Annotated in this window: 91 protein-coding genes and 1 tRNA gene; 61 read left to right on the top strand and 31 right to left on the bottom strand. The window is 70.5% G+C overall.

The window, feature by feature from the left end; all coding sequences use genetic code 11:
• Positions 1 to 624: 624 nt before the first annotated feature.
• The 5 genes from ACIWQI_RS11540 (at position 625) to glmM (ending at position 4,359) form a co-directional block, all read left to right on the top strand.
• Entirely contained in the window at positions 625 to 969 is a 345-nt protein-coding gene (locus tag ACIWQI_RS11540; protein ID WP_396657566.1) for a DUF222 domain-containing protein, read from the top strand.
• A gap of 35 nt (positions 970 to 1,004) precedes the next feature.
• Complete coding sequence (locus ACIWQI_RS11545; RefSeq protein ID WP_396657567.1) at positions 1,005 to 1,793, top strand: DUF222 domain-containing protein; 789 nt, start codon at positions 1,005 to 1,007, stop codon at positions 1,791 to 1,793.
• Between the two features lie 229 nt (positions 1,794 to 2,022).
• The gene (gene rplM / locus ACIWQI_RS11550) at positions 2,023 to 2,469 is read left to right on the top strand and encodes a 50S ribosomal protein L13 (RefSeq protein WP_396657568.1); all 447 of its coding nucleotides are present in this window, start codon (positions 2,023 to 2,025) and stop codon (positions 2,467 to 2,469) included.
• 28 nt (positions 2,470 to 2,497) lie between these two features.
• On the top strand, positions 2,498 to 2,986 hold the full coding sequence (rpsI, locus tag ACIWQI_RS11555) for a 30S ribosomal protein S9 (RefSeq protein ID WP_396657570.1): 489 nt from the start codon (positions 2,498 to 2,500) through the stop codon (positions 2,984 to 2,986).
• A 14-nt stretch (positions 2,987 to 3,000) separates the two neighbouring features.
• Positions 3,001 to 4,359: a phosphoglucosamine mutase gene (glmM, locus tag ACIWQI_RS11560; RefSeq protein WP_396657572.1), complete on the top strand. Its 1,359-nt coding sequence runs from the start codon at positions 3,001 to 3,003 to the stop codon at positions 4,357 to 4,359.
• Positions 4,360 to 4,372: 13 nt separating this feature from the next.
• Here glmM and lepB read toward each other — a convergent pair whose 3' ends face one another.
• The 3 genes from lepB to ACIWQI_RS11575 all read right to left on the bottom strand — a co-directional run bounded on the left by lepB (position 4,373) and on the right by ACIWQI_RS11575 (position 6,831).
• Positions 4,373 to 5,092, bottom strand: coding sequence for a signal peptidase I (gene lepB, locus ACIWQI_RS11565; protein WP_396657574.1), 720 nt, complete (start codon positions 5,090 to 5,092; stop codon positions 4,373 to 4,375).
• A 31-nt stretch (positions 5,093 to 5,123) separates the two neighbouring features.
• Positions 5,124 to 5,750: a hypothetical protein gene (locus tag ACIWQI_RS11570; RefSeq protein ID WP_396657576.1), complete on the bottom strand. Its 627-nt coding sequence runs from the start codon at positions 5,748 to 5,750 to the stop codon at positions 5,124 to 5,126.
• A gap of 148 nt (positions 5,751 to 5,898) precedes the next feature.
• On the bottom strand, positions 5,899 to 6,831 hold the full coding sequence (locus ACIWQI_RS11575; protein ID WP_396657577.1) for a Ppx/GppA phosphatase family protein: 933 nt from the start codon (positions 6,829 to 6,831) through the stop codon (positions 5,899 to 5,901).
• Positions 6,832 to 6,912: 81 nt separating this feature from the next.
• On the opposite strand from ACIWQI_RS11575, the gene coaA reads away from it, so the two are divergent.
• From coaA to ACIWQI_RS11620, 9 genes are all read left to right on the top strand, one after another.
• Complete coding sequence (coaA, locus tag ACIWQI_RS11580; RefSeq protein WP_396657578.1) at positions 6,913 to 7,857, top strand: type I pantothenate kinase; 945 nt, start codon at positions 6,913 to 6,915, stop codon at positions 7,855 to 7,857.
• A gap of 75 nt (positions 7,858 to 7,932) precedes the next feature.
• Positions 7,933 to 9,786, top strand: coding sequence for a glutamine--fructose-6-phosphate transaminase (isomerizing) (gene glmS / locus ACIWQI_RS11585; RefSeq protein ID WP_396657580.1), 1,854 nt, complete (start codon positions 7,933 to 7,935; stop codon positions 9,784 to 9,786).
• A gap of 30 nt (positions 9,787 to 9,816) precedes the next feature.
• Positions 9,817 to 10,173, top strand: coding sequence for a holo-ACP synthase (locus ACIWQI_RS11590; RefSeq protein WP_396657582.1), 357 nt, complete (start codon positions 9,817 to 9,819; stop codon positions 10,171 to 10,173).
• A complete protein-coding gene (alr, locus tag ACIWQI_RS11595) occupies positions 10,170 to 11,270 on the top strand; it encodes an alanine racemase (protein ID WP_396657584.1) in 1,101 nt (366 codons plus the stop codon). The genes ACIWQI_RS11590 and alr overlap by 4 nt, the downstream gene beginning before the upstream one ends.
• A 50-nt stretch (positions 11,271 to 11,320) precedes the next feature.
• Positions 11,321 to 11,788: a tRNA (adenosine(37)-N6)-threonylcarbamoyltransferase complex ATPase subunit type 1 TsaE gene (gene tsaE / locus ACIWQI_RS11600; RefSeq protein ID WP_396657698.1), complete on the top strand. Its 468-nt coding sequence runs from the start codon at positions 11,321 to 11,323 to the stop codon at positions 11,786 to 11,788.
• A gap of 13 nt (positions 11,789 to 11,801) precedes the next feature.
• Positions 11,802 to 12,443 carry a tRNA (adenosine(37)-N6)-threonylcarbamoyltransferase complex dimerization subunit type 1 TsaB gene (gene tsaB / locus ACIWQI_RS11605; RefSeq protein ID WP_396657585.1) on the top strand — a complete coding sequence of 214 codons (642 nt, stop codon included), beginning with the start codon at positions 11,802 to 11,804 and terminating at the stop codon, positions 12,441 to 12,443.
• Positions 12,440 to 12,916 carry a ribosomal protein S18-alanine N-acetyltransferase gene (rimI, locus tag ACIWQI_RS11610; RefSeq protein WP_396657587.1) on the top strand — a complete coding sequence of 159 codons (477 nt, stop codon included), beginning with the start codon at positions 12,440 to 12,442 and terminating at the stop codon, positions 12,914 to 12,916. The genes tsaB and rimI overlap by 4 nt, the downstream gene beginning before the upstream one ends.
• The gene (tsaD, locus tag ACIWQI_RS11615) at positions 12,913 to 13,959 is read left to right on the top strand and encodes a tRNA (adenosine(37)-N6)-threonylcarbamoyltransferase complex transferase subunit TsaD (RefSeq protein ID WP_396657588.1); all 1,047 of its coding nucleotides are present in this window, start codon (positions 12,913 to 12,915) and stop codon (positions 13,957 to 13,959) included. Before rimI ends, tsaD begins: the two co-directional genes overlap by 4 nt.
• Positions 13,956 to 14,423: a hypothetical protein gene (locus tag ACIWQI_RS11620; RefSeq protein ID WP_396657590.1), complete on the top strand. Its 468-nt coding sequence runs from the start codon at positions 13,956 to 13,958 to the stop codon at positions 14,421 to 14,423. The genes tsaD and ACIWQI_RS11620 overlap by 4 nt, the downstream gene beginning before the upstream one ends.
• Here ACIWQI_RS11620 and ACIWQI_RS11625 read toward each other — a convergent pair.
• Positions 14,391 to 15,614: an SAM-dependent methyltransferase gene (locus ACIWQI_RS11625; RefSeq protein WP_396657591.1), complete on the bottom strand. Its 1,224-nt coding sequence runs from the start codon at positions 15,612 to 15,614 to the stop codon at positions 14,391 to 14,393. The genes ACIWQI_RS11620 and ACIWQI_RS11625 overlap by 33 nt on opposite strands.
• A gap of 205 nt (positions 15,615 to 15,819) precedes the next feature.
• Between ACIWQI_RS11625 and ACIWQI_RS11630 the strand changes: the two genes are divergently transcribed.
• The 4 genes from ACIWQI_RS11630 to ACIWQI_RS11645 all read left to right on the top strand — a co-directional run bounded on the left by ACIWQI_RS11630 (position 15,820) and on the right by ACIWQI_RS11645 (position 20,695).
• Positions 15,820 to 16,983: a hypothetical protein gene (locus ACIWQI_RS11630; RefSeq protein ID WP_396657592.1), complete on the top strand. Its 1,164-nt coding sequence runs from the start codon at positions 15,820 to 15,822 to the stop codon at positions 16,981 to 16,983.
• A 112-nt stretch (positions 16,984 to 17,095) separates the two neighbouring features.
• Entirely contained in the window at positions 17,096 to 17,302 is a 207-nt protein-coding gene (locus ACIWQI_RS11635; RefSeq protein ID WP_396657594.1) for a hypothetical protein, read from the top strand.
• A 73-nt stretch (positions 17,303 to 17,375) separates the two neighbouring features.
• Positions 17,376 to 19,193, top strand: a complete 1,818-nt coding sequence (locus ACIWQI_RS11640) for a dynamin family protein (protein ID WP_396657596.1) — start codon at positions 17,376 to 17,378, stop codon at positions 19,191 to 19,193.
• On the top strand, positions 19,190 to 20,695 hold the full coding sequence (locus ACIWQI_RS11645; RefSeq protein WP_396657598.1) for a dynamin family protein: 1,506 nt from the start codon (positions 19,190 to 19,192) through the stop codon (positions 20,693 to 20,695). Before ACIWQI_RS11640 ends, ACIWQI_RS11645 begins: the two co-directional genes overlap by 4 nt.
• On the opposite strand, the gene ACIWQI_RS11650 is transcribed toward ACIWQI_RS11645, so the two are convergent.
• From ACIWQI_RS11650 to ACIWQI_RS11665, 4 genes are all read right to left on the bottom strand, one after another.
• Positions 20,636 to 21,205: a hypothetical protein gene (locus ACIWQI_RS11650; RefSeq protein ID WP_396657600.1), complete on the bottom strand. Its 570-nt coding sequence runs from the start codon at positions 21,203 to 21,205 to the stop codon at positions 20,636 to 20,638. The two genes, ACIWQI_RS11645 and ACIWQI_RS11650, sit on opposite strands and share 60 nt — an antisense overlap.
• Before the next feature lie 179 nt (positions 21,206 to 21,384).
• Positions 21,385 to 22,143 (bottom strand): IniB N-terminal domain-containing protein, encoded by a 759-nt coding sequence (locus tag ACIWQI_RS11655; RefSeq protein ID WP_396657602.1) that lies wholly within the window; start codon positions 22,141 to 22,143, stop codon positions 21,385 to 21,387.
• Positions 22,144 to 22,256: 113 nt separating this feature from the next.
• Complete coding sequence (locus ACIWQI_RS11660; RefSeq protein ID WP_396657604.1) at positions 22,257 to 24,770, bottom strand: LuxR C-terminal-related transcriptional regulator; 2,514 nt, start codon at positions 24,768 to 24,770, stop codon at positions 22,257 to 22,259.
• Between the two features lie 7 nt (positions 24,771 to 24,777).
• On the bottom strand, positions 24,778 to 26,631 hold the full coding sequence (locus tag ACIWQI_RS11665) for an Hsp70 family protein (RefSeq protein ID WP_396657606.1): 1,854 nt from the start codon (positions 26,629 to 26,631) through the stop codon (positions 24,778 to 24,780).
• Positions 26,632 to 26,880: 249 nt separating this feature from the next.
• On the opposite strand from ACIWQI_RS11665, the gene groES reads away from it, so the two are divergent.
• The 4 genes from groES to ACIWQI_RS11685 all read left to right on the top strand — a co-directional run bounded on the left by groES (position 26,881) and on the right by ACIWQI_RS11685 (position 31,246).
• Positions 26,881 to 27,177: a co-chaperone GroES gene (groES, locus tag ACIWQI_RS11670; RefSeq protein WP_396657608.1), complete on the top strand. Its 297-nt coding sequence runs from the start codon at positions 26,881 to 26,883 to the stop codon at positions 27,175 to 27,177.
• Between the two features lie 118 nt (positions 27,178 to 27,295).
• Positions 27,296 to 28,186, top strand: a complete 891-nt coding sequence (gene rarD / locus ACIWQI_RS11675) for an EamA family transporter RarD (protein ID WP_396657699.1) — start codon at positions 27,296 to 27,298, stop codon at positions 28,184 to 28,186.
• A 122-nt stretch (positions 28,187 to 28,308) separates the two neighbouring features.
• Positions 28,309 to 29,580: an ABC transporter substrate-binding protein gene (locus ACIWQI_RS11680; RefSeq protein ID WP_396657609.1), complete on the top strand. Its 1,272-nt coding sequence runs from the start codon at positions 28,309 to 28,311 to the stop codon at positions 29,578 to 29,580.
• Positions 29,581 to 29,743: 163 nt separating this feature from the next.
• Positions 29,744 to 31,246, top strand: a complete 1,503-nt coding sequence (locus ACIWQI_RS11685) for an FAD-dependent oxidoreductase (protein ID WP_396657611.1) — start codon at positions 29,744 to 29,746, stop codon at positions 31,244 to 31,246.
• A 27-nt stretch (positions 31,247 to 31,273) separates the two neighbouring features.
• Here the strand turns inward: ACIWQI_RS11685 and ACIWQI_RS11690 are convergent, their stop codons facing one another.
• Both ACIWQI_RS11690 and ACIWQI_RS11695 read right to left on the bottom strand, forming a co-directional pair.
• The gene (locus tag ACIWQI_RS11690) at positions 31,274 to 31,636 is read right to left on the bottom strand and encodes a hypothetical protein (RefSeq protein WP_396657612.1); all 363 of its coding nucleotides are present in this window, start codon (positions 31,634 to 31,636) and stop codon (positions 31,274 to 31,276) included.
• A gap of 150 nt (positions 31,637 to 31,786) precedes the next feature.
• Positions 31,787 to 31,951, bottom strand: coding sequence for a hypothetical protein (locus tag ACIWQI_RS11695; RefSeq protein WP_396657614.1), 165 nt, complete (start codon positions 31,949 to 31,951; stop codon positions 31,787 to 31,789).
• Positions 31,952 to 32,052: 101 nt separating this feature from the next.
• Here ACIWQI_RS11695 and ACIWQI_RS11700 point away from each other — a divergent pair, with 101 nt between their 5' ends.
• Together ACIWQI_RS11700 and ACIWQI_RS11705 are read left to right on the top strand one after the other, a co-directional pair.
• Positions 32,053 to 32,406 (top strand): hypothetical protein, encoded by a 354-nt coding sequence (locus ACIWQI_RS11700; protein WP_396657615.1) that lies wholly within the window; start codon positions 32,053 to 32,055, stop codon positions 32,404 to 32,406.
• A 12-nt stretch (positions 32,407 to 32,418) separates the two neighbouring features.
• The gene (locus ACIWQI_RS11705; RefSeq protein WP_396657616.1) at positions 32,419 to 33,711 is read left to right on the top strand and encodes an LCP family protein; all 1,293 of its coding nucleotides are present in this window, start codon (positions 32,419 to 32,421) and stop codon (positions 33,709 to 33,711) included.
• Between the two features lies 1 nt (position 33,712).
• Here ACIWQI_RS11705 and ACIWQI_RS11710 read toward each other — a convergent pair whose 3' ends face one another.
• Both ACIWQI_RS11710 and ACIWQI_RS11715 read right to left on the bottom strand, forming a co-directional pair.
• Positions 33,713 to 35,161: a phytoene desaturase family protein gene (locus ACIWQI_RS11710; protein ID WP_396657617.1), complete on the bottom strand. Its 1,449-nt coding sequence runs from the start codon at positions 35,159 to 35,161 to the stop codon at positions 33,713 to 33,715.
• The gene (locus ACIWQI_RS11715) at positions 35,158 to 35,574 is read right to left on the bottom strand and encodes an SHOCT domain-containing protein (RefSeq protein WP_396657619.1); all 417 of its coding nucleotides are present in this window, start codon (positions 35,572 to 35,574) and stop codon (positions 35,158 to 35,160) included. Before ACIWQI_RS11715 ends, ACIWQI_RS11710 begins: the two co-directional genes overlap by 4 nt.
• Before the next feature lie 92 nt (positions 35,575 to 35,666).
• Here ACIWQI_RS11715 and ACIWQI_RS11720 point away from each other — a divergent pair, with 92 nt between their 5' ends.
• The gene (locus ACIWQI_RS11720; RefSeq protein ID WP_396657621.1) at positions 35,667 to 36,698 is read left to right on the top strand and encodes a DUF998 domain-containing protein; all 1,032 of its coding nucleotides are present in this window, start codon (positions 35,667 to 35,669) and stop codon (positions 36,696 to 36,698) included.
• Between the two features lie 45 nt (positions 36,699 to 36,743).
• Positions 36,744 to 39,443, top strand: coding sequence for a cation-translocating P-type ATPase (locus ACIWQI_RS11725; RefSeq protein ID WP_396657622.1), 2,700 nt, complete (start codon positions 36,744 to 36,746; stop codon positions 39,441 to 39,443).
• 6 nt (positions 39,444 to 39,449) lie between these two features.
• Here the strand turns inward: ACIWQI_RS11725 and ACIWQI_RS11730 are convergent, their stop codons facing one another.
• From ACIWQI_RS11730 to ACIWQI_RS11750, 5 genes are all read right to left on the bottom strand, one after another.
• On the bottom strand, positions 39,450 to 39,794 hold the full coding sequence (locus ACIWQI_RS11730; RefSeq protein ID WP_396657624.1) for an SHOCT domain-containing protein: 345 nt from the start codon (positions 39,792 to 39,794) through the stop codon (positions 39,450 to 39,452).
• 11 nt (positions 39,795 to 39,805) lie between these two features.
• Entirely contained in the window at positions 39,806 to 40,276 is a 471-nt protein-coding gene (locus tag ACIWQI_RS11735; RefSeq protein WP_396657625.1) for a DUF6325 family protein, read from the bottom strand.
• A gap of 128 nt (positions 40,277 to 40,404) precedes the next feature.
• A complete protein-coding gene (locus ACIWQI_RS11740) occupies positions 40,405 to 41,301 on the bottom strand; it encodes a formylglycine-generating enzyme family protein (protein ID WP_396657701.1) in 897 nt (298 codons plus the stop codon).
• A gap of 38 nt (positions 41,302 to 41,339) precedes the next feature.
• The gene (locus ACIWQI_RS11745; protein ID WP_396657626.1) at positions 41,340 to 41,990 is read right to left on the bottom strand and encodes a hypothetical protein; all 651 of its coding nucleotides are present in this window, start codon (positions 41,988 to 41,990) and stop codon (positions 41,340 to 41,342) included.
• A 57-nt stretch (positions 41,991 to 42,047) separates the two neighbouring features.
• On the bottom strand, positions 42,048 to 42,878 hold the full coding sequence (locus ACIWQI_RS11750; RefSeq protein ID WP_396657628.1) for a mechanosensitive ion channel family protein: 831 nt from the start codon (positions 42,876 to 42,878) through the stop codon (positions 42,048 to 42,050).
• Positions 42,879 to 42,921: 43 nt separating this feature from the next.
• Between ACIWQI_RS11750 and ACIWQI_RS11755 the strand changes: the two genes are divergently transcribed.
• From ACIWQI_RS11755 to ACIWQI_RS11770, 4 genes are read left to right on the top strand one after another with little or no spacing between them, the layout of a single operon-like run.
• Positions 42,922 to 43,719: a sulfite exporter TauE/SafE family protein gene (locus ACIWQI_RS11755; protein ID WP_396657629.1), complete on the top strand. Its 798-nt coding sequence runs from the start codon at positions 42,922 to 42,924 to the stop codon at positions 43,717 to 43,719.
• A gap of 24 nt (positions 43,720 to 43,743) precedes the next feature.
• On the top strand, positions 43,744 to 44,190 hold the full coding sequence (locus ACIWQI_RS11760) for a MaoC family dehydratase N-terminal domain-containing protein (protein ID WP_396657630.1): 447 nt from the start codon (positions 43,744 to 43,746) through the stop codon (positions 44,188 to 44,190).
• Positions 44,190 to 44,582 carry a MaoC/PaaZ C-terminal domain-containing protein gene (locus ACIWQI_RS11765; RefSeq protein ID WP_396657632.1) on the top strand — a complete coding sequence of 131 codons (393 nt, stop codon included), beginning with the start codon at positions 44,190 to 44,192 and terminating at the stop codon, positions 44,580 to 44,582. Before ACIWQI_RS11760 ends, ACIWQI_RS11765 begins: the two co-directional genes overlap by 1 nt.
• A 7-nt stretch (positions 44,583 to 44,589) precedes the next feature.
• Positions 44,590 to 45,735 carry a UDP-N-acetylmuramate dehydrogenase gene (locus ACIWQI_RS11770; protein ID WP_396657702.1) on the top strand — a complete coding sequence of 382 codons (1,146 nt, stop codon included), beginning with the start codon at positions 44,590 to 44,592 and terminating at the stop codon, positions 45,733 to 45,735.
• 15 nt (positions 45,736 to 45,750) lie between these two features.
• On the opposite strand, the gene ACIWQI_RS11775 is transcribed toward ACIWQI_RS11770, so the two are convergent.
• Positions 45,751 to 46,377, bottom strand: a complete 627-nt coding sequence (locus ACIWQI_RS11775; RefSeq protein ID WP_396657633.1) for a hypothetical protein — start codon at positions 46,375 to 46,377, stop codon at positions 45,751 to 45,753.
• A 190-nt stretch (positions 46,378 to 46,567) separates the two neighbouring features.
• On the opposite strand from ACIWQI_RS11775, the gene ACIWQI_RS11780 reads away from it, so the two are divergent.
• Together ACIWQI_RS11780 and ACIWQI_RS11785 are read left to right on the top strand one after the other, a co-directional pair.
• Complete coding sequence (locus tag ACIWQI_RS11780) at positions 46,568 to 47,737, top strand: sensor histidine kinase (RefSeq protein ID WP_396657635.1); 1,170 nt, start codon at positions 46,568 to 46,570, stop codon at positions 47,735 to 47,737.
• Complete coding sequence (locus ACIWQI_RS11785; RefSeq protein WP_396657636.1) at positions 47,730 to 48,413, top strand: response regulator; 684 nt, start codon at positions 47,730 to 47,732, stop codon at positions 48,411 to 48,413. The genes ACIWQI_RS11780 and ACIWQI_RS11785 overlap by 8 nt, the downstream gene beginning before the upstream one ends.
• Before the next feature lie 28 nt (positions 48,414 to 48,441).
• Here ACIWQI_RS11785 and ACIWQI_RS11790 read toward each other — a convergent pair whose 3' ends face one another.
• The gene (locus tag ACIWQI_RS11790; RefSeq protein WP_396657637.1) at positions 48,442 to 49,641 is read right to left on the bottom strand and encodes a pyridoxal phosphate-dependent aminotransferase; all 1,200 of its coding nucleotides are present in this window, start codon (positions 49,639 to 49,641) and stop codon (positions 48,442 to 48,444) included.
• A 36-nt stretch (positions 49,642 to 49,677) separates the two neighbouring features.
• Here ACIWQI_RS11790 and ACIWQI_RS11795 point away from each other — a divergent pair, with 36 nt between their 5' ends.
• The gene (locus tag ACIWQI_RS11795; protein ID WP_396657638.1) at positions 49,678 to 49,983 is read left to right on the top strand and encodes a hypothetical protein; all 306 of its coding nucleotides are present in this window, start codon (positions 49,678 to 49,680) and stop codon (positions 49,981 to 49,983) included.
• A gap of 91 nt (positions 49,984 to 50,074) precedes the next feature.
• Positions 50,075 to 51,790 (top strand): acyl-CoA dehydrogenase, encoded by a 1,716-nt coding sequence (locus ACIWQI_RS11800; protein ID WP_396657640.1) that lies wholly within the window; start codon positions 50,075 to 50,077, stop codon positions 51,788 to 51,790.
• Positions 51,791 to 51,846: 56 nt separating this feature from the next.
• Here the strand turns inward: ACIWQI_RS11800 and ACIWQI_RS11805 are convergent, their stop codons facing one another.
• On the bottom strand, positions 51,847 to 53,442 hold the full coding sequence (locus tag ACIWQI_RS11805; protein ID WP_396657642.1) for an isocitrate lyase: 1,596 nt from the start codon (positions 53,440 to 53,442) through the stop codon (positions 51,847 to 51,849).
• 34 nt (positions 53,443 to 53,476) lie between these two features.
• Positions 53,477 to 55,147 (bottom strand): malate synthase A, encoded by a 1,671-nt coding sequence (gene aceB, locus ACIWQI_RS11810; protein WP_396657643.1) that lies wholly within the window; start codon positions 55,145 to 55,147, stop codon positions 53,477 to 53,479.
• Positions 55,148 to 55,260: 113 nt separating this feature from the next.
• Here aceB and ACIWQI_RS11815 point away from each other — a divergent pair, with 113 nt between their 5' ends.
• On the top strand, positions 55,261 to 56,703 hold the full coding sequence (locus ACIWQI_RS11815) for a helix-turn-helix domain-containing protein (protein WP_396657645.1): 1,443 nt from the start codon (positions 55,261 to 55,263) through the stop codon (positions 56,701 to 56,703).
• Positions 56,704 to 56,730: 27 nt separating this feature from the next.
• On the opposite strand, the gene ACIWQI_RS11820 is transcribed toward ACIWQI_RS11815, so the two are convergent.
• Together ACIWQI_RS11820 and ACIWQI_RS11825 are read right to left on the bottom strand one after the other, a co-directional pair.
• On the bottom strand, positions 56,731 to 57,141 hold the full coding sequence (locus tag ACIWQI_RS11820; RefSeq protein WP_396657647.1) for a RidA family protein: 411 nt from the start codon (positions 57,139 to 57,141) through the stop codon (positions 56,731 to 56,733).
• On the bottom strand, positions 57,138 to 57,866 hold the full coding sequence (locus tag ACIWQI_RS11825; RefSeq protein WP_396657648.1) for an SDR family NAD(P)-dependent oxidoreductase: 729 nt from the start codon (positions 57,864 to 57,866) through the stop codon (positions 57,138 to 57,140). The genes ACIWQI_RS11820 and ACIWQI_RS11825 overlap by 4 nt, the downstream gene beginning before the upstream one ends.
• A gap of 207 nt (positions 57,867 to 58,073) precedes the next feature.
• On the opposite strand from ACIWQI_RS11825, the gene ACIWQI_RS11830 reads away from it, so the two are divergent.
• The 14 genes from ACIWQI_RS11830 (at position 58,074) to ACIWQI_RS11895 (ending at position 71,068) form a co-directional block, all read left to right on the top strand.
• On the top strand, positions 58,074 to 59,000 hold the full coding sequence (locus ACIWQI_RS11830) for an alpha/beta fold hydrolase (RefSeq protein ID WP_396657650.1): 927 nt from the start codon (positions 58,074 to 58,076) through the stop codon (positions 58,998 to 59,000).
• A 10-nt stretch (positions 59,001 to 59,010) separates the two neighbouring features.
• Entirely contained in the window at positions 59,011 to 59,442 is a 432-nt protein-coding gene (locus ACIWQI_RS11835) for a nitroreductase family deazaflavin-dependent oxidoreductase (RefSeq protein ID WP_396657652.1), read from the top strand.
• Between the two features lie 312 nt (positions 59,443 to 59,754).
• Positions 59,755 to 60,675, top strand: a complete 921-nt coding sequence (locus tag ACIWQI_RS11840) for an ABC transporter substrate-binding protein (RefSeq protein ID WP_396657654.1) — start codon at positions 59,755 to 59,757, stop codon at positions 60,673 to 60,675.
• Between the two features lie 122 nt (positions 60,676 to 60,797).
• On the top strand, positions 60,798 to 61,304 hold the full coding sequence (locus ACIWQI_RS11845; RefSeq protein ID WP_396657655.1) for a MarR family winged helix-turn-helix transcriptional regulator: 507 nt from the start codon (positions 60,798 to 60,800) through the stop codon (positions 61,302 to 61,304).
• 25 nt (positions 61,305 to 61,329) lie between these two features.
• Complete coding sequence (locus tag ACIWQI_RS11850) at positions 61,330 to 62,166, top strand: ABC transporter permease (RefSeq protein WP_396657657.1); 837 nt, start codon at positions 61,330 to 61,332, stop codon at positions 62,164 to 62,166.
• Between the two features lie 3 nt (positions 62,167 to 62,169).
• Positions 62,170 to 62,946, top strand: coding sequence for an ABC transporter ATP-binding protein (locus ACIWQI_RS11855; RefSeq protein ID WP_396657658.1), 777 nt, complete (start codon positions 62,170 to 62,172; stop codon positions 62,944 to 62,946).
• A 31-nt stretch (positions 62,947 to 62,977) separates the two neighbouring features.
• Positions 62,978 to 64,045, top strand: coding sequence for a carbon-nitrogen hydrolase family protein (locus ACIWQI_RS11860; RefSeq protein ID WP_396657659.1), 1,068 nt, complete (start codon positions 62,978 to 62,980; stop codon positions 64,043 to 64,045).
• A 163-nt stretch (positions 64,046 to 64,208) separates the two neighbouring features.
• Positions 64,209 to 65,360 carry a M24 family metallopeptidase gene (locus tag ACIWQI_RS11865; protein ID WP_396657661.1) on the top strand — a complete coding sequence of 384 codons (1,152 nt, stop codon included), beginning with the start codon at positions 64,209 to 64,211 and terminating at the stop codon, positions 65,358 to 65,360.
• Entirely contained in the window at positions 65,357 to 66,385 is a 1,029-nt protein-coding gene (locus tag ACIWQI_RS11870; RefSeq protein ID WP_396657662.1) for an aminopeptidase P family N-terminal domain-containing protein, read from the top strand. The genes ACIWQI_RS11865 and ACIWQI_RS11870 overlap by 4 nt, the downstream gene beginning before the upstream one ends.
• 17 nt (positions 66,386 to 66,402) lie before the next feature.
• Entirely contained in the window at positions 66,403 to 67,482 is a 1,080-nt protein-coding gene (locus ACIWQI_RS11875; protein WP_396657664.1) for an ornithine cyclodeaminase family protein, read from the top strand.
• Positions 67,479 to 67,994, top strand: coding sequence for a 3-isopropylmalate dehydratase (locus tag ACIWQI_RS11880; protein WP_396657666.1), 516 nt, complete (start codon positions 67,479 to 67,481; stop codon positions 67,992 to 67,994). The genes ACIWQI_RS11875 and ACIWQI_RS11880 overlap by 4 nt, the downstream gene beginning before the upstream one ends.
• Positions 67,994 to 69,262 carry an aconitase/3-isopropylmalate dehydratase large subunit family protein gene (locus tag ACIWQI_RS11885; protein ID WP_396657668.1) on the top strand — a complete coding sequence of 423 codons (1,269 nt, stop codon included), beginning with the start codon at positions 67,994 to 67,996 and terminating at the stop codon, positions 69,260 to 69,262. Before ACIWQI_RS11880 ends, ACIWQI_RS11885 begins: the two co-directional genes overlap by 1 nt.
• Positions 69,263 to 69,290: 28 nt before the next feature.
• The gene (locus ACIWQI_RS11890; RefSeq protein WP_396657703.1) at positions 69,291 to 70,550 is read left to right on the top strand and encodes an aconitase family protein; all 1,260 of its coding nucleotides are present in this window, start codon (positions 69,291 to 69,293) and stop codon (positions 70,548 to 70,550) included.
• The gene (locus tag ACIWQI_RS11895) at positions 70,550 to 71,068 is read left to right on the top strand and encodes a 3-isopropylmalate dehydratase (RefSeq protein WP_396657670.1); all 519 of its coding nucleotides are present in this window, start codon (positions 70,550 to 70,552) and stop codon (positions 71,066 to 71,068) included. Before ACIWQI_RS11890 ends, ACIWQI_RS11895 begins: the two co-directional genes overlap by 1 nt.
• A gap of 29 nt (positions 71,069 to 71,097) precedes the next feature.
• Here the strand turns inward: ACIWQI_RS11895 and ACIWQI_RS11900 are convergent, their stop codons facing one another.
• Both ACIWQI_RS11900 and ACIWQI_RS11905 read right to left on the bottom strand, forming a co-directional pair.
• Entirely contained in the window at positions 71,098 to 72,414 is a 1,317-nt protein-coding gene (locus tag ACIWQI_RS11900) for an NAD(P)/FAD-dependent oxidoreductase (protein ID WP_396657704.1), read from the bottom strand.
• 144 nt (positions 72,415 to 72,558) lie between these two features.
• Positions 72,559 to 74,106 (bottom strand): PucR family transcriptional regulator, encoded by a 1,548-nt coding sequence (locus ACIWQI_RS11905; protein ID WP_396657672.1) that lies wholly within the window; start codon positions 74,104 to 74,106, stop codon positions 72,559 to 72,561.
• 88 nt (positions 74,107 to 74,194) lie between these two features.
• On the opposite strand from ACIWQI_RS11905, the gene gabT reads away from it, so the two are divergent.
• From gabT to ACIWQI_RS11920, 3 genes are read left to right on the top strand one after another with little or no spacing between them, the layout of a single operon-like run.
• The gene (gene gabT / locus ACIWQI_RS11910; RefSeq protein WP_396657673.1) at positions 74,195 to 75,550 is read left to right on the top strand and encodes a 4-aminobutyrate--2-oxoglutarate transaminase; all 1,356 of its coding nucleotides are present in this window, start codon (positions 74,195 to 74,197) and stop codon (positions 75,548 to 75,550) included.
• A 12-nt stretch (positions 75,551 to 75,562) separates the two neighbouring features.
• Complete coding sequence (locus ACIWQI_RS11915; protein WP_396657675.1) at positions 75,563 to 76,474, top strand: universal stress protein; 912 nt, start codon at positions 75,563 to 75,565, stop codon at positions 76,472 to 76,474.
• Positions 76,471 to 77,835, top strand: a complete 1,365-nt coding sequence (locus ACIWQI_RS11920) for an NAD-dependent succinate-semialdehyde dehydrogenase (RefSeq protein WP_396657677.1) — start codon at positions 76,471 to 76,473, stop codon at positions 77,833 to 77,835. The genes ACIWQI_RS11915 and ACIWQI_RS11920 overlap by 4 nt, the downstream gene beginning before the upstream one ends.
• A 32-nt stretch (positions 77,836 to 77,867) precedes the next feature.
• On the opposite strand, the gene ACIWQI_RS11925 is transcribed toward ACIWQI_RS11920, so the two are convergent.
• Positions 77,868 to 78,497 carry a hypothetical protein gene (locus ACIWQI_RS11925; RefSeq protein WP_396657678.1) on the bottom strand — a complete coding sequence of 210 codons (630 nt, stop codon included), beginning with the start codon at positions 78,495 to 78,497 and terminating at the stop codon, positions 77,868 to 77,870.
• A 73-nt stretch (positions 78,498 to 78,570) separates the two neighbouring features.
• Here ACIWQI_RS11925 and ACIWQI_RS11930 point away from each other — a divergent pair, with 73 nt between their 5' ends.
• From ACIWQI_RS11930 to rplA, 7 genes are all read left to right on the top strand, one after another.
• Complete coding sequence (locus ACIWQI_RS11930) at positions 78,571 to 79,005, top strand: pyridoxamine 5'-phosphate oxidase family protein (protein WP_396657679.1); 435 nt, start codon at positions 78,571 to 78,573, stop codon at positions 79,003 to 79,005.
• Positions 79,006 to 79,139: 134 nt separating this feature from the next.
• Positions 79,140 to 79,212 (top strand) — tRNA-Trp (locus ACIWQI_RS11935).
• Positions 79,213 to 79,260: 48 nt separating this feature from the next.
• Complete coding sequence (gene secE, locus ACIWQI_RS11940; RefSeq protein ID WP_396657681.1) at positions 79,261 to 79,530, top strand: preprotein translocase subunit SecE; 270 nt, start codon at positions 79,261 to 79,263, stop codon at positions 79,528 to 79,530.
• 50 nt (positions 79,531 to 79,580) lie between these two features.
• On the top strand, positions 79,581 to 80,618 hold the full coding sequence (gene nusG, locus ACIWQI_RS11945) for a transcription termination/antitermination protein NusG (RefSeq protein ID WP_396657683.1): 1,038 nt from the start codon (positions 79,581 to 79,583) through the stop codon (positions 80,616 to 80,618).
• Between the two features lie 263 nt (positions 80,619 to 80,881).
• Complete coding sequence (locus ACIWQI_RS11950) at positions 80,882 to 81,748, top strand: endonuclease domain-containing protein (protein WP_396657685.1); 867 nt, start codon at positions 80,882 to 80,884, stop codon at positions 81,746 to 81,748.
• Between the two features lie 227 nt (positions 81,749 to 81,975).
• Complete coding sequence (rplK, locus tag ACIWQI_RS11955) at positions 81,976 to 82,407, top strand: 50S ribosomal protein L11 (RefSeq protein ID WP_396657687.1); 432 nt, start codon at positions 81,976 to 81,978, stop codon at positions 82,405 to 82,407.
• A gap of 14 nt (positions 82,408 to 82,421) precedes the next feature.
• Positions 82,422 to 83,111 (top strand): 50S ribosomal protein L1, encoded by a 690-nt coding sequence (rplA, locus tag ACIWQI_RS11960; RefSeq protein WP_396657688.1) that lies wholly within the window; start codon positions 82,422 to 82,424, stop codon positions 83,109 to 83,111.
• 60 nt (positions 83,112 to 83,171) lie between these two features.
• Here the strand turns inward: rplA and ACIWQI_RS11965 are convergent, their stop codons facing one another.
• Complete coding sequence (locus ACIWQI_RS11965) at positions 83,172 to 83,819, bottom strand: LysE/ArgO family amino acid transporter (protein WP_396657689.1); 648 nt, start codon at positions 83,817 to 83,819, stop codon at positions 83,172 to 83,174.
• A gap of 64 nt (positions 83,820 to 83,883) precedes the next feature.
• On the opposite strand from ACIWQI_RS11965, the gene ACIWQI_RS11970 reads away from it, so the two are divergent.
• The gene (locus ACIWQI_RS11970; RefSeq protein ID WP_396657690.1) at positions 83,884 to 84,786 is read left to right on the top strand and encodes a LysR family transcriptional regulator ArgP; all 903 of its coding nucleotides are present in this window, start codon (positions 83,884 to 83,886) and stop codon (positions 84,784 to 84,786) included.
• 15 nt (positions 84,787 to 84,801) lie between these two features.
• Here ACIWQI_RS11970 and ACIWQI_RS11975 read toward each other — a convergent pair whose 3' ends face one another.
• A complete protein-coding gene (locus ACIWQI_RS11975) occupies positions 84,802 to 85,077 on the bottom strand; it encodes an acylphosphatase (RefSeq protein ID WP_396657691.1) in 276 nt (91 codons plus the stop codon).
• 43 nt (positions 85,078 to 85,120) lie between these two features.
• On the opposite strand from ACIWQI_RS11975, the gene ACIWQI_RS11980 reads away from it, so the two are divergent.
• Positions 85,121 to 85,486 carry an iron chaperone gene (locus ACIWQI_RS11980; protein ID WP_396657692.1) on the top strand — a complete coding sequence of 122 codons (366 nt, stop codon included), beginning with the start codon at positions 85,121 to 85,123 and terminating at the stop codon, positions 85,484 to 85,486.
• Between the two features lie 4 nt (positions 85,487 to 85,490).
• Here ACIWQI_RS11980 and ACIWQI_RS11985 read toward each other — a convergent pair whose 3' ends face one another.
• The 3 genes from ACIWQI_RS11985 to ACIWQI_RS11995 all read right to left on the bottom strand — a co-directional run bounded on the left by ACIWQI_RS11985 (position 85,491) and on the right by ACIWQI_RS11995 (position 88,412).
• Positions 85,491 to 85,949: a MarR family winged helix-turn-helix transcriptional regulator gene (locus ACIWQI_RS11985; RefSeq protein WP_396657694.1), complete on the bottom strand. Its 459-nt coding sequence runs from the start codon at positions 85,947 to 85,949 to the stop codon at positions 85,491 to 85,493.
• Between the two features lie 11 nt (positions 85,950 to 85,960).
• Positions 85,961 to 87,619, bottom strand: a complete 1,659-nt coding sequence (locus ACIWQI_RS11990) for an MDR family MFS transporter (RefSeq protein WP_396657695.1) — start codon at positions 87,617 to 87,619, stop codon at positions 85,961 to 85,963.
• Positions 87,620 to 87,755: 136 nt separating this feature from the next.
• Positions 87,756 to 88,412 carry a YqaJ viral recombinase family protein gene (locus ACIWQI_RS11995; protein ID WP_396657696.1) on the bottom strand — a complete coding sequence of 219 codons (657 nt, stop codon included), beginning with the start codon at positions 88,410 to 88,412 and terminating at the stop codon, positions 87,756 to 87,758.
• Between the last annotated feature and the right edge of the window lie 172 nt (positions 88,413 to 88,584).

The following is an 88,584-nucleotide window of genomic DNA, read 5'->3' on the forward strand; positions in this document are numbered from 1 at the left end:
TCGCGACGATGGTGCTTGCGTTCCTGCGCTTCTGGTGGCTCGCGAAGAACCGTCCCGAGGTGCTCACACAGATCGGGCGGACCCACACGGAGATGCTGGACGGCGTCGGGTAGGGGTCCTTTCGGGTCCGGGATCTGGCCCGGGACTCCTGGGCGGGGCGAGGGTCGGGGGACCCTCGCCCCGCCGTCTTGTTGGCGGTCGAAGCCGGCAAGGGCGGGCTGATCTTGTCCATGGATCGTAGAAAGATCCGAGTCAGTGTCGTAGCTGCGCCGTAGGATCATGGTATGGATGATCCCCTCGCCTGTATCGACGCAGCGCTCGTGCGCCTGCGCGCGGCCTGGGGCGCGGCTCGCGAGGCGAGCGAGCAGCATGCCGCCCGCGATGCCCGCGGACAGATCGATCAGATGACGGATGCCGGTCTCATGGCCGTGCACGAGGCGCTCGCCGCAGCGCGACGTCGGCTGGATGCGCTGCACGCCCCGGTGGCGGCAGAGATCGCCGGCCGGTCGGCAGCGGCGCGCGGCTCGGAGGGGTTCTCTCTCAAGAACGGGCATCGCACCCCCGTGAAGCTCATCGCCACGACCACCGGCGGGCACGCGGGGGATGCAGCGAAGCTGATTTCAGGTGGGCGAGGCCACGTCGGGGCGGATGACGTTCACCGGGGAGCGCACGACGCCGAAACGGCCGCACGTGGCGGCGGCGCTCGCTGCGGGCACGGTGAGTGTGACCGCGGCGGCGGCCATCGCGGTGATGCTCGACAAGCTCGAGGTGCGCGCCGCGGCCGCGGCGCTTGCCGAGGCCGAGGCCGCGCTCGTGACGCAGGCCGCGGTGCTGTCGCTCGATGAACTGCACGCCGTGCTGCGGCGCGCCGAGGCCGAGCTCGATCCGGAAGGACTGGCCGAGCATGTGGAGAAGCTGCGCGCCGAGCGGTCGCTGCGATTCCGTGAAGACCCTACGGCCGCATCGTGATGAACGGGGTGTTCGGGCCCGAAGACGGAGCCCCGGTGAAGACGGCCATCGAGGCGATGGTGACCAACGAGCTGCGCACCAGCCGCGGGGACAACCAGCCGGATGGTGACGGTCAGCTGTGGGACGGATCAGCGGCAGGCGTGCAGTGCCTGTGCGAGGAGTACCACGTCGAGAGCTGCGAAGCGCTGACCGGCCCGGATGCCGAGCCTGCGCTGGCCGAGACGCGGTCGATTCCGCAGATGAACGCCGATGCGCTGACGGCGATCTGCCGGCACGCGCTCGCCTGCGACGAGACCGAGCTGCCGCTGGCCACCACGACCGTGGTCGTGCGGATCCCGATCGAGGCGCTCCTCAGCGGCGACGGAGTGGCGACCATCGACGGTGTCGCCCAGCCGATCGGCGCGGGCACCGCGCGGCGGATGGCGGCGAACGGCAACGTGATCCCGTGCGTGCTCGGGGCCGACAGCGAGATCCTCGACTGGGGCCGTGCCAAGAGGTTCTTCACGCCCGCGCAGCGCCTGGCGCTGGTCGAGCGCGACGGAGGATGCGCATCGTGCGGGCTGCCACCCGGGATGACCGAAGCCCATCACCTGCGGTGGTGGGACCGGCACGAAGGCCCGACCGACCTGCGCAACGGCATCCTCCTGTGCACGAGATGCCACCATCTGGTGCACAACGAGGGGTGGGAGATCCGCATCGACCCGCCGCCAAGAGGGGATGCCACCGCCGGGGACGGTCTGGTTCATCCCGCCCGCGCACATCGACCGGGCACGCACGCCCCGGCTCGGCGGACGGAAGAGATTCGACTTCCTGCGCAGGCGTGATGTCGCCGTCGCGGCGTAGGGGTGTGGGTGCGGGTCCAGCGAAACGCCGCGCGTTTGGCCCAGGCATCCCCGTGCCGTAGGATGGTCCTTTGGCGCGCGGCTCTGCTGACCCGCCTGCCACGAACGTGAGCCCTCCACTGGCGCCCTTCGAACGCCGAACTGACGACGAGCGAAGCGCCCCGGAGCGGGATTCACGAACCTCTCCGTTCGAACAGAAAGCAGCATCACTGTGACGCGCACCTACACCCCCAAGGCCGGTGAAGTGACCCGCGAGTGGGTCGTCATCGACGCCACCGACGTCGTGCTCGGCCGCCTCGCCTCGCACGCGGCCGCGCTCCTGCGCGGAAAGCACAAGCCGACGTTCGCCCCGCACGTCGACACCGGCGACTTCGTCATCGTCGTCAACGCCGCCAAGGTGGCGCTCACCGGCCAGAAGCTCCAGAAGAAGCTGGCCTACCGTCACTCCGGCTACCCGGGCGGCCTGAAGGCCGTCCCGTACGAGGAGCTCCTCGAGCGCAACCCCGTCCGCGCGGTGGAGAAGGCGGTGCGGGGCATGCTTCCGAAGAACTCGCTCGGTCGCCAGCAGCTGACCAAGCTCAAGGTCTACGCGGGTGGCGAGCACCCGCACGCGGCGCAGAAGCCGACCCCCTACACGTTCGACCAGGTCGCCCAGTAAGCGCCGCCCGATCCCTAAGGACACACTGATGGCGAAGATCGCAGACTCCATCGAAGAGACGCCCCAGAACTTCTCGACCGAGACCCCGGTTGACCAGGCGGCCGTGGCCGCCGAGCGCCCCGTGCTCAACGTGCCCGGCTCCGCCGTCGGCCGCCGCAAGGAGGCCATCGCCCGCGTGCGCCTCGTGCCCGGCACCGGCGTCATCACGGTCAACGGCCGCGCGTTCGAGGACTACTTCCCGAACAAGCTGCACCAGCAGCTGGTCACCGACCCGTTCACCGTCCTCGGCCTCAACGACGCGTACGACGTCATCGCCCGCATCTCGGGCGGCGGCGACTCGGGCCAGGCCGGCGCGCTGCGCCTGGGCATCGCCCGCGCGCTCAACGAGATCGACCCCGAGAACAACCGCCCGACCCTCAAGAAGGCCGGCTTCCTCTCGCGCGACGCCCGTATCAAGGAGCGCAAGAAGGCAGGCCTGAAGAAGGCCCGCAAGGCGCCTCAGTACTCGAAGCGCTGATCGGCCGCGCTCCGATGCCGCTGTTCGGCACGGACGGTGTGCGCGGCCTTGCCAACGGCCACCTCACCGCCGATCTCGCGCTCACCCTGGCCCAGGCGACCGCCGTCGTCCTGGGTCAGGGGCGCACCGCCGAGGCGCGCCGCGCCGCCGGCCGCCGCCTCACGGCGGTGGTGGCACGCGATCCGCGCGTCTCCGGCGAGTTCCTCGCCGCAGCCGTGGCTGCCGGTCTCGCCTCGTCCGGTGTCGACGTCCTCGAAGCGGGGGTGCTGCCCACCCCCGCCGCGGCGTTCCTGGTCGCCGACCGAGACGCCGACTTCGGCGTCATGGTGTCGGCCTCGCACAACCCCGCCCCCGACAACGGCATCAAGATCTTCGCGCGCGGCGGGGTGAAGCTGCCCGACATCGTCGAGCGGCGCATCGAAGCCGCGATGGCCGGGCCCAAGCTGCAGCCCACCGGAGGCGACGTGGGGCGCATCCAGCGCTTCGCCGACGCCGAGGACCGCTACGTCCTCCACCTGCTCGGCTCGCTGCCGCACCCGCTCGACGGCATCCACGCGGTGATCGACTGCGCCCACGGCGCGGCGGCGGGCGTCTCGCCGGAGACGTTCCGGGATGCCGGGGCCCGCGTCACGGTGATCGGGGCTGATCCCGACGGGCTCAACATCAACGACGGCGTCGGGTCGACGCACCTGGACGCGCTGGCCGCGAAGGTGCGCGCGATGGGCGCGGACGTCGGGATCGCGCACGACGGCGACGCCGACCGCTGCCTGGCCGTCGACGCCACCGGGCGCGTCGTCGACGGCGACCAGATCATGGCGATCCTCGCCGTCGCGATGAAGGAGCGCGGCGAGCTCGTCGACGACACCCTCGTGGCCACCGTCATGAGCAACCTCGGTCTCAGCCTCGCCATGCGCGAGCACGGCATCGACCTCGTGCAGACCGCGGTGGGCGACCGGTACGTGCTCGAGGCCATGAACAAGGGCGGGTACTCGCTGGGCGGCGAGCAGTCCGGCCACGTCATCATGAGCCGCTACGCCACCACCGGCGACGGGCTGCTGACGGGTCTGCACCTGCTGTCCGAGATGGCGCGCCAGGGCAAGACGCTCGCGGAGCTGTCGTCGATCATGACGGTCTTCCCCCAGGTGCTGCTGAACGTCAAGGGCGTCGACCGCGACCGCGCGGCCACGGACGCGCCGTTGCAGGCCGCCGTCGCCGCGGTGTCGGCCGAGCTGGGAGACACCGGCCGCGTGCTGCTGCGCCCGTCGGGCACCGAGCCCGTGGTGCGCGTCATGGTCGAGGCCGCCGACGAGGACACCGCGCAGCGCCACGCCGGCGCGCTGGCCGAGGTCGTGCGCGAGCGCCTCGTCCTGTAGCGCCCGCCGTCGGTCAGAGGCCGCTCCAGCGGGTGACCGGCCACACGATGGCGACCGCGCGGCCCACGATGCCGTCGCGGTGCGCCCAGCGCCAGCATCCCTCCGCCTCCTCGGCCGTGCGGCACAGGTATGCGGAGTCCGACGAGTTCGCGCGGTTGTCGCCGAGGACGAGGTAGGAGTCGGCGGGGACGGTGACGGCGGCGAAGCAGCGCAGGGATGCCGGTGAGCTCGCGCAGTCGACGGCACCCGGCTCGAAGACGAGGTCATTCGTCACGTACGGCTCGTCCAGCGGCACCCCGTCGACCGTGATGCGGCCGTCGGCGGTACAGCATTCCGCGGTCTGCCCCGGGCCGGCGATGACGCGCTTGATCAGCGTGTGTTCGCCCGAGGGCCCGAAGCCCGACCACTCGCCGATCCAGCGGAGGAGGCCGATCAGCGGGCCGTCGTCGCGGTCGCTGTGCGGACCCCAAGACTGGTCGGCGTCGAACACGATCACGTCGCCGGTGGCCGGGCCGCCCCCGAGGTACGCGGGACGGAAGACGAGCACGCGGTCGCCCGGCCCCAGCGTCTGCTCCATCGAAGCTGAGGGGACCAGATACGGCTTGGCGATCAGGCTGAGCACGAGGCCGGTGACCACCACCGCCGCGGCGAGATGGAGCCACGGGCTGTCGGTGAGGCGGCGCCACCGCGGCCGCGTACGCGTGGGCGCGGTGGCGTCGGGCTCGTCGGTCACGCTTCAGGGTAGCCCGGGTGGTCGGGTGAGTTCAGTTCGGGGGCGGCGGAACGAGCGTCGAGTTCCCCCAGTTGAACCATTGGGTCCAGGTGGCGGTGTTGACGTCTCCGGCGTAGTCGTAGCTCACTCGGTACTGGAAGTACGGTCCGTTCGGCGCACACGGATTGATGTGCAGGCCGTCGTTGACGCTCTCGTAGGCCGTGATGTCACACGACTGAGCCGAATAGCCATTGGTGATCGTCCCCGGCCGGTCGCCGGTCGAGGGGAACACCAGGTCCCCCGCTTGATTCGCGGCGATTGTCTTCAGCAGGTACAGCTGCACGCTGTTCCATCCGCACCACGTCGAGTTGCCGGGGACGTTGCGAACCTGGATCGTGACGGGCGTGTCACACGCGGCGACGTGGAATCGCAGCCGGACGTCGCGGTGCTCGCGGTATGTCCGGCACGTGTGGCCGGGCTCCTCGTAGCGGGCGTTGTCGACGACCCAGTTCTGCGAATCGTTGGTGAGTCCGACGATGCACGGAGGGATGGACGCCGCGGCGACCGGTGCGGTGGCGGCGACCGCGATGACGGGCGCCGCCCAGGCGGCCCCCTTCACGACGGTGCGGCGGCTGACGCCCGGATTCGGGCTCGACGAAGGCTCGACAGAGTCGTTCATGTGTGATTGCTCCCAGTTGCAATTGGTGATTCCCCAGCAGCACGCGATGCGCGGCACCGTCAGAGAGGTCGACGGCGCGGGTCCGCGCGGACGCACCTGCCTCTTGGATGATTCCAGTCGGCCGAGAGCACTGTCAAGCGCGAGCGCGTCACTGCCAGTGCAGTGACTCGATGTAGCGCAGCAGCACACCCTCGCGCAGCGCCCAAGGCGCGACCTCGAGCTCGTCGACCTGCAGGGCGCGCATCGCCTCGTGCACGACCACCGCGGCCGCCGTGATCTGGAACGTGCGATCGGGGGTGATCCCGGGCAGCTCCTTGCGGGCCGACGCCGGAAGGCGGGCAAGCCGCGGGATCCACGAGCCGAGCGCTGCGCGAGGCATCCGCTGACGCTCCACCCCGGCCGGCCCGCCGTCGGAGTAGCCGGTGAGCTTCGCGAGCGACCGGATCGCCTTCGACGAGCCGACCACGAGGTCGGGGCGGGGGAGCCCGGCGAACGCCGCTGCGACCGGCTCGAGCGTCTCGCGGGCATGTGCGCGCAGGCGCTCCACCGCGTCCTCCCCGGGCGGATCGTCGGGCAGGAAGCGGACGGTCATGCGCCCGGCGCCGAGCGCGACGGATGCTGCGGCATCCGGCAGTTCCTCGCCCCCGGCCGCGATCTCGAGCGACCCGCCGCCGATGTCGAGCAGCAGGATCTGCCCCGCCGCCCAGCCGAACCAGCGCCGGACCGCGAGGAACGTGTACCGCGCTTCGGACTCGCCGCCCAGCACCTGCAGATCCTGGCCGAGCGATGCCTCGATGCGCGCGATGACCTGCTTGCCGTTCGCGGCCTCGCGCACCGCGCTGGTGGCGGTGGCCAGCAGCTCTTCGACCTCTTCTTCGGCGGCGATCCTCCGGGCCTCGGCGACGGCTGCCTCGAGCGCCTGCACGCCCTCCTCGGTGATCTCGCCGTCGGGTCCGAGGTACCGCATCAGGCGCAGCACCGTCCGCTGACTCGTCCGCCCCAGGGGACGGCCGCCCGGGTACACGTCGGCGACCAGCAGATGGACGGTGTTCGAGCCGATGTCGAGAACTCCCAGGCGCACGGCACTCAGGTTATCGGGTCGGCGTCGCGCGGCCGGGGCCGAGTGCCGCCGGGACCCCGTGGCACCGATAATATTGGCGCGATGTCTGCCGAGGAGGCCGTGAGCACGGCGCAGCTGTACCGAGAGATCGCACGTGCGGACTGGGCGCGCCTGGCGGCGGGCATGGCCCAGCCGCTCACCGAGACCGAGGTCGTGCAGATCCGCGGTCTCGGCGATCGCCTCGACATGACCGAGGTGCGGGAGGTCTACCTTCCGCTCAGCCGGCTGCTGAGCCTGTATGCGCACGCGACCAAGCGCCTGGGGGCGGCCACGGCGGAGTTCCTGCAGGAGAAGGACCCGACCACGCCGTTCGTCATCGGGGTCGCGGGATCGGTCGCCGTCGGCAAGTCGACCATCGCGCGCCTGCTGCGCGAGCTGCTCAGCCGCTGGGCGGACACGCCGCGCGTCGAGCTGATCACCACCGACGGCTTCCTCTACCCCAACGCCGAGCTCGAGCGCCGCGGGCTCATGGACCGCAAGGGATTCCCGGAGTCGTACGACCGCCGGGCCCTCGTGGACTTCCTCACCGAGGTCAAAAGCGGTGCGGCCGAGGTGCGCGCGCCCTTCTACTCGCACATGCGCTACGACATCGTGCCCGACGCGCAGATCACGGTGCGCCGACCCGACGTGGTGATCGTCGAGGGGCTCAACGTGCTCCAGCCCCCGCCGGCGCCGAACGACGTGGCCGTCAGCGAGCTGTTCGACTTCTCGGTCTACGTCGACGCGGATGCCGATCACATCGCGCAGTGGTACGTCGACCGCTTCCTCGCGCTGCGCCAGGCGGCCTTCGCGAACCCGAACTCCTTCTTCAATGTGTTCGCCAAGCTGAGTGACGACGAGGCGGTGGAGACGGCACTGGGCTACTGGAACAACATCAACCTCCCGAACCTCGAGGAGAACGTCGCGCCGACCCGGCACCGGGCGACCCTCGTACTGCGCAAGGGCGCTTCGCACGCCGTGGAGAGCGTGCTGCTGCGCAAGCTCTGACGCGCAGCGAGTCGAAACCCCGGCGGCATGCGGTCGCGGCATCCACTCAGCCACCCCGACCGTAGGATTGAGCGCATGTGTGGAATCGTCGGCTATGTCGGCCCGCGCCCCAGCCAGGGCATTCTGATGGCGGGCCTCGCACGGCTCGAGTACCGCGGGTACGACTCCGCCGGCGTGGCCGTGATCGACGGCGACGGAGGCCTGGGCATGCGCAAGCGGGCCGGCAAGCTCAGTGTGCTGCGCGACGACCTCGCCGCGCACGCGCTCGCCGACGGCACCACCGGGATCGGCCACACCCGCTGGGCCACCCACGGCGCGCCCAACGACACCAACGCCCACCCGCATCTGGCCGACGACGACCGGCTCGCGGTGATCCACAACGGCATCATCGAGAACTTCGCCGACCTGAAGGCCGAGCTCGTCGCCGATGGGTTCGCCTTCCGCTCCGACACCGACACCGAGGTCGCCGCGGTGCTGCTCGGTCGTGAGTACCGTGCCAACGGCAACGATCTGGTCGCCGCGTTCCGCGCCACCGTGAGCCGACTCGAGGGCGCGTTCACCCTGCTGGCCATGCACCGCGACCACCCCGGTCTCGTGGTCGGCGCGCGCCGCAACTCACCGCTGGTGATCGGGCTCGGCGAGGGGGAGAACTTCCTCGGCTCGGACGTCGCGGCCTTCGTCGAGCACACCCGCCACGCCCTGGCCATCGGACAGGACCAGCTCGTCGCGATCACCCCCGAGGGCGTCACGGTCACCGACTTCGCGGGCAACGCCGTCGAGCCGGAGCCGTTCGAGGTCACCTGGGACGCCTCGGCCGCCGAGAAGGGCGGCTGGCCGTCCTTCATGGCGAAGGAGGTGTCCGAAGAGCCGGAGGCGGTCGCCAACACGCTGCGTGGCCGCATCCGCGACGGCGCCGTCGCCATCCCCGAGCTGGACGGCCTCGACGAGCTCTTCCTCGGGATCTCGCGCATCATCGTGATCGCGTGCGGCACCGCCGCCTACGCCGGACAGGTCGGCAAGTACGCCCTCGAGCAGTGGACCCGCATCCCGACCGACGTCGAGCTCGCACACGAGTTCCGCTACCGCGACCCGGTGATCGGACCCGACACGCTCGTCGTCTCGATCAGCCAGTCGGGCGAGACCATGGACACGCTCATGGCCGTCAAGTACGCGCGCGAGCGCGGCGCGAAGACCCTCTCGATCTGCAACACCCAGGGTGCGACGATCCCCCGCGAGTCCGATGCGATCGTCTACACGCACGCCGGCCCCGAGGTCGCCGTCGCCTCGACGAAGGCCTTCGTCGCGCAGATCACCGCGCTGTACCTGCTCGGCCTGCACATCGGGGGGCTGCGCGGGACGCTGCCGCCCGCCGAGATCTCCGCCGCCGTCCACGAGCTGGAGGCGATCCCGGCCAAGATCGCCGAGGTGCTCCAGACCCAGCAGGCCCGCATCGAGCAGTTCGCACACTGGATGGCCGACACCCGCTCGGTGCTGTTCCTCGGCCGCCACGTCGGGTATCCGATCGCTCTGGAGGGCGCGCTCAAGCTCAAGGAGATCTCGTACATCCACGCCGAAGGCTTCGCCGCCGGCGAGCTCAAGCACGGCCCCATCGCGCTCATCGAGCCGGGTCAGCCGGTGTTCGTCATCGTGCCGTCGCCGCGCCGGTCGGCCGAGATGCACAAGAAGGTCGTCTCGAGCATCGAGGAGATCCGCGCGCGCGGAGCCCGCGTCATCGTCGTGGCCGAAGAAGGGGATGCCGCGGTGCTCCCGTTCGCCGACGAAGTGCTGCGCATCCCGCTTGCCGCACCCCTGTTCGAGCCGCTGCTCGCGGTCGTGCCGCTGCACATCTTCGCCATGGGCCTGGCCACGGCCAAGGGGCTGGACGTGGATCAGCCCCGCAACCTCGCGAAGTCGGTCACGGTCGAATAGGCCGCCGCCCCACAGCCCCGGAGGAGCGCGATGATCGTCGGGATCGGCGTCGACCTGGTCGACATCCCCCGCTTCGAGCGCTCCATCTCGCGCACACCGCAGCTGCTCGAGCGCCTGTTCGCGCCCGCCGAGCGCCTGCTCAAGCCCCGCTCGCTCGCCGCCCGGTACGCCGCGAAGGAGGCGCTCATCAAGGCGCTGGGCGGCTCGGACGATGTGTACTGGACCGAGATCGAGGTGACCCCCGAGGCATCCGGCCGGCCCTGGTTCACGCTCACCGGCTCGACCGCCGCCACCGTGCAGGCCCGGGGCATCACCACCCTGCACCTGTCGATGAGCCATGACGCGCACCTGGCCATCGCGTACGTGATCGCGCAGGCCGGCGCATGACCCTGCGCGAGGCGGTCATCGACACCGCAGCGATCACCGAGAACGTGCGGCACCTGCGCCGGCTCACCGGCACCGAGCTCATCGCCGTCGTCAAGGCGGACGGGTACGGGCACGGCGCCGAGCGGGCCGCACTCGCGGCGATCGCCGGAGGCGCCGACCGGCTCGGCGTCGCCGACGTCGAGGAGGCCATGGCCCTGCGCCGCGCGGGGATCTTCGCACCCCTCATGGCATGGCTGCACGAACCGGGCGCGTCCTTCGCCGAGCCCGCGGCGGCGGGCGTGGAACTGGGGATCTCGAGCTTCGACCAGCTGCAGCAGGCCGCCGCCGCGGCCTCCGCCTCCCGCCCCACCGTCGTGCATCTCAAACTCGAGACGGGCCTCTCGCGCAACGGCATCGCACCCGCCGACTGGGGGGTCGTCTTCGCGGAGGCCGCCCGGCTCGAGCGGATCGGCCGGCTGCGCGTGCTCGGTCTGTTCAGCCACCTCGCCAACGCGAGTCCCGAGGCCGACCTCGCGGCGGTGCGGGCATTCGAGCGCGGCGTGATCGCTGCGGCAGCGGTCGGGCTCAACCCGCCGCTGCGTCACATCGCCGCCACGCACGCGGCCATCGCGCTTCCCGAGGCGCGGCTGAACTGCGTGCGCGTGGGGCTCGGCATCTACGGACTGTCCCCGTTCGAGGGCCGCTCCTCCGCCGAACTCGGACTGCGCCCGGCGATGACCCTGCGCGGCGAGGTCGCCGCCGTGCGGCGCGTGCCCGCCGATACCGGGGTCTCGTACGGGCACGATCACCGCACGGCGCGGGAGACGACCCTCGCCCTCGTGCCGCTGGGGTATTGCGACGGGGTCTCGCGTGCCGCCGGCGGACGCGGGCCGGTCGTGATCGGCGGCCGCCGCTTCACCGTCGCCGGACGCGTCGCCATGGACCAGTTCGTCGTCGACGTCGGTGATGCGCCGGTCGCGGTCGGCGACGAGGCGGTGCTGTTCGGCGACCCGACCCTCGGGGTGCCGTCGGCCGACGACTGGGCGGATGCCTGCGGCACCATCAACTACGAGATCGTCACGCGCATCGGCCACCGTGTGCGCCGGGTGACCGAGTGACGGGGCTCGACGCGCTGGTCGGGCGGCGCGAGATCACGTCGCCTGCGGACATGGAGGCGCTCGGCGAGCAGATGGGCCGGATGCTGCGCCCCGGCGACCTCGTCGTGCTCACCGGCGCCCTGGGCGCCGGCAAGACGACGCTCACGCGGGGGATCGGAAGAGGGCTCGGCGTGCGCGGACCGGTGCAGAGTCCGACGTTCGTCATCGCCCGGACGCACCCGTCGCTGGGCGACGGGCCGCCCCTCGTGCACGTGGACGCGTACCGGCTGGGCTCGGCGGCGGAGCTCGACGACCTCGACATCGACGTCGACTCCGCGGTCGTCGTGGTGGAGTGGGGTCGGGCGATGGTCGACGGACTGCGCGAGCGCTGGTGGGAGGTCGAGCTCGAGCAGGAATGGGGCGGCACCGGTGTCGACTCGGCCTGCGGCACCAGCGGCCCGGCAGCCGCCGAGCTGGATGCCGCGGCCCCGCGCCTGGTGACGATCACCCGCCACGAAGCCGCTGCAGCGACCCGCTGACTACCCTGGAGAGGTGATCCTCGGCATCGACACGTCCCTCGGCACCGCCGTCGCGGTGGTCGAGCCCGACGGCGCCGTGCGCTCCGAGGTCGAGAGCCCCGATCCGCGCGGCCACGCCGAGGTCATCGGGACCCTCATCGCGCAGGCGCTGGCCGAGGCATCCGTCTCGCCGACCGACATCACCCAGGTCGCCGCCGGCATGGGCCCCGGTCCCTTCACGGGCCTTCGGGTGGGAATCGCCGCCGCCCGCGCGTTCGCCCTGGGCCGGGCGGTTCCGGTCGTTCCGGTGGTCAGCCACGACGCGATCGCGGCCACCCAGCTGATCGGCGACGCGCTGCGAGGCCTGGACACGCCGCGGTTCGCCGTCGTCACCGACGCCCGCCGCCGCGAGTTCGCCTACAGCGTCTACGACGACCTCGACGCGTGGGGGCTTCCGGTCCGTCGTGCCGATCCAGCGCTCGCGCCCCGCGACGAGCTGGACGCGATCCTCGCCGCCCTCGGCGCCGAGCGCCGTGACGCCGGCCGCGTCTCCGCGGCGATGCTCGGAGTCGTCGCTGCCCGGGCGACCGTCGCCGGCCGCCGCATCGCCGGCGACGAAGCCCTCTACCTGCGTTCGCCCGATGTGACTGCTCCGAAGCAGGCGGTGGCGCCGTGATCCGCCGCGCGACGATTGAGGACCTCCCCGCGATCATGGCGCTCGAGCGGGCCTCGTTCCCCGCGGACGCCTGGAGCGAGACGATGATGCGCGAAGAGCTCTCGTCCCCGCACAGTGCCTATTTCGTCGACGAGCAGGCGCGCCGGCTGATCGGCTACGCCGGGCTGCGGGCGCCCGCCGGCGCGAGGGACGCCGACGTGCAGACCATCGCGGTGGCCGCTGCGGCCCGGGGCACCGGCCGCGGCCGGGCGCTGCTGGAGGCGCTGCTGCGGGAGGCATCCACACGCGCCGTGCGGGAGATCTTCCTCGACGTGCGGGCCGACAACCCCGTGGCACAGCGGCTCTACGAGTCGGAGGGCTTCACCGAGATCGGCCGGCGGCCCCGCTATTACCAGCCCGACGACGTCGACGCCGTCGTCATGCGGCTCGATGTCGCGGCATGGGCAGACGCCCGGATGGAGGACGCGGGATGACCGAGCCGCTGGTGCTGGGCATCGAGACGAGCTGCGACGAGACCGGGATCGGCATCGTCCGCGGACGCACGCTGCTGTCGAACACGATCGCCAGCAGCATGACGGAGCACGCCCGCTACGGCGGCGTCGTGCCCGAGGTGGCCGCGCGGGCGCATCTGGAGGCGCTGCAGCCCGCGATCGCCGCCGCGCTCGGCGAGGCATCCGTCTCCCTCGGCGACCTCGACGCCGTCGCCGTGACCTCCGGCCCCGGGCTCGCCGGTGCCCTGATGGTCGGGATCGGGGCGGCGAAGGCGCTGGCGGTCTCGCTCGACAAGCCGCTGTACGCGGTCAACCACCTGGTCGGGCACATCGCCGCCGACCTGCTCGACGCGGATGCCCCGCCCCTCGAATACCCCACCGTCGCGCTGCTCGTCTCCGGCGGCCATACGTCGCTCCTGCTCGTGCGCGACCTCACGTCCGACGTGGAGCTGCTGGGAGAGACGATCGACGACGCCGCCGGTGAGGCCTTCGACAAGGTCGCGCGGCTTCTCGGGCTGCCCTACCCCGGCGGTCCGGAGATCGACCGCGCTGCGGCCGCGGGCGACCCGGCGGCGATCGCCTTCCCGCGCGGACTGTCGCGCGCATCGGACATGGCTGCACATCGATACGACTTCTCGTTCTCGGGGCTGAAGACCGCGGTCGCGCGGTGGGTGTCGGCGGCCGGCGCCGAGGTGCCCGTCGCCGACGTCGCCGCGAGCTTCCGCGAGGCGGTGGTCGACGTGCTGGTCACCAAGGCGCTCGCGGCGTGCGCCGAGACAGGCGTGCCCCGGCTCCTGCTGGGCGGAGGGGTGATCGCGAACCGTCGCCTGCGCGAGGTGACCCTGGAACGTGCGGAGGCCGCCGGCGTCACGGTGCGGATCCCACCGCTGTCGCTGTGCACGGACAACGGCGCCATGATCGCCGTCCTCGCCGCCGAGCTCATCGCAGCGGGCAGGCCGCCGTCGACACTGGCGTTCGGCGCGGACTCGACTCTGCCCGTCACCGACATCCAGGTCGCGGCATGAGCCAGATCCCACCGCCGCCACCGCCGCCGCTGCCGCCCGACCCCGACGGGGAGTCGTTCGTCGCCCCGGCCGCCTCCGCCCCACGTCTGCCGGGAGCGCCGCGGACCGGATTCGATCGCCTGCCGACGGCCCCGGTTCCGGCCCAGTCGCAGAGCGGGCCGGGCGAGGACGGCAGCGGCGAGCCCGCGCTGCCGTCGTGGCTGCCGGCGCCCGAGCCGGCGCGGCCGCACCGGGGGTACGCGCTCTGGGCCCTCGGTTTCGCGGTCGCAGGTCTCGCCGTGTCGCTGTTCGTGGGGTGGGGCATGCCGCTCGGTCTCGTGGCGATCGTGACGGCGATCCTGGCGCTGCGCCGGCCGTGGGAGAGCCGGGTGGTGGCGGTGTGGGCCCTCGTGCTCGGCGCGGTCTCGGTGCTCTACAGCGCCGGCTGGCTGCTATGGGCGGCGAGTCGCCTCGGCATCGTGTGATTCCCCGACGCGGTCGGCGAGGACCGCCACGCGTTTCGCGCCGACCCGCGTGAGGATGAGCGTCGCGGCATCGTCGCCACGCAGCCCGAGCCGGCTGCGCAGTGCCGCGGGGTCGACGTCGACGCCGCGCTTCTTGATCTCCAGCGTGCCGATGCCCCGCTCGCGCAGCGCGCGGCCGAGCTTCTTCACCTCGAACGGCAGGGTCTCGCGCACGCGGAACGTCGCCGCGAAGGGGCTGTGCAGCGGCGCATCGCCGGTCATGTAGGCCACGCGGGGCGCCAGCATCCCGGCCTGGAGCGAGCGCGCGACGTCGCCGATGAGACGCGCACGGATCACCGCGCCGTCGGGCTCGTGCACGAACGCGCCCAGTTCGCGCACCGCCTCGTCAGTGCTGTCAGCCGGAGCGGTCAGCTCGTACGCGGAGCCGGCGCGCAGCACCAGCGCCGCACGCCGCACCCCGGGACGGGCCAGGACGCCCGACCACAGCGCGAGCTCGACCACGGTGCCGTCGGCGCTCACCCACTGCGCCTCGGCGTCTTCGGGGATCGCAGCGCGGTCGAAGGCCGGTCCGAGCTTGATGCCCGCCGGGTGCTGCCGGGCGAGCGCCAGCCCCCAGTCCAGCGGCGGGGCGTAGTCGCCGGGACCGACCCGCGTCGTCTCGGTGTGTCCAGCCGTGCGGCGGGCGGGATCGAGCCAGACGCCGTCGCCCGGCTCCAGCGCCACGTCCTCGGCGCGGCCGTGCCGCACCTCGGCCTCGTCCCGGAACGGCGCCAGGTTGTAGGCGGCCAGGGCTGCGGTCACCTCGTCGGCGTCCACGGCCAGCACCCGCAGCCCGGCGGCCGCGAACGCCAGGGCATCGCCGCCGATGCCGCAGCCGAGGTCGGCCACCCTGCGGATGCCCGCGGAGCGGAATCGTCCCGCGTGCCGGGCGGCCACCGGCATCCGCGTCGCCTGCTCCAGCCCCGCCCTCGTGAACAGCAGCCGATCGGCGAACGCGCCGAACTTCGCCCGTGCCCGCGCCCGCAGGCGCGCCTGGCCGACCACCGCCGAGACGAGATCGGGGGAGTGGCCCGCGGCCCGCAGTCGCGACACCGCGCGCGCGACATCGGCGGTCGACTCGGGCTCGGGCACGGACTCCAGCAGCCGCAGCCCCTCCGGGGTCAGCAGCGCCTCGAGCTCGGAAATGTCCATCCGCCGAGCCTACGGTCGGGCTCGCGGCCGCACCATCTCGGCGCGGGGGCACCATCTCGGCGGGGAGGGGTGAGCCACCCCCGGGGGCCTGAGAACCCCCTATCTGGGGGTGGGGGGTTCCGGGGGGACCCCCGATGCCCACAACGGCGCGGCGGCGGAGACTTTCATCAACAGGCCAAGGGGCTCTTAAGAGATAGGAAAGATGATGGCTGACGACATCAACGCGAACGCACTCGGCATCCAGACGGTTGTCGACGACGTTCTGTCGAACAACGACCTGCTGTCGCACAACACGGACAACAGCGACAACTCGGACAACTCGACGCACGACACGGACGTGCTGTCGAACAACGACCTGCTGTCGAACAACACGGACAACTCGACCGACGACTCGTACAACGACCTGCTGTCGCACAACACCGACAACTCGGACAACTCGGACAACTCCGACAACTCGGACAACTCCACCAACGACTCGTACAACGACAACTCCACCAACGTGGATGTCGACGCGTCGGACCACAACTCGCACAACGACAACTCGATTGAGGACTCGGGCAACACGCGCATCGAGGACTCGGGCAACACCACCCTGTTCGACTTCTCGACGAACGCGGGCATCCGCCAGTACAACACCGGCATGCAGGACGTCAACGCCATCAACGGCGCCGGCGGCGGCGGCGGACACGGCTGGGGCGGCGGCGGTGGCGGCTCGGTGAACATCGAGAACCGCCCGACCACGGTCGACCAGTCGGTCAACGCCAACATCTCGGCAGCCGGCGGTGCCGGCGGTGCGGCCGCGGCCATCGGCGGACTCGCCGGCGGCGGCGACGGCGGCTTCGGTGCGGACGGCGGCGACGGCGGCAACGGCGGTGTCGGTGTCGGCGGCGACGGCGGCCACGGCGTCGGTCTCGGCCTCTTCGGCCCTGACGGCGGTGACGGCGGCACGGGCGTCGGCGTGACCGGCGACGGCGGCAACGGCTACGGCGGGGCCGACGGCGACGGCGGCATCGGCGGCGACGCAGCGGCAGTCGGCGGCTGGGGCGGTGGCGGCAACGTCACGATGTTCAACAACAACAGCGCGAACGTCGCCTCCGGTGACGGCTCGATCGCGGCCGGCGACGACGTGTACGTCGACAACTCCTCGTTCGAGATGAACATCGGCGACGTCTCGATCGGCAACACGATCGACTCGTACAACGCGAAGATCGACGCCAAGGTCGACAACTCCGACACCTGGGTGACGAAGATCAACGACTCGTTCAACGACACGTACAGCTACGAGGACAACTCGAACAACCTGGACGTGGACGTGGACGTCGACGACTCGAACGTCGGCAGCCCCTTCGGGGACGTCGTCGACTTCTGAGTCGAGGCACGCACGCAGTGCAAGAGCCCGGCCGCCCTTCGCGGGGTGGCCGGGCACGCCCCCATCCGGGGGACTGAACAGCAGGAAACCAGAAGACTAGGATCGGTGCAGGATGTTTCCGGAAGACGCCCACCTCGACCGGCTCGGCGAGACGCCGACCGTCGCGGATCCGTGGGCGACCGGCGACCTCGGCGCCGACATGTTCAGCTCGGAGATCGCGAACGTCGACGCCTCGGACTGGGACGTCGACACCGACCTCATCTGGGGGGACGATGGTGACCCCGCAGACGACGGAGGTGCCTTCGATCTCCCGGTCTGACATGTCTTCCTTCAGCACACGCGGCGGGGATCTCCCGCCGCGTGTGCTGGCATGATGGGAGAGGGAGGCGACAATGGCTGATCGCGTCGAGTCCATCGCACGGGTGGTACAGGAGACACGAGCTCTCGCCGAGGCAGCCGGCCGTGCCGACCTGGCGGAACGTCTCGATCGCACCTACGACCGGCTGCGCGATCCCAACGTGCGGGTCGTGGTGGTCGGCGAGTTCAAGCAGGGCAAGAGCAAGCTCATCAACGCCCTCGTCAATGCGCCGGCATGTCCGGTCGACGACGACATCGCCACCAGCGTCGCGACCTCGGTCGGATACGCGCCCGAACCCTCCGCCGCCGTGCTCGTCAAGCCCGAGCACGACGCCGACAAGCCGCAGCGCCAGGAGATCGCCCTCGACGAGATCGCCGAGTACGTCTCCGAGCGGGGCAACCCGGGCAACTCCCGCCACATCGTCGAGGCGCAGGTGCTGCTGCCCCGCGAGATCCTCAAGGGCGGCCTGACCCTCATCGACTCTCCGGGCGTGGGCGGACTGGAGTCGTTCAATGCGCTGCAGACGCTGTCGATCCTGTCGACCGCGCACGCGGTGCTGCTGGTCTCCGACGCGTCGCAGGAGTACACCGAGCCCGAAGTGCAGCTCATCCGCTACGCCATGCGGATGTCGCCGAACGTCGCGACGGTGCTGTCGAAGACCGACCTCTACCCGACCTGGCGGGAGATCGAGTCGATCGATCGCAGGCACCTCGGCGAGATCGGGGAGGTCCCGATGTTCTCGGTGTCGAGCGACCTGCGCCTCATGGCCGCCGACCTGCGCGACTCCGAGCTCAACGACGAGTCGGGCTTCCCGGCGCTCGTCGCCCACCTGCGGCGCGAGGTGCTCGGCCGCGCCGAGCTCATCCAGGAGCGCGCCGCCGCGCACGACCTCAGCTCGGTCGCCGAGCAGCTCCAGATGACGCTCAACGCCGAGCTCAACGGCATCCTCCACCCCGAGGACACCCCGCGGATGATCGCCGAGCTCGAGGAGGCGAAGGCGCGGGCCGACGAGTTCCGCAGCCGGTCCGCGCGGTGGCAGGTGACCCTCTCCGACGGGATCTCCGACCTCATCGCCGACATGGAGCACGACCTGCGCGACCGGCTCCGCGCCGTGCAGCGTGAGGCCGAGGCCGCGATCGACGAGGGCGACCCGGGTCCTATCTGGGGGACGTTCGTGGAGTGGCTCGAGCAGCGCGTGGTCAGCGTCGTCTCCGAGAACTTCGTCTGGACCGACGAGCGGTCGCGGTGGCTGGCCGAATCGGTCGCCGAGATGTTCGAGGAGGGCAGCTCGCGCATCCCCGCGATCGACGTGAGCGACACCCGGGGCGTGCTCGATCCGATCGACACCCTGCCGGACATCGACGCCGGGAATCTCAGCGCGGCCGAGAAGATCTACATCGGCGTCCGCGGCTCGTACGGCGGCGTGCTCATGGTGGGGCTCGCCACCGGGCTCATCGGGCTCTCGCTCATCAACCCGCTGTCTCTGCTCGCCGGCGTGCTCGTCGGCCGCCGCGCCTACCGGGAGGACATGTCGTCCCGGCTGTCGCGACGCCAGAACGAGGCGAAGAACCAGGTGCGCCGCTACATCGACGAGGTGATCTTCCAGGTCGGCAAGCAGCTGCGGGACCGGCTGCGGCTGGTGCAGCGCCTCTCGCGCGACCACTTCGGAGCCCTCGCCGAGGAGCTGCACGTCTCGGTGACGCAGGCGCTGAACGCGGCGCGCCAGGGAGCCACCGTGTACACCGAGCAGCGGGACGAGCGGGTCGGCCAGCTTCGCGCAAAGCTCGGCCAGCTCGAGTCCCTGCGTCGGATGCTTCCGGCGGTGCCCGCCTCCGAGGACGTGCGAGCGTGAACGATCGTCAGGACGCCGAGGTGCTGCTGACCGCGGCCCGCAGCGCCTATGAAGGCGACGCGGAGGCGCTCGCGATCATCGAGGAGCTCGAGCGGCGTCTGGCCGAGCCGCTCCGGCTCGCGCTCGCCGGCATGGTGAAAGCCGGCAAGTCGACGCTGCTCAACGCCATGCTCGGCGAGGAGATCGCGCCCACCGACGCGGGGGAGTGCACTCGCGTGGTGACCTGGTATCGGTACTCGCACACGCCGACCATCACCCTGCACACGATCGACGGCGAGCAGCGCCGCCTGCCGGTCCGGCGTGCGGACAGCCGTCTGGTGCTCGACCTCGCCGGGTTTCCGGCCGAGCAGGTCGCACAGCTCGACGTGGGCTGGCCGCTCCCCGCCCTGAAGTCGATGATCCTCATCGACACGCCAGGCATCGCGTCGCTGTCCACCGACATCTCGGCGCGCACCACCGGCTTCCTCACCCCGGAGCACTCGACGTCGGCGGCGGACGCCGTCGTCTACCTGATCCGCCACCTGCATCCCTCCGACGTCAACTTCCTCGAGGCGTTCCGCGACACCGCCGCAGGTGTGTGGCAGACCATCTGCGCGATGGGCGTGCTCTCCCGTGCGGACGAAGTCGGCTCCGGACGCATCGACTCGCTGCTGTCGTCGCGCAAGGTGGCGAGCCGCTACGAGCGCGACCCGGAGCTGGCCTCGCTCGTGCTCGGCGTGCTGCCCGTCGCCGGGCTCGTCGCGCAGGGGGCGCGCACGCTCCGCGAGGATGAATACGCCGCCTTCCGCGCGCTGGCGGGCCTCGACCGCGCCGACCGCGAGCGGCTGCTCGTGTCGGCCGATCGCTTCGCCGGCCCCAACGACGCCGTCGAGCTGAGCCGCGCCCAGCGCGCGGCGCTGCTCGACCGCTTCGGCATGTACGGCGTGCGCCTGGCGACGGCGCTGATCCGCGGCGGCGCGCCGACCTCGTCGGCACTGTCCGAGCAGCTGATCGCGCAGAGCGGCCTGATCGAGCTGCAGCAGGCGATTCGCGACCAGTTCCGCACTCGGGCGACGCTGCTGAAGCTGCGCGGCGTGCTGATGGGGCTCGAGCAGCTGCTGCGCGATCGGCCCCGCGAGGGCACCGCAGAGGTCGAGGCCGGTATCGAGCGGATCTCGGCATCCACGCACGGCCTTCGCGAGCTCGCGCTGCTGTCCACCCTCCGCTCTGACGGCCTTCCGCTGCCGTCCGACGACATCGCCGACGCCGAACGCATCCTCGGCGGCGCGGGCACCGCCGTGCACCACCGGCTCGCGCTGGCCGAGGACTCCGGTGCCGACGCCGTCCGCGAGCGGGTGGACGCGCTCGTCGTGCGCTGGCGCACCCTCAGCGAGAGTCCGCTCACCGAGCGCGCCGGTGTGGCGGCCTGCCGCACCGTGCTGCGCAGTCTCGAGGAGATCCGCTCAGAGGTCGGAGTGCAGGGGACCGGTCGGACCGGGGCGGAGGTCGTACTGCCGGGCTGACCACGTCATCGCTGGGGGAAGCACGCTGCAGATCAGCGCCAGCAGCACGATCCCGCACCAGATCGCCAGCAGCGGGAACAGCACGGAACCGCGCTCGCCGACGGCGACCAGCTCCCGCGAGAACAGCAGCAGGCACACCATGATCAAGAAGGTCGCCAGCTGCCACCAGCGGATGCGCCGGCGCCGGCCCATGAACGACACCAGCAGCGTGATCTGCATGAGCACGACCAGGACGATCGCGGTGAAGAAGATCCAGAAGATGATGTCGGCGGCCGACTCGTACGTCTCCTCGGGGCGGCCCTCGGTGACCGCCCGCACGACGTCCGCGATCAGCGGCAGCTGCGTCTCGCGGATGACGAAGAGGTAGACCGCGATGAAGCCGCCGAGCGCGATGCCGACCACCCAGAGCAGCTGGGCGCATCGCACCGCGAACGGCGGCGGCATGGTGGCGATCACCGGCGCGGTGCTGGGGTGCACCACCGGCGGACGGGGAGGGGGCACGCGCAGCACCGCTGGAGCGGAGTCCTTCTGAGGCTGCGCCTGCCCCGGTGCCGCTTGGGGGGGAGCGGGCACCGTCACGGGCGTGATCCGCCCGATGGCCTGACTGGGGCGTCGAGGAGCAGGGGCAGGGACAGTACGTCCCGCCCCGTGCTGACCGTGCGAGGGCACCGGCTGCTTGTCTTCGCCGCTCACATGTCCTCTGAGGTCTCGTCGATCTGCGTCTCAGGTGCCGGGGGCAGCGCGGGCTGCGTGTCGGCGTAACCGCCCTGATCCTCCGCCGTGGTGAGGTCGGTCATCAGAGGCTCGGGCTCGGTGACCGGGGCGGAGTCGACCGCGGCCATCGCCGTGCCGGCTCCGCTGTCCGTGTCGTTCGAGACGTCGAGGTCGCCCTCGACGGTCGAGTCGGTGACCTCGACGGTAGTGGTGTCCGATGCGTCGACATCGGCGTCCACATCGGTGTTGTGGCTGCCGGTCGTATTGCCGACCGCCACATCCCCGACGGTGACATCGGTGGAGGAGTTGTCGACGAGGGCATCGTCTCCGGCGGCCACAGCCTGATCGCCGGAGGCGACCACGGCCGACTGGTCGAAGATCTGCGTCACGTCGCCGCCCTCGGTCCAGATGTTCTGGTTCGTCGACTGGTCGATGATGGTCGAGCGGTTCTCGATCGTCGTGAACTGGTTGATGATGCGCGTGATCTCCTTGATGACCTCGTCCGGCGGCTCGGGCGGGTTGGGGTTCACCGGCGTGACCGGGTGGACGTCGTGGTGATCGATGATGATCGGCGCGACCGTCTTCACATCGGCCAGGCACGCGTCCGAGACGCCGCCGGCTGCCATCGCCGCCTCCGGGGCGGCGTGGAACTCGGCCGCGGCGTCGGGGTCGCGCAGCAGGCTGAGGATGAAGGAGATCAGCGCATCAGCAATGGTCTCTACCGGTGTGCTCATTTTCGTGTCCCCCGTCGGTGGTCATAGTCGTGGTCAATACTGTGAATCTAGGTGGCAGAACTCCCGTCGGCATCGGGGGGAGCCCCGATGCCGGACGGGGGGTGGACGGGGGATCACTCGTCGGCCCCCCGTCCGTCGGGCTCCTCGGCGAGGAGCGCCCGAAGCTTGGCGATGAGATCAGAGCGCGAGGTCGCGCCGAGCCGGCGGCGGATGTGCGCGATGTGGTGCTCGGCGGTGCGCGGCGAGATGAAGATGGTCGCGCCGATCTCGGCGTAGGTCCGGCCCTGCACGACGAGCCGTGCGACCTCGAGCTCGCGTTCGCTGAGCAGGTCGTCGGCCGCGGACGTCGACTGCTCCCCGGCGGGCCGCCGGGCGGCGTCGGTGGGGTGCAGTTCGCGCGCCCGGGCGAGCAGCCTCGCCGCGATCCGCCGATCCTCGGTGCGACTTGCCCCGTGTCCGGCAAGACGCGCGCCGTCCCACGCCAGGCCCACCTCGGCCAGTGCATCGGCGGCCGCCTCGACGGCGTCGGCGTCGACGGTGCCTCCCAGCACCGCGGTCCACACGCGGCCCGCACGCGCCATCGCCGCCGCGACCCGGCTCGTGCGGCCGGCTGCGACGAGTGCGCGGGCGTGCGGGGTCAGCTGGTCGGGCCGCGAGAGCAGGATGCCCTGCTGGATGCCCGCCCAGTGCACATGTGCCGCCCACAGCGGCGAGCCGAGACGCTCCACGAGCTCCACGGCGGCCGCCAGCGCCGCGCGCAGCATCCCGGACTGGCCGAGCTTCGCCGCCGACGTGACGAGCTCGGCCAGCGGCGAGAGCAGGAACAGGTCGACATCGACCCGCAGCAGCCCGCGACGTGCGCGCGACCACGCCGCCTCCAGCGCGGCGTCGTCCTCGTAGCGACGCGCGATCGCGATGCGCACCGTGTCGGCGAGGAACGCGTCCCGTGGGGTGAACCGGTTCCGCGCCGCCTGGGCGGCTTCCTCCAGTGCGGCGCGCGCGTCCAGCGGGCGGGCGCGCAGGACGGCGATCCACGCGCGCCACAGCAGGAGCCGCGGCTGGGCCCAGCGGCCACCGTGGTCGGCTTCGATCGCCTCGTCCAGCACGGCGTGCGCGGCATCCAGGTCGCCCATCGCCACGGCGGCGCTCGCGGCGATCACCGCGGGCAGCTCGGGGATGGGCGCGGTCGCGCGGGCGGCCGAGTACAGCTCGGCGGCCCGTTCGAGCTCGGCCACCGCTGCGCCCGGATCCTTCGCGAGCGTGCCCGCCAGGCCCTCTCGCAGCAGATCCATCGCGACGCCGAGGGTCGTGGGTGCGGTGCGCCGGGCGCCGGACGGCTCCGTCGCCTCGACGGGGCTCGTGTCGCCGACGGCGAAGGCCGCGATGACGGCGCCCGGAGCCGACGCGTCCAGCGTCGTGTACACCGAATGCGCGTGGCCCATCTGACCGCGGGCGGCCCACACGGCCGCGGACAGATCTGCCAGCGCGGCCACCGGCTCGACCTCGTCGACGACGCGAGCCGCCTCGTCGAGGTCGCCTGCCGCGAAGGCCGCACGGGCACGGCGCGGCCGCAGGTCGTCGGCGCTCCCGCCGCAGGCGACGGCGGCGTCGTACAGCTCCGCCGCGTGCGACGGCTGCTCGTCGACCAGCCGGTCGCCCTCGTGCGCCAGAGCCTCGGCGATCGTCGTGTCGTGGACGTAGCCCAGCCACTCGCGCGTCTCGGCGTCGCCGTCGGCCGCGGCCCGGGCGATGCCCCCCGACATGTCGACGGTGAGCTGCGCGGCGGTGTGGAACGGGATCATCGCGCGCACGGTCGTGCGCACGAGCGGCACCGGCTGCCCGGTGCGCAGCAGCAGCCCCTCGGCGTAGCCCCGCAGGATCGCATCGTCGTCGGGACCCTCGTCCGCGAGGGCGCGGGCGTGCAGGTCGGCGGTGAGGCACCGCGCCTCCACGGCCTGCCGGAGCGGATCGTCGAGCAGATCGAGGCGGTAGGCGATCAGCTCTCCGAGCATCCTGGCCAGCTCGCGATGATCGGGGTCGTCGGCGCAGTCGCGCTCGTCGTGCGCCTGCAGCGCCTCGGCGACCAGCCACGACACTCCGCCGGTGACCGTGAGGATGTGCTCGACGCACGAATCGGCGATCGGATCGTCGTCCAGGTGCGTGAGCAGGTCGGACCGTGAGATGTGGCCGAGGACGATCGCGGGGTGTGCGCTCTCGAGCTGGGTCGCGATGCTGCTCAGGGCCTCAGAGCGCGGCCACGGCCGGCTCGCCACGACGAGCGCCGCGTCCTGATCGGCGGCGCGACGGCCGATCTGGTCGACGAGGTCGCCGGACATGAGATGCAGGTCGTCGACGAGCAGCACCTCTGCGCGCGGCACCTTGACGCCGCGCGACTCGCGACCGGAGAGCACCGTGACCCGCTGGTCGCCGTCGGTGAGGTGGCGGTGCAGCCGGCGCAGCAGCGCCGTCTTGCCCGAGCCGGCGTTGCCGACCACGATCGCCCGGGGGGCGAGGCCCGCGGAGGGCGACACCGCCGCCAGCGCAGACCGCAGATGCCGCTCGGACACGAGCGCGCGCCCGATGCGCGCATCGGCATCCGGAGTGGACAGGAGTATCGACATCGTCATGTTCCGATCAGGTCGCCGTGGGCGAGGGCTCAGGTGACGGATCGGGTTCCGACGTCGGCTCGGGTTCGGGTTCCGGCTCGGGCTCCGGTTCGGTCGTCGGCGGCGTCGTGGGCTCGGTCGTCGGCGGCGTGGTGGGCTCGGTGGTCGGCGGCGTGGTGGGCTCGGTGGTGGGCGGGGTGCTCGGCTCTGTGGTGGGCTCGGTCGTCGGCTGTGTCGTGGGCTCCGTGGTCGGCGACGGCGTCACGATCGGATCCGGTGATGCCGGCGGCTTCGTGGTCGTCTTCTTCGGGGTCGGCTTGGGGGTGGGTCGCAGCGGAGTCGACCGGGGGTCGACGGCCTCGCGCTCGCCGCCTCGTTGTTCGACCCGCTGGACAGGTGCCGTGCGCGGGGACGGCGCGGTGTCGTCCGCGGTCGATGCCGGCTCCGTCTCGGGCGACGGGGCGAGTGCCTCGGGCGACGAGGAGTCCGAGGATGAGGGCTGGAAGACCGGCGTCATCTGCATGGTCGCCACGCCGTCGATGCCCTGATCGGCCAGAGATCCCGCCGTCAGTGCGCTGGCGGTGACGATCGCGCCGGCGACGATCGTGGCGGCTGCGGCCAGCAGCAGCGGCGAGGTGCGCCGGTGCGGGCGCGGGGCGTCCGGCCGCACCAGTGCCGTCCCCGCCATGCCCGCCGTCGCCGCCGCGGCCACGGCGGTCTCCGACTCCCCGGTCAGCGCCAGGGCGGTGCCGGGCTCGTCGGCCGCGACCGGCGCGGCGAGGAGCTGGTCGTTGACACGGATCAGCGCGGTGCGTGCGGCACCGAGGGCGACGGACGCCTTGGGGTCGGTGTCGACGGCGATCGGGCGGTCGAACCGCTCGGACAGCCGCTGGGCGACCAGCGGGATGCGAGACGAGCCGCCGATCAGCAGGATCGCTTCGAGCTCGCGCGGCTCGAGGGTGGCCTCCTCGCAGGCCGCATCGAGGGCGTCCACCGTGCGATCGAGCGCCGGTGCGATCATGTCCTCGAACTCCGCACGCGTCAGCCGCACGGTAGCGCGGTCGGCGCCGATCAGCACGGGGATCGTCACGTCGGAGTCGAACGAGAGAGCCTCTTTCGCGTCCACGCACTCGCGGCGCAGCTGAGCGAGCCCGAGGGAGATGTCCGGGTCGTCGAGCGCGAGGGCGGTCGTATCCACGCCGGCGACCGCCAGCACGTGCCGGAGCACCGCATCGTCGAAGTCGGCGCCACCGAGGTCGTCGATGCCGCTCGGCGCGACTGCGGGAGCGAAGTCGCCGTCCTCTTCCGCGCGCAGGATGATCGTGTCGAAGGTCCCCCCGCCCAGGTCGTACACCGCCAGAGCCTGCCCGGCCGCGAGCGGATGGCCCGCCGCGTAGTGGCGTGCCGCGGCCTCCGGCTCGGTGATCATCATCACCTCGGTCATGCCCAGGCGCGCCAGCGCCGCCTCGACCATGCCGATGCGGTGCGGTCCCCACGCGGTCGGGTGGGTGACGGCCAGGATGTCGGGGGTGCGCCCCTCGCGCTCGGTCGCCGCATCGACGACGGACGCCACCGTCTGGGCGTACAGCTCCGCGGAGGTCAGGCGCCGTCCGCCGACCGAGTGCGGCACCTCGTCGCCGACACCGCGCTTGAACTCGCGGATCAGCCGCTCGGGCTGCGTGATGCCGCGCCGCTCGGCGGCATCACCGAAGAGCAGCTCGCCGTCATCGCAGACGAACACCGCGCTGCCGACACTGTCGCCGCGCCGCCCCAGCGTGATCGGCGTCGTGCGGATGCTGCCGTCCGCTTCCAGGCGTGCGGTCGCTGCCGCAGTCCTGCTCGTTCCGATGTCGACGGCAAGCACATACGTGCTGAGCGTCATGTCCCAAATCCCCCCAGATTCTGGACGCTCCCCCCAGAAGCCTTTGTAGCACCACCCGCCGACGAAAGCGAGTGCGCTGCGCAAACCCGGGGCTGTGACAACCAGGAGTCCGGCCAGGCGGATGGTGATACATCGATTGGCACTCGCATTGCGTGAGTGCCAGCGAATGCATAGACTGGGATCAGCACTCTCGATGTGTGAGTGCTAACCAGTCTTGATTCGCAAGCAGTTCCAAGAAAGAGGTAGACCGTGTCGGTTTCCATCAAGCCGCTCGAGGACCGCATCGTCATCAAGCAGGTCGACGCAGAGCAGACCACGTCCAGCGGTCTGGTCATCCCCGACACCGCGAAGGAGAAGCCCCAGGAGGGCGAGGTCGTCGCGGTGGGCCCGGGTCGCATCGACGACAACGGCAACCGCGTCCCGCTCGACGTGGCCGTGGGCGACCGCGTGCTCTACAGCAAGTACGGCGGCACCGAAGTGAAGTTCGGCGCTGACGAGTACCTCGTCCTGTCGGCCCGCGACGTGCTCGCTGTGGTCGTGCGCTGACGAACGCGATCGACGAAGGACCCGGATGCCCCAGGCATCCGGGTCCTTCGCTTTCGTGGTGCCGGCCCTGTCCTAGGCTTGTGCAGTGACCCGCCCCACCGGACCCGCGCTCGGCGCGATGTTCGCCTTCCTCGCGTACCTGCTGTGGGGCTTCCTGCCGCTCTACTTCCTCGCGTTGCTGCCCAGCGGCCCGTGGGAGATCGTGTCGTGGCGGGTGATCCTCTCGCTGGTGTTCTGCCTCATCGCGCTCGCCGTGATGCGCGGCTGGAAGGCGTTCGGGGTGATCCTGCGGCAGCCGCGCCTGCTCGCCTGGACGGGCCTGGCGGGCCTGCTCATCTTCGTGAACTGGACCGTCTATCTCATCGGCACGCTCACCGGGCACGTGGTCGAGGCGAGCCTCGGCTACTTCATCAACCCGATCGTCACGGTGCTGCTGGCCGTGCTCGTGCTGCACGAGCGGCTGCGCACCGCGCAGTGGGTGGCCGTCGGAATCGCCGTCATCGCCGTGCTGGTGATCGTGATCGGGTACGGCTCGTTCCCCTGGATCGCCCTCACGCTGGCGTTCACGTTCGGCTTCTACGGTCTCGTCAAGAAGCAGATCGGGCCTTCGGTCGACGCCGTCAGCGGGCTGACTCTGGAGTCGGCGTGGCTGACCCCGTTCGCCGCGGCGCTGCTGATCTGGGTCGGCATGACCACGGGCGTCACCTTCGGCACCGCGGGCATCGGCCACGCGCTGCTGCTCGCGTGCGCGGGGGCGGTCACCGCCGTGCCGCTGCTGCTGTTCGCCGCCGGCGCCCGGCGCGCCCCGCTGAGCGTGCTCGGTCTGCTGCAGTTCGTCGCGCCGATCCTGCAGTTCATCATCGGGGTGTGGGTGCTGGGCGAGACGATGACTCTGGAGCGCTGGATCGGCTTCGCCCTGGTCTGGGTGGCGCTGGTCGTGCTGACCGTCGACCAGTTCGCCCACGCCCGCCGCGCGCGCGGGGTGTCGGACGTGGTCGAGCCGATATAACGATTCGGTCGCGTTACGGATCGTTAACGAACGGCAACACACTCCCGCGCCGTCGCCTATTAGGTTTATGGAACTGGGTCGGCGCCCGAGTCGGCCCGCGTTCATTCACAGCAAGGAGCAACATGAGCGTCTTCACTCGTGGCAGCGCACAGCGCTCGCGCACTGCCGGGATCCTCGGCGCCGTCGCGATCGCCGGCGCGAGCGCACTCGTTCTCGCCGGATGCTCCGGTGGTGGGGGGACCACCCCGACGACCGAGGCACCTGAGGCACGCGACCTCACTCTCAGCGTCGGCACGGTCCTTCCGCAGACCGGTGCGCTGGCCTACCTCGGCCCGCCCGAGGAGGCCGGTGTCGGCCTCGCCACCGCGGAGGTCAACGAGGCGGCCAAGGGCATCACCATCGACGTCACGTACGGCGACTCGGGCGACCCCGACAACAAGGCGTACGAGACCACCGTTCCGAAGCTGCTGGGCGACGGTGTCCAGGCGCTCATCGGCGCGGCGTCGTCCGGTGTGACCAAGCTCTTCCTCGACCAGGCGGTCGGCGCGGGCGTCATCACCTTCTCGCCGGCGAACACCTCGCCGGACTTCACGACCTGGGATGACAACAACCTGTACTGGCGCACCGCCCCGAGCGACCTGCTCCAGGGCGAGGTGCTCGGCAACCTCATCGCCGAGGACGGGCACCAGGCGCTGGGCATCATCTGGCTCAACGACGCCTACGGCAGCGGCCTGGAGGCCGCGCTGACCGAGACGTTCGAGAGCACCGGTGGCACGGTCGTTGCGAGCGAGTCGTACAACGCGGGTGACACCAACTTCTCCGCTCAGGTCTCGGCGATCCTCGCGCAGAACCCCGACGCCATCGCGGTCATCGGGTTCGAGGAGACGGCGACCATCGTCCCGTCGTTCGTGAACAGCGGGTTCTCCGGGTCGGACTTCTACTTCGTGGATGGCAACATCTCGCAGTGGGGCAGCGACATGCCGGTCTCCATCGAGGGCTCGAAGGGCACGCAGCCCGGTCCCGTCCTCGCGGACGACTTCCAGGAGCGCCTGATCGCGCAGTGGCAGGAGCAGTCGGGCGAAGAGCTCGTCGACTTCAACTACGCGGCTGAGTCGTACGACGCCGTCGTGCTCCTGGCTCTCGCGGCGCTGGCGGCCAACTCGACCGAGCCGGCCGACATCGCCAGCAAGCTGCAGGAGGTCTCCGGCGGTTCCGGCGACGGCACGCCGTGCACGTCGTTCGCCGAGTGCGCCGACATCATCCTCGGTGGCGGCGTGGCCGACTACGACGGCTACTCCGGCGGTGTCGCGTTCGACGACGCGGGCGACCCGACCGAGGCGACCATCGGCATCTTCCAGTACGGAGCCGACAACACGCACACGCGCATCAACTGACGCGCTGAGCAGGAGAGGGCGGATGCTTCGGCATCCGCCCTCTTCGCGTCTGCGGGTGCTCTGCCGAAGGTGATCCGGTACACGGGCGGGCGGGGCAGGTCAATCCCCGTGTCGGTCGGACTCCGACACGGCAGGCTGGGATCCCTGGACCGGAGGAGACGCCATGTCGGACAGCCCGCACGAGCCGGCATCCCTGTGGATGCAGACCGCGCCGCCCATCGCGACAGACGACGAGCTGCCGCCGGGCAGCGAGGTGGTCGTCGCCGGAGCGGGCCTGACGGGTGTGGCCACCGCGCTGCTGCTGGCCCGACGAGGCATGCGCGTCACGGTCGTCGAGGCCCGGCGGGTGGGGGCGGTGACCACAGGCGGCACGACCGGGAAGCTGAGCCTGCTGCAGGGATCCACCCTCGGGGCGATCCGGGATCAGGCCGGCGACCGGGCGCTGCGCGCCTACGTCGAGGGCGGCCAGGTCGCGCAGGCGTGGCTGGTGGACGAGATCGGTGCGGACCCCGCGATCGCCCAGCAGGCGCCGGCGGGCACGTACGCCACCACCCCGGAGGGCGACCAGGCCATCGCGCGCGAGCGCGAGGCGATGCAGGTGTGCGGGCTGCAGACCGGAGACCTGCCGTCCGACGAGCTGCCGTTCCCGGTCACGGGCGGCATCGCGATGCCGGGGCAGTGGCAGCTGCATCCGATGCGGGTGCTGCACCGGCTGGTCGAGCGTCTTCGCGAGCGCGGCGGTCGAGTCGTGGAGGGGTGCCGGGTCACCGGGGCTGATGTGCAGGAGCACACGGTGCGCGTGCAGACCGCTCGCGGAGACATCGAATGCGCGGCGCTGGTGCTGGCCACCGGCACGCCGATCCTCGACCGCGGCCTCTTCTTCGCGAAGCTGGTGCCCAGCCGCGCCTTCGTGGGCGCCTACGCGTGCGACCCGGACCAGCTGCCGCGAGGCATCCATCTGTCCGTCGACGAGCAGTCGCGCTCCCTGCGGACCGCACGGGCGGCCGACGGCGAGACTCTGCTGCTGGCCGGATCCGAGGGGTTCACACCCGGTCGGCCCGACAGCACCCGTGCCGTGCTGGACGGACTCGACGAATGGGTCGCGCGGTGGTTCCGCGGCGCGCGGCGGGTCACCTGGTGGGCGGCGCAGGACTACCGTTCGGTGAACCGCCTGCCGTTCGCCGGCCGGCTGCCGCGCGGCGGCGACCGCATCTACGCGGCGACCGGCTACGCGAAGTGGGGGATGACCGGCTCCGTCGCCGCCGCACACGCGATCGCCGGCGAGATCGCCGGCGAGACGCCGGAGTGGGCGGCAGAGCTCGCCCAGGCCCGTCCGGTGGTCACCGCGGGCGACTCCGCCGTCGCGGCGAACGCGGCCGTCGCCGGAGAGCTCGCCAAGGGATGGGCGGGCGCACAGATCTCGCGTGGCTCCGCAGAGCCGGCCGAGGGTGCAGGCCGCGTCACCGCGGACGGCCTGCGTCCGATTGCGGAGTCGACCGTCGACGGTGTCGTGTGCCGGGTGTCTGCGGTGTGCACCCACCTGGGCGGCATCGTGCAGTGGAACGATGCGGAGCGCACGTGGGACTGCCCGCTGCACGGGTCGCGGTTCGACCGCCGGGGCCGGCTGCTCGAGGGCCCGGCCGTGCGCGACCTCTCCCGCGAGTGACGCCCCGCCCCATCTCGACGGCGCGGGTCAGCCGCCCGACACCGGCGGGTGGTGACGGATCCTGATCGGCGGCTCGGAGCGGCTGTGGGGCTCGGCCGCCATCGCGCGGTGCGCGTCGTCCAGCGCATCCTGCGGAGATCCGTACACGTCGCGCAGCTGCAGCTCGCCCAGCCACACCACGCCGTACTCGAGGCGGTCGAACTCGTAGATGCAGCCGATCACCCGCGAGGGGTTGGCCGGGGGAAGGGTGGTGTCGACGATGACCCACTCGATCGAGCTCACGCGGCAGAGCGCGAATCGCGTGTCGTCCCGCCGGCTGCGCACCGGGTCGTAGCGATCCTCCACTTCGTCCGCGTCGGCATCTGCAGGGAACATCAGGTCCGTCGCCATGGCGGGCCACCTTTCGATTTCGGCGGGGCGCCACCGTCGCACCCCACTTCCTCTATTGAGCACCGAGCGCGCGCCGGATCGAGGGGGCTTGACAACCACGGGATGGGATGCCTCACGCCGCAACGCGGCGCTGCTGGGCGCCGCGGCCGCTCAGCGAGCGGTCTGATCGTCGCCCGACCACCGCGCCTTCCGCGCGGCGAAGTCCTCGAAGAGCGTGACGTGCGCGTGGCCGTCGTCGGCGGAAATGGGCACGTAGCCGGTAGGGAGCTCGTCGACGAGCTGCCCCCCACGCGGACCGTCTTCCAGGACAAACATCGTGTCCCACCGTAGAAGCCCGCGCGCGTGCGGGGGCAGGGGCTTGCGGATACCCGGAGCGAGCGCTACAGATCGACCCTCTCGACGTGTAGCTTTGAGGAGTGGGCACTGTCTATTACGGAGGATCGGCGACCCCGATCCACATCGAGGACCGCGCGCTGGCGCACCTCAAGGTCGTCATCGCCACCAAACTCCGGCGGGGGGAGAGCTTCACGGTGTCGTGGACGCACCCCGACGACCAGCCGCGGGGGCGCAGCACACTGTGGCTGCACCCCTCGATCCCGCTGCGGTTCGTCTTCGACGAGCCGGAGCCGCCCGAGCTGAGCCGCGCCTGGCTGGAGGATCTGGCGAACTCGGCCAACTCGTCCGGCGGCATCCAGCTGGTGGCCGAGCACTTCGACACCGAGCCGGTCGAGGTGGACGACCACACGCCTCAGGTGGTCGAGACCACGTAGCCGGAGCAGCCGGTGAGCGATCTTCCTCGCGCGCCGCGCCGGCGCACCGTCGCCCGGCACGCCCGGCTGAGCTCGCCCAGTCCGTTCGGTCAGCTGGCGACGCTGCTGGCCATCGCGCTCGCGGTGGTCCTGGTAAGCGGCGCGAGCACGGCGGCGTTCTACGCCTGGAACGCGGTGGAGACCGCCGCCGCCAGCGGCGTCGACATCGGCGAGGGTGAGCAGCAGCTGCCGCCGACGATCGGTGAGTATGAAGGCGGGGTCAACCTCCTGATCGTGGGCACCGACTCCTGCGAGGGTCAGGATCTCGCGCTGTTCCCGCGGTGCCGGCACGACCAGGGCGGCGAGCGCAACGACGTGACGATGCTCGTGCACATCGGCGACGACCCGCGGCGGGTGACGGTCGTGTCCTTCCCACGCGACATGCTCGTGCCGGTCCCGCAGTGCCCGGACGGCGAGGGCGGCTACTACTCGGCGATGAGCTCGCCGATGATGAACGCCACGTACGTGTACGGGGGACTGCCGTGCACGGTGCTCACGATCGAGGCGCTCACCGGCATCAACGTGGACTTCGCCGCCGCGATCCGCTGGACCGGGGTGATCAACATGTCGGACGCGATCGGCGGGGTGCAGGTGTGCGTCGCCGAGGACATCCGCGATCGGCACACGGGGCTGAGCCTGAAGGCGGGCACCCCGACGCTCAAGGGCGTGCAGGCGCTGCAGTTCCTGCGCATCCGCCACGGCATCGGCGACGGCTCCGACCTGTCGCGCATCTCGAACCAGCAGCAGTTCATGTCGTCGATGGTGCGCAAGCTCCAGTCCGAGGAGGTGCTGTCGAACCCCGTCACGCTCTTCAACCTCGCCAACACCGCGATCCAGCAGATGAACGACCGGCAGCTCACGCTCAGCAACGGGCTGACCAACCCCACGCGCATGGTTCAGATCGCGATGGCGGTCAAGGATGTGCCGTTCAGCGATATCACCTTCATCCAGTACCCCACCGGGTACGTGCAGGACGGGGACGGCAACCGGGTCGTCCCGCTGCGGGATGCGGCAGACGTGCTGTTCACCGCGCTGGGGGACAACAGGCCGATCAGGATCACCGGCAAGACGAGTCCCGGCGCCTCGAACTCGCAGGAGGTCAAGGGCGAGATCCAGCCCACGCCGCAGCCGACCGCGACCCCCGGGGCGACAGCATCGCCCACCGACGCGCCCACCGCGACGCCCGTCGACGCCGTCGAGCTGCCGAGCGTCATCACGGGGCAGACCGCGAACCAGGTCACGTGCACGCTGAGGGAGCGCGGCTGACTCAGGGTGCCAGCGACGGCGCCTCGCGCTCCCCGAACTCGTGGCGCAGCGCGCTCAGAGCCGCCTGCCAGCCGGCCATGCCGTGCACGCCGGGGCCCGGAGTCGTCGACGCCGAGCAGAGGTAGACCCCGGGCAGCGGGGTGCGCCACGGGTCCGCCGAGACGGTGGGGCGCTTCAGCAGCTGCGCGAGCGAGGCCTCGCCGGCGGAGATGTCCCCGCCGATGTAGTTCGGGTTGTACGCGGCGACCTCCGCGGCATCCATCGACGAGGTGGCCAGGATCGTGTCGCGGAATCCCGGCGCGAACCGCTCGATCTGCCGCACGACCGCCTCGGTGCGATCGAGCCGGGAACCCGCCGGGACGTGGGTGTACGCCCACAGGGTGTGCCGGTCTGCGGGCGCCCGCGAGGGATCGAACAGCGACGGCTGGGAGACGAGCACATACGGCGAATCGGGATGCCGCCCCCGCGCCACCTCCTTCTCGGCCGCCGCCATCTCGGCCCTGGTGCCGCCCAGGTGCACGGTGCCTGCTCGACGCAGCCGGTCGTCTGTCCAGGGCACCGGATCGGTGAGGGCGACGTCGACCTTCGCGACGCCGTTGCCGTAGCGGAATCGCTCGAGCGCGCGGCGGTAGCCCGCCGGCATCCGTTCCCCGGCCATACGGATGAGCGCGCGCGGCGTGACATCCAGCAGCACCGCCCGAGCGGGTGGCAGCTCGGCCAGCGAGGTCACCTCGACGCCCGTGTGCACCTCGGCGCCGTGGGCCAGAAGGTCGGCGACGAGCGCGTCCGCGATCGCCTGCGAGCCGCCCAGCGGGATCGGCCACCCGCGCGCATGGGCGTAGGCGGTCAGCGAGAGGCCCGCCCCCGCCGCGCCAAGGCTCGGCAGGGGGAGGATCGCGTGGGCCATCACGCCGCCCAGCAGCGCCGGCGCCGCCGCGCCGTGGAAGCGGGCGTCCCACCAGGGGCCCGCCTGCTCGAGGCTCGCCAGCCCGAACCGGGCGAAGGCGAGTGGATGCCGCGGCATCGGCAGCAGCGGAGCACCGGTGAACTCGGCCACCGCGTCGGCCCGTCGTGCGAGCGGTCCGATCAGCCGCGCATAGGCGGCGCCGTCGCGTCCGAGCTCGGCCGCGGTGCGGGGGAGGGACCGGTAGGCGATCGCCGCGCGGCCGCCGTCGAGCGCCTGGCCGAACGAGACGTCCGGCACGGCGAAGCGCACACGGCGCTCCAGCGCGAACCCGCGGAAGAACTCCGAGGCCAGCGCGAGCGGATGCACGGCCGAGCATACGTCGTGCCGGAATCCCGGCAGAGTGAGCTCGGCCGTGCGGACGCCGCCGCCGAGTGCGTCGCTGCGCTCGAGCACCTGCACGCGCAGGCCGGCGCGAGCGAGCGCGACCGCCGCAGCCAGACCGTTCGGGCCCGAGCCGACGACGACGGCATCGAGGGAGGTCAACCCAGTGCGCGCGCCTTCAGCTGATCGAACTCGGCCTGGGTGATCGTGCCCGCATCCAGCAGCGACTGCGCCTTGGCGATCTCCTCGGCAGGGCTCGCGCTCGCGACCTGCCGGATGTAGGCATCCGCGGCCTCCTGCTGCTGCTGGGCCGCCGCCACGCTGCGCTCGCCCATGCTCTTGCCACGAGCGATCAGGTAGATCAGCGCCGTGATGATCGGGAAGAAGATCAGGAAGAAGATCCAGACAGCCTTCAGCCAGCCGTTCAGGTGGCGGTCGCGGAACAGGTCCGCGATGATCGCGAACAGCGCGAACAGGTACGCCACGAAGATGAACGCCCAAAGGAACCACCAGATGAGATCCCAGAACGATCCCCAGAATCCCTGATACTCCACGGATGCGGTGATGAGTCGCACGATGTGCCTTTCTCGAGGGGGGCCGACGCGGAGTGCGCCGTGCGCTCACTCTAGTGCTCAGGGTGTTCACAGGTCACGCTACTGTCATGCACGTGACGACATCCGACCGTCGACAGCGTCCGATCGAGGCATCCAGCGAGCGCACACTCGAATCCCTGGCCCTCGCGGCGGGCGCGGCCGCGTTCGTCGGGGGAGCCCTGGTGGCACTCCTCGTCTTCCGGCTGCAGGCGGCGCCGATCGCCGGACCCGGCTCCGTCGGCCAGTTCTCGGCCATCGCCGCCGCCGTGGCGGCGATCCTCGCCTTCGTCGCGGGCCGGGTCATCGTGCGCGAGCCCGGCCACCGGATCGGAGTGCTCGACGTCGTCGACGTCGCCGCGCTGGCGTTCGCCCACGCGGTCATCGCGCTGCTGACCTGGACCCTGCTGGCGGTCATCCTCGAGAAGGGCTTCATCGACGCGGAGGTCTATCCGCTGCCGATCATCGTCGTCGCCGGGGCGGTCGCCGCGGTGACCGCCTACATCGTGTTCTTCTCGGCGACGCACTTCGACCTGCAGCTGCTCGCGCTCGTGCTCGCCGTGTTCCTCGCCGAAGGGATCATGGCGAGCATGCTCACCGCGAGCGACCCGCACTGGTGGCAGGAGAACCTCAGCCAGCTCGGTGTGAGCGAGGACCTGTCGGCCCTCGCGTTCAACCTCACCCTCATCGTGGCGGGCGTCGTCGTCGTCGCGCTCGCCCGATTCGCCACCCGGGCCATCCCCGCGGTCGGCGGCGGGCGTGGACAGGTGCGCACCTGCCTCATCCTCGTCGGGGTCTTCCTCGCGTGCGTGGGCATCTTCCACGTCGACGACTTCTTCTGGATCCACACCGGTGTCGCCTCGGGCATGGGAGTGGCCTTCGGCGTGCTGGTGATCCTGCTGCCGCGCTGGGTTCCCGGGATGTCGCGCGGCTTCTATGCCGTGGGCTGGCTGTTCTTCGCCGTGCTGCTGGTCCTCGGGGTCTTCTACGCCGTCGGCTACTACACCCTCACCGCCGTCGAACTGGTGGGAGGGATCCTCGTCTTCGCCTGGATCATCCTCTTCCTCCGCAGCGCCGCCGCCTTGCAGCAGGACGCCCGGCAGGCGTGACGAATTCCCCTGTCGGCGACCGTTTCGCCCCGCTACGTTGTGCTCATGGCTGAGACGACGACAGAGGCTCCCTCGCAGACGCCGTGGTTCACCCTCGAGCCCGACGCGGTGGTCGCCGCCCTGGGATCGGACGCGCAGAGCGGGCTGACCTCCGCGGAGGCTGCGACGCGCCTGGCCGCGCACGGGCCCAACGCGATCGCCGCCGAGCCGGCGCCGTCGGTGTGGCAGCTCGCGCTCAAGCAGCTCGTCGACCCGATGAACATCATGCTGGTCGCGGTGACGGTGATCAGCTTCATCATCGGACAGACCCCGGTCGGGATCATGGTCGGCCTCCTCGTGGTGCTGAATGTCGTGCTGGGCACGCGCCAAGAGCTGAAGGCGAAGGCCTCGGTGGACGCGCTGGCCAACCTCCAGATCCCGCAGGCCCGGGTGGTGCGCGACGGAACGCTGATCGAGATTCCGGCGACCGACCTGGTGCCCGGCGACATCGTGAACCTCGAGGCGGGTGACCTGGTGCCCGCGGACGGCCGCATCCTGCGCTCGGCGACGCTGGAGACGCAGGAGGCGGCGCTCACCGGTGAGAGCGCGCCCATCGCGAAGGACGCCGCCGCCATCGCGGATCCGGCCACGGGTCTGGGCGATCGCACCGACATGGTGTTCCAGAACACGCAGGTCACCCGAGGCACCGCCACGATCGTCGTCACCGAGACCGGCATGCAGACCGAGATGGGCCGCATCGCGGCGATGCTGTCGGCGGTCGTGCCCTCGAAGTCCCCGCTGCAGAAGGAGCTGGACGGGCTGACCCGCGTGCTCAGCATCATCGCCTGGGGGGCGGTCCTGATCATCGTCGTGATCGGCATCGCCCGCGGGCAGGCGGTGGCCGCGGTCGTGCTGCTGGGCATCTCGATGGCCATCTCCGCCATCCCGACCGGCATGCCCACCTTCGTGCAGGGCATGCTCGCCTACGGGTCGAAGCAGCTCACCGAGCACAAGGCGGTGGTCAAGAGCCTCGCCGACGTCGAGACGCTGGGGGCGACCAGCGCCATCAACTCCGACAAGACCGGCACGCTGACGATGAACCAGATGACGGTGCAGTCGCTGTTCTTCCGGGGTGAGTGGTTCTCGGTCAGCGGCAGCGGGTACGAGAAGTCCGGCGAGATCCGAGGGATCGCCGGCACCGAGCCGCCGAACTTCGGCCCGCTCGCCTATGGGCTGTGCCTGTGCAGCGATGCCACCGTGTCGGACTCGGGGGTCGTGGTGGGCGATCCGACCGAGGCGGCGCTGGTGGTGCTGGCCGCGAAGATGGGGGTCGACGCCGAGCTGAGCCGACGGACCTACCCGCGCTTCGCGGAGGTGCCGTTCGACTCGGCGTACAAGTTCATGGCGACCTTCCACCACGCGCCCATCGCCGGCGCCGACCACTTCTTCGCCGTCGTCAAGGGTGGGCCGGACGTCATCCTGTCGCGATGCGGGAGCGCGCTGACCGCCGCGGGCCAGACCGTTCCGCTCGAGCAGGCTCGGGCGGCGATCGTGGAAGCGAATCGCGAGCTGTCGGAGAAGGGGCTGCGGGTGCTGGCCTTCGGCTTCCGGCTGCTCGACGGGCGGGAGGACGAGATCGCGGCCGACCCGATGGGCGCGGTCGAGGACATCGTGTTCGCGGGTCTGGTCGGCATCATCGATCCGCTGCGGCCGTCCTCGGTCGAGGCGGTGCGCACGGCCTCCGAGGCGGGCATCGAGGTGCGGATGATCACCGGTGACCACGTCATCACGGCGGGCGCCATCGGCGCCGAGCTCGGCCTCGGTCCCGGCGCCGCCAGCGGCGCCGAGATCCAGGCGATGAGCGACGACGAGCTGAAGGCGGCGCTGCCGAACCTCCACGTGTTCGGTCGCGTCACCCCGCAGGACAAGCTCCGGCTCGCGCGCCTCATGCAGGAGGACGGGGCGATCGTGGCGATGACCGGGGATGCCGTCAACGACGCCGCGGCACTCAAGCAGGCCGACATCGGGGTGGCCATGGGATCGGGCAGCGAGGTCACCAAGCAGGCCGGCAAGATGATCCTCACCGACGACAACTTCGGCACGCTCGTGACCGCGATCCGGCTCGGCCGCAGCATCTACGAGAAGATCGTCAGCTACGTGCGCTTCCAGATGTCGCTGCTGTTCTGCCTGGTCCTGCTGTTTCTCGTGGCCAGCGTGTTCGACATCAACGACGGCGTGCCGCTCACGCCGCTCATGGTGCTGTTCCTGAACTTCTTCATCACGATCTTCCCGCTCATCGTGATCCTGCGCGACGAGGATCCGCCGGATGTCATGCGCCACCCGCCTCGCGATCCGAAGCAGACCATCGCGCGGCCGGGCGCCGTGGCCCTGTGGATGTTCTACGGCGGGCTCATGTTCCTGACGACCCTGGTGCCGCTCTTGCTGTGGCCGGATCAGCTCAGCTCCACCCAGCCGAACGCACCCGTGACGATGGCCTTCACGGTCGCCGCCCTGGGGTCGCTCCTGGGCGGCCTCGCGATCCGGCGCTACCCGGCGTCCGGGCTGCTGCCGCCGATCCTCAGCGCGATCGGGTGGCTCGCGATCCCTGCGGCGCTCACGGTCGCAGCCGTCGAGGTCGGCTTCCTGCAGCGGTTCCTGGGCACGACCTCGCTCACCGGCGAGCAGTGGCTCATCTGCCTCGGGCTGGCGGTGATCGTGCCGATCGTCATCGAGCTGCAGAAGTGGGTGGCCCGCCGCCGGGCGTGACCGGTGTCAGCCGAGCAGTTTCGCCTTCGCCGCCTCGAACTCCGCGTCGCTGAGCACGCCGGCATCCTTCAATGCGGCGAGCTTCTGCAGTTCGGCGACGATGTCCGTTCCGCCGGCGGGTGCTGCGGGCGCCGCCGGTGCCGCCTGCTCGGCCACCGCCGCCTTCGCCGCGGCGTCGATCTGCGCCTGCTGCTGCGCGGCCTGGTACTGCTGCTGCTCCTGCTCGGCCTGCGCCTTCTTCTGCTGCTTGTTCGACATCGCGCCGGTCACGGCGCTGGCGGTGCCCGCGACGACCGCGGTGCGGGCGGCGAGCCCGATCAGGCCCGGACGGCCCACTCTCCTGATGACCATGACGATCTCCCTCAGCTCTCCAGTTCGTCTTCCAGTTCTGCTTCGATCTCGGCCTCGACCTCATCGACGGCGTCCACGATGGCGTTGACGACGGGCGCCGGGATGCGCTCCACACTGAGCACCTCCGCACCCGAGGCGGCGATCTTCTCGGCGAGGTCGCGTGCATAGGCCATCTCCAGCACCACCAGCGCGGCCGACTGCCCCGGGGGCACGAGCTCGGCGAGCTCGTCGATGTCCTCATCTCCGGCGATGCCGATGGCGGCCAGCTCGAGGTCGCCGAGTCCGTACTCGTCGGCATCCTCCTCGACCTCGACGACCGTCACCTCGCCGTCCTCGGAGCGGGAGATGATGATGAAGTCGAGCAGGCGCATGAGGCCGCTCTCCAGCAGGCCGGCGAGCGCGTCGACGACGGCCGGAGCCGGCCGCTCGCCCTCGAATCCCACCAGATACAGTTCGACGGGTCCGTAACGGAACTCTGCCATGGACGTTTCCTCTCGTCGATCCACAAGGCCTTCCGCGGCTCACAGTAGACGCGGCGCGGGCGGATGCGCTAGTGGCGGGGTGCTGGTGGCGCCGAGCCCGCGCGTCCGCTGTGCCACGGGCGGGCGCCTCAGGCGTCCCGCGCGCACCGGAAGCCGATGTGGGTCGCCGCGGTGTCGTCGGCCTGGGGAGAGCGCGCCGCGGGGCGGAAGCGCAGGCAGTAATCGGGCGAGCACAGGTACGAGCCGCCCTTGAGCACACGCCGCGGAATCCGCGATCCGGGCTCGGCGCTCGCCGTGGCGAGCAGCCCGGCGCGCCGGCCCTGGTCCACCGGCGCGCGCCCCGGAACGAGGTGGCGCGTCGTGTAGTAGTCGCTGGTCCACTCCCACACGTTCCCGATCATGTCGAACAGGCCGTATCCGTTCGCCGGATACGAGCCGACCGGGGCGGTGCCCGCGCCGAACCGCCCTCGGTTGTCGTAGGGGAACCGCCCGATCCACGTGTTCGCCTGCGGGATGTCCCCCGGGTAGGGCTCGTCGCCCCAGGCGAAGCGGGCGCCGTCCCCTCCGCCGCGCGCGGCGTATTCGTGCTCGGCCTCAGTGGGCAGGCGCTTGCCCGACCACCGCGCGTACGCCGCGGCATCCTCGAACGCGACCTGCACGACGGGATGCCGCATCCGACCGTCGATCGTCGACTCCGGGCCCTCCGGGTGGCGCCACTGGGCACCCGGCTGCCAGCGCCACCACTGACGCCAGTCGGCGAGGTCGACCGGCCCGGGCGTCGGGGTGAACACGAGCGCACCCGGGACCAGGTCCTCCGCGGCGACGCCCGGATAGTCGGCGGCATCCATGGGCCGCTCGGCCACCGTGACGTAGCCGGTCGCCTCGACGAAGGCGGCGAAGTCCTCGTTGGTGACCGCGTGCCGATCGAGGAGGAAGCCGGCGACGGTGCGCTCGTGCACGGGGCGCTCGTCGGGGTAGAACTCCTCCGACCCCATGCGGAAGGTGCCGCCGGGGATCGGCACCATGTCGTCGGGCACTGGGTCGTGGCTCACATCGCACCGCGTCAGATCTTGATGGGGAAGGTGAGCACGATGACCGCGCAGGCGACGCCCACCGCGATCGCGAGCCCGAGGAACGTGTGCCGTGCCCACCGCGTGATGTCGCGCTGCGACAGCGCGGTGAGGAAGAGGACCAGGGCGAACAGCACCGTCAGCAGCGAGTAGTTGTCGCCGCGCTGGTTGTAGGTCAGCGCGTCCTGGAATCTGGTGTCGGCGCGCTTGTTCAGCTCGGCCGCCTCGTCGGTGCCGGGCGGCACGTACTCCGCAATGGCGAAGGGTCCGTGCGCCTGACGCCCGCCGTCTGTCCACGCGTCGAAGGCGACGCGCAGATGCGGGGGGAACCGCGCCTCGACGTACTCGGCCAGTTCGGCGTCGCCGGCGAACTCGGCGCGCACCCACTCGATGTACAGCGAGAGGTCGTACTGCGTCGCACTGCGGGCTTCGCCCGCGGCGGTCGCCGCCTGGATGCGCGCGCTGGAGGCCTGGCTGAAGGCGATCGACATCTCGCCGCCCCACTTGGACGCCTCGAAGCCGCACCAGGCCGTCAGCACCGCGGTGATCGACAGCACGAGCACGGTGACGACCTCGAGCGCGCGTTCCCCGCGCCGCGATCCGGTCCGCTCAGGCGAGCGGTCACCCTCGGGAGTGTCGGTCACGCGCCGAATCTAGCGCCGGGCGGGCGCCGGCACCACTGGCCTTCAGAGCATGCGCGGTCAGACCGGATCGGGCGGCGTCAGCGGAGGATCGCCCGGAGTGCTGGTGACCGTGCCGTCGAGCCCGGCTGCGCCGAGGGCCTGCGAGACGGCGAGGACGACGCCCGAGGTGACGGTGACCGACTCGAGCGGATGGTGCCAGAACTGCACGCGCGCGGTGAGGCGGTCCGGAGAGACGGTGACGGCGAGCGAGCGGGTGTGCTCGCGCGTGTGGACTCCGTCGACGGAGCTCGCGGCATCCGTCAGCATCGTGAGCGTCGCGGGGATGTCCGTGCCGGCCGTCCGCGGAATCCGCACCTGCACCTCGCTGCGGCGCATTCCGCGTGCGGAATGATTGACGATCGGCTCGCCGAGCATGGTGGAGTTGGGGATGTGCACCGAGCGGCCGTCGACGGTGTGCAGCACAACCGACCGGCCGTTGAGCTCGACGACCGTGCCGACGACGCCCTCCGACTGCACCTCGTCGCCGAGCTTGATCGGATGCCTCGTCTGCAGCATCACCCCGGCCGCGAAGTTGTCTGCGAACCCGCGCAGCACGAGCACGGCGACGATGCCGAGGATGATCACGATCGCGAGGAGGGGCTGCACGCCGACCCCGAGAAAGGCGAGCCCCACGCCGATCCCGAGCAGGATCACGAGGTAGCGCCCGATGCGGGCGACCAGCAGCGCCATGCTCTCGGTCACGTTCGGCGTCCTGCGCATCAAGGTGCGCAGTCCCCGGAACACGAAGATCGATGCGATCCAGCCGGCCAAGGATGCCAGCACCGCCCACAGCAGATCCCAGCCGCTGATGTCCGATGCTCCGAGCGCGCTGAGGTCGATGCCGCTCATGCGCGACACTGTAGCGGAGCGTGGCATCGATAGGGTGGAGCGGATGGACGGATCGCAGGCGGCACGGGCCCGCGGCGCGCGTGCGGTGCTCGCCTTCATCGGCATCGGGCTGTCGGCCGGTCTGCTCTCGGGCCTGTTCGGCGTGGGGGGCGGAACCGTCATCGTCCCGCTGCTGGTGATGGTGCTCCATTTCGATCAGCGGCTCGCGGCGGGGACGTCGCTGGCGGCGATCGTGCCCACCGCGGCCATCGGCGTGATCTCGTACGCCGTGCACGACGGCGTCGCCTGGATTCCGGGTCTGATCCTCGCGGCCGGGGCGGTGGTCGGCGCCCAGGTCGGCACGTGGCTGCTGCCGCGCATGTCGCAGACCGTGCTGCGCTGGTGCTTCGTGGGATTCCTCGTCGTGGTGATCGTGGGACTGTTCGTCGTCGTCCCCTCCCGCGACGCGGTCCTCGAGCTCACCTGGGTGACGGTGCCCGGACTGGTCGTGCTCGGCGTCATCACGGGTCTTCTCGCGGGACTGCTCGGCGTCGGGGGCGGCGTGATCGTCGTGCCGGCACTCCTGCTCCTGTTCGGCACCAGCGACATCATCGCCAAGGGCACGTCGCTGCTCATGATGATCCCCACGGCCATCTCGGGCACGATCGGCAATCTGCGCCGGCACAACGTCGACCTGCTGGGCGCCGCGCTCGTGGGCGCCTCGGCCTGCACGACCACCGCCCTGGGAGCCTGGATCTCGACGCTCATCAGCCCGCTCGTGGGCAACATCCTCTTCGCGGCCTTCCTCGTGTTCATCGCGGTTCAGATGGCGGTGCGCGCAGTCCGGGGCCGCGGCCGCTGAGCGCGCCCCCGGTAGGATGCCAGGGTGCCCGTGAATCCCGATCTGGTCGGCCGCGCCTTTCCGCCGACCGCCCCCTACCTCGTGGGGCGCGAGAAGGTGCGGGAGTTCGCCCGCGCCGTCTTCGCGACCGACCCGCAGCACACCGATCCGGCCGCCGCACAGGTGCTGGGCTATCCCGATGTCGTCGCGCCGCCGACGTTCGCGATGGTCATCCAGGATCTGACCCTGCAGCAGCTGCTGGCCGAACCCGACTCGGGCATCGCGCTGGAGCGCACCATCCACGCCGAGCAGCGTTTCCGCTACACCCGCCCGATCGTCGCCGGCGACGAGCTGACCGCGCAGCTGAGCATCAGCGGCGTGCGTGCGGTCGGCAAGGGGGCCATGGTCACCAGCGAGGCCGAGATCGTGGATGCCGCCGGCAGCCACGTCGTCACGGCCACCTCGGTCCTGCTGATCGGAGGCGAGGAGTGATGCAGATCGGAGACGTCGTCGCCGAGCGCACCGTGCACCTGACCCGCGAGGCGCTGGTGCGGTACGCGGGGGCGTCGGGCGACTTCAACCCGATCCACTACCGCGACGACGTCGCAGCACGGGTGGGCCTGCCCGGGGTGCTCGCGCACGGGATGCTCACGATGGGTCTCGCCGTCGAGACGATCGTGCCGTGGCTGGGCGATGCGGGCCGCATCGTCGAATACGGGGTCCGCTTCACACGCCCGGTCGTCGTCGACGCCGAGGACGGCGCCGAGGTCACCGTCGTCGCGAAGGTCGGCGCCGTCGACGACGACACCGCGCGCATCGACCTGACGGTCGCGCACGGCGACACCACGGTGCTCGGCAAGGCGCAGGTCCGCGTCCGGCGCTGACACGACGATCCACGACATGGCCGAAGTCACCCCCATCCCGCTCGCACGCCTGACGACGCTGCGCACCGGCGCCGCCCCGCAGCGCATGATCGACGCGCACACCCGCGACGAGCTGGTCGAGGCGCTGCGGGAGGCCTGGAGCGGCGACGAGCCCTGGCTCGTGCTGGGCGGCGGATCCAACCTGTTCGTCGGCGACGAGCCGCTGGAGGGAACCGTCATCCGCGTGCTCACCAGCGGAGTGGAGCGGATGCCGGGGGCGCGGCCCGGCACGGTGCGACTGCGTGTCGCGGCCGGGCACTCCTGGGACGACCTCGTCGCCTGGACGGTCGACCACGGGCTGGCCGGCATCGAGGCGATGTCGGGGATCCCCGGCACGGTGGGCGGCGCTCCGGTCCAGAACGTCGGCGCCTACGGGCAGGAGATCGAGCAGACCCTCGTCGAGGTGGGGCTGCTCGACGAAGGCGCCGACGAGCCGGTGACTGTGCCGGCATCCGAACTCGGGTTCGGGTTCCGCACCTCCGTGCTCAAGCACCACTACGGCTCTGCGCCCCGCCGCCGCGCCGTCATCGTCTCCGCCACCCTCGAGCTCGCCGAGGTGGGCGATGCCGAGCGCCCCATTCCCGGCGAGCAGCTGCGCCGCGCCCTGGGCCTGGAGCGCGGGCAGGCCGTGTCGCTGCGCTGGATCCGCGAGCACGTGCTGGCCACGCGCCGCGGCAAGGGGATGGTCGTCGACGACCACGATCCCGACACGCACAGCGCGGGTTCGTTCTTCCAGAATCCGATCGTGTCGGCATCCTTCGCCAGAACCCTCCCCGCCGCCTGCCCGCGCTGGCCGGTGCGCCCCGACCTCGACCCCGTCACGATCATCCCCCTCGCCGAGTTCGACGGCTACGTGCCGCGGCCGTCGGGGGAGGCCCCCGACGTCAAGGTCAGCGCCGCCTGGCTCATCGAGCAGTCCGGCATCCGCAAGGGGTTCAAGCTGCCGCGTTCGCGTGCCGCTCTGTCGTCGAAGCATGCGCTGGCGCTCACCAACCGCGGCGGAGCGACGGCAGCCGAGATCAGCGAGCTGGCTCGCTACATCCAGAGCCGCGTCGCCGCGGAGTTCGGGCTGATCCTCCAGCCCGAACCCGTGCTCATCGGCGTCGAGCTGTAGGCGCGCGCCGCGCGGTCAGTTCGCCGCAGCAGCCCGCGCCGGCTCGGCGGCATCGGTCGCGGTCCACTCGCGCACCGTCGTCCAGTCGCGCAGGTCGCTGCGAGCGGTGACCACGGCGAGTCCGCCGAAACCCACCACCAGCAGGACCGCCGACGCGAGGCTCGCCCAGATGCCCAGTCCGGAGAGGAAGAACTCGACGACGACCCAGCCGATCAGGACGATCCACAGCCACGCGACGCCGAGCCGGGCTCGGAACAGCGCGATCGCCAGGACGATCGTCCCGCCGATGATGCCGACCATCGTCGGCGGTGCGATGAGGTCGAGCGCCCACGGGGCGGATGCGGCATCGGGATCAGGGGCGACCAGCATCGATCCGGCGAAGGCGGCGTGCCCGAATGCGCTGAGGAAGAGGAGGCCGGAGGCGATGGGCGCCAGCACGGGCGTGCGATCGCGCAGCAGGTGGCCGAGTCCGACCGCGGAGACGCCGAGCGCGGCCTGAGCGCACAGGAAGGCGAGCGCGGAGACGGGCGCGGCGTCTGGATCGGAGTTCAGGGCCGTCGCGATGAACGCGACGCCGGACGCCGACCACAGCGCGAGGGCGATGACGGTCGTGAGGCGGTAGAGACGGGCGAGGTTCGACATGGGCGGATCCTTGATCATCGAGGTGCGGGAGGTCCGCACGGTGCCGCCGACGCTACGGAGCATTCGCCGCGGCGCCATCGGCCTGCGGTCTGCGCCGGGTCGACCTCGGCGGCGATCGGATAGACCGCGGTCGACAGCCCATCGACCGCAGGAGGATCACCGGCGACCTGTGACGCAGTAGCGTGCGGCCATGTCGCGGCGGCAGCTCTGGATCGGCCTGCAGGATGCATGCCTCGCGCTGGTCGTCGTCGTCCTGGGGCTCGCCGAGCTGTGGGTGCCGTTCGAGTCGGTCTACGGCGACGGCTCGCCGGTCGTCAGCTCGATCGGCGTCGTGCTCGCCGGAGGCGCACTCGCACTCCGGCGGCTGCGCACCGAGGCGTGCGTCGCGGTGTTCCTGATCTGGCTCGTGATCGGCATCGCGACGCTCGGCCACATGCACGCCTTGTTCTTCGGGCAGGTCGTGCCCTTCATGCTCGCTCTGTACTCGCTGGCGCGACACGGCAGCGGGCGCCTGCCGTGGGTGGGCGCCGCGGTCGCGGCGGCCACCCTGCTCTTGGGCGACTTCGTGATCGAGGCGCTGCAGGGGCTCGACGAGATCGTCTTCCACTGGGCCATGTGCGTCATCGCGTTCGCCGTCGGGCGGGGCCTTCGGCTGTCCGAGCAGCGCGCGGTGAGCGCGGCGCTGCGGCTCAGCGCGGCCGAGCACGAACTGCGGGAGGCGACCATCGCGGCGGTCGCCGCCGAGCGCACCCGCATCGCGCGCGAGCTGCACGACAGCCTGGCCCACTCCGTCAGCGTCATCGTGGTGCAGGCGGGCGCCGCGGAGCAGGTCGTCGAGGACGATCCCGCCTTCGTCGCACGCGCCCTCCGGGACATCCGGTCGGTCGGGACGGCATCGCTGGACGAGGTCAGGCGGGTCGTCGAGATGCTGCGCGGGCCGGGCGACGCGGTCTCGCTCGATCCGCAGCCGGGTCTTGCCGCACTGCGCGAACTGGTCGAGTCATCCGATTCGCAGACGCTGCGCACGACCCTCGACACCGCCGGGGATCTGGGCGCCGTATCCCCGGGACTCGGCCTGGCGGTCTACCGCATCGTGCAGGAGGCGCTCACGAATGTGCGCAGGCACTCGGATGCCTCGCAGGCGCACGTCATCGTGCGGGCCGCCGATGACCGGGTCGAGGTGGATGTGCAGGACAACGGGACGGCGATCCGGGCGGAGCGGCCCGGGCGGGTCGGTCACGGCCTGATCGGGATGCGGGAGCGGGCAGCGCTCTACGGCGGTCACGTGACGGCCGCGCGCACCGACGCCGGCTTCCGCGTCACGGCCGTGCTCCCCACGCCGGAGGTGACGCATGGCTGAGGATGCCGGGCACGCACTGCGCGTCCTCGTCGCCGATGACCAGGACCTCGTGCGCACGGGATTCCGGCTCATCCTGGAGCGTGCCGGGATCGACGTCGTGGCCGAGGCCGCGGACGGTGTCGAGGCGGTGGCGGGAGCACGCGAGCACCGCCCGGACGTCGTCATCATGGACATCCGGATGCCGCGGATGGACGGCATCGAGGCCACCCGGCGCGTCGTGGCCGTGCCCGACCCGCCCAAGGTGCTGGCCCTGACGACCTTCGACCTCGACGAGTACGTGTACGGCGCGATCCGCGCGGGCGCCTCGGGATTCCTCCTCAAGGACGTGTCCCCGGCGGGGCTCGTGCAGGGCGTGCGTGTGATCGCCGCCGGTGAGGCGATGCTGGCGCCGGCGGTGATCGACCGCCTCGTCGCCCGGCATGCGATCGCCGAGCCGGAGGCCGACGTGCCCGCCGCGATGCAGGCGCTCACCGACCGCGAGACGGAGGTCCTCAAGCTCGTCGCCCGCGGGATGGCCAACTCCGAGATCGCGGCGCAGCTGCACCTCAGCGAGGCGACCGTCAAGTCGTACGTGTCGAGGCTGCTGTCCAAGCTCGGACTGCGCGACCGGGTGCAGATCGCCGTGCTCGCCTACGAGACGGGGGTCGTCCGGGCGGGTGAGCGGGAAGACCCGTGACACCTCGGCGGTGTGCGAGCGGTCGGCGTCAGGAGAACAGGGACTGGAGGCGCTGCAGGCCCTCCTGCAGCTGCTCGTCGCCGAGTGCGTACGACAGCCGCAGGTAGCCCGAGGGGCCGAACGCCTCGCCGGGCACGACCGCCACCTCGACCTCGTCGAGGATGAGGTCGGCCAGCTCCAGTGACGTCTCCACCCGGGTTCCCCGCCACTCGCGGCCGAGGAGCCCTCGCACGTCCGGATAGACGTAGAACGCGCCCAGCGGGTTGGGGACGGTCACCCCTTCGATCTCGGAGAGTCCGGCGACGATCAGCCGTCGGCGCCGGTCGAACGCCTGACGCATCCGCTCCGCCGCGTCCTGCGGGCCGGTGAGCGCCTCCAGCGCCGCGCGCTGGGCGATGTTGTTCACGTTGCTCGTCAGGTGCGACTGCAGGTTCGCGGCGAGCTTCACGGCATCCTTCGGCGCGGTCATCCAGCCCACCCGCCACCCGGTCATCGCGTACGTCTTCGCGACCCCGTTGACGAGGATGGTCTGGCCGGCCGCTTCAGGGACCGCTGCGACGATGGACACGGCCTCGGCGCCCTCATACGTGAGGTTCTGGTAGATCTCGTCGGTGATGATCCAGATGCCGTGCGCCACCGCCCATTCCCCGATCGCGCGCGTCTGCTCCGGTGTGTAGACCGAGCCGGTGGGATTGGACGGCGATACGAACACGAGCGCGGTGGTGCGGTCGGTGCGGGCGGCCTCCAGCTGCTCGACGGTGACCTTGTAGTCCTGGTCGGCGCCGGCGAACACCTCGACGGGCACGCCGTCGGCCAGGGCGATCGCCTCCGGATAGGTCGTCCAGTACGGTGCAGGCAGCAGCACCTCGTCGCCGGGATTCACCACGGCCTGGAACGCCTGGTACACGGCCTGCTTGCCGCCGTTGGTCACGACGATCTGCGACGGGTCGACCTCGAGTCCCGAGTCGCGGCGGGTCTTGTCGGCGATCGCATCGCGCAGCGCGGGAAGGCCTGCCGCCGGCGTGTAGCGGAAGTTCGCCGGGTCGTCGAGGGCGCGCCGGGCGGCGTCGACGATGTGCGGCGGAGTGGGGAAGTCGGGCTCGCCCGCCGCATAGGAGATGACCGGCCGGCCGGCCGCCCGCAGCGCCTTGGCCTTGGCGTCGACCTTGAGGGTCGCCGACTCGGCGATGGCGGCCAGTTTGCGCGAGAGCGGTGCACGTCGGGTCACCCCTCCAGCGTACTTGGGCGGGGCTATGGTGAGCAGATGGAAGGCGCGGTGGTGGTGTTGTTCGTGCCGGCCGTGATGCTCGTCGCCGGCGGGGTGCTTCTGGCCGTGTGGGGGGCGCGCAGCCCGTCGCCGCCGCGGGCTGTCGGCGTGCTGCGCATGATCGCGGGGGCGGGGATGCTGGGCGCCGCCGTCGTCGCCTTCGGCGGCCTCTACATGGACACACCGGACGGCCTGATCGTGTACCCGATCCTCGGCGTCATCGTGGGCGTCGTCTGGATCGTGCCGTGGATCGCCGTCGCCGCCGTCCTCTCGTCGCGCGCGCGTCGGCGCGCGTGGAACTGACGCAGCGGCCTCTGGAGCTGGGACTCAGTTCCATCTAGAATGGTACGCAGTCTCATTGGTGCGCGCCGACCCGCACCCCGAAAGGACCGTCATGCCGGACGCCTCCGTCTACACCCCGCCCGTTCAGGACTACGCGTTCCTCTACCGCGATGCGTTCGGCGCCGATCTGGTGGCACGCGCCACCGACGGTGCCATGACCGCGGATGACGCCGTCGACGTGCTGACGGCGGCCGGCGAATTCGCCGCCGAGGTGCTGGCGCCGCTCGATCAGGCGGGCGATCGCATCGGCGCGCGGCTCGTCGACGGCCGCACGACGCTGCCGGACGGCTTCGCCGAGGCCTACGACGCGCTCGTGGGGGCCGGCTGGATCACTGCGGGGGCCGCTGCCTCCGCCGGCGGCGACGGACTGCCGGTGCTCGTGCAGAACGGCCTCAGTGAGATCTGGAACGCGGCGAACATGGCGTTCGCCCTGAACGTGCTGCTGACCTCCGGCGCGATCCACGCCCTCGACGCCGTCGCCTCGCCCGAGTTGCGCGAGACCTACCTCGCCCCGCTCGTGGAGGGCCGGTGGACCGGGACCATGAACCTCACCGAGCCGCAGGCGGGCACCGATCTCGGTGCGATCCGCACCATGGCCACGCCGAACGACGACGGCACGTGGTCGATCTCCGGGCAGAAGATCTTCATCACGTGGGGCGATCACGAGCTCGCCGAGAACATCGTGCACCTCGTGCTCGCCCGGACGCCGGACGCCCCCGAGGGCGCCAAGGGCATCTCGCTGTTCGTCGTGCCCCGCACGCTCGTGAACGACGACGGCTCGCTGGGCGAACGCAACCGCGTGCAGACGGCGTCGCTCGAGCACAAGCTCGGCATCCACGCAAGCCCCACCTGCGTGCTCGTCTACGAGAACGCGACCGGGTACCTCGCCGGCGAGCTGCACGGGGGGCTCGCGGGCATGTTCGTCATGATGAACGCCGCCCGCGCCGGCATGGGCCTGCAGGCCACCGGGGTTGCCGAGCGCGCCTACCAGCGTGCGCACGCCTACGCGCAGGAGCGGCTGCAGGGTCCGGTGCTCGACCGGCCCGCGGGGACGACGATCGCCGAGCACCCCGATGTGCGACGGCTGCTGCTGTCGATGTCGAGCGAGATCTACGCGATGCGCGCGATGGGCGTGCTGCTGGGCGATCTGTTCGACCGCGCCGAAGCCGACGGCACGCTCGCGCTCGCCGAGTTCCTGGTGCCGATCTTCAAGGGGTGGGCCACCGAGGAGGCTCTGCGCCTCACGTCGGATGCGATCCAGGTGCACGGCGGCGCGGGCTTCATCGAGGAGACCGGTGTCGCCCAGCACTACCGCGACGCACGCATCATGCCCATCTACGAGGGCACCACCGCGATCCAGTCCAACGACCTGATCGGCCGCAAGCTCATCCGCGACGGCGGAGCCACGGCATCCGCTCTGTTCTCCCTCGTCGACGAGAACATCGCGGCGCTGCGCGCGGCGGGCCACCCGGTCGCCGCGCGGGCGGCCGAGCGGCTGACCCGTGCCCTCGGCGCGGCGCGACGGGCCACCGACGCCCTCCTCGCCTTCGGCGCGACGCGCGACGCGTACGCCGTCAGCGTGCCGTATCTCATGCTGCTGGGCACGCTCGTGGGCGGCTGGATGCACGGACTCGCCGTCACCGCAGTGCTCGCCGGCGCCGACACGCACCGCGACCAGCGGCTGACGGCGGCCGACTTCTACGGCGTCCACCACCTCTCGCGCGTGGCGGGGCTGGCCGAGACGGTGCAGGCGGGCGAGATCGCCTGAGACACGAGGATGCCTCCGGGCCCGCGGGCCGGAGGCATCCCTGTCGTCCGCCGTGCTCAGGCGAACTGGTTCATGGTGTTGTCCTTGCCGCCGGCCTTGAGGGCCGCCTCCCCGGCGAAGTACTCCTTGTGGTTGTCGCCGATGTCGCTGCCGGCCATGTTCTGGTGCTTGACGGTGGCGATGCCCTCGCGGATCTCGCGGCGCTGCACACCCCGGACGTAGGCGAGCATGCCCTCGTCGGCGAAGTAGCCTCTGGTCAGGTCATCCGTCGACAATGCGGCCGTGTGGTAGGTCGGCAGGGTGATGAGGTGGTGGAAGACGCCGGCGCGGGCGGAGGCGTCGCGCTGGAACGAGCGGATCTTCTCGTCGGCCAGCCGCGCCAGCTCGGTGTCGTCGTAGTCGACGCTCATGAGGTTCGACCGGTCGTACGCGGAGACATCCCGGCCCTCCTCGACCATGCGGTCGAAGGCCTGCTGCCGGAAGTTGAGGGTCCAGTTGAACGACGGGCTGTTGTTGTAGACGAGCTTCGCGTCCGGGACCTCCGCGCGGATGCGCTCGACCATCCCGGCGATCTGCTCGACGTGCGGCTTCTCGGTCTCGATCCACAGCAGGTCGGCGCCGTGGCGCAGCGCCGTGATGCAGTCGAGCACGACGCGGTCCTCGCCGGTGCCGGGGCGGAACTGATAGAGGTTGCTGGCCAGGCGCCTGGGGCGCAGGAGCCGTCCCTCGCGTCGGATGACGACATCGCCGTCGCTGAGCGCCGCTTCGGCGACCTCCTCCACGTCGAGGTACGAGTTGTACCGGTCGCCCAGATCGCCGGGCTCGCGGGAGACGGCGAGCTTCTGGGTGAGCCCGGCACCCAGCGAGTCGGTGCGGGCGACGATGATGCCGTTGTCGATGCCGAGCTCGAGGAACGCGTACCGCACGGCGTTGATCTTCGCGAGGAAGTCCTCGTGGGGGACGGTGACCTTGCCGTCCTGGTGGCCGCACTGCTTCTCGTCCGAGACCTGGTTCTCGATCTGGATGGCGCAGGCGCCCGCCTCGATCATCTTCTTGGCGAGCAGGTAGGTCGCCTCCGGGTTGCCGAAGCCCGCATCGATGTCGGCGATGATCGGCACCACGTGGGTCTGGTGGCTGTCGATCTGCGACTGGATGAACTCGGCCGCGGTCTCGTCGCCCGCGGCCCGCGCCTCGTCGAGCCGGGTGAACAGCAGGTCGAGCTCGCGGGCGTCGGCCTGGCGCAGGAACGTATAGAGCTCCTCGATGAGCGCAGGGACCGCCGTCTTCTCGTGCATCGACTGGTCGGGGAGAGGACCGAACTCGGAGCGCAGCGCGGCGACCATCCAGCCGGACAGGTACAGGTAGCGCTTGTTCGTGGTCTTCAGGTGCTTCTTGATCGAGATGAGCTTCTGCTGCCCGATGAAGCCGTGCCAGACGCCGAGCGACTGGGTGTACACGGACGGGTCGGCGTCGTACTCCGCCATGTCGCGGCGCATGATGTCGGCCGTGTACTGTGCGATCTCCAGTCCGGTCCGGAACCGGTTCTGGGCGCGCATGCGGGCGACGTACTCGGGGTCGATGGCATCCCAGCGCGAGCCGTGGTCGGCCTTCAGCGCCGCGACGGCGTCGATGTTCTCCTGGTAGGCGGTCATGTCGTGCTCCTTGTTCGCGGGGTGGCTCGGGATCTCACTCGGTCTCGACGAGGTGCTTGGCGTACGCGCCGAGCGTGAGGAAGGCCGGGAAGTCGGCGCCCAGCGCCACCTCGCGGAAGACCTCGGCGGCGTCGTCGAACCGATCGCCGTCGCTGCGGGAGACCTCGCCGAGCACCGTCGCGATGAGACCCTCCACGTACTCCCGCGTGATCGGCGTGCCGTCCTCGGTCCTGCGGTCCTGGTGGATCCACTGCCACACCTGGCTGCGTGAGATCTCGGCGGTCGCGGCATCCTCCATGAGGTTGTCCAGCGCCACCGCGCCCAGTCCCCGCAGCCACGCCTCGATGTATCGGATCGCCACCGACACGTTGTCGTGCACGCCCTGCGCGGTGATCGGCCGGCCGATGTGCACATCCAGCAGCTGCTCCGCGATCTCCTGTTCGCTTGCGCCGAGCCCCGTCGAGGTGTCGCGCTGACGGTCCACCTGGTTCGGACGGTCGCCCAGGACGGCGTCGAACTCGGCCTGCGCCGTCGCGATGAGGTCGGGGTGGGCCACCCACGTGCCGTCGAACCCGTCGCCGGCCTCGCGCTTCTTGTCGGCGGCCACCTTCTCGATGGCGCGCGCGGTGACCTCGGGGTCACGGCGGTTCGGGATGAAGGCGCTCATGCCGCCGATCGCGTAGGCGCCGCGCTTGTGGCACGTTGTCACGAGAAGCTCGGTGTACGCGCGCATGAACGGCACGGTCATGGTCACTTCGCTCCGGTCGGGCAGCACGAAGCGCGCGCCGCGGCCGCGGTAGTTCTTGATGATCGAGAAGATGTAGTCCCAGCGGCCGGCGTTGAGCCCGGCGGCGTGGTCGCGCAGCTCGTAGAGGATCTCCTCCATCTCGAAGGCGGCGGGAAGCGTCTCGATGAGGACGGTCGCGCGGATGGTGCCGTGCGGGATGCCGAGGTAGTCCTCGCTGAACGTGAAGACGTCGTCCCACAGCCGGGCCTCTTCGGCGCTCTCCAGCTTCGCGATGTAGAAGTAGGGGCCGCGGCCGCTCTCGATCAGGGCCGTCGCGTTGTGGAAGAAGTACAGTCCGAAGTCGACGAGCGACCCGGAGGCGGCCATCCGCCGTCCCGCTCGGTCGGTGAACTCCAGGTGCTTCTCGGTGAGGTGCCATCCGCGCGGGCGCATCACGATCGTCGGGGTGCGGTCGGCGGTCACGCTGTACCGCCTGCCGTCGGGGCTGGTGTACTCCAGCTCGCCCCGGATCGCATCCCGAAGGCTCAGCTGCCCCTCGATCACGTTCTGCCACGTGGGGGAGGTCGCGTCCTCCTGGTCGGCGAGCCAGACCCGTGCGCCGGAGTTGAGCGCGTTGATCGTCATCTTCGGGTCGGTCGGGCCGGTGATCTCGACCCTGCGGTCCTCCAGGCCCGGACCGGCTCCGGCCACCCGCCAGTCGGGGTCGCTGCGGATGTGCGCCGTGTCGTCGCGGAAGCGCGGGTCGTGGCCGTTGCCGATCTCGAAGCGACGGCGCATCCGGTCGGCGAGCCGGTCGTGGCGGCGGCCGCTGAAGCGATGGTGCAGCTCGGTGAGGAAGGCGACGGCCTCGGTCGTGAGGATCTCGTCGTAGCGCGGTCGCAGCGCGGCGACGATCTCGATCGCGGGACCGGCGCTGGTTCGTGTGGCGGGCGCTGTGCCCATGGCGGTGAGTGTCATGGCCCTTCCCTTCAGTGAGGCGTGACACCACTCTGAGTGAAGATCGGAGTTCGCCATCGACGAATCCGTTGTGAAGTTTCGTCGATCTTCTGTTTCTGTGACAGACTCGCCGGATGGACATCGCCGAGGAACTGGATTCGCTGACGATCGGACGCCGTATCCGGCAGCTGCGCACCGAGCAGGGCATGACTCTCGACGACCTCGCGGCGGCCGTGGGCCGGGCGCCCAGCCAGCTGTCGATGATCGAGAACGGCCGGCGCGAGCCGAAGCTCACGATGCTGCAGGCGATCGCGCGTGCCCTCGGGTCCACGCTGGACGCGCTGCTGGAGACCGAGCCGCTGGACGAGCGTTCGGCACTCGAGATCGCGCTCGAGCGCGCGATGCAGGGGCAGACGTTCCGGTCGCTGGGGATCGAGCCCTTCCGCGTCGGCAAGTCGGTGCCCACCGGGGCGCTGAAGGCGCTGCTGGCCCTGCAGGGCGAGATCGACCGGCTCAAGGACGAGCGTGCCGCCACCCCGGAAGAGGCCCGCCGCGCGAACGTCGCGCTGCGGCGGCTCATGCGCACGCAGGACAACTACTTCCCCGAGCTCGAGGCGCGCGCCCGAGACATCCTCGCGGCCGTCGATCATCCGGGCGGTCCGCTCACCCAGCGCACGACATCCGACATCGCCGCCCACCTCGGGTTCACGATCCACTACGTCCCCGACCTGCCCCAGACCACCCGCTCGGTCGCCGACATCCGGCACGGGCGGCTGTACCTGTCGAGCCGGCTGACTGCCAAGGGCGACCCGCGCACCGCGGTGCTGCAGGCGCTGTCGAGCCGCATGCTCGACCACTCCGAGCCGCGCAGCTACGCCGAGTTCCTGCGCCAGCGGGTGGAGACGAACTACCTCGCGGGGGCTCTGCTGATCCCCGAGGCGCACGCGGTGCCGTTCCTGCAGGAGGCGAAGAAGGACCGCGCGATCTCGATCGAGGACCTGCGCGACGCGTACTCCGTCTCGTACGAGACCGCGGCGCACCGGTTCACCAACCTCGCCACGGTGCACCTGGGCATCCCGGTGCACTTCCTCAAGGTGCACGAGTCGGGCACCATCACCAAGGCGTACGAGAACGACGACGTGAACTTCCCGACCGACCGGCTCGGGTCGATCGAAGGCCAGCTGTGCTGCCGGCGGTGGACGTCGCGCGTCGTCTTCGACGTCGACGACCGGTTCAACCCCTACTACCAGTACACCGACACGGGCAACGGCACCTACTGGTGCACGGCGCGCGTGGAGACCTCCAGCGAGGGAGCGCACTCCGTGTCGGTGGGGGTGCGCTTCGACGACACCAAGTGGTTCCTCGGTCGCGACACCCCCCACCGCGGGGTGTCGAAGCACTCGGTCGAGGTGTGCTGCCGGCGGGCGCCCGCCGACCTCGAGGCGGCGTGGCGCCACAACGCCTGGCCGAACGTGCGCACCCCGCGCACCCTGCTGGCGACCCTGCCCACCGGCGCCTTCCCCGGGGTCGACACGACCGACGTGTACGAGTTCCTCGAGGCGCACGCCCCCGGGTAGGGCGGGGCGGGCCGGTCAGCGGGGTGGCTAGGTCGGCAGCGCAGCGATGGCTTCGATCTCGACGAGCTGATCATCCGACATGAGCTGGGCGACGACCATCGTGGATGCCGGCGGCGGACCGCTCGAGAACCGCTGACCGCGCACCCTCCCGACCACCGGGCCGTCGGCGCGGTCCTGCAGGTAGACGGTCAGCTTGATCACATTCTCCAGGCTTCCCCCGATCTGACCCAGTGCGTCTTCGATTCCGTCCAGGATGTGCTCGGCCTGAGCCGCGGCGTCTCCGGGTGCGACGGTGGCGCCCTCGGCGTCCTTGGCCGTGAGCCCGCTGAAGAAGACGACCCGTGAGCCGGCGGGGACCGCGTACGCCGTCGTCAGGGGGACCGGCATCCGTATCCGGGTCGTGTCCACGGCCTGCGCCGGACCGCGAAGAGCGCTCACGGCGCGACCTCGCGAGGCGCCCTGGGCAGCGATCCTTCGCGCGTGACGAGCGAGTTCGTCATCGTCGCGAAGTCCGACAGCAGGAACATGACCGGGCCCACGACGTCCTCGGGCTTGTCGAGCTTGCTGTAGTCCGCATCCGGGTTGGAGCCGCGGAACTGCGGCGTGTCGATGATGCCCGGACGGAGCATGTTCACCCGGACGCCGTAGGGCTGCACCTCCTTCGCGAAGGTGTGCGCGAAGCCCGCGACCGCCCCCTTCGATGCGGTATAGGGCGAGGAGTTCGGCTTGCCCATCTCGGCTGTGCCCGAGACGAAGAGAATGATCGACCCGCTCTGCTGCTTCATCATCACCGGTGCCGCCGCCTTGCACGCCCAGAACACGCCTTCGACGTTGATCGCCAGAACGCGGCGCAGCTCCTCCGGCGTCATATCCACGACCGGGATGAGGGGTTGGACGATCGCGCAGCACACCAGGCCGTCCAGTCGTCCTTCGGTCTGGGCGATCTGAGCGATCGCGGCCGTAGTGGCGTCATGGTCCGCGACGTCGACCGGGAGGTAGCTGATGTTCGCGTGCTCCGCGGCGACCTCGGTGCCGAGGCGGTCGTTGATGTCCAGGATCACCACCCGCGCGCCGGCCGCCGCCGCGGCGCGTGCCGTGGCCGCGCCGATCCCACTGGCGCCGCCGGTAATGGCGATCACCTTGCCGCTGAAGTCGAACGTCATCGTGACCCTCTTTCCCTTCTCTGGGTTGTCGTCATCTCACGTACCGTCCATGGGGGCGACATCGTCGGCCATGGAAGCTAGTTCGGTGACCTGGTATTCTGGTAGCCTACGTAATCCGCTCACTATTCGGCAAGGCCGGGGGCGGCGGTAGGACGAAGGCGTTCGGCTCGCGGCAGTGCCGCCCCGACCAGGCAGGGTGGAAGAGGAATGATTCACGAACGGTATGTCGACGTCGGGGACATTCGAACCCGCTACTTGGAGAGCGGCGACGGTGCAGAGGTCGTGGTGCTGATCCATGGCGGCGGGCTGGACTATCGGTGTCTCGCCGACGCCGATGAGTGGCGCACCGTGATGGACCGGCTCACGGAGCGTGGCTTCCATGTCTTCGCGATCGACCGGATCGGATGCGGGCACACCGACAGTCCGCGTCGCGACTCGGACTACTCCGCGCGGGCGACCATCGATCACCTCGACGCAACGCTTCAGGTGCTGGGCATCGAACGCTGCGCGCTGGTGGGGCACTCCCGAGGGGCCCTCCCCGCGGCCGTCATCGCGATGAATCGCCCGGAGATGGTCAGCGCTCTCGTCCTCGTGGACAGCCAGACGCTCGCGCAGGAGGACCCGGTCGTCCCGGCGGGGTTCTATTCGCAGTTCTACGATGGCGACGAGGATCTGCCGAACCCGGAGAACGCCCGGGAAGCCATCTCGCGGAATTCGCACAGTGATACGACGGAGTCGATCCGGGAACTGATCGCGCAGCGCCGGAGCAAGCTGAACGTTCCACAGCACCCCGACCGCCCCTTCGTGCCGAGTGCCGTGCGACGGGCCGCGCGACTCAATCGCGAGGTGTTCATTCCTGACGTCCGCCAGACGAAATACGAAGCCCTCGCGCGAATCCGCGAAGGCGAGCTGCGGACTCCGACACTCCTGATATGGGGCTTGAACGATCCCTCAGCCCCGTTCAAAGTGGGCGCGAACCTGTACGAGTTCATGGGCCTGTTCGTTCCCGACATCGAGTTCCTCGCCTTCAACCGATCCGGCCACTACGTGCACATCGAGCGCGTCGACGAATTCGTCGCACGCGTCGCCGGCTACCTGCAGGGCATCCCCGTCAGCGGTCGCGTCGCCATGTGAGTGTCGCTCGATGGACCCTCGTGACCGCGACCTCGCACATCGGCGGGCTCGCGACGGCGAAGTGATCCGGGAGTTCCGATCCTCGATCCGAAGCGACCGGCGTGCGCCGGTGAACCTGCTCCTCATCCATACCGTGGGAGCCAAGAGCGGTGTGCCCCGCGTGACTCCGCTCACGTGCGCGCTCTCCCGCGAAGGATGGCTGGTCGCTGCCGCGAAGGCCGGATCTGCGCGCAACCCCGGGTGGTATCACAATGCCGTGGCCCATCCGGATCTGACGGTGGAGGTCGCCGGCGAAGGTGCCGTTCCCGTTCGGGCCGTCGAGCTGCACGGACGCGCGCGCGACCTGGCCTGGCGGAGGCTGCTGGAGGTCAACCCGAGGCTCCGAGGCTATGCGAGGCGCACGACGCGTTCGATCCCCGTGCTGCGCCTCATGCGACGGTGACAGGTCGTCTGCGGTGTTCTTGACACACCCGAGCGGATGGCCTAGACATATTATAGCTCGTTGACTATCAGGACACCTAACAGGTCCGGAGTCGGGCGCTGGGTCGGCGGCGATCCAGCTTTTGCAGAGAGGCAGATCGGTGATTCGTCTACCGGCTGGCGAGAGATTGGATTCGAGATGAAGGTTGAGAGATCGGTCGGCGCATTCGTCATCGCCTTGGCGACGGCGGCCGCCCTGGTCGGATGTGCGTCCGGCTCAAGCACCCCGTCGAGCACGGAGGGACAGCCCACAGACGGCACCGACACGTGCCCCATGCCCACCGAGGTCGTCACGGCGACGATCGCGACCGGACCGGGCATGCAGGACTTCGTGATCAAGCACGTCAAGGATGCCGAGCTGGACAAGAAGTACAACCTGAACCTGGATGTCCGCTCGTTCCAGAACCCGACCGCGACGGCACCGGCGATCGTGCAGAAGGCGGTCGACTTCGGCTTCGGCGGCCTGCCGACCATGGTGCAGGCGAGGGCGACGGGATCGGACGTCATCATCATCGGTGCGCTCGCGATCGCCAACAACGGCGTGTTCGTCTCCGAGGACTCCCCGTACCAGGATCTTTCGGAACTGGAAGGCAAGCGCATCGGCTCGTTCTCGCCCACGAACGGCGCAGTCGGTTCGATCGTGCAGGCCTATACCGAGAAGGCGTACGGGTTCAACCTCTTCGAGGAGGCGGAGGGCGAGGTGCACGTCGCGCCGGACGCCGCTCTGCTCGGCCTCATGGACAACGATCAACTGGATGTCGTCGTGCTCGGAGCGGACGGAGGCGCACTGCAGCGGGCAGCGGGGGAGAACCGGATGATCGTCGACCTCGGCGTGGACTTTCCCAAGGAGTTCGGATTCGACGCGGTCTATCTGTCCCCGGTGACGACCGAGTCGTACGCCGCTGAGAACTGCGGGGCGGTGCGCGCGTTCACCAGCGCCCTCCACGACGCGCTCGTCGACATCACCGAGAACTCCGAGGTCTGGAGCACGTACGCGGAGGCCGTGGGGCACCCGGACAAGGCGGAGGCCTTCCACGATGCGTACACCGCGTCGCTGCTCACCGAGTACGGTCCGGAGCAGGTCGAGAGCATGGAGAAGCTGATGGAGGCGATCACGCCGTTCCTGAACCCGGACTTCCCGACCGAGGTCGACCCGGACCTGTTCTCGCTTGATTACCTTCCCTTCGAGGAATAGATCTGGATGCTGTCACGCGGTGGAGACTGCCGGATATGCGCAGAGCATCCACCGCGTGACAGCCGATCGGACTGCGACCTGACCGCATGACCCGAGTCCACCATCCAGGGAAGTGGGAACACGTGACCGAAAAAGTCGAAGAGCATGCCGCGGACGGCGCAGCCCGTGACGGCTTCCTGCTCGATCAAGACCTCCTCCTCGCCCTCCCGGCGAGGCTCAACCGGATCCACGGGATCATCCTGCAGCAGCTCGACGTTCCCCTGACCTTCCGCCAGTACCGGACGATCTCGCGCGTCGCGTCGGGCTACACCTCGATGAGCGAGCTCGCTGCCCGCGCGAACCTCACGATGGCGGCGGTGTCGGAAGGCGTGTACACGCTCGTCAAGCGCGGGTTCCTGAGTGCGGTCCCCGGGGTGGAGGATCGCCGCACGGTCGTTCTGAAGGCGACCCAGGAGGGGATCGACGCCGTCAACGCCGGCACGCAGGCCCTCCAGAAGTTCTGGTCCTTCCTGTTGGAAGACATCGGTGAAAGCGAGCGCGAAGCGCTGTTCGGCGTGCTGGAGCGCCTCTACTGGCGCGCGACGGAGTTCTACAGCGGAGAAGCGAATGAGAAGAAAGGTGGGGAGTGAGCACGTGTCTCAGAGTTCCGCTGCGGTGAGCGCAGGACGGGAGGACGGCGTCCTCGTCGACCACACGACAATGGCGCGAGAGAAGCGCGCCCGACTCATCAGGGGCACGCGCAATCGCATCTTCTCGGTGCTCGCGCTCCTGGTGCTGTGGCAGGTCGCATCGATGGCGATGGACTCCTCGGTGCTCCCGAGCCCGATCCAGGTCCTCGCCCAGCTCGGGGAGAACCTCACCGAGCCCAACACCTACTATCAGCTGTACATCACGATCATGCGCGTCATCCTGGGCATGGCGCTGGGGGTCACCAGCGGCATCATCGCCGGTGTGATCATGGGGCTCTCCCGGCTCGGCGAGGAACTGCTGGACGTCTGGGTGCTGGCGCTGTTCACCATCCCGGCGATCGTCTACGGAATGCTGTGCCTGCTCTGGTTCGGCCTCAATGACTGGGCCGCGATCATCGCCGTCGGCGCGGGTGTGATGCCTGCCATCGCGATCAACATGTGGCAGGGGACCAAGGCGATCGACAGGGATCTCATCCACATGGCGCGATCGTTCCGGTTCTCCCGCCGGTCGGTCATCACGCGCGTGGTGCTCCCGCAGCTCATCCCCTACATCCTCGCGGCCCTGCGCTATGGCCTGGGCATCTCCTGGAAGATCGTGACCGTGGTCGAGCTGCTCGGTCTGTCCAGCGGCGTCGGATACACCCTGAACTTCTGGTTCGGAAACTTCAGCATGGTGCAGGTGATGGCGTGGACGCTGCTGTTCACCGTGACGCTGCTGATCATCGAGTACGGAATCCTCAAGCCGATCGAGGCTCATCTGACGCGGTGGCGTCCCGTCGCGCAGACGCAGAAGGGTGCGTGAGACATGGCATATCTGGAGATCGCCAACCTCAACAAGAGCTTTCCCCGCGCAGGGGCGCCGCCGCTCGAGGTGCTCGCCGATCTGAGCACCGCGGTGGATGAAGGTGCCCTCCTGTCGATCCTGGGGCCGTCCGGGTGCGGCAAGTCCACGCTGCTGAACATCATCAACGGTCTGGACGATGCGACCCGGGGGAGCGTCACTCTGGCTGGGACCCGCGTGACCACCCAGACCCGCTCCAACGTCAAGATCTCCGTGGTGTTCCAGCAGCCGCGTCTGCTTGCCTGGCTGACCGTCAGGCAGAACGTCGCACTCCCGCTGAAGGAGATGGGTCTGCAGAAGGACGAGATCGCCTTCCGCACCGATCGCTACCTGCGATTGGTGGGACTCGAGGAATTCGCCGAGTACTTCCCGCTGCAGCTGTCGGGCGGCATGCAGCAGCGTGTCTCCCTGGCGCGTGGCCTCGCCATCGAGCCCGACCTGCTCCTGGCTGACGAGCCGTTCTCCGCCCTCGACGAGTTCTCGGCGCGTCGTCTGCGGCAGGAGTTCGTGCGCATCTGGGCCGAGACGGGCAAGACGATCCTGTTCGTCACCCACAACATCCGCGAGGCGGTCTTCCTGTCCACGCGGGTGCTGATGATCACCACCCGTCCGGCGAGCGTCCACCTCGAAGTCGACGTCGACGTCCCGCACATGCGGCACCCCGACGACGACACGCTGTTCGCCCTGGAGAAGCAGATCACGCGAGAGTTCCTGCAGATGGAGGGTGAGGCCGTCGCCTAACATCGCGGACGCAGAGGAGCGGAGAGAGAGTATGGGCGATCGCAATCCGGTGGTCCGGCTGGCAGCCGTTCAGGCGGCCTCCGTGTTCCTGGACCGCGAGGCCTCTGTCCAGCGCGCCGCGGAGCTGGTGCGGGAGGCGGGGAGGCAGGGAGCCGAGATCATCGTGTTCCCCGAGGGGTTCGTCCCCGCACACCCGATCTGGTATCAGTACCATCCGGCGATGGGCCCCCTCGCCACGGGCCTGAGCGCGGAGCTGTTCCGGAACGCCGTCGAGGTCCCGGGGCCGCATCTGGATCCGGTGGGCGCCGCCGCGAAGGACGCCGGCGCGTATGTCGTCCTCGGTGTCTGCGAGCGCGCGGCGGGAACGCACGGAACCCTGTACAACACGCAGGTCTACTTCGGCCCCGACGGTGACTACCTGGGCAAGCATCAGAAGCTGGTCCCCACGGTCACCGAGCGCCTCGTCCACGGGCCCGGGAGTGCGGCGACCTTCGGTGCGCGGGCAAGCCGATTCGGCCAGATCAGCTCGCTCATCTGCGGCGAGAACTCGAATCCGCTGGCGGTGTTCGCCCTCATCGCGGAGAACACGCGCATCCACACGATGAGCTGGCCTCCGACATTCGGGCCCGGCGGACAGCCGATCCGCGCGCGCGTCGAGAACGCCGCGATCGCGTTCGCACAGATGGCGAAGTGCTTCGTGGTCGCTGCATGCGGCGTCGTCGACGAGGAGACGATCTCGGCGTTGAGCGTGACCGACGACCAGGCAGCCTTCCTGCGGTCCCCGCAGGCGACCGGTGGCTCGGTCATCGTCGCTCCTACGGCGGAGGTCATCGCGCGGGCGACCGACGAGGACGGGGACCAGATCGTCGTCGCGGACGCCGATCTCGGCAGCGCGATACGAGCGAAGTTCGTGGCGGACATGGCCGGTCACTACAACCGCCCGGATGTCTTCACCCTCCGTGTGGACCGGACCCAGCGACGGCTGTACGAGCCGGTCGGTGACATCTCCCCACCCCCGGGCGAGGGCTCCCCTCCCATTCCCGCAGGGGGGTCGGATCTCGGGGCCGAAGTCCCGGTCGCGGAGGCCGAACCCGGGTGAGGCGGTCCGAAGCGCCGCCCCGTGCGCAACGGAGCCGGCGCGTGGATACAGCGCGCCCGGAGATCATGTAGGGTGCTTTATAGTCAGGACACTGTAGTATCAAGGAAGCGGCCGGCGCCGACCATCGACGACCGGCCTCGGCAAGAGGAAGGCGGAGCGTGGCGTGAAGGAACTGACCCTCACGGATGAGGATGTCGTCGAGGTCGACACCCGTCGGGCAAAGCTGCGCGCAGCCATGGCGGAGGCCGGGCTGGACGCACTTCTCGCCTATGCGCCCGCGTGGAGACGCGAGAACGTCCGCTACCTGACCGATACCGCCATCGGCGGTGCGGCGGCGTTCGTGCTCCTGACGCACGACGACTCGACGGCGTTCTCCACGAGACTCGCCGACATCACGCCGCTGCGCCGGTCGGGCTGGGTCTCCCGAGCCGAGGTGGTCGCGCTGCCCGAGGTCGAGGCGCTGTCCGAAGCGCTGCGGGCGGCCGGCGTCCGCCGGATCGGCGTGGGCCACCTCGAGCTGCTGCCTCTCGGATTCGAGCGGGCGATCCGCGAGGCCGTGCCGGACGCGGAGATCGTCTCTGCGACGCGGCTCTTCGACGCTGCGCGCATGGTGAAGAGCGAGTGGGAGCTGCGACGGATGCGCGAGGCGGCACGCGTCTCGGACGCGGCGTGGCAGACGTTCGTCGCGGTGCTCGAACCCGGGATCGCCGAGTACGAGATCGTCGCGGCCGTCGAGAGCGAGATCAAGCGCCTCGGTGCAGAGGACAACTTCATGCTCATCGCCTCCGGCCGCGACGAGGTTCTGGGCATGACGCCTCCGAGCCGGCGGCGCGTCGAGCTCGGCGATATGGTCCGCACGGAGCTCACCCCGCAGACGGGCGGCTACTGGCTGCAGATCTGCCGCTCGGTGACGGTCGGCCCGCCCTCCGCCGACCAGCAGCGCTCCTTCGAGCTCTTCCACGAGGCGGCCGAAGCCGGGGTCGCCGCGGTCCGCCCCGGCGTGACGGCCCATGAGATCGCGGTCGCCGAGAACGACGTGTTCCGCAAGCACGGCTACGGCGAGTACTGCTCCGACCGGTGGACGCGGGTGCGGGGGCACGGGCTGGGCCTGCATCTCGACGAGTTCCCGATCATCGAGGGAAACCACACGGTCATTCCGGAGGGGGCGACGTTCATCATCCACCCGAACACCTTCACGCCGATCGCCGGCTACCACGTGTTCGGCGACCAGGTGGTCGTCACCGCCGACGGTGCAGAGCAGCTGGTGCAGACCGAACGTCGACTGTTCTCATCCGACGAAGGGAGCCTTCGATGAAGCGCGGACTCGTGGTCTTCGACCACGACGAGGTGAGCGAGACCGAGTGGGACGGGCGTGCGCGTCGCGTGCAGGCGGAGATCCGCGATGCGGGCGTGGACCTCGCCCTGGTCTACAACGACGTCTCGCGCGGCGACGACATCGGGTACCTCACGAACCTGGTCATCTACTGGAACGAGGGCGTGCTCGCCATCCCGGCGACCGGCGACCTGACGTTGCTCACGAAGCTCTCGATGCGGGTCTTCCCGTGGATGAAGCGCAACTCGACCCTGGACGACATCCGCAGTGGCCGTGCGATCGGCGGACTCGTCGCCGACTACGTGGCGGGCCGCGAGCCTGGAAGGATCGGCCTCATCGACGCCGACCTCTGGCCCGCGGCCATCGTGGACGAGATCGCTCTGGCGACGCCCGGGTGGGAGCTCGTGACGCTCGGCTCGATCGTGCGCGACCACCGGAGCATCCCGTCGTCCGCCGAGCTCGCGCTTCTGCGCGATGGCGCCGCAGTCCTGCGTGATGCGCTCACGGAAGCAACGGTTCCGGGCCTGGGCGCCCGGGAGCGAATCGCCGCGCTGGAGAGGACCGCGCGCGGCGGGGGCTTCGTCGACATCCTCTTCCGCAATGCGGAGGACGGAGATCACGTCACGGTCGAAGCTGCCGGCGAGTATCGCCACGGGTGGCTGCTCGTCGGCCGCACGTTCGGGCCGGAGCCGTGGCTGGTGGCTCTCGTGCGCGCGCGGGATGCGTCGCTCGAGGTCCTGCGCGCCGGTGCATCGTGGCGCGAGGTCGAGGAGGCCGCCCTCGCCGCGCTGGACGGCATCCCTGCGGACGCCGTCTCCGGCATCCGCTGGATCAGTCAGGCGGACTTCGCCACCGGGGGCGAGCTCCTGCCCGCGCCCACGCATGGGCCAGCGGATGGCGAGGTGGCGGCGATCGTGATCGAAGTCATCGACCCGACCGGGGTCCGCAGCGTACTCACCGACACCGTGCTGGTGACCGGCACAGGCGTCGAGCCCCTGACCTTCTGAAACCTGAGGAGATCGACATGAGAATCCTTTCCAACGCCGATGTGGAGCAGCTGCTGAGCCCGCAGGACGTCATCGAGGTGCTCGAGGTCGCGTACCGCGAGCTCGCACAGAACCGCGGCGCCAACCGACCACGCAATCACACATATTTCCCGGTCGAGGACGAGCGGCATCCCGGCTTCCGGTTCCGCTTCAAGTCCCAGGAAGGTGGAAACATCTCCAGCGGTGTCTGGGGCACGCGCATCACCTCCGACATGGTCGGCGTCGAGACGCTCCCCACCGGGGAGAAGCGGCGGCGTCTGCTTCCCGTCGCGCCGGGTGGCAAGTACGTCGGTCTCGTCACGCTGTTCAGCCTGACGGAGCTTGCACCACTCGCCATCATCCACGACTCCGTGATCCAGAAGTACCGGGTCGGAGCGACCACCGCTCTGGGCATCCGCGAGTTGGCGCGCGAAGACGTCACAGTGGCCGGGATGTTCGGAGCGGGCTGGCAGGCGGCGGCCCACATCGAGACGCTCCTGCTCGTGCGTCCCGACATTGAGGAGATCCGCGTGTTCAGTCCGACGCGTGAGCGCAGGGAGAGGTTCGCGACGGAGTGGGCCGCGAAGACCGGTCGCAACGTGATCGCCGTCGAGGAGCCGAGGCAGGCCGTGGTGGGATGCGGCATCATCACCGCGGCGACCGCCGCGATGGACCCGGTGTTCGACGGCAGCTGGATCGAGCCAGGGACCCATGTGTCGTGCATCACGAGCCCCGACGGTACGGCGACGCGCCGCGAACTCGACGACACCGCATTCGATCGCGCCGACCGCATCGTGGTGTTCTCCCGTGAGCAGGTGCACCACGACAGCCAGTTCGACATCCTCGGGCCCGTCGAGCGGGGCCTCAAGAGCTGGGAAGACATCCAGGAGATCGGCGATGTTCTCGTCGACCCGACGCCGGCGCGTGCGCACGAGGACGACATCACGATCTTCGCCAACAACACCGGAATGGGCATTCAGTTCGCGGCCGTCGGAGCACGGATTCTCGAGCTCGCCGAGGAGCGCGACCTCGGTCATGTGATCCCCACCGACTGGTTCCTGGAGGAGACGACGCCGTGAGCACCATCGCCGACGACCGCCTGGGCGGCCGGAGCATCGTCTTCGGCGACAGCGTCAACACCGACGTCATCATTCCGGGACGTTACTTGGTGAGCATCGATCCTCAAGAACTCGCCAAGCACGCCTTCGAGCCCCTCGGCCCCGAGGTGCAGGAGCGGCTCTACGCCAGTCCTGTCGTCGTCGCCGGCAGGAACTTCGGATGCGGCAGCGCTCGCGAGCAGGCCGCGACCTGCCTGATCGGCGCAGGAGTCAAGGCCGTCGTGGCGCGCTCGTATTCGCGGGTGTTCTTCCGAAACGCCATCAACACCGGCCTCGTCGCTGTCGAGTGCCCCGCGGCCGTGGACGCGATCGCCGAGGGCGACGAGGTGTGGGTCGACTACAGCGCCGGAACGGTGACCGTCGGCGACGTCGACCACCCCTTCACGCCCTTCCCGCCGGTGCTGCGGGAGATCCTCGAAGCGGGCGGATTGGTGCCGCACCTGATGAGCAAGTTCGCCAAGGAGAAGAGCTGATGGGAAAGACTTTCGCCGTCAAGGCGTTGGAGCGGGCCTCGGGTGAGAGCGGGCTGGTGCCGGGGCAGATCGTCGATGCCTATCCCGATCTGTACATGAGTCATACCGCGACCTGGCGCTGCATCAAGACACTCGAGCGCATGGGATGGCCGGAGCTGTTCGACAGGGACCGCATCGCGATGGTGATGGACCATATCTCGCCCGCGTCGACCTCGAAGATCGCCGGCGACCACCGCATGTCGCGGGAGTTCGCCGACCGGATGGGGATCAAGAACTTCTTCGACGTGAACGCGGGCATCGCGCACATCGTCCTCATGGAGCACGGGCTGGTGAAGCCGGGAGACCTCATCATCGGCACCGATTCGCACTCGACGATCTATGGTGCCCTCGGCGCTCTCGGCACCGGCGTGGGCTTCAGCGAGATCACCGCCGCCTGGGTCACCGGGAAGCTCTGGATGCGGGTGCCGGAATCGATGAAGGTGCTCGTGAAGGGACCGCTCCCGGAGGGCGTCTACCCGAAGGACGTGATGCTCAAGCTCATCGGTGACATCACCGCCGATGGTGCCACCTATTTCTCGGTCGAGTTCCACGGTGACTGGGTGGAGTCCCTGTCCACGTCGGAGCGGATGACCCTGTGCAATCTCGCAATGGAAGCGGGGGCGAAGAACGCGGTCGTCCCGCCGGACACAGAGACGATGCGGTACCTGGCGGAGCACCGCGTCGACACGGGCACTGTGCAGCCACTGAGCTCCGACCCTGACGCGGAGTTCGCCAGGTCGATCGAGGTCGACGGGAGGACGCTGGAGCCGCAGATCGCGGTGCCGCACAACGTCGACGACGTGGTGCCCATCAGTGACGTCGCCGGCACCAAGGTGGACCAGGTGTTCATCGGCTCGTGCGCCAACGCGAAGTACGACGATCTGGCCATCGCCGCACGATTCCTGAAGGGGAAGAGGATCGCCCCCGGGGTGCGTCTGGTCGTGACCCCCGCGTCCGCCGACATCATGGCCAAGGCGGCCGCCGACGGCATCGTGACCACCCTGATCGAGGCCGGTGCCCTCCTCACCAACCCTGGCTGTGGCGCATGCGCAGGCAGCGGCGGCGCCATGGCTGACGGGGAAGTCACCCTCTCGACCGCGAACCGCAACTTCCGCGGACGGATGGGCAGCTATGAGTCGAGCATCTACCTGTCCAGCCCGGCGGTGGCGGCGGCGTCCGCCGTCAGCGGGGTCATCACCGACCCTCGACCGGTGCTGGCCGGAGCATGAAGGCGACAGGAGGGATGCTGAAGTGAACATGGTTGAGAAGATCCTCGCCCGCGCGAGCGGGAGGGAGTCCGTCAGTCCCGGCGACGTGGTGGTCGCCGACGTCGATCGACTCGTGATGCACGACCTCAGCGCGTACCTGACGAGCAAGGTGTACGACAACCGGATCGGTGGGGAGCTGCCTCATCCGGAACGCGTCGTGACGGTGTTCGACCACCATTTCTCCCCGCCGACGGAGCATCAGGCGGACGTCTTGAATGCGAACCGCGAGTGGACCAAGCGGCGAGGCACCCGTCTGTTCGACTGCGGGAGTGGCAACATCCACAACGTCCTCATGCAGCACGGGCTGGCGCTGCCGGGGCAGATCGTGGTCGGGTCGGACAGTCACACGCCCGTTCACGGGACGGTGGGCGCCTTGGCAGTCGCGCTCGGCAACGACTCGCACGCCGGGACTGTGATGCCATTCGGCAAGGCGTGGTTCCGGGTGCCCGAACTGGTCCAGATCGTTCTGACCGGCGACCTGCAGCCCGGCGTTACGCCTCGCGACATCGCGCTGTGGCTGGTGAAGGAGCTCGGCGAGGGCTCGGTCATCTACAAGGCGCTCGAGTTCACCGGGGAATTCATCACACGGCTGGACTTCTGGGACCGCTGGCTGTTCCCGGTGCTCTGCGTGGATCTCGGAGCGAAGTGCGGTTACGTCGAGCCGGACGAGGTCACGCGTGCTTTCGTCGAGACCCTCCCCGGCGGGAGGTCGGCAGAGATCATCAACGGAGACGGCGACCCGGTCGAGGACGTGCGGCGCTTCGATGTCAGCGGAGTGGGCCCGCAGGTCGCTGCTCCGCCGACGGTCGGCAATGTCCTGGACGTCGCCGACCTGGTCGGGACGCCGGTGCAGTGGACCGAGCTGGGCGGCCACAGCGGCGGAAGGCTAAAGGACTTCGTTCTCGCCGCGGAGGTGCTGCGCGGTCGCCGGATCCATCCTGACGTGAGGCTGAATCTGGTGCCCGGAAGCCGGGAGGTCTTCCGTCAGGCCCTCGAGCTGGGACTCGTAGCCGAGCTCCACGAGGCGGGCGGCACCTGGTTCCCACCGAGCACCGGGTCCAACCAGATGGTCAACATGGGTGCGATGTCCGCCGGAGAGGCGATGATCTCGACACATGCTCGGAACTTCCCGGGCCGCAACGGGAGCACGAAGTCGTCGATGTACCTCGCCGCCGCTCAGACGGTCGCCGCATCCGCCCTGGTCGGGGCGATCGCCGACCCCCGCGACCACTCAGCCGAGGAGGCATGATGGGCGAGTTCATCACCCGCTACGAGGGCCGCTGCTGGAAGTTCGGGTCCAACATCCCCACGGATGCCCTCGTCAAATCGCAGTACGTCTTCGAGCCGATGGAAGAGATCGTCCGGCACGTCCTGGAAGACCAGAATCCGCGCTTCCCGCGCGAAGTGCAGCCGGGTGACATCGTGGTGGCCGGGTTCCACTTCGGCCAGTCGTCGGGGCGGGCGATCGCGGCCAAGGCCCTTCAGGCCACCGGAATCGGCTGCGTCGTCTCGGACGCCTTCTCGCGCACCTTCTACCGCAACGCCTTCGAGATCGGGCTGCCGTCGCTGGAGGTGCCCGATGCGACCGAGATCGTCGAGGACGGCGACGTCGTCATTGTCGATATCGCCGAGGGATTCTTCCGCAACGACACCTCCGGACTGGAGCGACGAGTGCCCGCTGCCTCTCCGTTCCTCCTGCGGATGCTGGCGGCAGGTGGCCTCATCGCCCTCACGCAGAGCGATCCGGATTGGGCAGGCGTGAACTGAGAGGAATGACCTCGTTTCGGGAGCCCCGGTCAGCGCCCGGCGACCGCGTCGGCGACCTTGGCCGGCCAGGCGGTGCGACCGGACGTACGGGATGCCTCGATCCGGTCGGCCGTGCCGTAGGCCGTGTAGATCGCGTTGACGGCGAGCCAGCGCAGCGGCTCGACCTCCCATCGCTTCGCGCGGTGCCCGACCCAGGGCAGGCGCACGAGCTCGGTGTCGCGCCCGAGCACCAGGTCGGCCAGGGTCCGCCCCGCGAGGTTGGTCGCGGTCACGCCGGTGCCGACGTAGCCGCCGGCCCAGCCGATGCCCGTGCGGGCATCGAGGCCGACCGTGGCGGCCCAGTCCCGAGGGACCCCGAGCACACCGGCCCAGGCGTGGTCGATGGGTGCGTCGGCCGCGGCGGGGAAGAAGCGGCGCAGCAGCGCGGTCAGCGTCGCGATCGTGCGCTCCTGCGTCGCCCCGTCTGTGTCGACGCGCGATCCGTGCCGATAGGGCACCCCGCGGCCGCCGAAGGCGATGCGGTCGTCCGCGGTGCGCTGGGCGTACATGTAGACGTGCGCGAAGTCGCCCAGGGTCTCGCGGCCCTCCCAGCCGATCTGCGCCCACACCTCCGCCGGCAGGGGAGCGGTCGCGATCATCGACGAGTTCATCGGCAGCCACGTGCGGTGCTCTCCCTTCAGGTCGGCCGTGAATCCCTCGGTCGCCCGCAGGATGTGGGGCGCGCGCACAGTGCCGCGTGCGGTGATCGCGCGTCCCGGCACGATCTCGCGCACGCGCGTGCCCTCGTGGATCGTGACGCCGAGGCGCTCCACGGTCTCGGCGAGACCGCGAACGAGCTTGGCGGGATGGATGCGCGCGCAGTGCGGATGCCACAGGCCCCCCACAGCACCGGCGATCCGGATGCGCTCGGCCGTCGCCGCGGCATCCAGCACCTCCACGTCGGTGTGCGGCCACTGCGCCTCCCCCTCGGCGAAGGCACGCAGCCGCGCCAGCTGCGGAGCGGATCGGGCGACGCCCAGCTCTCCGCCCTTGACGATGTCGGCGTCGATGCCCTCACGCGCGGCGACCGCGATCACCTCGTCGACGGTCTCGTTGAGCGCCCGCTGCATCGCCGCGCCGCCCTGCGCGCCGTAGCGCGTGCGGCCCCCGGTCACGGAGTTGGTCAGCCACCCGCCGTTGCGGCCTGAGGCGCCGAATCCGGCGAAGCGCTGCTCGAGCACGACCACGCGCAGGTCGGGCTGCAGCGCCTTGAGGTAGTACGCCGCCCACAGACCCGTGTAGCCTCCGCCGACGATCGCGACATCGGCGTCGCGGTCCCCCTGCAGAGCGGGTCGCTGCTGCGGCATCCCGAGCTGCGTCCACCAGAACGACACATTTCCGTTCACCGTCACCCGTCCATTGAACACGCCGCGAGGCGACGTCGGAAATGCGGAGAGTGCGCGAATCCGCGCGGGATCCGGGCACTTTGTGCGGACGCGGGCCGGTCGAGGTCACGGTGGAGGAGGAGAGCGATGCCGGCGCTGCGGCGAGAGCTGGAGAGCCGCCCAGACCTCGGCCCGGGCGGGGAAGCCCGACAGGTCGGTGCCCAGCAGCCGCCCCGCCTGGGCGACCCGGGCGCGCACGGTGTGCCGGTGCACGCCGAGGGCTTCGGCGGTCGCGTCGTTGCGCGCGTCGTGCTGCAGCCACGCGCGCAGGGTCGCCTCCAGCTGCCCGCCCGCGCCGTCATGGGCGCGCAGCGGGGCGAGCATCGCCTCGGCGCGCAGGCGCGCGGCATCCGAGTCGATCGCGGCCAGGACACCGGATGCGGCGGCCTCGCCGAATCGCGACACGCCGCCGTCACCCAGGCGCAGCGCGTGCGCGGCCTGCGCCTCCAGTCGCACCAGTTCCTCCCAGCCGCCGGGCGCCGACACCCCGATGCGCACCCCGAACCGCTGCGCCAGCTGTTCGGGCAGCCGCTGCGCGGCCGCATCGCGTGCGCCCGTGACGACGACCACGCCCGCTCCGCCGGGCGCGTAGAAGACGCCGCGCCCCGCCCTGCCGTCGAGGAAGTCGCGCACGGCGGGCCCGGACTCGTCGGTGACCGCGACCTGCACCGGCTCCGCCGGCAGCGGCCCCCACACCTCGCGCACGACATCTTCGACGAGCGCCACCTCGCCGCCGCGCAGGGTGCGCAGCAGCGCCGCCCGCAGACGCCGGAACGCCGAATCGAGCTGCTCTGCCTGGCTGAACGCGAGCTCGGCCATCGCCACGACCGCGGTCACCACGCCGCGGGCCTCCTGGTCGAGGTCGGTGTCGCCGATCGCCAGGACGCCCCGCAGGTGACCGCTGCGTCCGAGGGTGAGCAGCGTGAACGGCATGCCTCCCGCGCTCAGGGTCGAGCCGGAGGCGCTGTCGCGCCGCAGCGCGGCGGCGACCTCGGCGGCGAGGGCATCGGCGACGGTCCGATCGAGCGGAGCGGGATGCCGGTGCCTCACCGCCCCGGTCGCGTCGAACAGGCCCACCCAGGCGTCCAGGCGCCGGGAGAGCTCGTCGAGCGTGGCATCCAGCCCGTCCGGCCGCAGGGCCGCCACGGCGACGGCGCGCTGCGCGGCGAGCGCCCAGGAGCGCCGGGAATACGCCTGCGCGGCCACGGCCTCGGCGTTCGCCCGGGCGACGGCGATGAACGGCGTGCGATACGGCACTTCGAACAGCGGCACGCCGCGCTCGCGGCAGGCCTCGATCAGCTCGGGCGGGATGCCCTCGCGGACCACCTCCGTCCCGAAGCCCAGCCCGACCACCCCCCGTGCGGCCAGACGCGCCACGTACCCCTCGTACGCCGGGTCGTCTGCGAGGAACTGGGTCCCCGTGGTCAGCAGCGCGAGTCCCTCCGACAGGAACGGCGTCGGATCGGCCAGGTCCGAGCTGTGCACCCAGCGCACCGGGCGGTCGAGGGCGCCCGGTGCCAGGTCCTCCTCGTCGCTCACCAGACGCAGGCGCAGCTCGCGGCGGCGCAGCAGCGCTCGCAGCGTGGGCGCTCCGGTGGGTGGGGCCGCGGGCATCCCGCTCCTGTCCTGGTGTACAGAGTGACTTGCTCGACTGTACATCGCGGACAGTGACCGTCGGGCCTCGGCCACGTACTCTCGCGACATGAGCACCCTCGAGGCCCCCACCACGCCCGTCGGCGGACCGTCGCTCCCGCAGGAGCGGCGCCTGGTCACCGCGATCCCCGGCCCGCGCTCGCAGCAGCTGCTCGAACGCAAGGCCGCCGCCGTCGCCTCGGGCGTCGGCCACACGGCGCCCATCCACGCCGTCGCCGCCGGAGGCGGTGTGGTCGTCGACGCCGACGGCAACTCGCTCATCGATCTCGGCGCGGGCATCGCGGTCACCACCGTCGGCAACGCGCACCCGAAGGTGGTCGCCGCCGTCCAGGCGCAGGCGGCGCAGTTCACGCACACGTGCTTCATGGTCTCGCCGTACGAGCCGTACGTCGCCGTCGCCGAGGCGCTCAACCGGATCACCCCGGGTGACCACGCCAAGAAGAGCGCTCTGTTCAACTCGGGCGCCGAGGCGGTCGAGAACGCCGTCAAGATCGCGCGCAAGTTCACCCGCAAGCAGGGCGTCGTGGCGTTCGACCACGGCTACCACGGGCGCACGAACCTGACCATGGCGCTGACCGCGAAGGCGATGCCCTACAAGAGCGGCTTCGGGCCGTTCGCAGGCGAGATCTACCGCGCGCCCCTGTCGTACCCGTTCCGCGACGGACTGACCGGCGCCGAGGCGGCCGCCCGAGCGATCGCGCTCATCGAGAAGCAGATCGGCGCCGACAACCTCGCCGCCGTCATCATCGAGCCGATCCAGGGCGAGGGCGGCTTCATCGTCCCCGCCGACGGGTTCCTCCCCGCGCTCGTGGACTGGTGCCGCGCCAACGACGTCGTCTTCATCGCCGACGAGGTGCAGACCGGCTTCGCCCGCACCGGCACGATGTTCGCAAGCGAGCAGTTCGGCATCGTGCCCGACCTCATCACCACAGCCAAGGGCATCGCCGCCGGGCTGCCGCTGGCGGCCGTCACCGGCCGGGCGGAGATCATGGATGCCTCGCACGCCGGGGGCTTGGGCGGCACCTACGGCGGCAACCCCGTCGCGTGCGCCGCCGCGCTCGCCGCCATCGAGGTGTTCGAGACCGAGGGCCTGACCGACCGCGCCCAGGAGATCGGGCGGATCCTCCTCGACCGGCTCACCCGGATGCAGGCGTCGGATCCGCGCATCGGCGACGTGCGCGGGCGGGGCGCGATGGCGGCCGCCGAGTTCGTCGACCCCGACACGAAGGAGCCGGATGCCGCGCTGACCGCTGCGGTCGCGAAGGCCTGCATCGCCGAAGGCGTGATCGTGCTCACGTGCGGCACGTACGGCAACGTCATCCGCTTCCTCCCGCCGCTGTCCATCCCCGACGCGCTGCTGCACGAAGGGCTCGACGTCGTCGCTGCGGCGCTCGAGGGCCGCTGACAGGGAGGTTCCGTGACCGCACCGATCGTCGTCGGCTGCGCTGCGACCGACGCCGGGCGCGACGCCATGGCGCTGGGCGCGCGCCTCGCGATGGCCACCGGTGCGCCGCTCGTGCTGACCTTCGTGCTGCCGGCCGACCTGCGGGACGTGCTCCCGCCGGCCACGCGCGGACCCCAGGCTCGTGCGCAGGCGGAGGAGTGGCTGTCCGATGCCGCGGCGTCGCTGCCGGCATCGGTGAGCGCGACGACGCTCGTGCAGGACGCGAACTCGTTCGCGCAGGGCCTGGTCGAGGCGGCGCACGAGACCGGCGCCCGCCTCATCGTGGTGGGCGCCGCCAACGGCGGACTGCGCGGGCGACACCGGCTGGGCACGGTCGCCACCGAGCTGCTGCACTCCTCGGACGTCGCTGTCGCCCTCGCCCCCGAGGGCTCGCGCCGCGTCCTGCCCGCGATCGGGATCACCCGCATCACGGCCGGGATCGGGCTGCGCGCGGGCGCGGAGGCGCTCATGGACGCGAGCATCGCCCTGGCCCGCGCCACCGGCGCCGAGCTGCGGATCATGTCACTGGTCGCCCTGGACCTTCCCGCCGGGATCGCCGCGACCGAGTCGGCCGCCGAGCACGCCGACGAGGTGTACGTGCACGTGCGGGCGGCGCTGCCGCCGAGCATCGACGCGGACGTCGTCGTGGGACTGGGCGACAGCATCGAAGAGGCCGTCCGCCGGCTGCGCTGGGAGCCCGGTGAGATCGCCATCGTCGGATCGAGCCGGCTCGCAGATCGTCGGCGGCTGTTCCTCGGCTCGACCGCCGCGAAGATCCTGCGCGAACTGCCCGTGCCCATGATCGTCGTGCCCCGCACACCTGATGCGCTGGGACAGTCCCAGCTGCAGACCACCCCAACCACCACCGAACGGAGAGAGAAATGACCCATTACGCCGTCGTCAATCCCGCCACCGGCGAGACCCTCGCCAGCTACCCCACGCACACCGATGACGAGGTGCAGGCGGCCATCACGACCGCCCACGACGAGTACCGCACGTGGCGCGACGTGCCGGTCGCCGAGCGCGCGGCGCTGATCCGCCGCGTCGCCGAGCTGCACCGCGAGCGCCGGGACGAGCTGGCCGCCATCATCGTGCGCGAGATGGGCAAGCCGCTGGCCGCCGCCGAGGGCGAGGTCGACTTCGCCGCCGACATCACCGAGTACTACGCCGACCACGCCGACAAGATCACCGGCGACGAGCCGATCGAGATCGAGGGCGAGGGCACGGCGGTGATCCGTCGCTCGCCCCTGGGCGTGCTGCTGGGCATCATGCCGTGGAACTTCCCGTACTACCAGGTCGCCCGCTTTGCCGCCCCGAACATCGTGCTGGGGAACACGATCCTGCTCAAGCACGCCGGGCAGTGCCCCGAGTCGGCGATCGCGATCGAGAAGATCTACCGCGACGCGGGCCTGCCCGAGGGCGTGTACATCAACCTGCGCCTCACCAACGAGCAGGCCGCAGAGGTCATCGCCGACCCGCGGGTGCAGGGTGTCTCGGTCACCGGCTCCGAGCGGGCCGGCTCCGCCGTCGCCGCGGTCGCCGGTCAGCACCTCAAGAAGGTCGCCCTCGAGCTGGGCGGCTCCGACCCGTTCATCCTGCTGTCCACGGACGACCTCGACGCCACGGTGCAGGCCGCCGTCGATGCGCGCCTGGACAACACCGGGCAGTCGTGCAACGCCGCCAAGCGCTTCATCGTGCACGAGGACCTCTACGACGCATTCCTCGAGAAGTTCACCGCCGCCATGACCGCCGCCAAGACCGGCGACCCGTTCGGCGACGACACCGTGCTCGGCCCGCTGTCGTCGCTGACTGCGGCCGAGCGCCTCGAGGAGCAGGTCGACCGCGCCGTCGAGCAGGGTGCGACCCTGGTCGCCGGCGGCAGCCGCGACGGGGCCTTCTACGGGTCGACGGTGCTCACGGACGTGACCGCCGACATGGATGCCTACCGCGAGGAGTTCTTCGGACCCGTCGGCGTCGTCTACAAGGTCGCCGACGAGGATGAGGCCGTCGCCGTCGCCAACGACACGCCCTTCGGGCTCGGCTCGTACGTGTTCACCACCGACGAGGAGCAGGCGCAGCGCATCGCCGACAAGATCGACGCCGGCATGGTGTACGTCAACTGCGTCCTCGCCGACGAGGCGGGCCTGCCCTTCGGAGGCGTCAAGCGCAGCGGCACCTCCCGCGAGATGGGCCTGCTTGCTGCAGACGAGTTCGTGAACAAGAAGCTCATCCGCGTCGCGGCCTGACACCGCGACCCAGCCCGCCCCCGGACGCTCGCTCAGCGTCCGGGGGCGGCGCCGATTGCGGCCCGGCACTCGGCGAGTGCCTCGTCGGCCCAGCGCACCTGCTGGGGTGTGCCCCAGCGCTCGGCGGCGCGCCTGGCCTCCTCGAACGCGGCGAGGGCCTCGGCGAGCCTGCCCGCGTCGAAGCGGGCCCAGCCGGCGTTGCTGTGCAGCGACACCCGCCAGCGCAGCGTCCGCGGATCGTCGACGTTCTCGAGCTCCGACAGCGCCTGCGCGGTCCAGGCGTCGGCCTGCGCGGCATCGGCGATCGCGAGCATGTGGAGCGCGTCGATGCGCAGGAACGTGAGGCCGGCGGTGGCCGCAGCCTCGGCCGCCGCGCGGAACAGCCTCGCCGCGGCATCCGGATCGCCGGACGAGTTGCGCACGCGCCCGCGCTCCAGCTCGACGCGCACCCGCACCGCCGGTGCGTCGTCCGTGATCGCGTCGAGCACGGCATCCGCTTCGTCGTACCTCTCCTGCAGTCCGAGCGCGCGGGCGCGCTGGGTCTCCAGCTCGGCCCGCTCCGCCCCGCTCGCGGCGGCCGCGGCCCGCGCGAACCGCCCCTCGGAAGCGCACGGATCGTCGAAGTCCCAGAGTGCGTCCAGCGCGGACTGCGGGAGGGTCATGCCGGGATCGTACGACGTCTCGCTGGCCGGGCGATACCGTGCGATCCGGGCGGATCCGGGACATGATGGAACCATGGACGAGACGAATGTCGTGAGCATGCTCACCGAGGAGGAATGCCTGGAGCGCCTCGCCCAGCAGGAGCTCGGCCGGCTCGTCACGCACGTCGGGAACGTGCTGGACATCTTTCCGGTCAACTACGCGCTGGACGACGGCACCATCGTGTTCCGCACCGCCGAGGGCAGCAAGCTGTTCGAGCTCACCGTGAACGACGAGGTGCTGTTCGAGGTCGACGACCACACCGACCGGGATGCCTGGAGCGTGGTCGTGCGCGGGCGCGCGCGCCGGCTCATGACGAGCGAGGAGGTGGCGGCCGCCGACGAGCTGCCGCTGACCCCGTGGATCCCCACGCTCAAGTACAACTACGTGCGGGTGGAGCCCGTCTCGATGACCGGCCGGGCCTTTCCGCGCGGCGCCGAACCCGAGCGGTACGGCATCGCCGAGTACTGAGCCGTCGGCGGCGCGTTCGCGGCCCCAGGACCCATGCCGTAGACTGGAGCCTGCAGTGGAAATCTGCATTCTTTTGTCGTGCCCGGCATCCGGTTCGGCGGGGGGTGCGGGTCCCCTGAGGCCTCAAGGCCTCTAGGGCGGTAGCTCAATTGGCAGAGCAGCGGTCTCCAAAACCGCAGGTTGCAGGTTCGATTCCTGTCCGCCCTGCGGCCCAGCGAACAGCTGGCGCATCTCCAGGTGATTCAGGTGGGTTCGATGGTTCAGGACGGACAGGGTGGCGAGGTCGTCGTCAGCGGCGGCGCCACGCGTGAGAAGAAGCCGAACTTCTTCCAGCGCATCGCCATCTTCCTTCGTCAGGTCTTCGCAGAGCTTCGCAAGGTCGTCACGCCGACGCGACAGGAGCTGGTGAAGTTCACCCTCGTGGTGCTCGGATTCGTGCTCGTGGTGATGGCGTTCGTCTACGGCCTCGACTGGGTGTTCACCTGGTTGATGGAGGTCGTGTTCGGCGTTCCGGGCGCCAACTGAGCGACGCGCTGCGTCGAGATCCTCGACACCCGCGAATGGAAGAGAAGCAAGTGTCTGAACGATATGTCGGTGACGACGGCGACTGGGCCACGGCCGCCGAGCAGTCCAGCGAGGACGACGAAGCCCAGGAGGGCAACGTCCTGGCCGCCGAACAGCAGGCGGTCGAGGCGGCCGAGCACGTCGCGGTCCACGTGGTGGACGAGGACGGCGAGCAGGACACCGAAGACCTGGACGACATCGACATCGAAGATCCGGAGGCTGACGCGATCGTGAACGACGCGCTGAACATCGACGAGACGGCCGAGGCGGAAGCCGCGGCCGAAGTGCTGACCGACGCCCTCGCCGAGGAGGAGGCGCAGCGGGAGGCCGCCCAGGCCGAAGAGGTCGCCCCCTACGACGGCCCCGACATCAACGGCGAAGAGGACCGCCCCGCCCTCGACGAGGACGAGGATGAGGCGTCCGCCGAGGAGGACCCCTACGAGGCGTTCCGCGCCGAGCTGCGGTCGCTGCCGGGCAAGTGGTACGTCATCCATTCCTACGCCGGCTTCGAGCGCAAGGTGAAGGCCAACATCGAGCAGCGCAAGAACACGCTCGAGGTCGAGGAGGACATCTACCAGGTCGAGGTCCCCATGGAGGACGTCGTCGAGATCAAGAACGGGCAGCGCAAGATGGTCACGCGCGTCCGGATCCCGGGCTACGTGCTCGTGCGCATGGAGCTCAACGAGGAGACCTGGTCGGTCGTGCGCCACACCCCGGGGGTCACCGGATTCGTGGGCAACGCGCACAACCCGACGCCCCTGCGCTTCGAGGAGGCCTTCAACATGCTGAAGAGCCTCGTCGAGATCAAGGAGACCGCACCCGCCAAGGCGGGCGCCGTCAAGGGCGCCCCGGCGGCATCCCGCGCGATCCCGGCCGAGGTGGACTTTGAAGTCGGCGAGACGATCACCATCAAGGAGGGCTCGTTCGCGGGCCTGCCCGGCACGATCAGCGAGATCAAGCCCGAAAGCGGCAAGCTCACCGTGCTCGTCTCCCTCTTCGAGCGCGAGACGCCGGTCGAGCTGTCGTTCGACCAGGTCACCAAGCTCTGAGGGAGTGGGGCCTGAGGCCCCGCTGAGCCGCGTTCGCTGAACCCGCGTCTCCCGCCGTACGGGCGGTTCCCCGCGCACTCCCGCGCAGAACTGCGTGGATGTGCGGGATTGCGTGCGGGATGAGCCCGAGGCATCCGTGATTCTGCATCTTTCCGCAGAATTGCGCGCCCTGCGCCCCTGCACAGCGCGCGGTGCGGTGCCGAGTCTGCGCGAATCAGGGTCCGCGCACCCGCGCCCATGCAGGTGCGCGCCACGCTTGAGGCATGGACCGAGGCATGGGTCGAGGCGTGGGCCGAGGCGTGGACGAGCTGCGGGAGGCCATCGCGTACGCGGGCGGCGTGATGCGCGTCGCCGAGCTGCGGGACCGCAGGTTCCCGCGCCGCGCGATCGAGGGCGCGGTCTCCGCGGGTGCGCTCCTCCGCCCGCGCAGGGGGTGGGTGGCGACGCCCGACGCCGATCCGCACCTGATCGCGGCCACCCGGGCGGGCGTGGTGCTCACGTGCGTCACCCAGGCGCGCCGCCTCGGGCTGTGGGTGCTGCACGGGGGCCCGGCTCACGTGGCCGCACCGCCGCACCGGCACATCAGTGAGGTCAGCCCGGGCACGCGTGTGCACTGGGCGAAGCCCCTGGTGCCGCGGCATCCACACGCCCTTGCCGACCCCGTCGAGAACGTGCTCGCGCTCGTCGTGGGGTGCCTTCCGCATGAGGAGGCGCTCGTCGTCTGGGAGTCGGCGCTGCGTCAGGGCGCTGTGGAGCGTGAGGCCCTCGCCCGGATGCCGCTTCCGGCGGCGGCCCGCGCGCTGCTGGAGGAGTGCTCGTCGTACTCGGACTCGGGCTTGGAGACCCTCGTGCCGGTGCGGCTGCGGTTCCTGCGGCTGCCGATCCGCCAGCAGGTGTGGATCGCCGGTCATCACGTCGACCACCTCATCGGCGAACGGCTGGTGCTGCAGATCGACGGCGGCCACCACGTCGGCCCGCAGCGGCGCAGCGACATCGCCCACGATGCGCTGCTGACACTCCTCGGGTACCACGTGATCCGGGTCGACTACGAGCAGGTGGTGAACCGGTGGCCGCAGCTGCACGAGACCATCGTGCGCGCTGTCGCGCAGGGCCTGCACCGGGCGGCATGAGCGGCGGCCGTGCAGAAGTGCGTCGATGTGCAGAGGAACGGATGCCGGGGGCACGACGCGTCCGCAGTCGTGCACATCCCCGTCGCGGTGCGCGCCGGAGCAGGGCATCCGGTACAATCGAGAGGTTGCGCGCGTGTCGCGCGGCATCCCCACCACTGTCAGGAACCGCCTGACCTGTGGAAGCGCGCCCGGGCTGAGAGTCCGCGGCGCTCGACAGAAGGAAAGCAATGGCACCGAAGAAGAAGGTGACCGGCCTGATCAAGCTCCAGATCAACGCCGGCGCCGCCAATCCGGCGCCGCCGATCGGGCCCGCGCTCGGTCAGCACGGCGTCAACATCATGGAGTTCTGCAAGGCGTACAACGCGGCGACCGAGTCGCAGCGCGGAAACGTCATCCCCGTCGAGATCACCGTGTACGAGGACCGCTCGTTCACGTTCATCCTGAAGACCCCGCCGGCTGCTGAGCTGATCAAGAAGGCCGCCGGCATCGGCAAGGGCTCGGCGACGCCGCACACCGCCAAGGTGGGCAAGATCACCAAGGAGCAGGTGCGGCAGATCGCGGAGACGAAGCAGCCGGATCTGAACGCGAACGACCTGGATGCCGCCGAGAAGATCATCGCCGGCACCGCCCGTTCCATGGGCATCACGGTCGAGGGCTGAGGGGGATAGCGAACATGGCAACCAAGTCCAAGGCCTACGAGGCCGCCGCGGCGAAGATCGACCGCGACAAGTTCTACACCCCGACCGAGGCGGTCGCCCTCGCGAAGGAGACCGGCTCGAAGAAGTTCGACTCGACCGTCGAGGTCGCCCTCAAGCTCTCGGTCGACCCCCGCAAGGCAGACCAGATGGTGCGCGGCACCGTCATGCTGCCGCACGGCACGGGCAAGACCGCCCGGGTCATCGTGTTCGCCAACGGTCCGGCCGCCGAGGCCGCGATCGCGGCGGGCGCTGACGAGGTCGGCGGCGCCGAGCTCATCGAGAAGGTCGCCGGCGGCTGGACCGACTTCGATGCGGCCGTGGCCACCCCCGAGCTCATGGGCCAGGTCGGCCGTCTCGGCAAGGTGCTGGGCCCGCGCGGCCTGATGCCGAACCCGAAGACCGGCACCGTCACCCCGAACCCGGCCAAGGCCGTCGAGGAGATCAAGGGCGGCAAGATCGAGTTCCGCGTCGACAAGCACGCCAACGTGCACTTCATCGTCGGCAAGGCGTCGTTCAGCGCCGAGCAGCTGGGCGACAACATCCAGGCCGCGCTCGAAGAGATCGTGCGGCTGAAGCCCGCCAGCTCGAAGGGCCGCTACATCCAGAAGGGCGCCGTGTCGACCACGTTCGGCCCCGGCATCCCGCTGGATGTCAACGCCTTCTGACGCGTCGCACTCTGCACGAGAGGCCTCACCTTCGGGTGGGGCCTCTCGGCGTCTGCGGTGTCACGCCGGCAGCACGAGCATGACGCCCAGCGCGATCATCACGACCGCGATGATCGCGTCCAGGATCCGCCACGCACGTGGCGTCGCCAGCCACCGCCCGAGCAGTCGCGCCCCGAACGCCAGGCCGTAGAACCACACGACGCTGCCGAGCACGGCCCCCGCCGCGAACGCCCAGCGCCCCTCGGCGTGCGTGTTGGCGACCGTCCCCAGCAGAAAGACCGTGTCGAGATAGACGTGCGGGTTGAGCCACGTGAGCGCGAGGCACGTGAGTGCGACCGGCAGCGCGCGCGTGCGGGTGGCGACGCCTGCGGATCCGGATGCCTGGGCCCGTGCCTCGCCGACCTCCAGCGCCTCGGCGGAGGGCCGCCACGCGCGCCGTGCGGCCAGCAGACCGTACGTCACCAGGAACAGCGCGCCCGCCCATCGCACGATGCCCACCAGCCAAGGGGCCGCCAGCAGCACGAGCCCGACCCCTGAGACACCGAGGAGGATCAGCGCGGCATCGGACAGCGTGCAGATCGTCGCGACGAGCACGACGTGCTCGCGCCGCAGCCCCTGGCGCAGCACGAAGAGATTCTGCGCGCCGATCGCGACGATCAGCGACAGACCGAGGCCGAGCCCGGCCAGCAGTGAGGGGAGCACACGCATGACCTTAGGCGGGCGCCATGCATAAGCCCAGTTCAGGTTTCTCAGTGCGCATTAGCATTGCTTCATGCGAGTACCGCTCGACCTCGCCGAGACGCTGGCGACGATCGTGGACGAGGGCACCCTGGAAGCGGCGGCCCGGCGCCTCCACATCACAGCCTCGGCGGTCAGCCAGCGTCTCAAGGCGCTCGAGCGACAGCTCGGCCGGGTGCTGATCGTCCGCAGCAAGCCCGCCCGGCCGACCGAGGCGGGTGCCGCGATCCTGCGCCTGGCGCGCCAGGTCGCGCTGCTCGAGCACGATGCCGCCAGCGAGCTCGGCGTCGACGAGGGCGTCCGGTTCCGCGTGCCGCTGGCGGTGAACGCCGACTCGCTGGCGACGTGGTTCCTCGAACCGCTCGCGAGGGCGGGTCGCAGGCATCCGGTCGTCTTCGACCTGCACCGCGACGACCAGGATTTCACCGCGGGACTCCTCGAGGCGGGGACGGTGCTCGGCGCGGTCACTTCGCGCGCGACGCCCGTGTCGGGCTGCCGGGTCGTCCCGCTGGGCGTCATGCGCTACGAAGCCGTGGCGACCCCGGGCTTCGTCGCCGAGTGGGATCTGCCGGAGGGCCTGGCGCGGGCGCCCGTCGTCGATTTCGACCGGCGCGACGACCTGCAGTCGCAGTGGCTCGGGCTGCAGGGGGTGGATGCCGCATCCCCGCCGCGCCACTTCGTGCCCGCGTCGAGCGACTTCGCGCGCGCGGTGCGGCTCGGCCTGGGCTGGGGGCTGCTTCCTGCCTTCCAGTCGGCCCAAGCGCTCTCGTCGGGCGACCTCGTGCCGCTCGGGGGCCCCGCGATCGATGTGCCGCTGCACTGGCAGCAGTGGAACCTGCGCTCGCCCCTGCTGGACGCGGTCGCCGCCGAGATCATCGGCGAGGCGCAGCGGGTGCTCGCGCCGGCGGCCTCGCGAGTGCAACGTCAGCGGGACTGAGGGACGGGTCTGCTCTCACGCGGTCGCGCGCACCTCGAACCCGCGCTGACCGGTCGGCGCGGCATCCGTCACCTGCGCGCTGTCGACCCGCGATCCGGGCGGACCCTCGGCCATCCACGCGAGCACCTGGTCGACCTGCTCGGGCGTTCCCTCGATCTCGGCCTCGACGGTCCCGTCGCGGCGATTGCGGACCCAGCCGGCCACGCCCGCCTCCTCGGCGATCATGCGCATCGTGTACCGGTAGCCGACGCCCTGCACGCCGCCGGAGACGATCACGTGTACCCGTCTCATGTCTCCATGGTGGCAGGTACCTGCCTGGTGGCAGGATGCCGTCATGGGCACGGTCGACGACTACCTCTCTGAGCTCGATCCGGCCGATGCGGCGGTGATCGCGCATTTCTACGACGTCGTGCGCGAGGCGGTGCCCGAGGTCGAGCAGGGCAAGAGCTACGGGATGCCGGCGCTGCTCTACCGCGGCAAGGCACTGGTCGCGGTGATGCGCACGAAGAAGCACTTCGGCGTGTATCCGTTCAGCGGACTCGTCCCCGACAGGGTCGCGGACGCGCTGGAGGGCTTCGACCACGACAAGGGCACGATCCGGTTCCCGCCGGAGCGACCGCTGCCCGACGACGCGATCCGCGCCGTCGTCGCGGCGCGCATCGCCGAGATCGAGGATCCCTCGCTGCGCCGGCGCGGCTGATCGCTCAGCCGCGCGCCGTCTCCGAGAGGGCGTGCAGCAGCCGGGTGAGCTCGTGGATGTCCTCCAGGGGCCAGTCGGCGAGGGCGTTCAGCAGCAGATCCTCGCGCGGAGCCCGGGCTGCATGCAGGCGCCGCAGCCCCTCCGCGGTGGGCGAGAGGAGGCTCGAGCGGCCGTCCGCGGGGTCGGGTGCGCGCTGCACCAGTCCGCGCTGCTCGAGTTCGCGCACCGTGCGGCTGAGCTGACCCTTGTCGAGCATCAACTGCTCGGCGAGCGCCGCCTGCGTCACCGACTCACGCCGCACGATCGTGGTGAAGACCTTGTACGCCGCCGGCAGCATGCCCGGGCTCAGTCGCTCCGCGTTCTCCGAGATGACGCGACGGAACCGGTTGATGAGTTCGCCGAACTCGGCCTCCAGCGCCCGCACCGCATCGGTGCGGGCCTGCGAAGCATCCGTCCCGGCCATCGCGATCGACACTACCGACGATCCCTTCCCTGGGGCACCGAGACCGTCGCGAGGTCCGCCTCGCTCGCCTCCAGGCGCTCGCTGGTCGTCATGGTCGTGAGCGGCTTGTTCGGCAGGAACACGATCGCCAGCAGCGTCGCCACCGCGAACGGGACGGTGATCAGGAACGCGTGCGAGATGCCCTGGGCGTAGACGTCCTCGATGATGACGCGGATCGACTCCGGCATCTGGGAGACCGCCGGCAGCGTGTTCGACTGCAGCTGCTCGGCCCAGTACTGCGCCTTGTCGCCGAGCCCCGCCAGGGCGGCCGCCAGGTCGCCCTTCACGCCGCCCATGAGGTCGATCACGCGCGCCGCCAGCGCCGCGCCCATCACCGACACCCCGATCGTGCCGCCGAGACTGCGGAAGAAGGTGACGCCGGCGCTGGCGACTCCGATGTCGCTCGGCTTGCAGGTGTTCTGCACCACGAGCACGAGATTCTGCATCGTCATGCCGACGCCGGCGCCGAGCACGAACATGTACACCGAGACGAGCGCGAAGTTCGTGTCGTACTCGATCGTCGACAGCAGGTACGAGCCCGCGATGAGGAACACGGCACCGGCGATCAGGTACGACTTCCACCGTCCGAACCTCGTGATGAGGCCGCCGACCACGACCGAGGCGACCAGCAGTCCGGCGATCATCGGGATAGTCATGAGCCCGGCCTCGGTCGGGGTGGCGCCGCGGGCGAGCTGCATGTACTGGCTGAGGTAGACCGAGGCGCCGAACATCGCGATGCCCGTCGAGATCGACGCGATCACCGACAGCGTGAACGTGCGGTCGCGGAACATGCTCAGGGGCACCAGCGGGTCCTTCGCGCGCAGCTCGACGACCACGAACGCGATCGCGCACAGCAGTGCGCCGCCGGCCATCCACACGGTCGTGAAGCTCCACCACGCGTTGTTCGAGAGGCTCCAGAAATCGCCGTCGGTGCTGGTGCCGGCGTTGGTGACCCAGATGAGGATGAGCGAGGACGCCACGGCCAGCAGCACGATGCCGAGGTAGTCGATCGACACCTTGCGCCAGGATGACCGGGTCAGGTGCAGCGTCTTCTGCACGATGATGAGCGCTGCGACCGCGACCGGGAGCGCGACGTAGAAGTTCCATCGCCAGCCCCAGGCGTCCGTGATCACGCCGCCCAGCAGCGGGCCGCCGACGGTGGCCACCGCCATGACCGCCCCGAACAGGCCCATGTAGCGGCCACGTTCGCGTGGGCTGATGATGTCGGCCATGAGCACCTGGCTGAGGGCCGCGAGCCCGCCCGCGCCGATGCCCTGCGCGAAGCGCGAGGCGATCAGCATGCCCGGGTCCTGCGCGAAGCCGGCCGTCGCCGACGCGAGCACGAAGATGACGATGGCGAGCTGGAACAGCAGCTTGCGGTTGTACAGATCGGCGAGCTTGCCCCACACCGGAGTCGAGATCGCCGTGGTCAGCAGGGTCGAGGTCACGACCCAGGTGTAGGCGGCCTGGTCGCCGTCGAGGTCGTGGATGATGACCGGAAGCGAACTGGACACGACGGTCGAGGCGAGCATCGAGACGAACATGCCGAGCAGCAGACCGGAGAGCGCTTCGAGCACCTCGCGGCGCGTCATGGGGGGCTTGTCGGCCTCGGCGGTGGAGGGCGAAGACATCGTTTCCTTCAAGATCGTTGATCTGGATCAATAGTTGAGAGCGGTCAACTATAACACCTCTGCCGACCAGGGTCGGTCCGCACGCTTCGGGCAGCGAGCGAGGGTGCCCCGAGGCGACCCAGACGAATGCAGCGGCTCAGTCGGCGAGCGCGAGCGCGCGGAAGGGCTGACGCGGTGCCGAGAGCGGGGCGGCGGGCGGCGGGACCCGCTTCAGCTGCGTCCGCCGGTAGAGCTCGTCGATCAGCGCAGTCGCCAGCGAGACGAGCTTGGCGATCTCGCGCTCGTCGCGATCGACCCACACGCAGCGCGGCTCGTCGTCGACGGGCACGAAGCCGTCATGCTGCTCCCACGCCACGAGGGTGCGCTCGGCGCCGAGCACGTGCTGCTGCCACCAGACCTGCCGCAGATACGAGCGGGGAACGCTGCGCCACGGCCTGTTCGTGGTCTTGATCTCGGCGAGCGTGACGCGCCCCGCGCTGTCGACCGAGACGCCGTCGGGGGTCGCCAGGTGCCGCTTCTCGACGACCGCGTGGAAGAGCGCCGACGAGGGCTGGATGCCGTGGGTCGCCGCGACCCAGGCGGCGATCTCGGGCTCGCGCTGCCGGCCGTGCGCGGTGTAGGCGTTGCCCGAGAACCCCGTGCCCATCAGCTTCGCATCGGCGGCGCGCGCGATCGCGCGCTCGGAGGTGAGTGTCGCCACGTCGGTCGCCGTGATCCCGCGTGAGCGCGCCCGGGTCCAGGCCACGCGGTCGCGGGAGTCCGCGACGATCCGGGCGGCCAGCTCAGGGGTCACCGTTCGAGAGTAGCCCGCGGCGCTGACGGCCCGTGGTTGCGACACCCTGCCCGGGGCGGCGGCGGGGGCGGCGCCGGGGCCGGGAATGCCGCGCAGAAATGCGGAGATGTGCAGAATTGCGGATGCCTGAGGCCAGCCGATCCGCAATTCTGCACATCTCCGTCATGGTGCG

The organism is Microbacterium sp. (assembly GCF_044508325.1).
GTDB lineage: Bacteria > Actinomycetota > Actinomycetes > Actinomycetales > Microbacteriaceae > Microbacterium.

Coding starts and splice junctions, on each gene's coding strand:
- ACIWQI_RS11930 (WP_396657679.1), top strand. CDS start 78,571: ATGGACGAGACGAATGTCGTGAGCATGCTCACCGAGGAGGAATGCCTG.
- ACIWQI_RS11975 (WP_396657691.1), bottom strand. CDS start 85,077: ATGAGACGGGTACACGTGATCGTCTCCGGCGGCGTGCAGGGCGTCGGC.
- ACIWQI_RS11625 (WP_396657591.1), bottom strand. CDS start 15,614: ATGGACATTTCCGAGCTCGAGGCGCTGCTGACCCCGGAGGGGCTGCGG.
- ACIWQI_RS11725 (WP_396657622.1), top strand. CDS start 36,744: ATGGCTGAGACGACGACAGAGGCTCCCTCGCAGACGCCGTGGTTCACC.
- ACIWQI_RS11685 (WP_396657611.1), top strand. CDS start 29,744: ATGTCGGACAGCCCGCACGAGCCGGCATCCCTGTGGATGCAGACCGCG.
- ACIWQI_RS11925 (WP_396657678.1), bottom strand. CDS start 78,497: ATGACCCTCCCGCAGTCCGCGCTGGACGCACTCTGGGACTTCGACGAT.
- secE (WP_396657681.1), top strand. CDS start 79,261: ATGGTTCAGGACGGACAGGGTGGCGAGGTCGTCGTCAGCGGCGGCGCC.
- ACIWQI_RS11740 (WP_396657701.1), bottom strand. CDS start 41,301: ATGGTGCCGATCCCCGGCGGCACCTTCCGCATGGGGTCGGAGGAGTTC.
- ACIWQI_RS11800 (WP_396657640.1), top strand. CDS start 50,075: ATGCCGGACGCCTCCGTCTACACCCCGCCCGTTCAGGACTACGCGTTC.
- ACIWQI_RS11680 (WP_396657609.1), top strand. CDS start 28,309: ATGAGCGTCTTCACTCGTGGCAGCGCACAGCGCTCGCGCACTGCCGGG.
- ACIWQI_RS11590 (WP_396657582.1), top strand. CDS start 9,817: ATGATCGTCGGGATCGGCGTCGACCTGGTCGACATCCCCCGCTTCGAG.
- rpsI (WP_396657570.1), top strand. CDS start 2,498: ATGGCGAAGATCGCAGACTCCATCGAAGAGACGCCCCAGAACTTCTCG.
- ACIWQI_RS11830 (WP_396657650.1), top strand. CDS start 58,074: ATGATTCACGAACGGTATGTCGACGTCGGGGACATTCGAACCCGCTAC.
- ACIWQI_RS11900 (WP_396657704.1), bottom strand. CDS start 72,414: ATGCCGCAGCAGCGACCCGCTCTGCAGGGGGACCGCGACGCCGATGTC.
- rplA (WP_396657688.1), top strand. CDS start 82,422: ATGGCAACCAAGTCCAAGGCCTACGAGGCCGCCGCGGCGAAGATCGAC.
- alr (WP_396657584.1), top strand. CDS start 10,170: ATGACCCTGCGCGAGGCGGTCATCGACACCGCAGCGATCACCGAGAAC.
- ACIWQI_RS11785 (WP_396657636.1), top strand. CDS start 47,730: ATGGCTGAGGATGCCGGGCACGCACTGCGCGTCCTCGTCGCCGATGAC.
- ACIWQI_RS11965 (WP_396657689.1), bottom strand. CDS start 83,819: ATGCGTGTGCTCCCCTCACTGCTGGCCGGGCTCGGCCTCGGTCTGTCG.
- ACIWQI_RS11765 (WP_396657632.1), top strand. CDS start 44,190: ATGCAGATCGGAGACGTCGTCGCCGAGCGCACCGTGCACCTGACCCGC.
- tsaD (WP_396657588.1), top strand. CDS start 12,913: ATGACCGAGCCGCTGGTGCTGGGCATCGAGACGAGCTGCGACGAGACC.
- ACIWQI_RS11755 (WP_396657629.1), top strand. CDS start 42,922: ATGGACGGATCGCAGGCGGCACGGGCCCGCGGCGCGCGTGCGGTGCTC.
- ACIWQI_RS11860 (WP_396657659.1), top strand. CDS start 62,978: ATGGGCGATCGCAATCCGGTGGTCCGGCTGGCAGCCGTTCAGGCGGCC.
- ACIWQI_RS11950 (WP_396657685.1), top strand. CDS start 80,882: ATGGACCGAGGCATGGGTCGAGGCGTGGGCCGAGGCGTGGACGAGCTG.
- ACIWQI_RS11990 (WP_396657695.1), bottom strand. CDS start 87,619: ATGTCTTCGCCCTCCACCGCCGAGGCCGACAAGCCCCCCATGACGCGC.
- ACIWQI_RS11730 (WP_396657624.1), bottom strand. CDS start 39,794: ATGGTCATCAGGAGAGTGGGCCGTCCGGGCCTGATCGGGCTCGCCGCC.
- ACIWQI_RS11655 (WP_396657602.1), bottom strand. CDS start 22,143: ATGAGCACACCGGTAGAGACCATTGCTGATGCGCTGATCTCCTTCATC.
- ACIWQI_RS11690 (WP_396657612.1), bottom strand. CDS start 31,636: ATGGCGACGGACCTGATGTTCCCTGCAGATGCCGACGCGGACGAAGTG.
- ACIWQI_RS11970 (WP_396657690.1), top strand. CDS start 83,884: ATGCGAGTACCGCTCGACCTCGCCGAGACGCTGGCGACGATCGTGGAC.
- gabT (WP_396657673.1), top strand. CDS start 74,195: ATGAGCACCCTCGAGGCCCCCACCACGCCCGTCGGCGGACCGTCGCTC.
- ACIWQI_RS11895 (WP_396657670.1), top strand. CDS start 70,550: ATGGGCGAGTTCATCACCCGCTACGAGGGCCGCTGCTGGAAGTTCGGG.
- ACIWQI_RS11640 (WP_396657596.1), top strand. CDS start 17,376: ATGGCTGATCGCGTCGAGTCCATCGCACGGGTGGTACAGGAGACACGA.
- ACIWQI_RS11660 (WP_396657604.1), bottom strand. CDS start 24,770: ATGACGATGTCGATACTCCTGTCCACTCCGGATGCCGATGCGCGCATC.
- ACIWQI_RS11620 (WP_396657590.1), top strand. CDS start 13,956: ATGAGCCAGATCCCACCGCCGCCACCGCCGCCGCTGCCGCCCGACCCC.
- ACIWQI_RS11840 (WP_396657654.1), top strand. CDS start 59,755: ATGCCCACCGAGGTCGTCACGGCGACGATCGCGACCGGACCGGGCATG.
- ACIWQI_RS11775 (WP_396657633.1), bottom strand. CDS start 46,377: ATGTCGAACCTCGCCCGTCTCTACCGCCTCACGACCGTCATCGCCCTC.
- ACIWQI_RS11985 (WP_396657694.1), bottom strand. CDS start 85,949: ATGGCCGGGACGGATGCTTCGCAGGCCCGCACCGATGCGGTGCGGGCG.
- ACIWQI_RS11795 (WP_396657638.1), top strand. CDS start 49,678: ATGGAAGGCGCGGTGGTGGTGTTGTTCGTGCCGGCCGTGATGCTCGTC.
- glmS (WP_396657580.1), top strand. CDS start 7,933: ATGTGTGGAATCGTCGGCTATGTCGGCCCGCGCCCCAGCCAGGGCATT.
- ACIWQI_RS11855 (WP_396657658.1), top strand. CDS start 62,170: ATGGCATATCTGGAGATCGCCAACCTCAACAAGAGCTTTCCCCGCGCA.
- ACIWQI_RS11905 (WP_396657672.1), bottom strand. CDS start 74,106: ATGCCCGCGGCCCCACCCACCGGAGCGCCCACGCTGCGAGCGCTGCTG.
- ACIWQI_RS11635 (WP_396657594.1), top strand. CDS start 17,096: ATGTTTCCGGAAGACGCCCACCTCGACCGGCTCGGCGAGACGCCGACC.
- ACIWQI_RS11815 (WP_396657645.1), top strand. CDS start 55,261: ATGGACATCGCCGAGGAACTGGATTCGCTGACGATCGGACGCCGTATC.
- ACIWQI_RS11735 (WP_396657625.1), bottom strand. CDS start 40,276: ATGGCAGAGTTCCGTTACGGACCCGTCGAACTGTATCTGGTGGGATTC.
- coaA (WP_396657578.1), top strand. CDS start 6,913: ATGTCTGCCGAGGAGGCCGTGAGCACGGCGCAGCTGTACCGAGAGATC.
- ACIWQI_RS11570 (WP_396657576.1), bottom strand. CDS start 5,750: ATGAACGACTCTGTCGAGCCTTCGTCGAGCCCGAATCCGGGCGTCAGC.
- glmM (WP_396657572.1), top strand. CDS start 3,001: ATGCCGCTGTTCGGCACGGACGGTGTGCGCGGCCTTGCCAACGGCCAC.
- ACIWQI_RS11875 (WP_396657664.1), top strand. CDS start 66,403: ATGAGAATCCTTTCCAACGCCGATGTGGAGCAGCTGCTGAGCCCGCAG.
- tsaE (WP_396657698.1), top strand. CDS start 11,321: ATGGAGGCGCTCGGCGAGCAGATGGGCCGGATGCTGCGCCCCGGCGAC.
- ACIWQI_RS11630 (WP_396657592.1), top strand. CDS start 15,820: ATGGCTGACGACATCAACGCGAACGCACTCGGCATCCAGACGGTTGTC.
- ACIWQI_RS11695 (WP_396657614.1), bottom strand. CDS start 31,951: ATGTTTGTCCTGGAAGACGGTCCGCGTGGGGGGCAGCTCGTCGACGAG.
- aceB (WP_396657643.1), bottom strand. CDS start 55,147: ATGACACTCACCGCCATGGGCACAGCGCCCGCCACACGAACCAGCGCC.
- rarD (WP_396657699.1), top strand. CDS start 27,296: ATGTTCGCCTTCCTCGCGTACCTGCTGTGGGGCTTCCTGCCGCTCTAC.
- ACIWQI_RS11750 (WP_396657628.1), bottom strand. CDS start 42,878: ATGAGCGGCATCGACCTCAGCGCGCTCGGAGCATCGGACATCAGCGGC.
- rplK (WP_396657687.1), top strand. CDS start 81,976: ATGGCACCGAAGAAGAAGGTGACCGGCCTGATCAAGCTCCAGATCAAC.
- ACIWQI_RS11665 (WP_396657606.1), bottom strand. CDS start 26,631: ATGACGCTCAGCACGTATGTGCTTGCCGTCGACATCGGAACGAGCAGG.
- ACIWQI_RS11870 (WP_396657662.1), top strand. CDS start 65,357: ATGAAGCGCGGACTCGTGGTCTTCGACCACGACGAGGTGAGCGAGACC.
- ACIWQI_RS11980 (WP_396657692.1), top strand. CDS start 85,121: ATGGGCACGGTCGACGACTACCTCTCTGAGCTCGATCCGGCCGATGCG.
- ACIWQI_RS11890 (WP_396657703.1), top strand. CDS start 69,291: ATGGTTGAGAAGATCCTCGCCCGCGCGAGCGGGAGGGAGTCCGTCAGT.
- ACIWQI_RS11885 (WP_396657668.1), top strand. CDS start 67,994: ATGGGAAAGACTTTCGCCGTCAAGGCGTTGGAGCGGGCCTCGGGTGAG.
- ACIWQI_RS11825 (WP_396657648.1), bottom strand. CDS start 57,866: ATGACGTTCGACTTCAGCGGCAAGGTGATCGCCATTACCGGCGGCGCC.
- ACIWQI_RS11780 (WP_396657635.1), top strand. CDS start 46,568: ATGTCGCGGCGGCAGCTCTGGATCGGCCTGCAGGATGCATGCCTCGCG.
- ACIWQI_RS11920 (WP_396657677.1), top strand. CDS start 76,471: ATGACCCATTACGCCGTCGTCAATCCCGCCACCGGCGAGACCCTCGCC.
- ACIWQI_RS11805 (WP_396657642.1), bottom strand. CDS start 53,442: ATGACCGCCTACCAGGAGAACATCGACGCCGTCGCGGCGCTGAAGGCC.
- ACIWQI_RS11835 (WP_396657652.1), top strand. CDS start 59,011: ATGGACCCTCGTGACCGCGACCTCGCACATCGGCGGGCTCGCGACGGC.